Here is a 115,343-nt window from a genome sequence, read left to right on the forward strand (position 1 = left end):
ACGCCCGGTTACATTCCGAACCCGGAAGCTAAGCCTTACAGCGCCGATGGTACTGCAGGGGGGACCCTGTGGGAGAGTAGGACGCCGCCGAACTAATTTTAAAAGAGCTGGTCCCTGAACTTAGGTTCAGGGACCAGCTCTTTTTTGTTGTGCGTCACTTGGAGTTCACGTTGCGCGACCAACATCACGGGCATGGGTACTGCTGCAATGCTCAGGGCCGCGGGTGTCGGAGCCGGTGACGAGGTCATCGTGCCGGCCTTCGGGAACGCCGAGGTGGCCGAGGCCGTCGTCCTGGCCGGCGCGCTGCCGGTGTTCGTCGACATCGATCCGAACACGTACTGCCTCGAGACCGCCGAGGTCGAGGCGGCTGTCGGGCCGCGGACGGCCGCCCTGGTCGCCGTTCACCGCTTCGGACGGCTCGCCGACATGCCGAGCCTGTGGGACATCGGCCGGCGGCGTGGGCTGCTGGTGCTCGAACAGGGCGAGTCCGAGGCGCCGTACGCCGAGGTCGAGGAGCGCAGGGCGCGTGCGACCTACCTCGACGGGCGGTTGCGGGGTGTACGGACTCCGGAGCGGGGCGTCGGGCACACCTACCAGCAGTACGTCGTGCGGGTGTTGGGGAACGGGCGGCCGGACCGCGACGCCTTCGCGCGGGCCGTGCGGGCCAAGGGCGTCGAATGCAGGGTGCCCGTGAAGACACCGGTGCACCGGATGCCCGCGTTCAGGCGGGACGTCTGCCTGCCCGAGACCGAACGGGCCGCCGACGAGACGCTGGCTCTGCCGGTCGACGCGTCGCTGACGAAGCGGGAGATGCAGCGGATCGTGTCCGCGTGCAATGCCCTCGGCGGACTGCTGCAGCCTGCCTTCTAGGACTGGCGGACGCAGCACCGAACGGGGTACCGGACGGGGTATCGAACGCAGTTGGGAGCACCCCGGCGTTCGGGGTATGCTTTATTCCGTTGCCACGAGGGAAACCTCGAAAGCAACAGGCCCCTATAGCTCAGTCGGTAGAGCGTCTCCATGGTAAGGAGAAGGTCAACGGTTCGATTCCGTTTGGGGGCTCAGACAGAAAAGGCCTCCGCCCTTGTGGGCGGGGGCCTTTCGCGTTTCCCGGGGCCGTCGCGGCCCCGGGAACAGACCGTCAGTCCTTCTGCGGACCCGGGACGCGCATCGCCAGAATGGCCATGTCGTCGGACGGCGCGTCACTCGCGAACCGCTCGACCGCGCGCATGATGCGGGCGGCCACCGCACCGGCCGTCAGACCCGTGCAGGTGGTGAGGACGTCGGCGAGGCCGTCGTCGCCCAGCATGCGGGTGCCCTCGCGGCGTTCGGTCACGCCGTCCGTCACACACAGCAGGACGTCCCCCGGATCGAGGGTCACCTCCTGCTCGTACAGCTCCAGGTCGTCCATGACGCCCAGGAGCGGCTGGGGTTCGGCGGCCGGTTCCACCGTGCCGTCCGGGCGCAGGCGCAGGGGGAGCGGGTGGCCGGCGCAGACCACCTTCAGGAGCGCCGAGCCGTCCTCCTGGGGCCACAACTCCCCGTACAGGAGGGTCAGGAAGCGGCTGCGGGCGCCCTCGTCGAGGATCGCGGAGTTCAGGCGGTCCAGGACCGCCGGGCCTCCGTAGCCCTCGCGGGCGAGCAGGCGCAGTGCGTGCCGGGCGAGTCCGGTGACCGCGGCCGCCTCCGGTCCCGTACCGCAGACGTCTCCGATGGCGAAGCCGTAGGCGCCGTCGCGGATGGGGAAGAGGTCGTAGAAGTCGCCGCCGACCTCGTTGCCCTCGCCCGCCGCGCGGTAGATGACCTCGACCTCGACGCCCTCGATGTGGGGGAGTTCCGGGGGCAGGAGGCTGCGCTGGAGGGACTGGCTGATGGCCGTGCGCTCCGAGTACAGGCGCGCGTTGTCCAGGGCGAGGGCGGCCCGGCGGCTCAGGTCCTCGGCCAGTTCCAGGATCTCCTGGCGGAAGTGTTCGTCCGTCGGCTTGCCGAGCGTCAGCATGCCGATGACGCGGTTGCGGGCCACCAGGGGCAGGACGACCGTCTCGCCGCCGACCGCGCCGGCCGTCGCCAGTGTCGTACCGATGCCGGCGCTGACCGAGGCGGGTCCGCCCAGGCCGAGGCTCCGCATGGAGGTGCGCAGGGCGGCCGTGTGGGCCGCCTCGGCGGGGGCCGCCCACACGCGGGCGCCCGGTGTGGGGACCGGGTCCGGCGGGGCGATCTTCGACAGGAGGGCCTTGAGGCCGTCGATGCGTTCTTCGTCCTCGTGCAGGACGTACGAAAGGTAGGGGTCGGAGGCCTGGTCGGCAATCGTGTAGACGGCACACCAGGTGGCCAGGGTCGGGACCGTCATCTGGGCCATCAGGGCCAGTGTCTGGTCGCGGTCCAGCGTGCCTGCGAGCAGGTCCGAGGCCTCGACGAGGAAGGACAGCGAGCCGCGGCGCAGCCGCTCCAGCTCGCCGAGGCGGGCCGACTCCACGGCGAGCGCGATGCGGTCGGCGGCGAACTGGAGGCGCAGGGCCTCCTCGTTCGAGTAGCGGGCCGGTGATTCGGCCGCCACGCCGAGCGAGCCGGTGAGTCTGCCCTCGACCTTGAGGGGGACCGTGACGACCGAACGCATACCGGTGCCATTGAGGAGCGGTACGGCCCCTGGGACGGCCGTGAGGTCCTCGTGGACGGCCGGCATGCGGGCCGAGCCGTAACGGCCGGTACCCGCCTCCACAGGGACGCGGGCGAAGCGCTGGCGGGCGGAGGGGAGCCCGGTGGAGGCGCGTACCTCCAGTTCCGTTTCGTCGTCGGTCGCCAGGAGGAGGAAGGCGGAGTCGCCGTCGAGCATGTCGCGGGCGCGCTCCACCGTGCGCTGGAGGAGGCCGTCCAGGTCGTCCGGGGCCGGTGAGCCGATGAAGACCTCGAAGGGGTCCGAGGCATGGCCCTCGGAGCTGGTGGTCGTGTCCGTGGCCGAGACGCGCAACGGGGTCTGCAGGACCGCTCGTTCGTGGTCGCGGACCAGCAGGCAGACCGTGGAGGGCTCGCCGCCGGTGTCGCGGACGCGCAGGTGCGAGGCGTATACGGGGGTGACGCGGCCGTTGGCGCCACGCAGGCCGTAACTGCCCTCCCAGCGGGACAGCTTGAGGGCCTCGACGATGCCGGTGCTGGTGCCGGGGGTGTGCGGCCAGGCCGCGAGGTCGGTCAGCGGCTTGCCGACGACCTGCTCCGCCGGGTAGCCGAAGAGTTCCTCCGCGTCCTCGTTCCAGGCGTTGATCGCGCCGGCGCGGTCGATCTGGACGACCGCCACGCGGACGCGGCCGTCGGCGAGGGGGAGCAGGTGGGAGGGCAGGGACGGGCCCGCGGTGCGGGTGCCCACCGCGCGCTCGGGGATGTCCAGCTGGAACCAGACCTGCTTGCGGGTGGGCGTGTACTCGACACCCCAGCGGCCGGCCAGGGCGGCACAGAGCTGGAGGCCGCGCCCGCCCTCACGGTCGGGGTTACCCATGTTGATGGCGCTGCCCTGGAGTGGAATCTCACGTTCCGGGTAGTGGTCCGCCACCTCGATCCGTACGCCGTCGTCGCTGCGCAGGCACAGGACGTCCGCGGACGTGCCGGCGTGCACCACGGCGTTGGTGACCAGCTCGCTCGTGAGGACCACGGCGTCGTCGACGATGTCGGCGAAGCCCCAGCCCTGGAGGGTGTCACGGACGAAGGAACGAGCGGTCGCGACGGACCGCCCGACAGGGTCGAAGCTGGCGGCCGCGCGCGCGGTGATCACAGAACTCCTTGTCCGGTCGTCGGCGGGCAGGGCTCCGTGGCCGACCCGCCCCTGCCGGGGCAGGAGCTGGTTCTCGGTCGGCCGGGGATCCTGGGGTGGTCCCCCAGGATGCAGTCCGGTGGTCATGGTGCGGTGCCCTCCGATGCCTGCCTGCCCGCTCGTGCTCGTGCCACCGCCCAGGCCGGAAGGACCGGCGTGGCTGGACAGCCGCATGCAAGGTTACTTACCTTCGCGGTCCATGCGGATGCCGGTCGCCAGTGTTTACGTCCGGAGCGTGTGCGGACCGTGTGCGAAGCTGCCGAACTGTTATGGCCTGGTTCAGCCATGGTGAAACACTGGGCAGGCTCCAAGGGAAGGTCCGGGCAGGTTGAGAGCCTTCCGGCACGCGGGGCAAGAAGTACCTGAGTACGCCGAGCGGTAAATGGTCGACCCTTGCGGGAGGGACACAGTGGAGTCTGGCGCAGCGACGCGGGGCACTAAGACGCGCGCGAAAGGCGGACAGTCCCTGAGTAATCAGCGTAAACCGCGCAATGGCACCACCGAGGTGGACACGGCGGCCCTCAACAGGCTGCTGGCGGCCCTGGTGTCGATGCGGGACGGCAACTTCCGTAAGAGGCTCACGGTCTCCGGCGACGGCGTGATGTCCGAGATCGCGGCCGTCTTCAACGAGGTCGGCGACCGGAATCTGCAGCTGACGGGTGAGCTCTCGCGGGTGCGGCGCATGGTCGGCCGTGAGGGGAAGCTCACGGAGCGGCTGGAGACGGGTGCCTGCGAGGGCTCCTGGGCCGCGGCGATCGACGCCTCCAACGCGCTCGTCGACGATCTCGTACGGCCCGTCTCCGAGGTCGGCCGGGTGCTGTCCGCGGTGGCGGAGGGTGATCTGTCGCCGCGTATGGAGCTGCGGGCGCAGGCCGCGGACGGCAACGGGCATCCGCTGCGCGGCGAGTTCCTGAAGGTCGGGCGCACGGTCAACAACCTGGTCGACCAGTTGTCCACGTTCACCGACGAGGTCACGCGGGTGGCCAGTGAGGTCGGTACCGAGGGCAAGTTGGGCGGACAGGCCCGGGTGCGCGGTATGTCCGGTTCGTGGAAGGACCTCACGGACTCGGTTAACACGATGGCGTACCGGCTGACGGCCCAGGTGCGGGACATCGCACTGGTGACGACGGCGGTCGCCAAGGGTGACTTGTCCCGGAAGGTCACGGTTCACGTGGCCGGCGAGATGCTCGAACTGAAGAACACCGTCAACACGATGGTGGACCAGCTGTCCTCGTTCTCCTCCGAGGTGACGCGGGTAGCGCGCGAGGTGGGCACCGAGGGTGAGCTGGGCGGGCAGGCGCAGGTGCCCGGTGTGGCCGGGGTGTGGAAGGACCTCACCGATTCGGTGAACCTCATGGCCGGCAACCTGACCGCGCAGGTGCGCGGGATCGCGCAGGTCACGACGGCGGTCGCCAACGGTGACCTGTCGCAGAAGGTGACGGTGTCCGCGCGCGGCGAGGTCGCGCAGCTCGCCGAGACGATCAACCAGATGACCGAGACGCTGCGGACGTTCGCGGACGAGGTCACGCGTGTCGCCAACGAGGTCGGTGGCGAGGGGCGGCTCGGTGGGCAGGCGAACGTGCCGGGCGCGGCGGGCACGTGGAAGGACCTCACCGATTCGGTGAACACGGTCTTCAGGAACCTCACCACCCAGGTGCGGGACATCGCCGCAGTAACTACTGCGGTGGCCAACGGCGATCTGTCGCAGAAGGTCAGCGTCGAGGTCGCCGGCGAGATGCTGGAGCTGAAGAACACCGTCAACACGATGGTCGACCAGCTCTCCAGCTTCGGCGCGGAGGTCACCCGCGTGGCGCGGGAGATCGGCGTCGAGGGCGAGCTGGGCGGTCAGGCCCAGGTGCCCGGCGCGGCCGGTACGTGGAAGGACCTCACCGACTCCGTCAACACGGCGTTCCGCAACCTCACCGGACAGGTGAGGAACATCGCCCAGGTGACGACGGCGGTGGCCAACGGCGACCTGTCGCAGAAGGTCACCGTGGACGTCTCCGGCGAGATGCTCGCGCTGAAGAACACCGTGAACACGATGGTCGACCAGCTGTCGTCCTTCGCCGACCAGGTGACGCGGATGGCGCGTGACGTGGGCACGGAGGGCCGCCTGGGCGGCCAGGCGCGAGTGGACGGCGTGTCCGGCACGTGGAAGGACCTCACCGACTCCGTCAACTTCATGGCGGGCAACCTCACGTCCCAGGTGCGGCAGATCGCCCAGGTGACGACGGCGGTGGCGCGCGGTGACCTCTCGCAGAAGATCGAGGTCGACGCGCGCGGCGAGATCCTCGAACTGAAGAACACGATCAACACCATGGTCGACCAGCTCAGCGCCTTCGCCGAGCAGGTGACCCGGGTGGCCCGCGAGGTGGGCACCGACGGCCGTCTCGGCGGTCAGGCGCAGGTGCCGGGGGTGGCTGGTGTGTGGCGCGACCTCACCGACTCGGTGAACGGCATGGCCGGCAACCTCACCGCGCAGGTGCGCAACATCGCGCAGGTCGCGACCGCGGTGGCCCGCGGCGACCTCTCGCAGAAGATCGACGTGGACGCGCGCGGCGAGATCCTGGAGCTGAAGAACACCCTCAACACGATGGTGGACCAGCTCTCGAACTTCGCCGAGCAGGTCACCAGGGTGGCCCGTGAGGTGGGCACGGAGGGCATCCTCGGCGGGCAGGCCGAGGTCCAGGGTGTCTCCGGCACCTGGAAGGACCTCACGCAGTCCGTGAACTTCATGGCGAACAACCTGACGATCCAGGTGCGCAACATCGCCGAGGTCACGACCGCCGTCGCCAAGGGTGATCTGTCGAAGAAGATCACCGTCGACGCGAAGGGCGAGATCCTCGAACTCGTCACCACCGTCAACACGATGGTCGACCAGCTGTCGTCGTTCGCCGAGCAGGTGACCCGGGTCGCCCGCGAGGTCGGCACCGAGGGCCAGCTGGGCGGCCAGGCGCGCGTGCCTGGCGTCACGGGCATCTGGAAGGACCTCAGCGACAACGTCAACCTGATGGCCAACAACCTGACCGTGCAGGTGCGGAACATCTCCCAGGTCGCGGCGGCCGTCGCCAACGGCGACCTGACGCGGACGGTGACGATCGAGGCGCGCGGCGAGGTCGCGCAGCTCGCCGACACCTTCAACACCATGGTGAAGACGCTGAGTTCGTTCGCCGACCAGGTCACCAAGGTGGCCCGCGAGGTGGGTACGGACGGCATCCTCGGCGGCCAGGCGCGTGTACCGGGCGTGTCGGGTACGTGGAAGGACCTCACGGAGTCCGTGAACGGCATGGCGTCGAACCTGACCGGACAGGTGCGCAACATCGCGATGGTCACCACGGCCATCGCCAAGGGCGACCTGACCAAGAAGATCGACATCGACGCGCGCGGCGAGATCCTGGAGCTGAAGACCACCATCAACACGATGGTCGACCAGCTGTCGTCGTTCGCCGAGGAGGTCACCCGGGTGGCCCGCGAGGTGGGTACCGAGGGGCAGTTGGGCGGCCAGGCGCGCGTACGCGACGTCGACGGCACCTGGCGCGACCTCACCGAGTCGGTGAACGAGATGGCCGGGAACCTGACCCGGCAGGTGCGTGCCATCGCGCGCGTGGCGACCGCCGTGACCCGCGGCGACCTCAACCTGAAGATCGACGTGGACGCCTCCGGGGAGATCCAGGAACTTCAGGACTACATCAACAAGATGATCGCGAACCTCCGCGACACCACGATCGCCAACAAGGAGCAGGACTGGCTGAAGGGCAACCTCGCCCGGATCTCCGGTCTGATGCAGGGCCGCCGCGATCTCGCCGACGTGGCCTCGCTCATCATGGGCGAGCTGACTCCGGTGGTCTCGGCGCAGCACGGCGCGTTCTTCATGGCGATGCCTCTGGACGACGGCAAGCACGTGGGCGCCTCGAACGACGACTCGTACGAACTTCGCATGCTCGGGTCGTACGGCTACTCGATGGGCTCCATGCCGACGTCGTTCCGGCCCGGGGAGACGCTGATCGGGACGGCCGCCAAGGAGAAGCGCACGATTCTCGTGGAGAACGTGCCGCCGGGGTATCTGAAGATCGCCTCCGGCCTCGGGGAGGCACCTCCGGCGCATGTCATCGTGCTGCCGGTGCTCTTCGAAGGGACCGTCCTCGGGGTGATCGAGCTGGCGTCGTTCCACTCGTTCACGCACATCCAGAAGGACTTCCTCAGCCAGATCGCCGAGATGATCGCGACGAGCGTCAACACCATCGCGGTCAACACCAAGACCGAGGTGCTGCTCAAGCAGTCGCAGGAGCTGACCGAGCAGCTCAGGGAGCGGTCGGCGGAGCTGGAGAACCGGCAGAAGGCCCTCCAGGCGTCCAACGCCGAGCTGGAGGAGAAGGCCGAGCTGCTGGCCCAGCAGAACCGCGACATCGAGGTCAAGAACACCGAGATCGAGGAGGCGCGGCAGGTCCTGGAGGAGCGCGCCGAGCAACTCGCGGTCTCCATGCGCTACAAGAGCGAGTTCCTGGCCAACATGTCCCACGAGCTGCGTACGCCGCTCAACTCGCTGCTGATCCTCGCCAAGCTGCTCGCCGACAACGCGGACACCAACCTCACGCCCAAGCAGGTCGAGTTCGCCGAGACGATCCACGGGGCGGGTTCCGACCTGCTCCAGCTGATCAACGACATCCTCGACCTGTCGAAGGTCGAGGCGGGCAAGATGGACGTGTCGCCGACGCGTATCGCGCTGGTCCAGCTCGTCGACTACGTAGAGGCCACTTTCCGTCCGCTGACGGCGGAGAAGGGCCTCGATTTCTCCGTACGGGTCTCGCCGGAGCTGCCGGCCACGCTGCACACGGACGAGCAGCGGCTCCTCCAGGTGCTGCGCAACCTGCTCTCCAACGCGGTGAAGTTCACCGACTCCGGAGCGGTCGAACTGGTCATCCGGCCCGCGGGCGCGGAGGTGCCGGTCGCCATCCGGGAGCAGTTGCTGGAGGCGGGCTCGCTGCGGGACGCGGACGCCGATCTGATCGCGTTCTCCGTGACCGACACGGGCATCGGGATCGCGGCCAGCAAGATGCGGGTGATCTTCGAGGCGTTCAAGCAGGCGGACGGCACGACGAGCCGGAAGTACGGCGGTACGGGCCTGGGTCTGTCGATCTCGCGGGAGATCGCGCGGCTGCTCGGCGGTGAGATCCACGCGCAGAGCGAGCCGGGACGCGGCTCGACGTTCACGCTGTATCTGCCGCTGCACCCGAGCGAACTCCCGCCGCAGGGTTACCCGCAGCTGTCGCCGCCCATGGAGAACGGCGCGCTGCCGGCGGGCGCGGACGACGAGGCCGAGGCCCGCGTGGAGACACCGGCGGAGGTCAGGTCGTACCAGGAGACCCAGAACGGGCCCGCCGCGCTCTTCAGGCGGCGTCGCAGGGCGGTGTCCGCGGCCGAGCAGCGGCCCGCGCTGCCGGGGGCCCAGGCGCAGGCCCCGGAGGCCTGGGGCTCGGGCGGCGAGGAGGTGGCCACGCGCACGCGTGCCGTCTTCCGTTTCGAGGGCGAGAAGGTGCTGATCGTCGACGACGACATCCGCAACGTGTTCGCGCTCACCAGCGTCCTGGAGCAGCACGGTCTTTCGGTGCTGTACGCCGAGAACGGCCGTGAGGGCATCGAGGTCCTGGAGCAGCACGACGACGTGACGGTCGTCCTGATGGACATCATGATGCCGGAGATGGACGGATACGCGACCACGACGGCGATCCGCAGGATGCCCCAGTTCGCCGGGCTGCCGATCATCGCGCTCACCGCGAAGGCGATGAAGGGCGACCGGGAGAAGGCCATCGAGTCGGGTGCCTCCGACTACGTGACGAAGCCGGTCGATCCCGATCATCTGCTCTCGGTGATGCAGCAGTGGATGCGGGGGCAGTGATCCAGGGGCGGGTTTCGTCGGACCGCCGAGGATGATTGAGTGGTGGGGAAATGACCGCGTCCACGGGCCGGTCGGACGGTGGCGCGGTATGCCGGGTTGCTGACTGACTGTGCCCGGAGCCGTGTAGAAAGCCGGGATTCGGGGAACCTTCTGGTCTCCCGCTGCGTTTCTGCTACGTGCACAGTGACATCGCGGTGACAGGGTGTGGCGACAGGCGGGGTGCGGCTACCATGACCGGCACAAGGACGGGCGGCGCTCAGAAGCCGTCCCCTGGGGCGGCGCCCGGTGCACTGCCGGGACGAGGAGGGCGGGCCATGGTGCAGAAGGCCAAGATCCTCCTGGTCGATGACCGGCCGGAGAATCTGCTGGCGCTGGAGGCCATCCTCTCTGCGCTCGATCAGACACTGGTACGGGCATCTTCCGGGGAGGAAGCGCTCAAAGCGCTGCTCACGGACGACTTCGCGGTCATTCTGCTGGATGTCCAGATGCCGGGCATGGACGGTTTCGAGACCGCCGCGCACATCAAGAGGCGGGAACGGACCCGGGACATCCCGATCATCTTCCTCACCGCGATCAACCACGGGCCGCACCACACGTTCCGCGGGTACGCGGCGGGTGCGGTGGACTACATCTCCAAGCCGTTCGATCCGTGGGTGCTGCGCGCGAAGGTCTCGGTGTTCGTCGAGCTCTACATGAAGAACTGCCAACTCCGGGAGCAGGCGGCGCTGCTGCGTCTGCAGCTGGAGGGCAGCGGCGGCAAGTCGGTGCTCGGTGACACCAAGGAGCCGGCCGGACTGCTCGCCGAACTCTCCGCGCGGCTCGCGGCCGTCGAGGAGCAGGCCGAAGCGCTCTCCAAACAGCTGGACGACGATTCGGCGGACGCGGCGGCGGTGGCCACCGCCGCCCATCTCGAACGGAAACTGACGGGGCTGCGTCGCGCGCTGGACGCGCTGGAGCCCGGCACGGGGAGCGGTGCGGCTTCGCTGCCGTCCCAGAACTGAGGACTTCCCGGAACCGAGGCGTTCTCCGAGCTGGGTTCCGGCGGACTCGGCCGCCGAAGGTGAGTCTTCGCCGGTCGTGAGGCGTCCGCAGATTCGGTGGTGGCGGCTCAGACCCCTTGTGCGGCCCTGGGGTTGCCGTGTCTCGGTGGACCTGCCCTGATCGGCCCTCTCGTGCCGCACGGCCGCCGGTGGGCCGAACGGCGTTCCGCGCGGCCGGGGTTGCCGCCGAGGCGGCGTCAGCCCGGCGCCGGGAACGGGCGACACGAACGGGTGAAGCAGTAGGCACACGTGTCCGCAGTGGTCTCCACCGGTAACCTCACACCCATGGCCTCACGTCAGCCCGCAGCCAAGAAGTCGCCCGCGAAGAAGGCGGCCGCTCCGACGAAGGCTGTGGCGAAGAGGGCCCCCGCGAAGAAAGCTCCCGCGAAAAAGGCGCCCCCGAAGAAGGCCGCAGTCCGCAAAGCCGCGCCCCCGAAGCCGGCGCCCAGCCCGACAGGGGGCGTGTACAGGCTCGTACGCGCTCTCTGGCTCGGTGTCGCGCACGCCGTCGGCGCCGTGTTCCGCGGAATAGGGCGTGGAGCCAAGGGGCTCGACCCGGCGCACCGCAAGGACGGTCTCGCGCTCCTGCTGCTCGGTCTCACCCTGATCACCGCGGCGGGGACCTGGTCCAACCTCCGCGGCCCGGTGGGCGACCTCGTCGAGATGCTCGTGACCGGCGCCTTCGGCCGCCTCGACCTGCTCGTGCCGATACTGCTGGCGGTCGTCGCCGCCCGGCTCATCCGGCACCCCGAGAAGCCCGAGGCCAACGGACGCATCGTCATCGGTCTCTCCGCGCTCGCCATCGGCGTGCTCGGCCAGGTCCACATCGCCTGCGGGGCGCCCGCCCGCAGCGACGGCATGCAGGCGATAAGGGACGCGGGCGGGCTCATCGGCTGGGGCGCGTCGACTCCGCTGACGTACACCATGGGTGACGTGCTGGCGGTGCCGCTTCTGGTGCTGCTCACGGTCTTCGGGCTGCTGGTGGTCACCGCGACCCCGGTCAACGCGATTCCGCACCGGCTGCGGCTGCTGGGAGTCCGGCTGGGCGTCCTGCAGCCCCGGGCGAGCGACGACGTGTTCGCCGAGGACGACGACGAGCGCTACGACGAGCAGTGGCGTGAGGTGCTGCCTGAGAGCCCCCGGAGGCGCCGTACGGCGCCCGAGGCGTACGACCCGGACGATGCCGAGCAGGAGGCGCTTTCGGAGCGCCGGAGCCGCCGCAGGCGGCCTGCCGTGCAGCAGCCCGCGCTGGACCGGCCCATGGACGCCGTGGACGTGGCCGCTGCCGCCGCCGCGGCGCTCGACGGCGCGGTGCTGCACGGGATGCCGCCCTCGCCCCTGGTGGCCGACCTCACGCAGGGCGTCGGCGCCGACCGGGGCGAGTACGAGGACTCGGGCACCGGCGAGGAGGCCGGCCGGCGCGAGGAGCCCACTCCGGTGCCTGCCGCGCGCGCCAGGACCGCCAGGCCCAAGCAGGAGATGCTGAAGGCCGAGGTCGCCGACCTCACCAAACCCGCCCCCGACACGTCCCGGGACCTCCCGGCACGGGCCGAGCAGCTCCAGCTCCGCGGCGACATCACGTACTCCCTCCCGTCGCTCGACCTCCTGGAGCGCGGCGGCCCCGGCAAGACCCGCAGCGCCGCCAACGACGCGGTCGTCGCCTCCCTCCAGAACGTCTTCAAGGAATTCAAGGTCGACGCCTCCGTCACCGGCTTCACCCGCGGTCCGACGGTCACCCGGTACGAGGTCGAGCTCGGCCCGGCCGTGAAGGTCGAGCGGATCACGGCGCTCGCCAAGAACATCGCGTACGCCGTCGCCAGCCCCGACGTGCGGATCATCAGCCCGATCCCCGGCAAGTCGGCGGTCGGCATCGAGATCCCGAACTCCGACCGCGAGATGGTCAACCTGGGCGACGTACTGCGGCTCGCGGACGCCGCCGAGGACGACCACCCGATGCTCGTCGCGCTCGGCAAGAACGTCGAGGGCGGCTACGAGATGGCCAACCTCGCGAAGATGCCGCACGTCCTGGTGGCCGGAGCGACCGGTTCCGGAAAGTCCTCGTGCATCAACTGCCTGATCACCTCGGTCATGGTGCGGGCGACCCCCGAGGACGTCCGCATGGTCCTGGTCGACCCCAAGCGCGTCGAGCTGACCGCGTACGAGGGAATCCCGCACCTGATCACTCCCATCATCACCAACCCGAAGCGGGCCGCCGAGGCGCTGCAGTGGGTCGTACGGGAGATGGATCTGCGGTACGACGACCTGGCCGCCTTCGGGTACCGGCACATCGACGACTTCAACGCCGCCATAAGGAAGGGCAAGGTCAAGCTGCCCGAGGGCAGTGAGCGGGAGCTGTCCCCGTACCCGTACCTGCTGGTGATCGTCGACGAGCTCGCGGATCTGATGATGGTCGCGCCGCGCGATGTCGAGGACTCCATCGTGCGCATCACGCAGCTCGCGCGCGCGGCCGGCATCCACCTCGTGCTCGCCACCCAGCGGCCGTCCGTGGACGTCGTCACGGGTCTGATCAAGGCGAACGTGCCGTCCCGGCTCGCCTTCGCCACCTCCTCGCTCGCGGACAGCCGCGTCATCCTCGACCAGCCCGGCGCCGAGAAGCTGATCGGCAAGGGCGACGGGCTCTTCCTGCCGATGGGGGCGAACAAGCCCACCCGTATGCAGGGCGCCTTCGTCACCGAGGACGAGGTCGCCGCCGTCGTGCAGCACTGCAAGGACCAGATGGCACCCGTCTTCAGGGACGACGTCACCGTGGGCACCAAGCAGAAGAAGGAGATCGACGAGGACATCGGCGACGACCTCGACCTGCTGTGCCAGGCCGCCGAACTGGTCGTCTCCACGCAGTTCGGGTCGACCTCGATGCTCCAGCGCAAGCTGCGCGTCGGCTTCGCCAAGGCCGGTCGGCTGATGGACCTCATGGAGTCCCGCAACATCGTCGGACCCAGCGAGGGATCCAAGGCTCGTGACGTTCTTGTGAAGGCTGACGAGCTGGACGGAGTGCTCGCGGTGATTCGGGGGCAGGCGGAGTCCTAGGGAGACAGGACGGGTCGCTTGTCCGGACCGGGGCGGACCGTCCTTCCGGGAGAGCGGGGCGTTTCCCTCCACGCGAGTGGACCGCTTCCTTTCGTGCGGTGGGTCGGGCCGCCCGGGTGACCCCGTTCGGGGCCGCCGGGGTGATCCGAACGTGACTCACCCGTAAGGAAACGGTGAGCAACCGTTTCCCTTCGTCGCACGTCAAGTTGAGGGAAGGGACAGAGACATGTCCCAGCATCAGGATGACCGGCCATTCTGATGGCGTACAAAGTCCTACCGCCCGGTTGCCCCACCCTTTCGCACCCCCCCTAGACTGAACCCCCAGCACAGGTGGCTTTACGCTCGAAAGGCGCCCCCGTGTCCATCGGCAACTCCCCTGACGACCACTCCTCTGACGACAACTCCCCTCAGGACGAGCGCCCCTCCGTAGAGGACGATCAGCCTTCGGTCGGCCATACCCTGCGGCAGGCGCGCATCGCGGCGGGGCTGACCGTCGACGACGTCAGTAACGCCACCCGGGTCCGTATCGCCATCGTGCACGCGATCGAGCAGGATGACTTCGGCCCCTGTGGCGGCGACGTCTACGCGCGCGGGCACATCAAGACGCTCGCCCGCGCCGTCGAGCTCGACCCGGCCGCACTGCTCAAGCGCTACGACGCCGACCACGGCGGGCGGCCCGCGCCGACTCCGGCCGCACCCATGTTCGAGGCGGAGCGGATCCGTCCCGAGCGCCGGGGCCCCAACTGGACCGCGGCCATGGTGGCCGCGATCGTCGCCGTGATCGGCTTCGTCGGATTCACGATGTTCAGCGGCGACGACGGCGACGGCAAGACGACGCAGGTCGCGGAGGGCTCGACGCCCACCGCGAGCAAGCCCGCCAAGACCAAGCCGACGCCGACCAAGCCGGACACCCCGAAGTCCGACCCGTCCGACGCCATCGCGGCCGCGCCGCAGGACAAGGTCACCGTCCAGGTCAGCGCCCCCGACGGCCGCAGCTGGATCTCGGCCAAGGACCACAACGGACGGCTGCTCTTCGACGGCCTCCTGGAGCAGGGCGACTCGAAGACCTTCCAGGACAAGGAGAAGGTCGACCTCGTCCTCGGCGACGCGGGCGCCATCCAGCTGTACGTGAACGGCAAGAAGATCGACGACGAGTTCCAGCCCGGCCAGGTGGAGCGCCTGACGTACACGAAGGGCGACCCCGAGGTCGGCTGAGCAGGAACGCAGCGAGAGGCGCTTGTTCGCACATCCGCCCGGCCTCTCGGGCAGGCGGGAACGGGGTTGGCCAAGATCGGCCAACCCCGTCGACGTGGGCTGTCAGTGGGACGAAGTAGTCTTGAGCCCATGCCTGAACGCCGTACCGTCGCACTCGTCACCCTTGGCTGCGCCCGTAACGAGGTGGACTCGGAGGAGCTCGCAGGCCGCTTGGAGGCGGACGGCTGGCACCTCGTGGAGGACGCCGAGAACGCGGACGTCGCCGTCGTCAACACCTGTGGCTTCGTCGAAGCCGCCAAGAAGGACTCCGTCGACGCCCTCCTGGAAGCCAATGACCTCAAGGGTCATGGCAGAACCCAGGCGGTCGTCGCCGTCGGCTGCATGGCCGAGCGGTACGGCAAGGAACTGGCCGAGGCCCTTCCCGAGGCCGACGGCGTACTCGGCTTCGACGACTACGCCGACATCTCCGACCGGCTCCAGACCATCCTGAACGGCGGGATCCACGCCGCCCACACCCCACGCGACCGGCGCAAGCTGCTGCCGATCAGCCCCGCCGAGCGTCAGGACGCCGGAGCCGAGGTCGCCCTTCCGGGCCACGGCCCCGCCGACCTCCCCGAAGGACTCGCCCCCGAGTCGGGCCCCCGTGCGCCCCTGCGCCGGCGGCTCGACGGCTCCCCGGTGGCCTCCGTGAAGCTCGCCTCCGGCTGCGACCGGCGCTGCTCCTTCTGCGCCATCCCGTCCTTCCGCGGCTCCTTCATCTCGCGCCGCCCCAGTGACGTCCTGGGGGAGACGCGCTGGCTCGCCGAGCAGGGTGTGAAGGAGGTCATGCTGGTCTCCGAGAACAACACGTCGTACGGCAAGGACCTCGGCGACATCCGCCTCCTGGAGACGCTGCTGCCCGAGCTCGCCGAGGTCGAGGGCATCGAGCGGGTGCGGGTCAGCTACCTGCAGCCGGCCGAGATGCGCCCCGGACTCATCGACGTACTGACCTCCACGCCGAACATCGCCCCCTACTTCGACCTGTCCTTCCAGCACTCCGCCCCCGGGGTGCTGCGCGCGATGCGGCGCTTCGGGAACACCGAGCAGTTCCTGGGACTCCTCGACACGATCCGCTCCAAGGCCCCGCAGGCCGGCGTGCGGTCGAACTTCATCGTGGGCTTCCCCGGCGAGACCGCGGACGACCTGGCGGAGCTGGAGCGCTTCCTGACCGCCGCGCGCCTGGACGCCATCGGTGTCTTCGGGTACTCGGACGAGGACGGCACCGAAGCGGCCACGTACGAGAACAAGCTGGACGAGGACGTCGTCGCCGAGCGCCTCGCGCGCGTGTCCCGGCTCGCCGAGGAACTGGTCTCCCAGCGGGCGGAGGAGCGCGTCGGCGAGACCCTCCAGGTACTGGTCGAGTCCCTCGGCTCGGCCACGGAGGGCGAGCCCGCGTACGGCCGCGCCGCGCACCAGGCGCCCGAGACCGACGGACAGGTGGTGTTCACGAGCGGCGAAGGACTGACCGTCGGCCGTATGGTCGAGGCGAAGGTGGTCGGTACGGAAGGTGTCGACCTGGTGGCCGAGCCGCTCCCGGGCTCGCTCGTGTGTACTGAGGAGGCGGCCAGATGACCGGAGTCCCGGCACCTGCGGCGGGCGGCTCCGGTGCGCCCGGTACACGCGGTGCCGCCGGTGCTCCCGGCGCCCCTGGCGCGGGAACCTCCGGTACGGGAACCACCGGTCCGGGAGTCTCCGGTACGAACGCTTCGGGTACGGGCGTATCCGGCACGGGTGTCTCCGGTACGGGCGTACCGGGTGCCCAGGGTCCGAAGCCGCCGCGCGGCGGCAAGCTGATCGACGCGGCCGTCAACCAGGCCAGCGTGTGGAACGTCGCCAATCTGCTCACCATGCTCCGGCTCGTACTCGTACCGGGCTTCGTGGCGCTGATGCTCGCCGACGGCGGATACGACCCCGTATGGCGGGCCTGGGCCTGGGCGGCCTTCGCCGTCGCCATGATCACGGACGTCTTCGACGGACATCTCGCCCGCACGTACAACCTCGTCACCGACTTCGGGAAGATCGCCGACCCGATCGCCGACAAAGCGATCATGGGAGCGGCGCTGATCTGTCTCTCCTACCTCGGCGACCTGCCGTGGTGGGTGACGGCCGTGATCCTCGGACGGGAGCTCGGGATCACCCTGCTGCGCTTCTGGGTGATCCGCTACGGCGTGATCCCGGCCAGCCGCGGCGGCAAGCTGAAGACACTGACACAGGGCATCGCCGTCGGCATGTACGTCCTGGCGCTGACGGGGCCGCTGGCGACCCTGAGGTTCTGGGTGATGGCCGGGGCGGTCGCCCTGACCGTCGTCACCGGAGCCGACTATGTGAGACAGGCCATTGTGCTGCGGCGCGAGGGAATGGCCGAGCGGAAGGCCGCCGCCGAGGAGGCGGAAGCGTGACGTCCACGGCCGCCGAAGTGCTGCGACTACTCACGGTGAGGGGCGAGACCCTTGCTGTCGCGGAGTCGCTGACCGGCGGCCTGGTGGCCGCGGAACTCGCGTCGGTGCCCGGGGCCTCCAAGGCCTTCCGCGGCTCGGTGACCGCGTACGCCACCGACCTCAAGCGTGACGTACTGGGCGTCGACGCCACTCTGCTGGATCAGCGCGGAGCGGTGGATCCGCAGGTAGCGGCCCAGATGGCGGCCGGCGCACGCAAGGTGCTCGGCGCGGACTGGGGAATATCGACCACCGGAGTCGCCGGCCCGGAGCCCCAGGACGGGCAGCCGGTCGGCACGGTTTTCATCGCCGTGGACGGCCCGTCCGAAGCGACGCATGAACGCGCTCTTGGCGGGAAAGTGTCCGCGCTGCGGTTGAACGGCTCCCGGACGGAAATCCGTATGGAGAGTGTACGGAGCGTGCTCGCCCTGCTTCTGGAGCGGCTTGTGAGCGAACACCCTGGGAATGATCGGGCACAGGATACGGAACAGAACGGGGGGTTTTGATGTTTGCAGCCCTGAGTGAACACGACATCGCTCCCCGCACGGCCGCGGCGCAAGGCGGTACGGTGGGGCGAGAAGGATGCGGCTATGCGGACCGAGGAGGGAGCCACCGATGATTCTGCTCCGTCGCCTGCTTGGTGACGTGCTGCGTCGGCAGCGCCAGCGCCAGGGCCGTACTCTGCGCGAAGTCTCCTCGTCCGCCCGAGTTTCACTCGGCTATCTCTCCGAGGTGGAGCGGGGGCAGAAAGAGGCTTCCTCGGAACTGCTCTCCGCGATCTGCGACGCGCTGGACGTACGGATGTCCGAGCTCATGCGGGAAGTGAGCGACGAACTCGCTCTGGCCGAGCTGGCCCAGTCGGCAGCGGCCACCGAGCCTGTACCCACACCGGTACGCCCGAGGCTCAACTCCGTCTCGGTGAGCAGTGTGCCGCCGGAACGGGTGACCATCAAGGCGCCTGCGGAGGCGGTCGACGTCGTCGCCGCGTGACGCCCATCGGCTCACGCCTGTGAGCTGGGAACGCGCCGTGCACAGCGCGGATCGGCAGCACTGAGAAGAACTGTGTGAGAGCCCCGGCCGGGGCTTCTCCGGAGAGATCCGGGGGAGTGCGGTCGGGGCTTTTGCGTTGAGCCAGGGGCGCGGCTTCCAAGGGGAGTGAGGTTTGTCGCGTTTGCCGGTATCGGCCGGGGCGGCGATGGTGGAGGGCGGGGGCAAGGCCCGGGGGTGCTGCTGACCGGAGGATGTCGATGTACGTCGTGAAGAGCCCGCTGTCCGATGCCGACCTGAAGACCGTGTCCGAGGCGCTGCAGGGCGCTCTGGTCGACCTGGTGGATCTGTCGCTCGTGGCGAAGCAGATCCACTGGAACGTGGTCGGCCCGCGCTTCCGGTCCGTTCACCTCCAGCTCGACGAGGTCGTCGACACCGCCCGGCTGCACTCCGACACCGTGGCGGAACGCGCCTCCACGCTCGGCGTCTCCCCGGACGGACGCGCCGCGACCGTCGCGCACAGCAGCGGGATCGGGCCCGTGAAGGACGGATGGGTGAAGGACGCCGACGCGGTGGGAACCCTCGTCGACGCCCTCGGAGCCGTCATCGGGCGGATGCGGCAGCGGGTGGGGGCCACGGGGGAGGCGGACCCGGTGAGCCAGGACATCTTCATCCAGATCACCGCGGACCTTGAGAAGCACCACTGGATGTTCCAGGCGGAGAACGGGTAGCGGCGGGGTTGTTTCTGTCCGGGGCGTGCCGCGGTGGGGCGGGAGCTGTTGGTGCGCCCGGTGCGCTCCCGTAATGCTGGTGCGCCCTGTCGAGAGGGAAACGCGGCGGTCTAGCGTCGCGCTGGAGGCGGTGCCATGACTGGGCGGATGAAACGGACGGGGCGGGTCGGGCGAATAGCCAGGTGGGGGCTTGCCCTGGGTGCCGGAGGGCTGTGGTGGTGGGCGGTGATACGGCTGGCCTTCGCCGCGGACGCCGGTGTGCTGGAGGGGGCGGTCGCGGCCGGCGGGTGGGGGCTGAGCCTGCTTCCGGTGCACTGCGTGCCCAAGGGGCGGGCCGTGGGGGCGGCCGGGTCCGATCAGTGGATGCGGCGGGCTTCCGGGGTTTGGCGGAGGTGGCGTGGGCCGTTGGTGGAGCGGGGTGAGCCTCTTTGAGGTGCTTGATGGGTTTGCAGCGTCCGCTGGGTTTGTGGTGCCTGCTGGGCTTGTAGTGCTTGTGGGGCAGTGGTGTCTGAGGGAGCAGTGGTGTCTGCGGGGGGGGGGGGGGGCGGGTTGTTGTTTGTTTTCACCAAGGCATCGCCACGCCACCGTTCGGGCGGAGGATCTGGCCCGTCGTGAAGGCCGAGGCGTCGGACGCGAGGTGCAGGACCGCGTGGGCGATGTCCTCGGGCTCGCCGACCCGGCCCAGTGGCGACATCCGTGACATGAACGCCTCCGTCCGCGTCTGAGCCTCGCCGTCGTGGCGGTCGGTCATGGGCGTACGGATCCAGCCCGGGGCGACCGCGTTGACCCGGATGCCGTGCGGACCCATCTCCGTCGCCAGGGTCTTCGTCAGCTGCACGACCGCCGCCTTCGCGGCTCCGTAGCAGAGCAGTCCCGGCCCGCCGGTGTCCACGGCCCCCGACGCCATCGTGATGATGCTGCCGGGCGTCCTGGAGGCCAGCATCGAACGGGCCGCCGCCTGGCAGGCGTACAGGACGCCCTTGAAGTTGACCGCCAGGACCCGGTCGAGGTCCTCGTCGCGGGTCTCCAGGACCGGGCTGCTGTGCATGATCCCCGCGACGGCGGCCATGACGTCCAGGCGCGCGCAGGTCGCGACCGCCTCGTCGAGCCTGGCGCGGTCGGTGACGTCGAGGGGGTGGGTACGGGCCGTACCGCCCGCGTCCTTGATCAGGGCCGCCGTCTCGTCCAGGCCCTGGGCGTCCAGGTCCGCGCAGTGGACGGCCGCACCCGCCTCCGCGAGCAGCACGGCGCAGGCGCGGCCGATGCCGCTCGCCGCGCCGGTGACGAAAGCGGTGCGTCCGGTGAGGTCGTACGCCGTGACGGGCATGCAGGGACCGTACGAGCGATCTGACGGGTCGTCAATTGGTCTTGCGGGGTGGTTTGTGAGGGGCCGGTCTCACCTGGCGAGGCGAGGCGGAGCGGGGCAGGGTGGGGCGGGCCTGGCGGGGCGTTGGGAACTGTGTACGACCTCACCGTTGGCCGGGCTGCGGGTGCGGGCCCGGCTGGCACGACGGGCACCAGTACGTGGGTCGATCGCGGGAGCCGTCGCCCTGGTTCGCCACGCGGATCCGGGTGCCGCAGCGCAGACAGGGGCGGCCCACGCGGCCGTAGACGAACAGGGTCTGGTCGCTGCGGCCGGTGGTGACGCGGGTGGGGCGCTCGCGGTTGTACTCCAGGAGCTTCTTGGCGACCGTCGGCAGGTGGGCGGCGTACTCGGTGGGGAGCGCGCCGACGGGGAGCCAGGGGGTGACGCGGAGCAGGAAGCAGATCTCGCTCTTGAAGACGTTGCCGACGCCCGCGAGATTGCGCTGGTCCAGGAGGGCTTCGCCGAGGGCGCGGTCGGGGTCGCCGAGGAGGTTCGCCAAGGCCTTGTCGGGATCCCAGTCGGGGCCCAGGAGGTCGGGGCCGAGATGGCCGACCGCGCGGTCCTCGTCGGCGGTGTGGAGCAGTTCCAGGACGGGGAGCCGGTAGCCGACGGCCGTGCGTTCCTCGGTGCCGAGAATCGCGCGGATCTGGTGAGCGGGGCCGCCGCGCCAGCGCTCGCCGGGGGCGTAGATCTTCCAGGAACCGTCCATGCGCAGGTGCGAGTGGAGGGTGAGGCCGCCTTCGACGCGGGTGAGCAGGTGCTTCCCGCGCGGGACGACGCTCAGGACCGTGCGTCCGGTGAGGTCGGTCAGGGCGTACTTGGGGACCCGGAGATCGGAAACGGTCAGCACGTGGCCCGCGAGGGCGTTGTGCAGGCGCCGGGTGGCCTGCCAGACGGTGTCTCCTTCGGGCATGGGATCCAGGGTGGCATGGGGTGGGTGGGGGTGTCGGGTGCGTGGTGCTTGGTACGTGCTGCGTGGCGGGCGGCCGTCTGGGGGTGGGTTGGCCGTCCCGATGGGGACGGGCCGGGGATGGGCTGGGCGGGTGGGGTGTCCGGGTGGTGGGTGGTTCTAAGCGCGTAGGCGCAGGCCTCGTGGGGTCGCGTGGAAACCTGCTCCCTCCAGGAGGGTGCCGAACTCCGACGTCAGCGCGGAGGCGCCGTTGACCCGCTCCACGGTGACCGTGCCGAGGGAACCCGCGCCGGCGGACGCGGCGAGTGCTTCGGCGGCCGTGCGCAGACGGGCGTCGTGCAGGGTCGCCTCGTCCGGGGCTGCGGGCCAGGCCAGAAGTGTCTTGCCGCCTCGCTCCATGTAGAGAGTCAGCTCGCCGTCCACCAGGACGACCAGGGAGCCTGCTTTGCGGCCTGGCTTGTGGCCGGCGCCGGTCGGGGGCTCGGGCCATGGGAGGGCCGCGCCGTAGGCGTTGGCGGGGTCGGCGGCGGCCAGCACGATGGCGCGGTTCGTGCTGCTCGCACGGGTGCGGGAGGAGGGGCCTCCGGGGAACGCCTGCGGGGCCGAACGGGGGGAGTCGGCGTAGGGAGACGCGTAGCCTCGCCCGGCGCCGGGTGCTGACGCACCGGGTGGAGTGGACCTGGGTGCCGAGGAGCCTGGGCGGGAGCCTGAGGGGCGTTCGGAGCCGCCGTTCAAGGAGTACGGGTCGTTGGCCGCGGACACGTCGGTGGACAGGAAGTCCAGGTTGCCGTCGAAGGGGTCCGGGTGCCCGGCGGAGCCGTCGAAGGGGTTCGGGGTGGGCGCGCCGGAGTGGTTCAGCGCCGGAGCACCCGGGAAAGCGGGCTCCGGCAGTGACTCGCCCCGCTCGCGTGCCGTGGCCGCCGCACGCAGCCGGTCCACCGCGCCGTCCATGGCGAACTGCGCCGCCCCCAGCCCCTCCACCACATAGCCCCGGCGCGCTTGGCCGCTCTCCTCGAAGACCGACAGGACGCGGTAGACGGCGGAGAAGCCGCCTTCCACTCCCTCCGCGGCGACCGCGCCCCGGGTGACCACACCGTGCCGGTCCAGCAGGGTGCGGGCCAGCGCGTGGGCGCGCACGGTGGCATCGGGCTCCAGGTCGGGCAGCAGCGACCAGCGGCCCGCCACGGTCGGCGGACCCGTACGAGAAGTGGGACGTGCGGCGGCCGTCAGGCTTCCGTACCTCCCTCGGGGCATCGTGCGCTTCGCGCGGTGCGCGGTGGAGCCCGCGGTGCGGCCCGAACCCAGCAGGGAGCGCATCGGGCCGAGCGTGTCGTTCGTCAGGCGGCCCGACCACGCCAGGTCCCAGACCGCGTCCGCCAGCTGGGGATCGGTGGCCCCCGGGTGCGTGGTGGCCCGGACCTGGTCGGTGATCTGGCGGAAGAAGAGGCCGTAACCGCCGGAGAGGGCGTTCAGGACCGACTCGTGGAGTGCTGTCAGCTCCAGGGGATGCGGGGCGGGGAGGAGGAGCGGTGCCGCGTCCGACAGATACAGGGAGACCCAGCCGTCCTTGCCCGCCAGTGCGCCGGCGCCGGCCCAGACCACCTCCCCCGCGGCCGTCAGCTCGTCGAGCATCGCGGGGGCGTAGTGCGAGACGCGGGACGGCAGGACCAGCTTCTCCAGCGCGGACGCCGGTACCGAGGCGCCTTGCAACTGCTCCACCGCACGTACGAGTCCGTCGAGGCCGCGCAGGCCGTGCCCGCTGCCCAGGTGCTGCCACTGCGGCAGGAACTGCGCCAGTGCGGCGGGCGGCACCGGCTCCAGCTCGTGGCGCAGCGCGGCGAGCGAACGGCGCCGCAGTCTGCGCAGCACCGCCGCGTCACACCACTCCTGGCCGATCCCCGCCGGATGGAACTCGCCCTGTACGACCCGGCCGCTCCCCGCTAGCCGCTGCAGGACCCCCTCGGTGACCGCGACACCGAGACCGAAGCGTGCCGCTGCCGCCGTCGAGGTGAAGGGGCCGTGCGTGCGCGCGTACCGGGCGAGGAGATCGCCGAGTGGGTCCTTGACGGGCTCGGTGAAGGCCTCGGGGACTCCGACGGGCAGCGCGGTGCCGAGCGCGTCGCGCAGCCGGCCCGCGTCCTCGATCGTCGCCCAGTGGTCCGCCCCGGCGATCCTCACCTGGATGACGCGGCGGGCCGCGGCCAGGTCACGGGCCCACTGCGGATCCGCTCCGCGCTCGGACAGCTCGGTCCCGGTCATCGGGCCGAGCATCCGCAGCCGGTCCGCGACGCCCTCGGCGTCCTTGATCCGGCGGTCCTCGGTCAGCCACTGCAGCTCGCGCTCCAGCTCCGTCAGGACGTCCGCGTCCAGGAGCTCGCGCAGCTCCGCCTGGCCGAGCAGCTCGGCGAGCAGACGTGAGTCCAGCGACAGGGCCGCCGCGCGCCGCTCGGCCAGGGGCGAGTCGCCCTCGTACAGGAACTGGGCGACGTAACCGAACAGCAGGGAGCGGGCGAACGGGGACGGCTCCGGGGTCGTGACCTCGACGAGCCTGACCTTGCGGGACTCCAGGTCGCCCATCAGCTCGACGAGGCCCGGAACGTCGAAGACGTCCTGGAGGCATTCGCGGACTGCTTCCAGGACGATCGGGAAGGACCCGAACTCGCTGGCCACCTGGAGCAGTTGGGCGGCGCGCTGGCGCTGCTGCCACAGGGGGGTGCGCTTGCCCGGGCTGCGGCGCGGCAGCAGCAGGGCGCGGGCCGCGCACTCACGGAAGCGGGAGGCGAACAGGGCCGAGCCGCCGACCTGGTCCGTGACGATCTGGTTGACCTCGCCCTTGTCGAACGCGATGTCCGCCGCGCCCACGGGGGCCTGCTCGGCGTCGTACTCCGAGCCCAGCTTCACGGGCTCCTGGTCCAGTAGGTCCAGGCTCATCAGGTCGGCGTCCGGGAGGCGCAGCACGATGCCGTCGTCGGCGTGCATGACCTGGGCGTCCATGCCGTACCGCTCGGAGAGACGGGCGCCGAGCGCGAGCGCCCAGGGTGCGTGTACCTGTGCGCCGAAGGGGGAGTGCACGACGACCCGCCAGTCGCCCAGCTCGTCGCGGAACCGCTCGACGACGATGGTGCGGTCGTCCGGGATGTGGCCGCAGGCCTCCCGCTGTTCGGCCAGGTAGGAGAGGACGTTGTCCGCGGCCCAGGCGTCCAGGCCCGCGGTGAGGAGCCGCAGCCGGGCGTCGTCCTTGGGCATCGAGCCGACCTCGCGGAGAAACGCGCCCAGCGCGCGGCCCAGTTCGAGCGGGCGTCCGAGCTGGTCGCCCTTCCAGAACGGGAGCCTGCCCGGTACACCTGGCGCGGGGGAGACCAGGACGCGGTCGCGGGTGATGTCCTCGATGCGCCAGGAACTGGTGCCCAGGGTGAAGACATCGCCGACCCGGGACTCGTAGACCATCTCCTCGTCCAGTTCGCCCACCCGGCCGCCGCCCTTCTTCGGGTCGGAGCCGGCGAGGAACACTCCGAAGAGGCCGCGGTCCGGGATCGTGCCTCCGGAGGTGACGGCCAGGCGCTGGGCGCCGGGGCGGCCTGTGACCGTGCCGGCTACTCGGTCCCACACGACGCGGGGGCGCAGTTCCGCGAAGGCGTCCGACGGGTAGCGGCCCGCGAGCATGTCCAGGACCGCCGTGAATGCCGACTCGGGGAGCGAGGCGAACGGTGCCGCCCTGCGGACCGTGGCGAGGATGTCGTCGTACTGCCAGGTGTCGAGCGCCGTCATCGCGACGATCTGCTGGGCCAGTACGTCGAGGGGGTTCGCCGGCACGCGGAGGGACTCGATGGAGCCGGTGCGCATGCGTTCGGTGACCACTGCGGCCTGTACGAGGTCGCCCCGGTATTTGGGGAAGACCACGCCTGTGGAGACCGCGCCTACCTGGTGGCCTGCGCGGCCCACGCGCTGGAGGCCCGATGCCACTGAGGGCGGGGACTCCACTTGGATGACCAGGTCCACCGCTCCCATGTCGATGCCCAGCTCAAGGCTGGAGGTGGCCACCACCGCGGGGAGGCGGCCCGCCTTGAGGTCCTCCTCGACCAGGGCGCGCTGTTCCTTGGAGACCGAGCCGTGGTGGGCGCGGGCGATGACCTGCGGGGCGCCTTGGGAGGCGCCTGAGCCGCCCATGAGTTCGGCGGGGGAGTGGTGCTCCTCCAGGGGTTCGCCCGTCGCCCTCTCGTACGCGATCTCGTTCAGCCGGTTGCAGAGGCGCTCCGCGAGGCGGCGGGAGTTCGCGAAGACGATCGTCGAGCGGTGGGACTGGACCAGGTCGGCGATCTTTTCCTCTACGTGCGGCCAGATGGAGGGTTTCTCGGCGCCTTCGTTGGAGTCGGCCACGGGGGAGCCGCCCAGCTCGCCCAGGTCCTCTACGGGCACGACCACGGAGAGGTCGAATTCCTTGCCTGAAGGGGGTTGGACGATCTCCACCTTGCGGTGCGGGGAGAGGTAGCGGGCGACCTCGTCCACCGGGCGGACCGTGGCGGACAGGCCGATCCGGCGGGCCGGCTTCGGCAGTAGTTCGTCCAGCCGCTCCAGGGTCAGGGCCAGGTGGGCGCCGCGCTTGGTGCCCGCGACTGCGTGCACCTCGTCCAGGATCACTGTCTCGATGCCTGTCAGCGCCTCGCGCGTGGCCGATGTGAGCATCAAAAACAGTGACTCGGGAGTCGTGATCAGGATGTCCGGGGGGCGGGTGGCCAGTGTGCGTCGCTCGGCGGGTGGGGTGTCGCCGGAGCGGATGCCGACCTTCACCTCGGGCTCCGGCTGGCCCAGGCGGACGGCTTCTTGGCGGATGCCGGTCAGGGGGCTGCGGAGGTTGCGTTCTACGTCCACCGCCAGGGCTTTGAGTGGAGAGACGTAGAGGACTCGGCAGCGCTTCTTGGGGTCGGCGGGGGGTGGGGTCGAGGCCAGCTGGTCCAGGGCCGCGAGGAATGCGGCCAGGGTCTTGCCTGAGCCGGTCGGGGCCACCACCAGCACGTCCGAGCCCTCACCGATGGCCTTCCACGCGCCGGCCTGGGCGTCGGTGGGCGCGGAGAAGGCCCCCGTGAACCAGGCGCGGGTCGCGGGGGAGAAGCCGTCCAGGGCTCGGTGTGCGTGGCTGACCATGCGTCCATCCTGCACCCGGGCACTGACAATGGGGCTGACCTGCGGCGGAGGGGTGTGCTTGCTGTGGGTCGTGGGTGCGTTTGCCTGTTCGGTGGGGCGGGGCCGGTCCGGGGGTATCCGTCCTCGGTCTGGCGCGAGGTTGGGCGTTTTAGAAGTGCTGCGGTTGTGCGCCAGCCGCTGCGGGCGGATACCCCCGGACCGGCCCCGCCGGCCGTCGGGCGTCTGCGGGCAGACAGCCGGGCGGCAGAGGCAGGGGCTGGCGGGGGTGGTGGGGGCTGTGCGGCTTGGTGGGGTGTTGGGGGAGGATGGGGGTATGGCGGGTGTGGGGCGGGAGCTGGCTCGGCACTGGCAGTACGCGGAGTTGCCCGGTGTCGATCTGCTGCGTGCTCGGTATGTTCGGAAGACCTTTGTGCGGCATACGCATGAGAACTTCGTCATCGCCGCCATCTCGGACGGGGTGGAGGTCTTCCATCACGGTGGGGCCGATCAGTACGCCGGGGCCGGGGCTCTCGCGCTGGTCAATCCCGATACCCCGCACACGGGGCGTGCCGGTGTTCCCGAGGGGTGGCGGTACGGGGCTGTCTATCCGTCGCCCGAGCTGGTGGCGGAGATCGCCGCCGAGACCACCGTTCTTCGTGGTGCGCCCGGTTTCATGAATCCGGTCGTCGATGATCCGTACACCGTGGGGCTGGTGCATCAGGTGTTGCGTGCCGCCGACGAGGGTAATGCGCTGGCCGCCGACACGTTGTTGCGGGTGGCCGTGACTCGGCTGTTGCGGGTCAACGGGGGAACGCTGCCGCAGCGGGTGCCGCGGACCGCGGGGGCCCGGGTGGCCGCACGCGCGCGTGCGGTTCTCGAAGAGCGGATCGTGCGGCCACCCACGCTGGAACGGCTCGCCGGGGATCTGGGGACCAGTTCCTTCGCGTTGCTGCGCGCCTTTCGTGACGCCTACGGCATGCCGCCCCATGCGTGGCTCACCGATGTTCGCGTGCGGCGCGCGCGTCGGCTTCTGGACGCGGGGATCGTGCCTGCCGAGGTGGCGCTGACCGTGGGTTTCACCGATCAGTCGCACCTCAGTCGGCATTTCACCCGGATCGTGGGCGTGCCGCCGGGGGCCTATCAGCGCGAGCGCAAGAACGTACAAGATTCGTGGGAGGGGGCCCGTCTACCGTCCCAGGCGTGGCAGAAGAAACAGCAGTTTCCGCGGACGTAGCAGTCGGAAGAGATGGGAGAGGCACGAGGGCGGATGTGCCTGGTGGCGGCGGTGGGAAGGCTGATGCCGCCGTCGTGCGGGATGCGCTCGGGGTCGGGGTGGCCGTCGGGCTTTCCGGGTTCGCCTTCGGGGTGACCTCGGCGGGCAGTGGGCTCACCGTCCTGCAGACCTGTGCTCTCAGTCTTCTGGTGTTCACCGGTGCCTCGCAGTTCGCCCTCGTGGGGGCGCTGGCCGGCGGGGGCAATCCGTTCGCTGCCGCGGCGGGCGCGTTCTTCCTCGGGGTACGCAACGCCTTCTACGGACTGCGGCTGTCGCAGTTGCTGGCCCTCCCGCGCGCGGTGCGGCCGTTCGCCGCCCAGTGGGTCATCGACGAGACCACGGCCGTGGCCCTCGCCCAGCCCACGCGGCGCAGCGTGCGGATCGGGTTCACCGTCACCGGGCTGTCCCTCTACGTGCTGTGGAACCTCACCACACTGCTGGGCGCGCTGGGCGCCGAAGCCATTGGCGATACTGATGCCTGGGGTCTCGACGCGGCGGGGCCGGCCGTTTTTCTGGCGCTGCTCGCGCCTATGGTCAGGACGGCTTTGGAGCGTGTTGTCGCGGGCTGTGCGGTCGTTCTGGGGCTTGGGCTGCTGCCCGTACTGCCTGCCGGAGTTCCCGTGCTGGTGGCTGCGCTGGCCGCCCCGGTGGCCCTTTGGGTCCATGGGCGCCGTGGGGCGCGTACGGACTCCCCTGGTGGGCGTGAACGGGCGGGGGAGAAGCGTTGAGCGTCTGGATCGCCATCTGTGCGACCGCTGTCGGTTGTTATGCGGCGAAGCTCATCGGGCTCATGATTCCCGCGGGGGCTCTGGAGCGGCCGCTCGTCCAGCGGCTGGCCGCGCTGTTGCCCGTCGCCCTGCTGGCCGCCCTGACCGCACAGCAGACCTTCGCCGATGGCCGTCTCCTTGTGCTGGACGCGAGGGCCGCGGGGCTTGCCGCGGCCGCCGTGGCGCTGTTGCTGCGTGCTCCCTTCCTGGTGGTCGTCGCTGCGGCTGTGCTGGTCACGGCAGGGGTGCGGGCCATGACTGGTTGAGGGGGCGATGTGGGCGGGCTGGAGGGAGCGTCAGCTGATGGGGAGGCCGTATGCCCTCAGGGTGCGCAGTGCCTCGATCGTGACCATGGGGCGGGCCTCCAGGGCCGTGCCCGGAGCCCATTGGCGCCAGCGGATCGGCCAGCCGCCGTCCTCCTGTTGCTGCGTTCTCAGGAAGCCCAGGGAACGGGTCATCTCCTCGTCGGTGAACCACGCGCGCGCGAGGGAGCCCGGCGTCTTCGCGTAGTCGTGCGGCAGGTGGTGTTCCCCGGGCGCATAACCGGGGGCTACTGGGAACGCGTCGGGGTGCTCCGGGGCCAGCACCGCGAGTCGTTGTTCGCGCACCAGACGGCCGAGCCGGTCGGCAGCCGCCTCCGCGCGCGGACGGTCGGGGGCGTGGTCCAGGAAGGCCACGGCGGCCTCGACCTCGTACGGATGTGTCTTCTCCAGGGACTCCACCGCCTGCCAGCAGAAGTCGGTGGCCCGGAACAGCCAGGCGTGCCACACCTCGTTGCGGTGCAGCAGGCCCACCACGGGGCCGGTGGCGAGCAGTTCGCTGGGTGGGTCGTCCACGATCGGGACGAAGGGGGCCGCCGGATAGCCCCGCTGGCTGGGGCGGATCGCCGGAAGTGCGCCGTCCTGCGTCGACACGGAGGTCAGATAACGGCACACGCGTTCCACCCGCTGTCCGCCGCAGCGCCCGATCGAGTCCAGGACGCGCAGCGCGTGCCCGACGTGCAGGGGCTGGCTGACCGGGCCGCGCAGATCGGGTTCCAGCGCGTGGCCGTACCCGTCGTCCTCGTTGCGGTAGGCGGACAGCGCGGTCTCGACCGCGTCCGCGCCGCCGCCCAGGAAGTGGTACGCGAAACGCCGCTGCTCCAGCACGCGCGCGGTGAGCCAGACGAAATGCTCGGCGCGCGCGACGGGAGTGTGCGCCGGGGGCGTCGGGGGGAGTGGGGATGCTCCTGTTTCGGCCATGGGTCAGACCGTAGGACGGAAAGCGTTCTCGGCAAGCGGTCCCGGCTCGGGCCCACCCTCAGGGGCGGGATAATGGATTCATGCGGTTGACGGTCTTCTGGGAGCGGATGTCGGATCACTTCGGTACGGAGTACGCCGACACCTTCGCGCGCGATCATGTGATGTCGGAACTCGGCGGGCGTACGGTGCAGCAGGCGCTGGACGCGGGCTGGGAGGCGAAGGACGTGTGGCGCGCGGTGTGTACTGCGGTGAACGTTCCCCACGAATCGCGCTGAGCGATCACGAAGATCCGGGGGAGTGGGGTCGATTGCCTGTGGCGTGGGCGAGACTTGGCCCGTGGCATCGACAGATGAGACCGCGCAGGTCGGACAGCACGCATCACCGCTCGGCACGACACCTCCCAGGCCCCCGGCCGGAGGCGCGGCCGAGGGGGGCGGTCGCATGCCGCGCTGGTTGCCGCGGGCCATGGTGCTCGCCCTTGCCCTCATCGCCTGTTTCCAGCTGGGCAGTTGGGCTTTTCACCAGCTGACCGGGCTGCTGATCAACATCCTGATCGCGTTCTTCCTGGCCCTCGCCATAGAGCCCGCGGTGAGCTGGATGTCCTCGTTCGGCATGCGCAGAGGGCTGGCCACCGGCCTCGTGTTCCTCGTCACGATGATCGTGAGCGCGGGCTTCATCACGCTGCTCGGCTCGATGCTCGCCGGGCAGATCATCGACATCGTCGAGGACTTCCCGAAGTACGTCGACTCGGTGATCAGCTGGATCAACACCACCTTCCACACCGAGCTCAGCCGCGTCGACATCCAGGACAGCCTGCTCCGCTCCGCCTGGCTCCAGAAGTACGTGCAGAACAGCGCCACCGGCGTCCTGGACGTGTCCGCACAGGTGCTGGGCGGCCTCTTCCAGCTGCTGACGATCACCCTGTTCGCGTTCTACTTCGCCGCCGACGGCCCGCGGCTGCGGCGCGCGCTGTGCTCGGTACTGCCTCCGTCCCGGCAGGCGGAGGTCCTGCGCGCGTGGGAGATCGCCGTCAACAAGACCGGCGGGTACCTCTACTCGCGCGGCCTGATGGCGCTCATCTCCGGGCTGGCGCACTACGTCCTGCTGGAGTTCCTCGGCGTGGACTACGCGCCGGTGCTCGCCGTGTGGGTGGGACTGGTCTCGCAGTTCATCCCCACGATCGGTACGTATCTCGCGGGCGCCCTGCCGATGCTGATCGCCTTCACGGTCAACCCCTGGTACGCGCTGTGGGTGCTGGTCTTCGTCGTGGTCTACCAGCAGTTCGAGAACTACGTGCTGCAGCCCAAGCTCACCGCGAAGACCGTGGACATCCACCCTGCCGTCGCCTTCGGATCCGTCATCGCGGGCACCGCCCTGCTCGGAGCCGTCGGCGCACTGATCGCCATCCCCGCCGTCGCCACCCTGCAGGCCTTCCTCGGGGCGTACGTGAAGCGGTACGCCGTCACGGACGACCCGCGGGTGCACGGGCGCCGCGAACGGGGCTCGGGAACCCTCCTGAAGCGCGTACGGCAGCTGCTGCGCGGAGGCTCCCGGGGGAGCGGAGGCTCCGAGGGGTCGCCGCAGAGTGATGGCGACGGGCCCCGCGCCTCTTCCTGAGGTCGTTCCGGGCCGCCCGCACGGTCCCGGAACGGTCCGGCGGCACGGCCGCGACACACCCCCGCCCCGGTGCTGGATGCGCTTGACATCAAAATCGAACATCCATTCTTATGGAAGCTCTGGCGAAGCCCGGAACGGGATGCGGGCGGGGATTTCATGCGGAAGTGCCCAAGTTATCCACAGGCTGGACGGGCGTCGGGGCGGATTGTCAGTGGCAGGCGTTAGCGTCTTTGACGTGAAGCGATCGACACAAGCAAATCGGGTGGAACCCATGGCAGGAACCGACCGCGAGAAGGCGCTCGACGCCGCGCTCGCACAAATTGAACGGCAATTCGGCAAGGGCGCGGTGATGCGCCTCGGCGAGCGGCCGAACGAGCCCATCGAGGTCATCCCCACCGGCTCGACGGCCCTCGACGTCGCACTCGGCGTCGGCGGCCTGCCGCGTGGCCGAGTGGTGGAGGTGTACGGCCCGGAGTCCTCCGGAAAGACGACCCTGACCCTGCACGCCGTGGCGAACGCGCAGAAGGCCGGCGGCCAGGTGGCCTTCGTGGACGCGGAGCACGCCCTCGACCCCGAGTACGCGAAAAAGCTCGGCGTCGACATCGAGAACCTGATCCTGTCGCAGCCGGACAACGGCGAGCAGGCTCTGGAGATCGTGGACATGCTGATCCGCTCCGGCGCGCTCGACCTCATCGTCATCGACTCCGTCGCGGCCCTCGTGCCGCGCGCGGAGATCGAGGGCGAGATGGGCGACTCGCACGTGGGTCTGCAGGCCCGTCTGATGAGCCAGGCCCTGCGGAAGATCACCAGCGCGCTCAACCAGTCGAAGACCACCGCGATCTTCATCAACCAGCTCCGCGAGAAGATCGGCGTGATGTTCGGCTCGCCGGAGACCACGACCGGTGGCCGGGCGCTGAAGTTCTACGCCTCGGTGCGCCTCGACATCCGTCGTATCGAGACCCTGAAGGACGGCACCGACGCGGTCGGCAACCGCACCCGCGTCAAGGTCGTCAAGAACAAGGTCGCACCGCCCTTCAAGCAGGCCGAGTTCGACATCCTCTACGGGCAGGGCATCAGCCGCGAGGGCGGCCTGATCGACATGGGCGTGGAGAACGGCTTCGTCCGCAAGGCCGGCGCCTGGTACACGTACGAGGGCGACCAGCTCGGCCAGGGCAAGGAGAACGCGCGCAACTTCCTGAAGGACAACCCCGACCTCGCCAACGAGATCGAGAAGAAGATCCTGGAGAAGCTGGGCGTCGGTGTGAAGGCGGAGAAGGACAAGCCCGCTGCCGAGCCGGGCGCGGACGCGGCGGCGCCGGTCGCGGCAGGTGAGGGCGCGAAGACCGTTCCCGCTCCCGCGGCCAAGACCGTCAAGCCCAAGGCCGCGGCGGCCAAGAGCTAGTCCGTGACACGACGAACGGACTGGGCCGAGTACGTCTACCCCGTCGCCCCTCAAGGGCAGGGCCACGGGGGAGACTTCGGGTCTGCCGACAGGGGTGGCGCGGACGAGGGCGGCAGCGTGCACGAGGACGGTGGACCGTACGGCGGGGACGAGCCGTTCGGTCCCGGTGCCTCGGGATCGGGCATGAACGGGGGATACGGCGAGCGCGGGGGAGGCCGCCGGTCCGCAGGCGGTTGGCGAGGCGGCGGTGGTCCGTCGCGCGGTGACGGTTCACGGGAAGGCGGCGGTCCGTCGGGTGCCGGCTCGGACCGCGGCACCGGTGGCCGGCCGTACGAGGACAAGGGTGGGGACGGAGGAGAACGGGACGAGGGCGCTCCCGGGCGTGGAGGCCGTGCTCGGCGGGGGCGCGGCCGGCGCAGCGGCTTCGGGGAGTCGTCCGGCGACGCACAGGACGGAGGCGCCCCTTCCTCGTCGAGGGCCGAGAAGGCGGAGCAGCCGAAGGACCCGGCTGAGCAGGCGCGGGCGATCTGTCTGCGTCTGCTCACCGGGACCGCGCGCACGCGGAAGCAGCTGGCGGACGCGTTGCGCAAGCGCGAGATCCCGGACGACGTGGCGGACGAGGTGCTGTCACGCTTCGAAGAGGTCGGGCTGATCAACGACGGCGCCTTCGCGGATGCCTGGGTGGAGTCCCGCCATCACGGCCGGGGTCTTGCCCGGCGGGCACTCGCCCAGGAGCTGCGGACCAAGGGCGTGGACCCCACGCTGATCGACGAGGCGGTCGGACAGCTCGACTCCGACCAGGAGGAGACGACCGCACGCGCACTCGTGGAGCGCAAGCTGCGTTCCACGCGCGGTCTCGACCGCGACAAGCGCATACGGCGCCTCGCGGGCATGCTCGCCCGCAAGGGCTACTCCCAGGGCACCGCCCTGCGTGTGGTCCGCCAGGCGCTTGAGGAAGAGGGCGAGGACACGGAGTTCCTCGGCGACGAGGAGTTCTGAGGGAGCCGAAAGGCTTCAACGGGGGATTAACGGGGGGGATTTAGGTCCCTGAGATTCCGGAGCAGGGTCCGGGCACGGTGGACGCGCGGGGGCGCCCATCGCGCTCGGGCCCGGGTTCGCAGCGGTGGGGCGGGCTACGGGTGGCGGCCGCAGGCCGAGGCCGGCGGCTCTCAAGCCGTGGCCGTGGCCCCAGCTGTCTCCACCGGCAGTCCCGCCGTTCGCCAAGCCTGGAAGCCTCCCACCAGGTCCGTGGCCCGGTGCAGTCCCAGCTGACGCAGGGAGACGGCCGCGAGGCTCGACGCGTAGCCCTCGTTGCAGACGATCACGACGCGCAGATCGTGGCTCGTGGCCTCGGGGGCGCGATGGCTGCCCTGCGGGTCGAGCCGCCACTCCAGTTCGTTGCGCTCGACGACGAGCGCGCCGGGGATCAGCCCGTCGCGCTCACGCAGTGCCGCGTACCGGATGTCGACGAGCAGGGCGTCCCCCGCCTGTGCTGCGTCGTGGGCGGCCTCCGCCTCGACCCGGTCCAGGTCCGTACGGACCCGTTCCAGCAACTCGTCGATCCCCACGGGGTGTTCGGCCGACACGGAAGGTGTGGATGCCACGGGGCGTTCGTTCGTCACTGCCAGTCCTCGGGGCGCTCGACCTGCTCCAGGCGCAGGACCTGGCCGACACGGCTGTAGCGGCTGATGCGGGGGAGCGGCGGGTAGTACGCGTGCACGGAGACGGCGTGCTCCTCGGTGGACTCGTTGAGCACCTCGTGCACATGGTGCTGGCCGAACGAGCGGCCCTTGCCGGCCGTCAGCCGGCGCTCACGGTCGATTCCCTCGTTGAGTTCGAGGGTCTTCCAGCCGTCGGTGGGCAGCCGTGCGACGAGCGAGTTCTCCTTGAGTTCGCCGGACGCGGTGAGGAAAGCGCCCACCGACTCGGCGTGGTCGTGCCAGCCGGTGCCCGTACCGGGCGGCCAGCCGATGAGCCAGGCCTCGCTGCCGCCGGGACCTTCGAGGCGTACCCACGTACGGCCCTCGGGATCGAGCGGCAGGGAGGCGATCAGTTCGGCGTCGGCGGCCGTGCGCCGTACGAAGTCCAGGAGCTCGGCCTGGGTGGGAGTACGGGCCTCGGTGGAGGCGGTGGAACCGGCGGAAGCGGGAACAGAGGGTGACACAGACACGGGTACCGTCCTGACGAGCGTTCGCGTGGGTGCGCGCGGCAGCCGATGGGCCTCACGCGCGAGATTGCAGAGGATGCGAATTCAGCAGGACGGGCGACACACGCAGCCCGCATAGCGGACGAGGTCCATATGGACCCTCCGCCACAGGCGCACACAGGTGTCGGTCACGATCCGGAGTACACCATGACGGTGCGGGCCGGTCAACTCAGTGTCATTGGTTGGACAGCGGCCCTCTTCACAGGGGCAACAAGCCCCTCTCAGGACTTGCCCGCGGGCGCCTCCGCCGTGTTCCGGGGGCCACCCAGTGCCGCCTCCGCGGCCTCGTACAGATCGGCGGGGCGCACCCCGCCGAACGCCGTGACCAGGTGTCCGTCCGGGCGGATCAGCAGCACGGTGTGCGCCGCCGCGCCCGGGTAGCTCTCGGCGACCAGCAGCTCGGCCCGGTGCGGCAGCGCGGTCACGGCGGCGGCGAGCCGCGGCATGATCCCGGCCGTCACCCAGTGCTTGCGGTCCCACACCACGGTCCCCGGCGCGATCAGCAGCACGAGCAGCGCGCCCCGGCCGAGCCGGTCCCGCAGGGCCACGGACGAACCGTCCTCGGCCGTCACCTGCACGTCGGTGATCGAGGCACCTGGCGCCGTGTCGACCTCGACCGCGGACTCGGCGTACGGAGGTGCGAGCGGTGAATCGGCGTACGCCCCCGGCGTGCCCAGTGGACCGCGCCCCAGGTGTCCGTCCGTGAGGAGCGCGTCATGGCCGCGGGCCGCCCCGGGCACCGCGGAACGCAGTCCTCCGCCCCGCAGCAGCGGCAGTGCCTGGTCGGCGGCGCGCAGGCGCGCGGCGACGATCGCGCGCCGCTCCACCTGGTAGCTGTCGAGCAGTGCCTCGTGCGGACCGTGGTGCCAGGCGAGGGCCAGCTTCCACGCGAGGTTGTCGGCGTCCCGCAGCCCCTCGTCGAGGCCCTGGGTGCCGAGTGCGCCGAGCAGATGCGCCGAGTCCCCGGCGAGGAAGACCCGGCCGGCCCGCCAGCGCCGCGCAAGCCGGTGGTGGACCGTGTGGACCCCGGTGTCGAGCAGCTCGTACGGCGGGGTGGTGCCCCCGCACCAGCCCGCGAGGGTCTCCCGGACGCGTGCCACCAGCAGGTCCGGTGTGACCAGGTCCTTGCCCGGCGGCAGCAGCCAGTCCATGCGCCACACGTCGTCGGCGAGGGGGCGCGCGATGACCTCGGATACGGGAGGACCCGAGCTGCGCCACGGTGGCGTGCGGTGCAGCAACGCTTCGCCGGGCCAAGGGAGTTCCGTACGCAGTGCGGCGACGGCGTGGCGTTCCACGGCCGTACGTCCCGGGAAGCGGATGTCCTGAAGCTTGCGTACCGTCGAGCGAGGTCCGTCGCAGCCGACGAGGTAGCTGCCGCGCCACCAGGTCCCCTTGGGGCCCCGGGTGTGCGCGGTGACGCCGGCGGCTTCCTGCTCAAGGGAGTCGAGACGGCTCTCCACGGAGACCCTGACCAGGCGTTCGGTCCCGATCGCCTCGCGCAGGGCGGCGGTCAGCACGTGCTGGGGCAGGTGCAGCAGCGCGGGATCGTCCTCGCCGAACGTGATCTCCCGCATCACCTGCTTGCGCCGCATCGACCGCCATCCGGCCCAACGGAAGCCCGTTTCGGCGACGGGGAAGCCCGTCAGGCGCCCGATCAGCGCGGCCGTGTCCTCGCGCAGGACAGCCGTGCGCGCGAGCCGCTGTTCGTCTTTGCCGGGGCCCTCGTCCAGGACGACCGAGGGGACTTCCTGACGCGCCAGCGCCAGTGCGAGCGTGAGTCCTACGGGCCCCGCTCCGACGATGATCACCGGGTCCACGGCGCGGTGCCCCCTGCCCGGAGCGGCGTACTGAGTGTCCTACCGGGACTTGCAGGTGGAGCGGGGTACACGATCACAGAACGTATGCAACCTATTGCCGGTGCTTGCGTCAAGTGACGGAGGCAGTGGCGACGACGCCACTGCCTCCGGTTGCTCACATCTCGTCAGTTCTACGCCGGACGTGCCCTGTTAGCAGGACTTGCCTACTTCTGGCCGTCCACGTGTTCACCCGGCGTGCTGAGCTCCTCCACCGCGTCCGCGGTGACGACCGCGCCGGTGGACTTCTTCGCCTGGCGCAGCCGGCGTTCCAGCCAGCTCGCGAAGCTCGTGAGTGAGAAGTTGATCGCGATGAAGATCAACGCCACGACCGTGAAGCTGGCCAGGGTGTTGGCGCCGTAGTACGCGCTCATCGGGCTGACAGAGGCCATCAGCTCGGAGAAGGTGAGGACCGCGCCGCCGAGTGCGGTGTCCTTCACGATCACCACGAGCTGGCTGACGATCGCCGGCAGCATCGCCGTGACCGCCTGCGGCAGCAGGATGAACCGCATGGTCTGGTTCTTGCGCAGGCCGATGGCCGACGCGGCCTCAGCCTGTCCCCTGGGCAGCGAGAGGATGCCCGCCCGGACGATCTCGGCGAGGACGGAGGCGTTGTACAGCACCAGACCCGTGACGACCGCGTACAGCGGACGGTCGTCCGTGCTGACGTTCGTGTACTCGGAGAACAGCGCCAGACCGAAGATCATCAGGACCAGCACCGGGATGGAGCGGAAGAACTCCACCACCACACCGGCCGGGACCCGCACCCATACATGGTCGGACAGCCGCGCGATACCGAGGACCGCTCCGAGCGGCAGGGCGATGATCATGGCGAGCGCCGCGGCCTTCAGGGTGTTCTGCAGCCCCGGCCAGAGGTAGGTGCTCCAGGCCTCTCCGTGGAAGAAGGGCTTCCACAGATCCCACGCGAGCTGGCCCTTCTCGTCCAGCACGCCGTACATCCACCACAGCACCGCGGCGAGGACGGCGACGAACACCACCGAGATGACGAGGTTCCGCCGCTTGGCTTTGGGGCCCTGCGCGTCATAGAGGACCGAGCTCATCGTTTCACCGCCACCTTCTTGCTCACCCAGCCGAGGATCAGACCGGTCGGCAGTGTCAGACACACGAATCCGAACGCGAAGACCGCGGAGATCAGGACGAGTTGAGCCTCGTTCTCGATCATCTCCTTCATCAGCAGCGCCGCCTCGGCGACGCCGATCGCGGCGGCCACCGTGGTGTTCTTCGTCAACGCGATCAGGACGTTCGCCAGCGGACCGACGACCGAACGGAACGCCTGCGGCAGCACGATCAGACTGATCACCTGCGTGAAGTTCAGACCGAGGGCACGTGCGGCCTCGGCCTGGCCCACGGGCACCGTGTTGATGCCGGACCGCAGCGCCTCACACACGAACGCCGAGGTGTAGAGGATCAGACCGAGCACCGCGAGCCGGAAGTTGGTGGTGTCGATCTCGTTCGAGCCGAGGGTGGCGCCGAACGTCTGATTAAGACCCAAGGACGCGAACAGGATGATTACCGTAAGCGGAATGTTCCGCACGACATTGACATAGGCGGTACCGAAACCGCGCATCAGAGGCACCGGGCCGACCCGCATGGCGGCCAGCAGAGTTCCCCAGATCAGGGAGCCGACGGCGGACAGAACGGTCAGCTGCACCGTCGTCCAGAAGGCTTCCCACAGGTTGTAACCTTCAAGAAAATCGAACACGATCTCCCGTGCTTCCGCGTGTGGGGAGGGCCCTCCTGACGGGTGCGCCGCCCCACGAGGACGACGCACCGGTCAGGTCGGATCCGCTTTACTTGACGACGTTGCCGATCTTCGGGGCGGGCTCGTTCTTGTAGCCGGCCGGGCCGAAGTTGGCCTCGACGGCCTTGTCCCACGACTTGTCGGAGACCATCTTCTCCAGGGCGCTGTCGATCTTCGCCTTGAGGTCACTGCCCTTCTTCACGCCGATGCCGTAGTTCTCGTTGGTCATCTTGAAGCCGCCGAGCTTGAACTTGCCCTTGAAGTTCGACTGCGAGGCGTAACCCGCGAGGATCGAGTCGTCCGTGGTCAGCGCGTCGATGGCGCCGCTCTGCAGACCGGTCAGACACGCGGAGTACGTCGGGTACTGCTGCAGCTGGGCCTTCGGGGCGAGCTTGTCCTTGACGTTCTGCGCCGAGGTCGAGCCGGTGACCGAACACAGCTTCTTGCTGTTGAGGTCCTCCGGCGACTTGATGTCCTTGTCGTCGGCGCGGACCAGCACGTCCTGGTGGGCGAGGAGGTACGGGCCGGCGAAGTCGACCTTCGCGGCGCGCTCGTCGTTGATCGAGTAGGAGGCGGCGATGAAGTCGACGTCACCACGCTGGAGCATGGTCTCGCGGTCGGCGCTCTTCGCTTCCTTCCACTGGATCTGGTCCTCGCTGTAGCCGAGCTGCTTGGCCACGTACGTCGCGACATCCACGTCGAAGCCCGTGTAGCCGTCCGGCGTCTTCTGGCCGATGCCGGGCTGGTCGAACTTGATGCCGACGGTGATCTTCTTGTTGCCACCCCCGGAGGAGGAGCTGCTGCTGTCGTCCTTGTCGTCGGAACCGCACGCGGTGGCGGCGACAGCGAGTGCGAGGACGGCGGCCGAGGCGGCGGTGACCCTGCGGAGCTTCATGGTGAACATCCTTTGAGTGGTGAAGAAGTGCGATCCGGCGTGCGGGTGCCGTAGGTCGTCAGTGGTGCAGGATCTTCGACAGAAAGTCCTTCGCCCGGTCGCTGCGCGGGTTGCTGAAGAACTGGTCCGGCACAGCCTCTTCGACGATGCGTCCGTCCGCCATGAAGACGACGCGGTTGGCCGCCGAACGGGCGAATCCCATCTCGTGGGTGACTACGACCATCGTCATTCCGTCACGCGCGAGCTGCTGCATGACTTCCAGGACCTCGTTGATCATCTCTGGGTCGAGAGCCGACGTCGGCTCGTCGAAGAGCATGACCTTGGGGCCCATCGCCAGCGCCCGGGCGATCGCGACACGCTGCTGCTGCCCGCCGGAGAGCTGCGCTGGGTACTTGTCCGCCTGGGCGGACACACCCACCCGGTCGAGCAGACCGCGGGCCTTCTCCTCGGCGTCCTTCTTGTCCGCCTTACGAACCTTGATCTGGCCCAGCATCACGTTTTCGAGCACTGTCTTGTGCGCGAACAGATTGAACGACTGGAAGACCATGCCGACGTCTGCACGCAGGCGGGCGAGTGCCTTGCCCTCCTCGGGCAGGGGCTTTCCGTCGATCGTGATCGATCCCGACTCGATCGACTCCAGGCGATTGATCGCGCGACACAGGGTGGACTTTCCGGACCCGGAGGGTCCGATGACCACGACAACCTCACCGCGGGCGATGGTCAGATCGATGTCCTGAAGTACGTGCAACGCACCGAAATGCTTGTTCACGTTCTTCAGTACGACCAGATCATCGGTCGCGGGCAGGGCGTCCTTGGTCACCGATACTTCGGTCATCGGCCTCTAGCTCCGTCCTCCTCGGTTGCGGAGGACAGTAGTAACGCCGCACGATCAGCGTCATTACATCTGAGGGGAAATTGAGCATAACGATCCGGCGGCGAACGGACACTCTTCGTGAAGGCCGCTTCGGGCGCGTACCGGCTGCGTAACGGATGCGGGCCGCGCCCCGAACATGCTTGACGCCGTCCGCGTCCATCGGCCTGACTGCCAGGGGACACGCGCGCGTGGCCGTCACCGACCACCGAGAACGCATGTCTATCCACAGTGAACGTACGAACGATGAACTGAAGGGGGCCGTAATGAGACTGCTCCTCGTCGAGGACGACAACCACGTAGCAGCCGCTCTGTCCGCGGTCCTCGCCCGCCACGGCTTCGCCGTCACCCACGCCCGCAGCGGCGAGGAGGCCCTCCAGGCCCTCGTCCCGGAGGGCAACGGCTTCGGAGTGGTGCTCCTCGACCTCGGCCTGCCCGACCAGGACGGATACGAGGTCTGCGGCAAGATCCGCAAGCGGACCAGCACGCCCGTCATCATGGTCACCGCGCGCGCGGACGTACGCTCCCGGATCCACGGGCTCAACCTCGGTGCCGACGACTACGTGGTGAAGCCCTACGACACCGGGGAACTCCTCGCCCGTATCCACGCCGTCGCCCGGCGCACCGTCCCCGACGACGCGGCGACCCCCGGCGACGACGCGCTGCACCTCGGACCCGTACGCATCGAGCTGCCCACCCGGCAGGTCAGCGTCGACGGTTCGGTCGTCCAACTGACCCGCAAGGAGTTCGACCTGCTGGCACTTCTCGCCCAGCGGCCCGGAGTGGTGTTCCGGAGGGAGCAGATCATCAGCGAGGTCTGGCGCACCAGCTGGGAGGGGACCGGCCGCACCCTGGAGGTGCATGTCGCGTCACTGCGTTCCAAGCTGCGCATGCCGGCCCTGATCGAGACCGTGCGCGGCGTCGGCTACCGGCTCGTCGCGCCCGCCGCGTAGCGGGTCCCGGTGCGCACACGCCTTCTTCCGCTGCTCATCGTCCTGATGGCGGCCATCCTGCTCGCCCTGGGCATACCCCTCGCCGCGAGCCTGGCGGCCGCCCAGCAGCAGAAGGTGGTCGTCGACCGCATCGACGACACGGCACGCTTCGCGTCCCTGGCACAGTTCGTGGCCGACCGCCCGGAGGGCTCACGGGTCAGCGCCACCGAACAGCGCGGCGAGACGCTCCGGCAGGAACTCGGCACGTACCAGCGGCTGTACGGGATCAACGCGGGCGTCTTCTACCGCGACGACGACATCATGGCCAACGCGCCCGAGGACTGGACCATCCCCAGGAAGGGCGAGATCCGCGCGGCCTTCGACGAAGCGCTCCAGAGCCGCCGCAGCCACGACCCGGAGCAGGTCTGGCCGTGGCAGCGGGACCGTCTCGTCGTGGCATCCCCCGTCATCAGGGACGGTGACGTCGTCGCGGTCGTGGTCACAGACTCTCCCACCGGACAGATGCGGTCCAGGATCCTGCACGGCTGGCTCGTCATCGGCGCCGGCGAGATCGGCGCGATGCTCCTCGCCCTCGGCGCCGCGCTGCGGCTGACCGGCTGGGTGCTGCGGCCCGTGCGCGTCCTCGACGCCACCACGCACGACATCGCGACGGGCCGCCTGAAGTCCCGGGTCGCCGCCGCCGGCGGACCGCCGGAGCTTCGACGGCTGGCCCGGTCCTTCAACGAGATGGCCGACAACGTCCAGGAGGTACTGGAGCAGCAGCGCGCCTTCGTCGCCGACGCCTCGCACCAGCTGCGCAACCCTCTGTCCGCCCTGCTGCTGCGCATCGAACTGCTCGCGCTGGAACTGCCCGAGGGCAACGAGGAGATCGCTGCCGTCCGTACGGAGGGCAAGCGCCTGGCCCACGTCCTGGACGACCTCCTGGACCTCGCTCTCGCCGAGCACGCCGACGCTGACCTGCGGCTCACCGACATCGGCGAGCTCACCGCCGAACGTGTGGCGTCCTGGTCGCCGGTCGCCGACGACAAGGGCGTGACGCTCGTCGGTACGTGCCCGGCAACGACCGCCTGGGTCGATGCCGTCGCCCTGTCCAGCGCCCTGGACGCGGTCATCGACAACGCACTGAAGTTCACGCCCGAGGGGGAGTCCGTCGAGGTCGCGGTGGCCTCGAACGGTGAGGTCTCGACGATCGTCGTCACCGACCACGGACCCGGTCTGAGCGACGAGGACCTGGCCCGCGTCGGCGACCGCTTCTGGCGCAGCGCGGGCCACCAGAACATCAAGGGCTCAGGACTCGGCCTGTCGATCTCCCGGGCGCTGCTCTCAGCGGGCGGCGGCTCCATCGCATACGCCCACCACGAGCCGCACGGCCTGAAGGTGACCGTGACGGTCCCCCGGACGATGCTCGGGGCCTGAGCGGGCGTACAGGGGCCTCAGAGGGCCTATAGAGGGCCGGCTCCAGCGGGCCGAAGGCGGTGCGCCCAGGAGTCGTCTCCGGTCGAGCGGCTACGGCTTGTTCGAGCGGTAGTAGCGCTGTGCGCCCTCGTGCAGGTCCAGAGGGTCGGTGTAGATGGCGGTCCTGAGGTCCACGCGCTGCGCGGCGTGTACCCGTTTGCCGATGCGGTCGCGGCTGTTGATCACTGTCCTGGTCATTCCCTCGGTGAGCGTCGCGTCCGTCCCGGCGCGCGTCACCAGCAGGTTCGCCACGGCCACCGTCGGTACCGCGACATCGTTGCGGTCCCCGTGATAGGTGTCCGCCGGCATGAGGGCCGACCGGTAGTAGCTGGACCCCGCGCCCGGCTTGTGCAGTTTCGCGACCAGGTCGGCCGGGATCGGGACCAGCTTGATGTCGAACCGCTTGGAGAGCTCGCTCACGGCGCCGGTCGGGAGCCCGCCGGACCAGAAGAACGCGTCGATCTGCTTCGTCTCCAGCATCTCCGGCATCTCCGAGATACCGGCGTACACCGGCTTGACGTCCTTCGGCACGAGGTCGGCCGCCGCCAGCACGTGCTCCGCGATCAGGAGCACCCCGGAGCCCGCCTGCCCCATCGCCACCCTCTTGCCCTTCAGGTCCGCGATGGAGTCCACCGGAGAGTCCTGGGGAACGACCACGTGCACGTAGTCGTCGTACAGCCGCGCGCAGCCGCGCAGCTGGTCCGCGCCGGGTTTGCCGCTGTTCCTGTACTTCTCGACCGCGTCGGCCGCCGCGATGGTGAAGTCGGCCTCTCCGGTCGCCACCCGTTCCACGTTCTCCTGGGAGCCCTCGCTCTGTTCCAGGTCGACCTCCAGGCGCGGCATGTCCTTGGCGAGCGCGTCCTGCAGCAGGTTTCCGTACAGCTGGTACACGCCGGTCCGTGTCCCCGTGCTGAAGACGACCTTTCCGCCCGGCGAGCTCTCGCCCAGCGGCAGCAGCCACCACAGGAGCAGCCCGAAGGCCACGAAGGCGGCGACCGAACCCTGCAGGGCCCGGCGTCGGCCGAGGGGGGAGAGCGCCTGGAACATGCCGCGATCCTGCCAGCTCACCGGCCCGGATGACCAGGGCGGTGCCTACGGAGCGCACGCGGGGCTCCCTGAGGTGGGGCGCACGCGGGACCCATGGGGCGGGGTGCACTCCGGGCACCACCTACCCTTGTCACATGAGCAGCAGTGACCGGAGCCGGGCAGTGGACCTGACCAGAACGTATGAAGTGCGCACTTACGGATGTCAGATGAACGTCCACGACTCCGAGCGGCTGTCCGGGCTGCTGGAGGGCGCCGGTTACGTACGCGCTCCCGAAGGCTCCGACGGTGACGCCGACGTCGTCGTCTTCAACACCTGCGCGGTGCGGGAGAACGCCGACAACCGTCTCTACGGGAACCTCGGCAGGCTCGCGCCGATGAAGACGAAGCGGCCCGGCATGCAGATCGCCGTCGGCGGCTGTCTCGCCCAGAAGGACCGCGACACCATCGTGAAGAGGGCGCCCTGGGTGGACGTCGTCTTCGGGACGCACAACATCGGCAAACTCCCCGTCCTCCTGGAGCGCGCCCGCGTCCAGGAAGAGGCGCAGGTGGAGATCGCCGAGTCGCTGGAGGCGTTCCCGTCGACGCTGCCGACCCGCCGCGAGAGCGCGTACGCGGCCTGGGTGTCCATCTCCGTCGGCTGCAACAACACGTGCACGTTCTGCATCGTCCCGGCGCTGCGAGGCAAGGAGAAGGACCGCAGGACCGGCGACATCCTCGCCGAGATCGAGGCCCTCGTCGGCGAAGGCGTCTCCGAGATCACCCTGCTCGGGCAGAACGTGAACGCCTACGGCTCCGACATCGGCGACCGGCAGGCCTTCAGCAAGCTCCTGCGGGCCTGCGGGAAGATCGACGACCTGGAGCGGGTGCGCTTCACCTCGCCGCACCCGCGCGACTTCACGGACGACGTGATCGCCGCGATGGCCGAGACCCCGAACGTCATGCCGCAGCTCCACATGCCGATGCAGTCCGGTTCGGACACCGTCCTGAAGGCGATGCGCCGCTCGTACCGGCAGGACCGGTTCCTCGGGATCATCGACAAGGTCCGTGCCTCGATCCCGCACGCCGCGATCACCACCGACATCATCGTGGGCTTCCCCGGCGAGACCGAGGAGGACTTCGAGCAGACCCTCCACGCGGTCCGCGAGGCCCGCTTCGCGCAGGCGTTCACGTTCCAGTACTCCAAGCGCCCCGGAACCCCGGCGGCCACCATGGAGGGGCAGATCCCCAAGGAGGTCGTGCAGGAGCGCTACATGCGCCTGTCGGCCCTCCAGGAGGAGATCTCCTGGGACGAGAACAAGAAGCAGGTCGGCCGCACGCTGGAGCTGATGGTCGCGGAGGGCGAGGGCCGCAAGGACGGCGCCACGCACCGCCTCTCCGGCCGCGCCCCCGACAACCGCCTGGTGCACTTCACCAAGCCCGACACCGAGGTCCGCCCCGGGGACGTCGTCACCGTGGAGATCACGTACGCGGCCCCGCACCACCTCCTCGCCGAGGGAGCCACGCTGGACGTGCGCCGCACGCGCGCGGGGGACGCCTGGGAGAAGCGCAACACCGCCGAGGCCGCGAAGCCGGTCGGCGTCATGCTGGGCCTGCCGCAGATCGGCGTCCCGGAGCCGCTGCCGGTGGCCACGGGCAGTGGTTGCGGCCTGGACTGACGGCCTGGCACATTACGGGTGGGAAGGAGCATCACGTGTTGCCCTACAGAGTTGCGTTCACCGAAGAGGCCGCCCAGGTACGTGACAGCCTGCCCGCCGACCGGCGCGACGTGCTGGAGCGCGGCCTGGCCATACTGGTGACCGAGCCGCGGCACAAGCTCTCCCATTCCGTCCGAGGTGACGAGGCCACGCGGGAGATCGCGTTGTCGCGCAACCTGTTCGTCGAGTACGTGATCAGCGACGGCAAACTGGTCGTCCTCGTGCTCACCCTCATCGACCTGACCGACGTGCTGATCGAGGACTGACACCCGGCCGCCGCGCGGGGTTACGCTGCCGATCATGCTTGTCGCCGCCGCCGTGTGCCCCTGTCCGCCCCTGCTCGTGCCCGACGTGGCCGCGGGGGCCGCGCCCGAACTCGACGCCGCACGTGCCGCCTGCACGGACGCCCTGGGGGTACTGGCCGCCGCCCGCCCGGACCGGCTGGTGGTCGTCGGACCCGCCGAGGAGAGCGGGCGCGGGCCGCATCCGGAGGGCTCGCACGGTTCGTTCCGCGGCTTCGGCGTCGACCTCGACGTGCGGCTCGGCGGAAACGGACGCCGGAGCGGAACCGGGGCGCCCGAGAGCCCGGCCGAGCCCTCCTCCACGGCCGTCGGACGAGTGCTGCCGGCCTCCCTGGCGGTCGCCGCCTGGCTGCTCGGCCGTACGGACTGGTCCGGTGCTCCCGTCGAGGGCATCGGCGTGGGGGAACCACTCGCCGCCGAGCGGTGTATCCAGGTCGGGCAGCAGATCGCTGCCGGCCCCGGGAGAGTGGCACTGCTGGTGATGGGCGACTCCAGCGCGTGCCGCACGCTCAAGGCGCCCGGCTATCTGGACGAGCGGGCGGCCGACTTCGACGCGGAGGTCGCACGTGCGCTGGGAACGGCGGACGTGGCCGCCCTGAAGTCCCTGGACGCGGAGCTGGCACACGAACTGAAGGCGTCGGGCCGGGCCCCCTGGCAGGTACTGGCGGGCGCGGCCCAGGACGCGGCCCTGAACGGCACCCTGCTGTACGAGGACGCCCCCTACGGCGTCGGCTACGTGGTCGCGACCTGGTCGTAGCGTCACGGGGTGCGGGGGCGGGTGCGGGTGCGGGGGCGAAGTCAAAAGATTGCGCAGTTCCCCGCGCCCCTGGGGTCCGCCCGCCCATTGAATCTGCAGGCCGGTGGGGGTTGCTCGCGCAGTTCCCCGCGCCCCTAAAAGCGAAAAGACTGCGCGAGGGTTCAGAGGGCAGGGCAGGGCAGGGGACGGGGCTAGGGGCGATCGCGCCGAGCGCCTGCCAGCCCCGCCCCTGCCGGGCCCCTCGGGGGCGCGGGGAACCGTGCGCCCGGCCACGACGGCTCGGCACTGGTAAGAACGACACACGAGCCCCGAGCGCCCACAATGCCGAGCACCTGCCACACCGCGCCCACCCAGCCGCCCCTCAGGGGCGCGGGGAACGGCGCGACCAGCCACAGCGCACCCGCAGTTGAAAGACCCCCCGGCGAGCCCGCACAGTCCGCAGAGCCCCCCGCAGGGGTCAGGCGCCGGTGCGAACACGGCGGACGCCCCGGAGTCACGATCGCTCCGAGGCCGTCCGCCGAAGTGTGGTCGCGCAGAACGCCGAGCGTGACCCCCACGCGCGCGACGAAGGCGTCACGCCGTCACTGACGGGCGTTCTCGCCGACCTCGCTGTCGGCCGCCTTCTCGGCGGACTGCTGCTTGGGGATCTCGACGGCCTCCACCGCGGCCTCGCCGCTCTCGGCGGACTCCGCAGCCGCGCCAGCCGCCACGGACGTGGTCGCGGTCGCGGTCGCGGACACGCTCGAAGAAGCGGCCTCGACCTCGGCGCCCGGCTCGACGAGAGCGGTGTCGGCGTCGGCCTCGACGGCCGCGGCCTCCGCGTCGGCCGAAACCGGCTCAGCCCCCGCTTCCGTCTGCTTCTCCGCCTCGGATCCGGCCTTCAGACCGTCCGTCTGCGCCTCGGTGGCCGACGCCTCCTCAGACCCTTGGGATTCAGACCTCTCTTTGCGAAGAAGCCATGCAAAAACACCCATTTCGTCTCCATACCCTGCTCGTGTGGGCGAAATTCCGCGTCGCCCGGTGCGTCCCATTGCGTCGCCCGGGGTCACCGGTCCTCGAAACCGGCGGCTGGAACCTCGCAACAGGCAACGACCTCGGCCCCGTACCGTCACGTAGCTCGTTCGAGAAGTAGGCCCGAGGTTTGCGAGACTGTGACGGTGAGTAGAGCAGCTCCCGCTCCGCGGGTCATCGCCGTCGTAGGTCCCACCGCGGCCGGTAAGTCCGATCTCGGCGTCCATCTCGCCCGGCGCCTCGGCGGTGAGGTCGTCAACGCAGACTCGATGCAGCTCTACCGGGGGATGGACATCGGCACCGCCAAGCTGACGCCCGAGGAGCGCGGCGGTGTTCCCCACCACCTGTTGGACATCTGGGACGTGACGGTGACGGCGAGCGTCGCCGAGTACCAGCGGCTCGCGCGCATCCGCATTGACGCGCTGCTCGCGGAGGGCCGCTGGCCGATCCTCGTCGGCGGCTCCGGCCTGTACGTCCGGGGTGCCGTCGACAACCTCGAATTCCCCGGTACGGATCCCGAGGTACGGGCCCGTCTGGAGGAGGAGCTCACCCTGCGGGGCTCCGGCGCCCTGCACGCCCGGCTGGCCGTCGCCGACCCCGAGGCCGCCCACGCGATCCTGCCGAGTAACGGCCGCCGTATCGTCCGGGCCCTCGAAGTCATCGAGATCACCGGCAGGCCCTTCACCGCCAACCTCCCGGGCCACGACTCCGTCTACGACACCCTGCAGATCGGTGTCGACGTGGCGCGCCCCGAACTCGACGAGCGCATCGCCCGCCGCGTGGACCGCATGTGGGAGGGCGGCCTCGGCGAGGAAGTGCGCGCACTGGAGGCGCAAGGGTTGCGTGAGGGGCGTACGGCGTCGCGCGCGCTCGGCTACCAGCAGATGCTCACGGCGCTCTCCGGGGAGTGCACCGACGACGAGGCGCGGGCCGAGACCGTACGTGCCACCAAGCGCTTCGCGCGCCGTCAGGATTCCTGGTTCAGACGCGATCCGCGGGTGCATTGGCTCAGTGGGGCCGCGGCGGATCTCACAGAACTTCCGCAGCTTGCGCTGGCGTTGGTCGAACGACCGGTCACAGCCTGATCACGTCCTGGCATCGGGACGCTCCGGCCGTCATCCGGGCCTCTGCGACCGTGCCATCATCGAGCTTCGATCGACCAAGTGGAGTCCGAGTGGGGAGGGCGCGTGGCGATGGAGGCCGGCCCTCGTGACACCGCACCAGGCGCGGAGCAGGACACCGTCACAGGCGGGGTGCACGACACCGCACAGGACCAGCAGGACCCTGACGGGGACAGGCTGAGCCCGGACGGCCCCGACGAGATCATCGGCGGTGTGACCGCGGACGGTCCCGAGCCCGACGAGATGTACCCGGGGCCCGAGGTCGAGGTGGAGCTGCGCCCGCAGCGCCGCATGCGCATCTGGCAGCTCGCTCCCATCGTGAGCCTCGCCGCTCTCGGCTCCCTGATGTTCGCCTTCCCGCTGGCCTTCGACTTCGGCGACAGCGGAGCCATGATCGCCATGCTCGGCCTGCTGCTCTGCTCCTGCGCCGCGGGCTGGGGGATGATGGCCGCCCGCCGCGTGGGTTACACGTGGCCCGGCGTGCCGCAGCGCGGTTCCGGCCGCCGCCCCGACTGGCGCGTCGCGATCGCGTACGCCGTCCTCGTCGCCGCGGTCGTGGTGCTCGCGGTGTGGCGCGTGGCCCGCCTGCGCTGAGGCGCTCAGGGAATCCTCCTGGCCCGTCGTGGCAGGGCATCGCGCCCGCGCTGTCGTCGGCCGGACCGGTCGGCAGGGCTGCCGCGACCGGCAGGCATGCCGGGCTGTCGTACCGACCCCTTACGATCGAGGAATGAGCACGCGGATCGCCTTCCTCAAGGGGCACGGGACCGAGAACGACTTCGTGATCGTCCCGGATCCCGAGAACACCATCGACCTGCCCCCGGCCACCGCCGCGGCCCTGTGCGATCGCCGTGCGGGCATCGGCGGGGACGGCCTGCTGCACGTCGTACGGTCCGCCGCGCACCCGGAGGCGCGCTCGATGGCGGCCGAAGCGGAATGGTTCATGGACTACCGCAACGGCGACGGCTCGATCGCGGAGATGTGCGGCAACGGAGTGCGTGTGTTCGCGCGCTACCTCCAGCGCGCCGGACATGTGGCGGAAGGTGACATCGCGGTCGCCACGCGCGCGGGCGTGAAGACCGTGCACCTCGCCAAGGAGGGCGACATCACCGTCGGCATGGGCAAGGCGGTCCTCCCGGAGGGCGACGTCACCGTGACCGTCGGAGACCGCAGCTGGCCCGCCCGCAACGTGAACATGGGCAACCCCCACGCCGTCGCCTTCGTGGAGGACCTCGACCACGCCGGACATCTGTACGCCCCACCGCCGTTCAGCCCACTGTCCGCGTACCCGGACGGCGTGAACGTCGAGTTCGTCGTCGACCGTGGCCTTCATCACGTTGCTCTGCGTGTCCATGAGCGGGGCTCGGGAGAGACCCGCTCGTGCGGCACGGGCGCGTGCGCCGTGGCCGTCGCCGCCGCACGCAGGGACGGCGTCGACCCCGCGGTGACCGGCACCCCGGCCACATACACCGTCGACGTGCCCGGCGGCCGGCTCGTGATCACCGAGCGGCCCGACGGCGAGATCGAGATGACCGGGCCCGCGGTGATCGTCGCAGAGGGTGAGATCGACACCGAATGGCTCGAAAACACGACCCCCTGAACCTTCGCTCGAATGGGTGATCCGTTTCACGCTCGGCTAGAGGCGGTCAGTCGGGCGTGGTGGGCTCGGTAGCATCAAGGACCGGCCCGGACGGGGGAACGACGCCATCCCCAGAGCCGCGTACGCCATGGGGCGCCCCGTCCGCCGGTCAACGCAGCCGGAGGTGCCCATGAGTGCGGAGGCCACGAACCCCGCGACGCCCGGCCCCATCACGCCCGCGGTACAGCGCAGGCGGGGCCGCCCCCGGATCGACCTGCGGCGCCTGGGACGGGCCGCGCTGCTGGGGCCCGCGGGCCGCGACCGGCTGCCCGACGCGATCGGCCATGTGGTCGAGGCCCACCGGGCCCACCACCCCGACGCCGACCTCGACCCGCTGCGCCGCGCCTATGTCCTCGCCGAGTCCTCCCACCGCGGTCAGATGCGCAAGAGCGGCGAGCCCTACATCACGCACCCGCTCGCCGTGACGCTGATCCTCGCCGAACTGGGCGCGGAGACCACGACGTTGACCGCCTCCCTGCTCCACGACACCGTCGAGGACACGGAAGTGACGCTCGATCAGGTGCGCGCCGAGTTCGGCGAGGAGGTCCGCTATCTCGTCGACGGCGTGACGAAGCTGGAAAAGGTCGACTACGGAGCGGCCGCCGAGCCCGAGACGTTCCGCAAGATGCTCGTCGCCACCGGCAGCGACGTCCGCGTGATGTCGATCAAACTCGCCGACCGGCTGCACAACATGCGCACCCTCGGAGTCATGCGGCCCGAGAAGCAGGAACGCATCGCCAAGGTCACCAGTGACGTCCTCATCCCGCTCGCCGAACGCCTGGGTGTTCAGGCGCTCAAGACCGAGCTTGAGGACCTGGTCTTCGCGATCCTGCGCCCCGAGGAGTACGCCCACACCCGCGAACTCATCGTCGAGAACTCCTCGCGCACCGACGACCCCCTCGCCGAGATCGCCGAAGAGGTGCGCGGAGTACTGCGCGAGGCCGGCCTTCAGGCCGAAGTCCTCATCCGGCCACGGCACTTCGTGTCCGTGCACCGCGTCTCGCGCAAACGCGGTGAGCTGCGCGGCGCCGACTTCGGCCGCCTGCTGGTTCTCGTGAACGAGGACGCCGACTGTTACGGGGTCCTCGGCGAACTGCACACCTGTCTCACCCCGGTGGTCTCGGAGTTCAAGGACTTCATCGCCGTTCCCAAGTTCAACCTGTACCAGTCGCTGCACACGGCCGTGGCCCGCCCCGACGGACAGGTCGCCGAAGTCCTCATCCGTACGCACCAGATGCACAAGGTCGCCGAGGCCGGCGTCATCGCGCTCGGCAATCCCTACGCCTCTCCTGCGGACTCCGTGGATTCCGCGGAGGAGCAGGCCGACGGGGACGGCTCCCGCGCCGCCGACGGTGAGCGTGCCGACCCCACCCGCCCCGGCTGGCTGTCCCGTCTCCTCGACTGGCAGGAGGCCGCGCCGGACCCCGACACGTTCTGGTCCACGCTCCGCGAGGACCTCGCGCAGGACCGGGAGATCACGGTCTTCCGTCCCGACGGAGGCACACTCGGACTGCCCGCGGGCGCCAGCTGTGTGGACGCCGCCTACGCCCAGTACGGGGAGGACGCGCACGCCTGCATCGGCGTACGCGTCAACGGCCGCCTGGCGAGGCTGAGCACGGTTCTGAGCGACGGCGACACCGTTCAGCTGCTCATGGGCCAGGACGCTGCCTCGGAGCCCTCCAGGGAGTGGCTGGAGCACGCGCACACGCCCGTCGCGCGCATCGCCATCACCCGCTGGCTGGCCGCGCACCCGGCGTCCGCCGCACCGTCCGAAGCCCCCGCCGAGACCCGCCGCCCGGCCGCGGACGGGCCCGCCGCACGCCCGGCCGCCGCGGACGTCGTCGCCGACCGGCCCGGCGCGACCGTACGTCTCGCGGGCTGCTGTACGCCCGTACCGCCCGACGGGATCACCGGATTCTCCGTGCGCGGGGGAGTGGTGACCGTGCACCGCGTGGAGTGCGCCGCGGTGGAGCGCATGAAGAGCGTGGGGCGCGCGGAGGTCGAGGTGCGCTGGGGGGACAGCAGCGAATGCCGGGTCACGCTCTTCGCGGAATCCTTCGGGCGGCCCCATCTGCTCGCCGACCTCACCGAAGCGATCGCCCTGGAGGGCGTTGCCATCGTCTCGGCAACCGTCGAACCGCCCAGTCAGCAGCGCGTACGCCATACGTACACGCTTCAGCTTCCTGACGCCGCGCATCTTCCCGCCCTCATGCGGGCGATGCGGAACGTTCCTGGCGTCTTCGATGTCAGCCGGGCGCATCACCAGTCGGCGGCTTCGTAGCTGGCCTTCGCGGCCTTTTACGGCGCCTGCCCTGCGCGGGCGGTCGGGTTGCAGGGTGCGGGTGCGTCGTGGCTGGTCGCGCAGTTCCCCGCGCCCCTAAAGGTGAAAGGCCGCGCTGTCGCCCGCGGCCCTGAAGGTGAACGACTGCGCCTGCCCCCGCGCCCCTGAAGACGAAAGCCCACGCTGTCCTCCGGGGCCCTCCGCGCCTCTGAAGGCAAACCTGGAGGCAAAACGGCATCCCCCGCTCGCCGGTGCCGGGCACCAGAGACTCCCCCAGGGGACGTGAGCGCGGCCGTTCGGGTGGCTTCGGTGCGAGTCGGCATTGCGGGCCACCGGCGCGCTGATAGCCGTGGTCCATGCTGCGCACCCGCACCACCACCCCCCACAGCGCCGGGACGCCGGCCCCCACGGCCCCCCGACAGCGACGGCAGCGGCGGTTCAGTACCGCGCTGCTCGCCTCCGCCGCCTCCGTCTGCCTCATCGCCGCGAGCGCCCCCGCACCGTCACCGCTCGGTATCGGTGACCGTCTCTTCCCCCACCTGGGCAACCCCGGGTACGACGTCACCGCGTACGACCTGGCGTTCACCTACTCCGGAAGCAACACCAAGCCGCTGCCGGCCGTCACCGTCATCGAGGCCCGAACGACGGAATGGCTGGAGCAGTTCAATCTTGACTACTCGCACGGGACAGTGCGATCCGTCGAGGTCGACGGCGAGCCCGCGGAGTTCCGCAGTGCCGGCGAGGACCTGGTCGTCACGCCAGCCGAAACGCTGCCGCCCGGCATCCCGATGCGCGTCACCGTGCACCACGACAGCGACCCGGTCTCCACGAAGGACCAGCAGAGCGGCTGGGTGCAGACGAAGGACGGTCTGGCGATGGCCAACCAGGCCGACGCCGGACACCGCGTCTTCCCCGGCAACGACCATCCTTCGGACAAGGCGATGTTCACCATCCGGGTCACCGTCCCCGACGGCTACACGGCCGTCGCCAACGGACTCCCCGTAGGGGCGACCCGCCGGGCCGCGGGCACCACCTGGACCTACCGCACCGAACACCCCATGGCCACCGAGCTGGCCCAGGTGTCCATCGGCCGCTCCTCCGTAGTGCGCAGAAACGGCCCCGACGGCCTCCCCGTACGCGATGTGGTCCCCACGAAGGACCGCGAGCTCCTGGAGCCGTGGCTCAAGAAGACCCCCGACCAGATCGCCTGGATGCAGGGGAAGGTCGGCGACTACCCCTTCGAGACGTACGGGCTGCTCATCGCCGAGGCGCGTACCGGCTTCGAACTGGAGACGCAGACGCTCTCCCTCTTCGAGCGGGAACTCTTCGCCCGGTCCGAGTACCCGAAGTGGTACGTCGAGTCGATCATGGTGCACGAACTGGCCCACCAGTGGTTCGGCGACAGCGTCTCCCCGCGCACCTGGTCTGACCTGTGGCTCAACGAGGGACACGCCACCTGGTACGAGGCACTCTTCGCCGAGGAGAAGGCCGACCGGCCCATGGAGGCCCGGATGAAGGCCGCCTACCGGTCGTCCGACACCTGGCGCAGGGCAGGCGGCCCGCCCGCCGCCCCGAAGGAGGCCGAGCCCGGCGAGAAGCTCAGCATCTTCCGCCCGAACGTCTACGACGGCAGCGCCCTCGTCCTGTACGCGCTGCGCGAGGAGATCGGCCGCCCGGCCTTCGAGCAGCTGGAGCGCACCTGGGTGAGCACCCACCACGACGGTGTCGCCGACACCGCGGACTTCGAACGTCTGGCCACGGGCATCGCGGACCGCGATCTGAGCGGCTTCTTCAAGGCGTGGCTCTACGCGGAGAAGACGCCGCCCATGCCCGGACACCCGGACTGGAAGAGCGCGGCGCCCGCCGAGAAGGCCGCCAAACGCGCCGGGTGACCCCGGCGCAGCGCGCCCGGCGATTCCCGCACGGCGTGCCCCGTAACCCCCGGGAATTGGAGTGACGAGACGGGGCGTGCCGTGCGAACATCTTCACGTCGGCGACACTTCAGGTCGGCGGCGCGGCCTCGTGGCCCCGGGCGGGAATCTCCCGGCGGCCCCGGGCGTTGAGCTGGTGACGGGCGAGGAGTCCGTCACCCCGGTATCCCCATCGACGTAAGGACCCAATGACCTCCTCTTCTTCCCCTTCCCAGGACACACAGAGCGTTGCGCAGAACCACCCCGACGGTCTTCGGGCCGATGCCCTGATGGAAGAGGACGTCGCCTGGAGCCATGAGATCGACGGAGAGCGGGACGGTGACCAGTTCGACCGCTCCGAGCGTGCGGCCCTGCGCCGCGTCGCGGGCCTCTCCACCGAGCTTGAGGACGTCACCGAGGTCGAGTACCGGCAGCTCCGTCTGGAGCGCGTGGTACTCGTCGGTGTGTGGACCTCGGGGACCGCGACCGACGCGGACAACTCACTGGCCGAGCTGGCCGCCCTCGCGGAGACCGCGGGAGCGCTCGTGCTCGACGGAGTCATCCAGCGCCGGGACAAGCCGGACGCGGCCACGTACATCGGTTCCGGCAAGGCCAACGAGCTGCGGGACATCGTGCTCGAAACCGGCGCGGACACCGTCATCTGCGACGGTGAACTGTCTCCGGGCCAGCTCATCCACCTCGAAGACGTCGTCAAGGTCAAGGTCATCGACCGGACGGCCCTGATCCTCGACATCTTCGCCCAGCACGCCAAGTCCCGTGAGGGCAAGGCGCAGGTGGCTCTCGCGCAGATGCAGTACATGCTGCCGAGGCTCCGCGGCTGGGGTCAGTCGCTGTCCCGTCAGATGGGCGGCGGCTCGGGCGGTGGCCTCGCCACCCGTGGTCCCGGTGAGACCAAGATCGAGACCGACCGGCGTCGTATCCGCGAGAAGATGGCGAAGATGCGCCGGGAGATCGCGGACATGAAGACCGGCCGTGACATCAAGCGCCAGGAGCGCCGCCGGAACAAGGTGCCCTCGGTCGCGATCGCCGGTTACACCAACGCCGGCAAGTCCTCGCTGCTCAACCGCCTCACGGGCGCGGGCGTACTCGTCGAGAACTCACTGTTCGCGACCCTCGACCCGACCGTGCGCCGGGCCGAGACCCCGAGCGGGCGGCTGTACACGCTGGCGGACACCGTCGGCTTCGTACGGCATCTGCCGCACCACCTCGTCGAGGCGTTCCGCTCCACGATGGAGGAGGTCGGCGACTCCGACCTGATCCTGCACGTGGTGGACGGTTCGCACCCGGCGCCGGAGGAGCAGCTGGCCGCCGTGCGTGAGGTCGTCCGTGACGTGGGCGCCACCAAGGTGCCCGAGATCGTGGTGATCAACAAGGCGGACGCGGCCGACCCGCTGGTGCTCCAGCGGCTGATGCGCAACGAGAAGCGCTCCATCGCGGTCTCGGCCCGTACGGGCCAGGGCATCGCGGAGCTGCTCGCGCTCATCGACGTCGAGCTGCCGCACCCCTCGGTCGAGCTGGAGGCCCTCGTGCCCTACACGCTCGGCCGGCTGGTGGCGCGCGCCCACGCCGACGGTGAGGTCCTCTCCGAGGAGCACACCCCGGAGGGCACCCTGCTGAAGGCGCGGGTCCACGAGGAACTGGCGGCGGAGCTCGCTCCGTACGTGCCGGCTCCGGCGGCCTGATCCGCGGAGACACAGCAGAAGGCCCGCCCCACTCGCAGGGGCGGGCCTTCTGGTTCGTCGCCTACTTGGCGCCGTACTCCTTGCTCATGTTGTCGTAGATGGCCTTGGCGCCCTTGCCCAGCTGCGGACCGGCCAGCCAGGTGCTGTCGGACGGGCCGATCGACGTGTTCGAGACGAGCACGGTCTTGCCGTCGACCACGCGGAACCAGCCGCCGCCGGACGAACCACCGGTCATCGTGCACCCGATGCGGTACATGGTCGGCAGCCCCGGGTTGAGCGAGAGCCGCCCCGGCCGGTCGACGCACTTGTGCATGATCAGACCGTCGAAGGGTGCCGCTGCCGGGTAGCCCCAGGCCCCCATCGCGCCCGCGTTCCGTGCGACGGGCGTGGAGAAGTCGACGTTCAGGGCGTTGCCGACGGTCTCCTCAAGCGACTTGGAGCCGGTCTCCGGCTTCACGTGCAGCACCGCGTAGTCGTACGGGGCACCAGATCCGCCCGATTCGGAGCCGCCCTCGATCCACTCGTCGGAGGTCGAGGCCCAGTCCGCCCAGAACTGGCCGTACGGGGCGATCTCCTGCTGCGTGGCGTCGCCCAGCTGGGCCTCGGACTTGCCGAGGTCGTTGTAGGCGGGCACGAAGGCGATATTGCGGTACCAGCCGCCGCCACCGCCGGCGTGCACGCAGTGGCCCGCGGTCCACACGAGGTTGGACTTACCGGGGTTGCGCGGATCCGTGACGACCGTGCCGGAGCAGACCATCGAACCCTCGGGGGAGTCGAAGAAGACCTTCCCGACCGGCGCGGCGTTCTCGTGGTACGGCGTCTTCTCGCGCGTCGCCGTGACCGGGGCGGGCGCCGGGTCGCTGACGCCCTGCTCGGCCGCCGCGTCCTTCGTGGAGATCGTCTTCTCCGGGTCCTCGGCGGATGTCATCCGCTCGGGCTTCCAGAGACCCTCGATCACCGGGTTGACGAAGTCCTGGGCCTCACTGAGCCACTTGTCCTTGTCCCAGTTCTTCCACTCGCCGTCCTTCCAGTCGTCGACATCGATGCCGTGCTCCTTGAGCCTGTCGGCGATGTCGGCCGGAATTTCGATCTTGTCGGAACCGGACGACTCGGAACCCTTGGCGGCCGGCTTGTCGGCGGCCTTGTCGTCCCCCGAGTCGCAGGCGGTGCCGGTGAGGGCCAGGGCCGCGGCGAGTCCGGCGGCGGCGAGGAAGCGGCCCCGCCCGCGACTTTCCGCGAAGGACGGACGTGTGGAACGCATGGTGTTGTTACCCCCGATAGAACGTGTATTTCCGACCTGCGGGTCGAGCACATGCGGATCGGCCACCTGTGACTTCGAGGACGGACGGCGGCCGGGCGGTGCATGTTTCCGTGAGGCCCACCCTGCCGCCGTCCGTCCCCGTGCCGCTACCGCTGTGCCGCGTACTTCTTGCTCACCGCGTCGTAGATCCCCTTGGCCTCTGTGCCCAGGTGCGGACCCGCCAGCCAGCCCGCGGTCACCGGGCCGATCGAGGTGTTGGAGACCAGCGCGGGCTCGCCCTCCGAGCCCGTCGCGACCCAGCCGCCGCCCGAGGAACCGCCGGTCATGGTGCAACCGATGCGGTACATCGTCGGGTTGGACTTGACGAGCGAGAGCCGGCCCGGCTTGTCCGTGCACTGGTACATGGTCTCGCCGTCGAACGGCTTCGCCGCCGGGTAACCGGTCGCGGTGATGTCCCCGACCTCGGACACGGCCGGAGCGTTGAAGTCGACCGGGAGCGCCGAACCGACGGTCTCCTCCAGGGACTTGCCGTCGCCACCCTTCTCCGGCGTCACATGGATGACGGCGAAGTCGTACGAGGCACCCTCGCCGCCCGTCGGGCCGCCCTGCTCGATCCACTGGTCCGAGGTCTGCGCCCAGTTGCCCCACCAGACGCCGTACGGAGCGACCTGCTCCTTGGTGGCGTTCGCGCTCTCGGCCGCCGACATGGCGCTGTCGTTGTAGGAGGGAACAAAGGCGATGTTGCGGTACCAGCCGCCCTTCGCGCCCGCGTGCACGCAGTGGCCGGCCGTCCACACGAGGTTTGACTTGCCCGGGTGGGCCGGGTCCTCGACCACGGTCGCCGAGCAGACCATCGTGCCCTCGGGGGAGTCGAAGAAGACCTTGCCGGCCTCGGGCACGTTCTCGTGGTACGCCGCCGGAACGGCCTGCGCCTCCACCGGCGCCGGCTCGGGGTCGGTCACGCCCTGGTCACCCGAGAGGTCGTTCTCGTCGACACCCTTGCCCTGGTCCGGGTCCTCGGCCTCGCGCATACGGTCCGGGTCCCACAGGTCCGCGATGACCGGGTTGATGTAGTCGCCGGCCTCGCGCAGCCAGTCGTCCTTGTCCCAGTTCTTCCACTCACCGCCCTTCCACTTGTCGATGTCGATGCCGTGCTCTTTGAGCCTGTCCTTGATGTCGTCCGGGATCTGGATCTTGCCGTCACCGGCCGCGGCGGCGGACGTCTCGGCAGCCGCGTCGGCGTCGTTCCCGGCGTCGCAGGCGGTCGTGGTCAGAGCCAGCGCGGTGGCCATGCCAACCGCCGCCAGCACGGGGGAGATTCTGCGGCGCGGGCTCCTCCCTCGAAGGGCGGCGAAGAGCGGGCGTATCGGTCGCATGGTGTGAACTCCCCCTGGAGGTGAACGAACAACTCTGTGCTGCCACATGGGACTTCGTACGGATCCGGAGACCCGTACGTACCCGACGTGGACCGTGGGTGCTGATCAGCGAGGATCGCCGAACGGCACCACAGACTATGCCGTTGCTGTGGGGGACTTCCGACGGACCCGCAACGGTTCCGTCACGGCAAGGATCTTAGGTCCGCCGTTGCCCCGCGCGCTCCTCGTCGTTGGTACGTACGGGGGACGTTCCGGCTGCGTTCATTCCCCTGCCGCCCCACCGGGCGGTCCGGCAACTCGCCTCTGCACAGCGTGGCACGGACGGCGAGAACAGCGGGAGGACGGCAGACGTGGCGGTGACGGAGTCCGCGCCCGAGGCGGCGCCCGCGGCACAGGAAGCGGCGGGGGCGCGCGCGATGCACGAAGGGGCTGGGGCGCCCATTCAGGAGAACGCGACGGCGCGCACGGCGTACGAAACCGCGACCGTACACACGGCGCACGAGAACGCGACGGCGCGCGCGGCGCAAGAAGGCATCCTGCGGCGGCAGTCGGCGCGCGAGTCGGCGGCACGCACCTACGCGCGCGCCCTGCCGATCGTCCCCGTACGGGCGCGCGGGCTGACCATCGAGGGCGCCGATGGGAGCCGCTATCTCGACTGCCTCTCGGGCGCGGGCACACTCGCCCTCGGCCACAACCACCCGGTCGTCCTGGAGGCCATCCGCAAGGTCCTCGACTCGGGCGCCCCGCTGCACGTCCTGGACCTGGCCACACCCGTCAAGGACGCCTTCACCACCGAGCTGTTCCGCACACTGCCGCCCGGTCTCGCCGACCGCGCGCGGGTGCAGTTCTGTGGCCCCGCGGGCACGGACGCCGTCGAGGCGGCGCTGAAACTGGTCCGCACGGCGACCGGACGCCACGGGATCCTCGCCTTCACGGGCGCCTATCACGGGATGACGGAGGGGGCGCTCGCAGCATCCGGAGGCGCCCCGGACGTACGAGTCACCCGCCTGCCCTATCCGCAGGACTACCGCTGCCCGTTCGGCGTCGGAGGCGAGCAAGGGGCCGAACTCGCCGCCCGCTGGACGCAGTCCCTCCTCGACGACACGAAATCCGGGGTGGGGAGCCCCGCTGGCATGATCCTCGAACCGGTGCAGGGCGAAGGCGGAGTGATCCCGGCCCGCGACGACTGGATGCGGCGGATACGGGAGATCACCGCCGCGCGCTCCATTCCACTGATCGCCGACGAGGTGCAGACGGGGGTCGGCCGGACCGGCACCTTCTGGGCGGTCGATCACAGCGGTGTCACCCCCGACGTGATGGTCATGTCCAAGGCCATCGGCGGCAGCCTGCCGCTGGCCGTCGTCGTCTACCACGACGACCTCGACGTATGGGAACCGGGCGCCCACGCCGGCACGTTCCGCGGCAACCAACTCGCCATGGCGGCGGGCGCCGCGACCCTCGCGTACGTCCGCGAGAACGGACTCGCCGAGCGCGCCGCCGCCCTGGGCGACCGCATGATCGGCCAACTCCGCGCTCTGCAGTCCGACTTCGGTTGCGTCGGGGAGGTGCGCGGCAGAGGACTGATGATCGGCGTCGAGTTCGTGGACCCCGAGAAGCCGTCCGCGACCCCCGGAGGGCCTCCTCCTACCGCGCCCGAACTGGCCGCCGCCGTCCAGCGGGAGTGCCTGCGACGCGGACTGATCGTGGAACTGGGCGGTCGAAACGCCGGCGTGGTGCGCCTGCTCCCACCCCTCACGATCACCGACGAACAGGCGACCGCGGTACTGGACCGGCTCGCTGACGCGGTCGCCGAGGTGGCGAAGGCGCCCACCGACCGAGGTGGCACGGGCGCCCGGAAGCTGCCGGCCGCGCGCACCGGACAGGCCGTACAGACCGAGCACGCAGGGTAGGGCGGCGCACCTATGGGGGATCCGGGCCCGGCACCGGGAGGCGAGCGTCTCTCCGCTGACGGCCTTGGCGACAACCGCCAGGGCTACCGGGCGACGCCCTCCATCTCCCCTTCCCGACCAGGAAACGCACAGGTGTCACCCATGCCGGAACAGCCCCGGCTCGTCGCCGTACGAGCCTGAACCACCTCCAAGGAACCCTTTTGAACGCCACGCCCGCATCCGACGGACGCCCCCAGCCCCACGAGCGAGCAGCCTGCCGCCCACAGCAGGTCCCGCTCGGGCCGGGGACCGAATCGGTCCCCCGGCAGAAGGGAGGGGCCAGGACGTCCGAAGGACTGTACGGCGCCACCACCGACCTGCTGGAACACCCCGACCCGCACACCGCCGCCCAGGCCGCGGCCGTGGAGAACCTGCTGCGCTGCTGGGTACGCGAGCACGACCTCCCCGCTCCAACCGACGGCGCCCTGCGCATCCCCCTCCCTGCCAGTGGTACGGCCCTCGTCGTCCCGGTCCAGTACTGGTCCCCCACGGGGTGGCACCGACTGGGCCCTCCTCACCTCGCCAGCGCCCCGGACCAGGCCCCTCCCACCGACGCGGTCACGCTCGCGGCGCTACTGGGCCGCGAAACCCCGACGCACGAGGTTCCGGGGCATGCGGCCCCGACGCACGGGACGACCGCGCACGGGACCGAGGTGCATGGGACCGAGGTGCATGGGGCTCCGGCGCACGAAACCGCGACGCACGGGGTCCCGACAGCGTCCGCCGAGTCCGTCTCAGCCGAGTCCGCCTCAGCGCACACGCACAAGCACGCGTCCGCCGCCGCGACGCCTCCCGCCGCACCGGGTGCGACCGCCGCCGAAGCGAGCGCCTACGTCACTTCCGCGGCAGCCGCCGGGTTCCGGGCCTCGGTCGACGACGAAGACCTGGTCGGCCGGGTCGCGGACTCCCTGCGACGGACCGTCGTGTTCATCACGGACCGCAGGGAGAACCCCGCGGACGGCTCCGACCTCTTCCTCTCCGCCGAGCAGTCGCTCCTGCTCGGCCACCCGCTCCACCCCACCCCGAAGAGTCGCGAAGGCCTTTCCGTCGCCGAGAACCGGCTCTACTCACCGGAGTTGCGGGGCTCCTTCGCCCTGCACTGGATGGCCGTCGCCCCCTCCGTGCTCGCCACCGACTCGGCGTGGACCGAGCGCGGCCGGCCCGTACCCGCGGAACAGCTCACCTCCCGGCTCGCCGGTGCCGGACTGCAACTGCCCGAGGGCTACGCCGTGCTGCCGATGCACCCCTGGCAGCTCCGAGAGGTCCACCGACGCCCGGAGACCGCGAAACTCCTGGCCGCCGGACTGCTTCGGGACCTCGGCCCCCACGGCTCCCCGTGGCACCCCACCTCCTCCGTCCGCACCCTCTACCGCTCCGGCGCCCCCGCGATGCTGAAGCTGTCGCTGGGCCTGCGCATCACCAACTCCCGCCGGGAGAACCTCCGCAAGGAGTTCCACCGCGGGGTCGAGGTCCACCGCCTGCTGCGGGCCGGCCTCGCCGAACAGTGGCAGGCGACCCACCCTGGCTTCGACATCGTGCGCGACCCCGCGTGGCTCGCGGTGAACGAACCCGACGGCAGTCCGGTGACCGGCCTCGACGTGATGATCCGCCACAACCCGTTCACGCCGACCGACGACGTCTCCTGCATCGCCGGGCTCGTCTCGCCCAGGCCCGGCAGCACGTCCACCGGACAGCGACACCCGGAGCAGCCCCGGTCCGCGACCCGGTCACGGCTCACCGAGATCGTCACCCGGCTCGCCGGCCGCACGGGTCGGCCGCGCGGAGCCGTCGCCGCGGAGTGGTTCCTGCGCTACCTCGAACATGTCGTCCGCCCTGTCCTCTGGCTGGACAGCGAAGCCGGCATCGCGCTGGAGGCACACCAGCAGAACACCCTGCTCCTGCTGGACCCGGAAGGCTGGCCCAGGGGTGGCCGCTACCGCGACAACCAGGGCTATTACTTCCGAGAGTCCCGCCGCGCGGAACTGGACAAGCGACTGCCCGGTATCGGCGAGCAGAGCGACACCTTCGTCTCCGACGCGGTCACCGACGAACGGTTCGCCTACTACCTCGCCATCAACAACGTGCTCGGCCTCATCGGCGCCTTCGGCTCACAACGCCTCGCTGACGAACGCCTGTTGCTGGCCGCCTTCCGCCGCTTCCTCACCAGCGTCGCCTCCGGCCCGGCCCGCCTGCTGCGAACAACCCTGCCCTCCCTCCTGCTCGACTCTCCTGTCCTGCGCTGCAAGGCCAACCTGCTGACCCGGCTGCACGGCCTCGACGAACTCGTCGGCCCGGTCGACACCCAGTCCGTCTACGTCACCATCGCCAACCCCCTTCATTCCTGAGGAACATGCCCCACCCCGTCTCCTGAGAGGAGCGTCGCCGTGCCTCCCCCCGATGCGAGCACCGACGCCGACGCCGCTGCCGATACCACCCACCGCGCTGTGGCCCGGAGCGAAACGGGCCCCGCTGCGGGCACCCCGGACGGCGCGGGCAGCCCGAACAGCCCTGGCAACGCGGACACCCTCGACCTGCGCCTGCCCGACGATTTCCTCGCGCTCTTCGTACAAGGCGCCGAAACAGCCCAGGTGGTCGAGACAGCCGGCGGGGAACCGAACAGCGGGGAGCCATCCGGCGGGGGACAGGACCCCGGGGAGCTAGGCGGAGGGAAACAGGACCCCGGGAGACAGGACCCCGCGAAACTGGACCCGGGAGAACAGGGCAGCGGCGAACATCACGGCAGGACGACGCACCCGCAACACGGCAGGACGAAGTACCCGGCACCGTGCGAGACGAGACCTGCCCGTCCCTTCACCCCCGCCGGTGAGGACCTGCTCGACCGCGTCGGTGACTGGGGGCGGACGGCCACCGCCGTGGGCGCCTTCCACCTGGTCCCCGTACACCTCGCCCGTGACCTTCCGCTGATCAGCCGCTGGATGAACGACCCTGCCGTGGCCGCCTTCTGGGAGCTCGCCAGCCCCAGTACGGCGACCGAGGACCACCTGCGCGCCCAGCTCGACGGTGACGGACGCAGCGTCCCCTGTCTCGGCATTCTGGACGGCACACCGATGAGCTACTGGGAGATCTACCGAGCGGATCTCGACCCTTTGGCCCGCCACTACCCGGCCCGCCTGCACGACACCGGAATCCACCTCCTCATCGGCGGCGTCGCCCATCGCGGGCGGGGACTCGGCACGATCCTGCTCCGTGCTGTCTCCGACCTCGTCCTCGACCGTCGTCCCTCCTGCGCACGAGTCGTCGCAGAGCCCGACCTTCGCAACACCCCCTCCGTGTCCGCCTTCCTGAGCGCCGGCTTCCGGTTCTCCGCCGAGGTCGAGCTGCCCGACAAGAAGGCAGCCCTCATGGTCCGAGACCGGGCCCTGCGCGATCTGTTGTAGCGCCGTCACTTTTAGTACACCGCTCGTCCCGATCAGGTTCCCAGTCGAGGAGTCCCTGTGCCGAACCCGTCCGCCGCCCCGGCTCCCGGAGAGCCGTCCCGTCTCTACGACCCGCCGGAACTGAGCCCGGAAAGATGGGAGGAGGCGGGGCGTCGCCTGCTCGCGAAGATGATTGGCGAGTTCGCGCACGAGGAGATCCTGCTGCCGGAACCGGCTGCGTACGGCGCCGGCGGTACGGCGGTGGCAGGTGTTTCTTCCAGCCCCTCCGGCCCCTCCAACATTTCCAATCCCTCCAGCGCCGGGGCTGCCGACGGGTCCCGCGGCCCCAGAGGAGACGATTCGCCACGCGATACCGAAGCGCAGCGACTGCTCACCACGCCACCCGTCCCCGGGCCCCAGGGCTCGGCCACGCCCCCATCCGGGACCTTGCCGACTGACGCCGCCCTCGACGGCGAGCGCTCCTACACACTCCGCCTCGACGCCGGTGGCATCCTCGCCTTCCGCGCCCGCCGTGGTGCGTACGACAGTTGGCGGGTGGACCCGTCGTCACTCACCCTGACCGAAGCGGCCGGAACAACCGCAGCGCTCTCCGCCGAACGCGCCGCCGAGCCCGTGACCGAGCCCCAGCCTGCAGCGGAGCCCGAGGCTGAACGCGCGACCGAAGCCGCACACGCCGCCCAGCTCGTACTCGCTGCCGAAGCCGCACCTCCCGCCGCAACCGAACCAACCACCAAGCCCGCGACCTCCGATCTCACGGCCCCCTCCGAGCCCACACCCCCCGTCGACCCCAAGGCCCCCACCGAGCCCTCAGACCCCACCCCCACAGCACCCAGCGCCCCCGCACCGCCCCCACACCAGCGGCCCTACACCGACCCCCTCGACTTCCTCACCCGCGCCCGTGCCGTGCTCCATCTCGACGGCGCCACCCTCGGTCACGTCATCCGCGAACTGTCGACCACACTCGCCGCGGACGCCCGGCTGGACCACACCGCGCTCCCGGCCGCCCGCCTCGCCGATCTCGGGTACGCGGAACTGGAAGGCCACCAGACAGGTCATCCCTGGATCGTCCTCAACAAGGGCCGGCTCGGCTTCTCCGCGACGGACGCCGCCCAGTGGGCGCCCGAGGGCCGAAGGGCGACCGTCCTGCCGTGGATCGCCGTCCACACCTCGCTCGCCACCTACCGGGGTGTCGAGGGCCTGGACAGCGCCGACCAGCTCTACGCGCGCGAGCTCGACCCCGCCGTCCGCAAGTCGTACGACACCGCGCTGCGCGCGCGGGGGCTCACTCCGGAGTCGTACCTCTATCTGCCCGTGCACCCCTGGCAGTGGAACGACGTCGTGCTGCCGCTCTTCGCGCCCTCCGTCGCAGCGGGAGCCATCGTCCCCCTGCCCCCGGACGGCGATCTCCGTCTGCCCCAGCAGTCGATCCGTACGTTCCTGAACACCTCACGTCCGGACCGGCACACGGTGAAACTGCCGCTGTCCGTCCTCAACACCCTTGTGTGGCGCGGGCTGCCCACGGAACGGACGCTCGCGGCCCCAGCCGTCACCGCCTGGATGCACGGGCTGCGGGACACCGATCCCTTTCTGCACGACACCTGCGGGGTGATCCTGCTGGGCGAAGTCGCGTCCGTGACGGTCGGGCACCCGGTGTACGACGCGCTGCCGGAAGTCCCGTACCAGTACAGAGAACTGCTCGGTGCGATCTGGCGCGAGCCGCTCTCCCGGCATCTCGCGCCCGGCGAACGCGCCCGTACGCTCGCCGCTCTCCTGCACACCGACCCCGACGGCCGTGCCTTCGCGGCGGAGCTGGTCGACCGCTCGGGCCTCGACCCGCGAAGCTGGCTGCGCCGCCTCTTCGCCGCGCTGCTGCCGCCCCTGCTGCACTTCCTCTACCGCTACGGCACTGTGTTCAGCCCACACGGCGAGAACGCGATCGTTGTCTTCGACGACCACGACGTACCGGTGCGGCTCGCGGTGAAGGACTTCGTGGACGACGTGAACGTGAGCGCCGAGCGGCTTCCCGAGCACGCCTCCATGCCCGACGACGTACGGGCCGTGCTGCTCACGGAGCCGGCCGCCTTCCTCACCCAGTTCATCCACTCCGGGCTCTTCGTCGGCGTCTTTCGCTATCTGGCCCCGCTGTGCCAGGAGCAACTGGGCGTCCGCGAGGACGAGTTCTGGTCACTCGTCCGGGCGGAGATCCTCCGCCACCACAGGCGCTTCCCGGAGCTCAAGGAACGCTACGAGACGTTCGACCTGCTCACTCCCCGTATCGAGCGGCTCTGTCTCAACCGCAACCGGCTGCACCTCGACGGCTACCGGGACCGGCCGCAGCGCCCGCACGCCGCCGTGCACGGCACCGTCCCGAACCCCCTCCACCAGTCGTGATCACCCACAGCACCGACGCCCCTGTACGCGTCCTGATCACATCCCCCTCCACCGCCGCGATCACCCGGTTGTCGGTGCCGACCCGTAGGGTGGTCGGGCTATGACAGAGCCCTCACTCCCCGAACTCCTGCACGCCGCCGTCACAGCCGTCGGCGGTACGGAGCGCCCTGGCCAGGTGACCATGGCCGAATCCGTCGCGCAGGCCATCGACGACGGTTCCCATCTGCTGGTCCAGGCGGGCACCGGCACCGGTAAGTCGCTCGGCTACCTGGTTCCCGCGCTGGCGCACGGGGAGCGGGTCGTCGTGGCGACCGCCACCCTGGCGCTCCAGCGGCAGCTCGTCGAGCGGGATCTGCCGCGCACGGTGGATGCCCTGCATCCGCTGCTGCGCCGCCGACCCGAGTTCGCGATGCTCAAGGGCCGGTCGAACTACCTGTGTCTGCACCGTCTCCACGAAGGAGCGCCGCAGGACGAGGAGGAGGGCCTTTTCGACCAGTTCGAGGCGGCCGCGCCCACCAGCAAGCTGGGTCAGGACCTGCTGCGGCTGCGGGAGTGGTCGGACGAGACCGAGACGGGGGACCGCGACAACCTCACCCCCGGCGTCTCGGACCGGGCCTGGTCGCAGATCTCCGTCTCCTCCAGGGAGTGCCTCGGCGCCTCGAAGTGCGCCTACGGAGCGGAGTGTTTCGCCGAGGCGGCCCGTGAGCGCGCCAAGCTCGCCGATGTCGTCGTCACCAACCACGCGCTGCTCGCGATCGACGCCATCGAAGGCGCCCCCGTCCTCCCTCAGCACGAGGTGCTGATCGTCGACGAGGCCCACGAACTGGTCTCCCGGGTGACCGGAGTCGCGACCGGCGAGCTGACCCCCGGCCAGGTCAACCGCGCCGTGCGCCGGGCGGCGAAGCTCGTCAACGAAAAGGCCGCCGATCAGCTCCAGACGGCCGCAGAGGGCTTCGAGCGGCTGATGGAGCTGGCTCTGCCCGGCCGCCTTGAAGAGGTCCCGGAGGATCTCGGATACGCGCTGATGGCTCTGCGTGACGCCGCCCGCACGGTGATCTCGGGGATCGGGGCGACCCGCGACAAGTCCGTCACGGACGAGGACGCCGTCCGCAAGCAGGCGCTCGCCTCCGTGGAGAGCGTCCACGACGTGGCGGAGCGCATCACGAACGGCTCCGAGTGGGACGTCGTCTGGTACGAGCGGCACGACCGCTTCGGGGCGTCTCTGAGGGTCGCGCCGATGTCCGTGGCGGGCCTGCTGCGCGAGAAGCTCTTCACGGACCGCTCCGTCGTCCTGGCCTCGGCCACGCTGAAGCTCGGCGGGGATTTCAACGGTGTGGGCGCCTCCCTCGGCCTGTCTCCGGAAGGCGTCCAGGGGGAGGACATCCCGCTCTGGAAGGGTCTCGACGTCGGCTCGCCCTTCGACTACGGCAAGCAGGGCATCCTGTACGTCGCGAAGCACCTGGCCAGACCCGCCCGGGACAGCGACCGCGGAGACATGCTCGACGAACTCACCGAGCTGATCCAGGCGGCCGGCGGTCGGACGCTCGGCCTGTTCTCCTCGATGCGGGCCGCCCAGCTCGCCGCGGAGGAACTGCGCTCCCGCATCCCGGAGTTCCCCATCCTGCTCCAGGGCGAGGAGACGCTCGGCGAGCTGATCAAGAACTTCGCCGCAGACCCGAAGACCTGTCTGTTCGGCACGCTGTCGCTCTGGCAGGGCGTGGACGTGCCGGGTGCAAGCTGCCAGCTGGTCGTCATGGACAAGATTCCCTTCCCGCGCCCCGACGACCCGCTGATGAGTGCCCGCCAGAAGGCGGTCGAGGACGCCGGGGGCAACGGCTTCATGGCTGTCGCGGCCACGCACGCGGCCCTGCTGATGGCCCAGGGCGCCGGCCGCCTCGTACGGGCGACGGAGGACCGGGGTGTGGTCGCCGTGCTGGACCAGCGGCTCGCCACAGCGCGCTACGGCAACTACCTCAAGGCGTCGCTGCCCGACTTCTGGTACACGACGGACCGCAACCAGGCGCGGCGGTCGCTGGCCGCCATCGACGAGAAGGCGCGGAAGGCCGAGGCGGCCCGGGAGGTCGAGGCGGTCCGGGGGGCTGAGACAGCGCAGGAGGCTGTGGCGGCCGAGGAGGCCTGAACGGACTCAGGGGCTGCTCCACCGGTGAAAGCCGGTGGAGCAGCCCCTGAGAGGTGTGCAGCGGTCCGGCGCAGCCCTCCGCGGGAAATCCATGAGCCTCCGCAAGAAACCCATGGGCGGGGACAGCACAGGGCCCCGGAACCGGCGCAGAGGTCCCGGGGCCCGGTCAGGGGTGGATCCTCAGATCCGCCGGAGCACCGCCACGACCTTCCCCAGGATGGTCGCCTCGTCACCCGGGATGGGCTGGTAGGCGGAGTTGTGCGGCAGCAGCCACACATGGCCGTCCTCGCGCTTGAAGCGCTTGACCGTCGCCTCACCGTCCAGCATGGCCGCCACGATGTCGCCGTTCTCCGCGACCGGCTGGCGCCGGACGGTCACCCAGTCGCCGTCGCAGATCGCGGCTTCGATCATCGAGTCGCCGACGACCTTCAGCACGAACAGCTCACCGTCGCCGACCAGCTGCCGGGGCAGCGGGAAGACGTCCTCGACCGACTCCTCGGCGAGGATCGGACCACCGGCGGCGATCCGTCCGACGAGCGGCACGTACGACGCCGCAGGCTTGCCGGCCGTGTCGGTGGGCTGTGCGGTGGACTGGTCGGATCCGCGGACCTCGTAGGCCCTGGGGCGGTGCGGATCGCGGCGCAAGAAGCCCTTGCGCTCCAGTGCCATCAGCTGATGGGCCACGGAGGAGGTGCTGGAGAGGCCGACGGCCTGCCCGATCTCCCTCATGGACGGTGGGTATCCCCGCCGCTGGACGGAGTCCCTGATGACCTCGATGACGCGGCGTTGCCGGTCGGTGAGCCCGGAGCTGTCCGCCCGGATGCCTGGAGGTCGGCCCGGCAGGGAGCGGGCGGGCTTGGGCCCCTCCTGGTTCGCGGTTTCATTCATGGCTTGCACCGGCTCAAATCGGCCCTGGGAGCGGTCCTGGGCAGTGATGGTGGCACTGTCTGCGGTGGTGGTCACGTCGGCCCCTCTCGTTCGTCTCCCTGCTGGACAACGGTAGTTGCTTTCGAAAGGTTGCGCCAAACACACGTTCGAGTGAAAAAACGCGAATGGCCTTACGTGATCACGCGTCTGGGTGTATGGCTACCGCCGCACGGGCCGGACGAAGGTGCTCGGTGCCACTTTTTCTCGTACTCTTCGCCGCCGATGCCGTGGCCTTGTGGGTCGGAGCGGGGCGAAGGTCAGTCTGCCATCAGGCGTTCCGTGGATCGGGAACCGGCCCCCGTACCGCTGTCGCACACCGTATCCCCGTACGCTCCCCGCCGGAATGGACGCGCGGCACATGCCAATACGGGTGCGACACGCGCGTAGAGCGTGAAATTCGGGTCAGGCCCTACATATAGTGGTCCGAGTTCCACAGCGGCCCAGAAGTTGTGGTCCCCCGGTCTTCCAGGTCCTAGGTCATCGCCTATGCTTGGGGCTGCTTCGAGGGGCTCAAGGGCCTGCCGAGGCTATCGAGTCGTGCTGTGCGAGGAGGGTTGGATTCGATGCACTGCCCCTTCTGCAGGCACCCCGACAGCCGTGTGGTCGACAGTCGTACGACGGACGACGGCACGTCGATCCGCAGGCGCCGCCAGTGTCCCGACTGCTCCCGTCGGTTCACGACCGTGGAGACGTGCTCCCTCATGGTGGTGAAGCGGTCCGGAGTCACCGAACCGTTCAGCCGCACGAAGGTCATCAACGGCGTGCGCAAGGCGTGCCAGGGTCGGCCCGTCACGGAGGATGCACTCGCTCAGCTCGGCCAGCGGGTCGAGGAGGCGGTGCGGGCCACCGGGAGTGCCGAACTGACCACCCACGACGTGGGACTGGCCATACTCGGCCCCTTGCAGGAGCTCGACCTCGTCGCTTACCTGCGGTTCGCGTCCGTGTACCGGGCGTTCGACTCGCTGGAGGACTTCGAGGCCGCCATCACGGAACTCAGGGAAGAGACGCAGGGCCCCGCCACGGTCGACGAAGACGTGTGCGAGGGGTGCCAAGGGAGCGACCGCGGGTCCGGAGAGGCTGTCGAAGTCCCCGTACCCGCACACGCCGCCGACTGACGAGAAGGGCCGGTAGCGGCCCTGCCGATCGGCGGCGACCACATACCTGTTGCCAGCGGACGCGTAGGCGGCGCTAGCAATGCCAGAACACACACCGTGCCCCGGGAAGAACGAGGCACTTCAGGGCGTTTTAGCCTGATACAGGGAGGCGGCATGACAGAGACGGCGAGCGGTCCGGCACGAGGTTCCCGCGCAAAGGGCACCAAGGCCACCAAGGGACTGCGTATCGAGCGCATCCACACCACCCCGGGCGTGCACCCGTACGACGAGGTGTCCTGGGAGCGCCGTGACGTCGTCATGACCAATTGGCGCGACGGCTCGGTCAATTTCGAGCAGCGTGGCGTCGAGTTCCCCGACTTCTGGTCGTTGAACGCGGTCAACATCGTCACCAGCAAGTACTTCCGGGGTGCCGTGGGCACTCCGCAGCGCGAGGTGAGCCTCAAGCAGCTCATCGACCGCATCGTGAAGACGTATCGGAAGGCCGGCGAGGACTACAAGTACTTCGCGTCGCCCGCCGACGCCGAGATCTTCGAGCACGAGCTGGCGTACGCCCTCCTGCACCAGATCTTCAGCTTCAACTCGCCGGTGTGGTTCAACGTCGGCACGCCCCAGCCGCAGCAGGTCTCCGCCTGCTTCATCCTGGCCGTCGACGACTCCATGGAGTCGATCCTCGACTGGTACAAGGAAGAGGGCATGATCTTCAAGGGCGGCTCCGGCGCCGGCCTGAACCTCTCCCGGATCCGCTCCTCCAAGGAGCTGCTCTCCTCGGGCGGCAACGCCTCGGGTCCCGTCTCCTTCATGCGCGGTGCCGACGCCTCCGCAGGAACGATCAAGTCGGGTGGCGCCACGCGCCGCGCGGCCAAGATGGTCATCCTCGACGTCGACCACCCCGACATCGAGGACTTCATCCAGACCAAGGTCAAGGAAGAGGAGAAGATCCGCGCCCTGCGCGACGCGGGCTTCGACATGGACCTGGGCGGCGACGACATCACGTCCGTTCAGTACCAGAACGCCAACAACTCGGTCCGCGTGAACGACACGTTCATGAAGGCCGTCGAGAACGGCGAGAAGTTCGGGCTGACGTCCCGCATGACCGGCGAGGTCATCGAGGAGGTCGACGCCAAGGACCTCTTCCGCAAGATGGCGGAGGCGGCCTGGGCCTGCGCCGACCCGGGCATCCAGTACGACGACACGATCAACCGCTGGCACACGTGCCCGGAGTCCGGCCGTATCAACGGCTCGAACCCGTGCAGCGAGTACATGCACCTGGACAACACGTCCTGCAACCTCGCCTCGCTGAACCTGATGAAGTTCCTGAAGGACGACAGCAAGGGCCGCCAGTCCTTCGACGTCGAGCGCTTCTCGCAGGTCGTCGAGCTCGTCATCACGGCGATGGACATCTCGATCTGCTTCGCGGACTTCCCGACGCAGAAGATCGGCGAGAACACCCGCGCCTTCCGCCAGCTGGGCATCGGCTACGCCAACCTCGGCGCCCTGCTGATGGCCACCGGTCACGCGTACGACTCCGACGGCGGCCGCTCCCTCGCCGGCGCCATCACCTCGCTGATGACCGGCACCTCGTACAAGCGGTCCGCCGAGCTCGCCGCGGTCGTCGGCCCGTACGACGGCTACGCCCGCAACGCGCAGCCGCACCAGCGCGTCATGAAGCAGCACTCCGACGCCAACGCCGTGGCCCCCCGCGTGGACGACCTGGACACGCCGATCTGGGCCGCCGCGACGGAGTCCTGGCAGGACGTGCTGCGTCTCGGCGAGAAGAACGGCTTCCGCAACGCACAGGCCTCGGTCATCGCCCCGACCGGCACCATCGGTCTCGCGATGTCCTGCGACACCACCGGCCTTGAGCCCGACCTCGCGCTGGTCAAGTTCAAGAAGCTGGTCGGCGGCGGCTCGATGCAGATCGTCAACGGCACCGTCCCGCAGGCCCTGCGCCGCCTGGGTTACCAGGAGGAGCAGATCGAGGCGATCGTCGCCCACATCGCCGACCACGGCAATGTGATCGACGCCCCGGGCCTCAAGACCGAGCACTACGAGGTCTTCGACTGCGCCATGGGCGAGCGTTCCATCTCCGCGATGGGCCACGTCCGCATGATGGCCGCGATCCAGCCGTGGATCTCCGGCGCGCTCTCCAAGACGGTCAACCTGCCGGAGACGGCGACCGTCGAGGACGTCGAAGAGGTCTACTTCGAGGCGTGGAAGATGGGCGTCAAGGCGCTCGCGATCTACCGCGACAACTGCAAGGTCGGCCAGCCCCTCTCCGCGAAGACCAAGGAGAAGGAGAAGGTCGCGGTCACGGCCAAGGCCGAGGACACCATCCGTACCGCGGTCGAGAAGGTCGTCGAGTACCGCCCGGTCCGCAAGCGCCTCCCGAAGGGCCGTCCCGGCATCACCACGTCCTTCACGGTCGGCGGCGCCGAGGGCTACATGACCGCCAACTCCTACCCGGACGACGGTCTCGGCGAGGTCTTCCTGAAGATGTCGAAGCAGGGCTCCACCCTCGCGGGCATGATGGACGCCTTCTCGATCGCCGTCTCCGTAGGCCTGCAGTACGGCGTCCCCCTGGAGACGTACGTCTCCAAGTTCACCAACATGCGCTTCGAGCCGGCCGGTATGACGGACGACCCGGACGTGCGGATGGCGCAGTCGATCGTCGACTACATCTTCCGCCGCCTGGCGCTCGACTTCCTGCCCTTCGAGACGCGTTCCGCCCTCGGCATCCACTCGGCCGACGAGCGGCAGCGACACCTGGAGACGGGCTCGTACGAGGCCGGCGAGGACGAGGTCGACGTTGAGGGGCTGGCCCAGTCCGCGCCCCGCGCGCAGGAACTGAAGGCCGTCGTCACCCCGAAGGTCGAGGTCGAAGCGGTCAAGCCCGCTCCGCTGCAGGCCCACACCAGTGCCGAACTGGTGGAGATGCAGCTGGGCATCCAGGCGGACGCCCCCCTGTGCTTCTCCTGCGGTACGAAGATGCAGCGGGCCGGTTCCTGCTACATCTGCGAGGGCTGCGGTTCGACCAGCGGTTGCAGCTGATCTTTAGCGGACCCACACGCCGAAGGGGCGGTACAGCCACAAGCTGTACCGCCCCTTCGGCGCGTCCGCGTACTTTCAGCGCGTGAGCGTGTGCGTGCGCCTGTGAGAGAGCCGCGTGGTCTCAGGACGCGTCGGCGTTGCCCATGATCCTCGCGAAGGTCGCCGGATCCGCGTCGAAGCCCTGGACGGCGGGACGGAAGGTCCACTCTCCGGAGTCGTCACGTACGAACTCGGCGACCGTGGTGGCCGTGGCCCCGAGGACGCCGCCGAAGTCGTTCTCGGACAGGACGGTGTAGCCCTCGCGGATCCGCAGGGCCGGGTTGGTGACGCCGACGAACGTGCGCCGCCCGGTGCGCTGCTGTATGGCGACGCCGACCATCACGCGCGCGTAGCGCTTGTTGAGACGGCTCAGCTCCAGTGTCATCACCTCGTCCCAGCCGAAGCCCTTGCCGTCCTTGCTGTCCCGGTTGAGGTAGATGGTGCCGTCCGGGGAACGGCTGCCGAAGTGCACTACGTAGTCGGGGTTTTCCTGAGCGTCGGTCGCGAGATAGGTGGCGGCGACGATGTCGAGATCGATGGCCGGTTCGCCGGTGGGACTGGGGTCCCACTTCACCGAGACCTCGACCTTGCTGATGCCCTTGTTGAGGCCGTTCACCGCACATCCCTCCTGGTGCCCCTGCGTCGGCCGCCTCAACTGCCGGGCAGGTGAGGCGTGTTGCTTATCGTGCCACGCACACGGGGGCGCTCGCGCGGATGCAGTGCGCCCGACCGTGACCGACGCCACGTTCCTGGGCCTTACGATGGCGCCGTGCTGGTCAAGTGGATTCGCTGCACCGTGGTGGACCGCCGCGGTTTCGAACGGGGACAGCGAAAATGGGCGGGACTTCTGGGGGAGCCGGGATTCCGGGGGCAGGGCGGGGGCTGGAGCCGGGGAAGGCCCGGAGTCGCCCACATCTTTGCCTTCTGGGAGAGCCGTGCCTTCTACGACTCCTTCATGGCGCGCTCCCATGACCGGCTGGCCGCGTCCCAGTCGGGCACCTTCAAGGACCAGTACGCCACACTCTTCGACCATCGCTTCGACGTGAAGACCGGCTTCGAGCCGCGCTTCACGGAGGCCGATCTCGTGCGGGTGGCGCACTGCCGTGTGCACGAGGAGCGTGCCGAGCACTTCGCGCTGATGCAGGAGAAGGTCTGGAACCCTGCGATGGCCGGCTCGCCCGGCATGGTGCGGGGTCTGTTCGGAGAGGCGCCCGGCCCCGAGTTCCTGGTCCTGTCGATGTGGAAGTCGGCCGCCGAGCACGGCAAGTACCGCGCCGAGCGGGTGGAGCGGCTCGCCCTGCGGGCCCAGATAGAGGCGGACGTCGTGGCGCTCACGGGGGACATAGTCCAGCTGGAACCGACCTGGACCGTCTGATGGCGTCTTTGGCGGTGTCCTGACGGCGATCTGACGACGTCCGAGGGCTCTCGAGGGCGTCTCATGAGGCCACGATTTGTGTGACCTGTGACGTATGAAGCCCGTACGAGTGCTCGATCCGGGGTGACCCGATCTAGGGTTCCGGTATGGCACGTCCACGGCGCATCGTTCTTGTCCGGCACGGCGAGTCGGTGGGCAATGCCGATGACTCCGTCTACGAGCGTGAACCCGACCACGCTCTGGCACTCACCGAGAAGGGGTGGCGACAGGCGGAGGAGACGGGCAAGCGGCTCAGAGAGGTATTCGGCCGCGAGCAGGTAAGCGTTTACGTCTCCCCGTACCGCCGCACGCACGAGACCTTCAGGTCCTTCCATCTCGACCCAGGCCAGGTCCGCGTCCGCGAGGAGCCCCGCCTGCGCGAGCAGGACTGGGGCAACTGGCAGGACCGGGACGACGTACGTCTCCAGAAGGCCTATCGCGACGCGTACGGGCACTTCTTCTACCGCTTCGCACAGGGCGAGTCCGGTGCCGATGTGTACGACCGGGTCGGCAACTTCCTGGAAAGCCTCTTCCGGAGCTTCGAGGCGCCCGACCACCCGCCCAACGTGCTCCTGGTGACCCACGGTCTGGCCATGCGGCTGTTCTGCATGCGCTGGTTCCACTGGACGGTCGCCGAGTTCGAGTCGCTGTCGAACCCGGGGAACGCGGAGATGCGGATGCTGGTCCTCGGGGAGGACGGCCGCTACGCGATCGACCGTCCTTTCGAACGCTGGCGGGATCCGGAGTCGTACGGGGCTACTGGGTAGTGGGCTCGTGGGGGCACCTGGATGGTGGGCTCATGGGGCACCTGGGTGGTGCTGGATCCGCCGTCTTGTGTCCTGCATCCTGCGTCCGCCATACGTCGCCCGTCGCCCGTCGTCTGGCGGTGACTGTCTTTCGTCCCGATCTGTCATCTTTTGGCGGTAATCCGTGAGTAACGAACTAGAGTGGCAGGGCGATGACCGCTGACTCCTCTCCCGCCCGGCGCCTCGACCGCGCCCTGGCCAGCCTGCGCGGTCTGGCGGTCGGGGACGCGCTGGGCTCGCAGTTCTTCGTGCCCGCGAACTATCCGCTGCTCCAGGACCGCGCACTGCCGCCCGGCCCCTGGAAATGGACCGACGACACCGAAATGGCCGCCTCCGTAGTGGCCACTCTGGCCGCCCGTCACCGTATCGACCAGGACGAACTGGCCCGCTCCTTCGCCGAGCGCCACGACGCCGACCGGGATTACGGACCCGCGGTGGACCGGCTGCTGCGGCAGATCAAGGAGGGCGGTGACTGGCGCGAACTGTCCTCGGCCCTCTTCAAGGGGCAGGGCTCGTGGGGCAACGGCGCGGCGATGCGGATCGCTCCGCTGGGCGCCTGGTACGCGGACGATCCGGAGCAGGCCACCCACCAGGCCGAGATCTCGGCGTACCCCACGCATCAGCACCGTGAAGCGGTCGTCGGAGCCATGGCCGTGGCGGCCGCCGCCGCGCTGGCCGCGGCACCGGGCGGTCCGCCCAGGCCCGACGCGCTGCTCGACGGCGTCATCGGTCTCGTGCCGCGCAGCGCCGTGGGCGCGGGTCTGCGGCGTGCCCGGGACATGCTCGACTACGGGGACACGACCACGGTGGCGGCTGTCCTCGGTTGCGGCCGACGTACGACCGCGCACGACACGGTGCCGTTCGCACTCTGGTCGGCGGCGCGGGCCCTCGGCGACTACGAAGAGGGCATCTGGGCCACCGCCCAGGTGGGCGGCGACATGGACACGACCTGCGCCATCGTCGGAGGCGTTGTGGCCGCCGGGTCGGCCGGGGCACCGCCCGCGGAGTGGCTGGAGCGGACCGAGGCGCTGCCGGACTGGTTGACACCGGCAGCTGCGCTCTAGACGCTGCATAGTCGGAGGCCGTTCGGCAGAGCATGAGAACGGCTCAGCTCGTGGGCCACGCGCGCGTGCCCTTTTTTCGCCCGCCCCACGTGTCGACCCTTGTCACAGCCCTGCCACAGAGAAGCCGTGGCCCGCTGTCCCGAGAGCCCCGCGGTTACCCTTTCCGCCACGCCGATCGTTGATCATCAAGAGTCGACGCCGACGAAAAACCGGTTCCTGAGCTTCCACCGCAGCCGTGCGCTGCGTGCTGCCCGGACCGGTGGGGGGAGGGGGTCCCGTGTCCGACAAACCGTCCGCGGCCGAGCCGAGAGGGTCGGAGACCGAGGAGCCGGTGGAGTCTGCCGGGTCGAAGGAAACGACGGGCAGGACAGACGCAGAAGGCGCAGCAGAGGCAACAGAGGCAGCAGGTTCGGACACGGGGGCGGGTCCGGGCCGGAAGGACTCCGCCGTGGCGGACCCGGACGAGGGTGAAGCCTGGGACGGTCCCGCCGTCGAGTCCTGGTTCGCGGACGTCCAGGCGGACACCCCCGCGCCCGTGCGTACCGCGACTCTCTGGGCCGCTCTGGCCACCGGTCTGCTCACCATGCTTCTGCTCGGCGAGGGCCTGGCGCTCAATCTCCTGCTGGTGGCGATACCGATCACGCTCGGCGTGTACTTCGCGGCAGGGAGGGCGGGCCGACGGCCGCGTCCCTGGACGCTGGTGTGGGGCGGCGGCGGACTCGCCCTGCTGATCGTTCCGGCGCTCCGTGACGCCGGCTGGCCGTCGTTCCTCGCCATCGTCGCCGCTCTGGCGGTGGGCTCGCTCGCCCTGCACGGCGGTCGTACCTGGACAGGGATGCTGTTCGGCCCGATCGGCCTTTTCACCGCGCTGGTCACCGGTGCCGGCTGGGGCTGGCGCGGGCTGCGCGAGCGGACCGGCGGGGCACGTGGCAACGTGGGCCCGGTACTGCGCGCGATCGTGGTGGCCGCCGTCCTGCTGGTGGTCTTCGGGGCTCTCTTCGCCGGCGCGGACGCGGCTTTCGCCGACCTCCTGGCGGACCTCGTGCCCGACGCGTCGGTCTCCGGCGGCCCCTGGCACGCCGTCCTGTTCGTGATCGGCGTGGTCGGCGCTCTGGCGGCGGCGCACACGGCCGCGGCGCCCGTTCCGTGGGACCGCGTCGTGGTGCCCCCGGGCCGCGCCCGTGGCCGCGTCGAGTGGGCCCTGCCCCTGGTCGTACTCGTCGCGCTCTTCGCTGTCTTCAACGCCGTCCAACTGGTCGTCCTGCTCGGTGGGTACGACGCCGTCCTGGACAAGACCGGCCAGACATACTCCGAGTACGCGCGTCAGGGCTTCTGGCAGTTGCTCCTGGTCACGCTTCTCACCCTGGTCGTCATCGTCCTCGCCCTGCGCTGGGCGCCCCGGGACGACGCGCGCGACCGGACGCTGGTACGCGCCGTCCTCGGCACCCTCTGCGCCCTCGCCCTCGTGGTCGTCGCCTCGGCGGTACGGCGTATGGACATGTACGTGGAGGCGTACGGGCTGACCCGGCTGCGGATCTCCGTCGTGACCGTCGAACTCTGGCTCGGCCTGGTCATCGTGCTCATCATGGCCGCCGGTGTCCTCGGGGCCCGCTGGCTGCCGCGCGTGGTACTGGCCAGCGCCGCCGCGACGGTGCTCGTCTTCGGGCTCGTGTCGCCCGACGGCCTGATCGCCGAACGCAATGTCCAGCGGTACGAGCGCACGGGCACGTTCGACCTCGACTACGCGCGCGGGTTGTCCGCCGATGCCGTGCCGGCTCTGGACAAACTTGATGAGCCGCTGCGGTCCTGTGCCCTGAAAACCATCGACGAGGACCTGGGGGAGAACGCCGCCCCCTGGTACGCCAGGAGTTGGGGCGAGGCACGAGCCCGAAACATCCTCGACGAGCGGAAGCCGTCCCCTCAGGCCGACTGGCGCGAGTGCAGCCGCCTGGAACAGGACCTGACGTACCGCTGAGGCGGGGCGTGGAGGGCGCGTACCGCTCGCGTATCGCTGAAGTCGCCGGGCGCGCCCACCGAGTACGCGTACAGGCCGCTTCGGACGTGCCGTGTTGTGTGCCGCCGCGTCGATCGCGTGGGAACCAAGCAGGCCGGTCCGCCGTTTTCCATACGGTGGGCCGGCCTGCTCATCGCGTCCGTGACGGTGGTCGGTCAGCCCGCCCCGACCCCCGCCGTGCCCGACAGCGCCTCCAGGTCGCTCTTGCGGACCCGGATCACCAGTGTGGCGACGGCAAGAGCCAGCACGGCCATGGCGACGGCCGGGAGGAAGGCCGTCGAGATGCCCTGGGCGAGCACCTCGTGACTCCAGGGAGCGGGCAGTTGGTGCGTTGTGGCGAACTCCGCCTTCTGCTCGGCCGAGGCGTTGGCCATGAAGTCCGCGACCTGCTTCTCCGCTTCCTCCCGGCTCGCCGTACCGAAGACCGTGGTGAGGATGGAGAGGCCGAGCGAACCGCCCACCTGCTGCGTGGCGTTGAGCAGCCCGGACGCTGCGCCCGCTTCGTGGGCGGCCACTCCGGAGACAGCGGTCAGGGTCAGCGTCACGAAGTTCAGCCCCATGCCGAAGCCGAACAGGAGCATCGGACCGAGCACACCGCTGACGTACGAGCTTTCGGGATCGATGAAAGTCAGCCAGCCGAGGCCGATCACCACGAGCGTCGAGCCGACCACCATGAACGGTTTCGGGCCGAGCACCGGCAGGAACCGCTGCGACAGACCCGCGCCGGTGCCGATCGCGACCGTGATGGGCAGGAAGGCCAGGCCGGCCTCGATGGGCGTGTACTGCAGCACGTTCTGCACGAAGAGAACGATGAAGAAGAACATGCCGAACATCGCCGCGGCCAGGCTCAGCATGATCACGTACGTACCCGAGCGGTTGCGGTCGGCGAACATCCGCAGTGGTGTGATCGGTTCCTTGGCCCGGGACTCGACCAGCGCGAAGGCCACCAGAAGGACGACCGCCGTGCCGAAGGACGCGATGGTGAGACTGTCCCGCCAGCCCTCCTCCGCGGCCCGGATGAAGCCGTAGACGAGCGAGGCCATACCGAGTGTCGAGGTCAGCGCGCCCGCGATGTCGAAGCGCCCGGGATGCCGCTCGGACTCGTTGATGTAGAGCGGTGTGACCACGGCGATCAGTACACCGATGGGTACGTTGACGAAGAGCACCCAGCGCCAGTCGAGCCACTCGGTGAGCATGCCGCCGGCGAGCAGCCCGATCGCGCCGCCGCCGGCCGAGACCGCGGCGAAGACCCCGAACGCCCTGTTGCGCTCGGGCCCTTCGGGAAACGTCGTCGTGATCAACGCCAGCGAGGTGGGGGAGGCGATCGCGCCGCCCACTCCTTGGAGGGCGCGTGCCGCCAGCAGTTGCCAGGGCTCCTGGGCGAGTCCGCCGAGCAGCGAGGCGGCCGTGAAGAGCAGGATGCCGGACATGAAGACCCGGCGACGGCCGAGGATGTCGCCGGCCCGGCCGCCGAGCAGCAGCAGACCGCCGAAGGTGAGCGTGTAGGCGCTGACCACCCAGGTGAGATCCGTGGTGGAGAACTTGAGCGCGCCTTGAATGTGCGGGAGCGCGATGTTCACAATCGTCGCGTCGAGTACCACCATGAGTTGGCAGGCCGCGATGACGGTGAGCGCGATGCCGGGATGCCCCTCCCGGCGGGCCGCTCCCGGCTTCTGATCTTTGATCAACGGAGAGGTTGTCACTATTGAGTCCCCCACGAGTGCGTTAGTGAACGCTCGCGTTCACTGTCGCGTCAAAAGGTAGTGAGTCCCCGACAGTGAACGCAAGCGTTCACTGAAGTCGCTGCCGATTGATGTCACTTGACCGCTCACGGACCTCGGTCCGTACGGCGCGTACGTGCATGTGTGCGAACGTCCGCGCCCCTCGCCCGCTCACATGGAGACAGGCTCATGGTTACTTCGAGTTGGACGGCTGCCCCCGCTCAGGCGGCCGTCCCGCGCAGACGCGGCGCCGTACTCGAACGCGCGATCCTCGATGCCGCGCTGGAGCAGCTCAGCACGGTCGGCTGGAACGGCCTCACGATGGAGGGCGTCGCGGCCGGCGCCCAGACGGGGAAGGCCGCGGTCTACCGCCGCTGGCCGTCCAAGGAGGACCTCGTCGCGGACGCGCTCCAGGCCGGACTGCCGTCACTCGTGGACGTACCGGACCTGGGAAGTGTGCGGGACGACCTGCTGGAACTGTGCCGACGGGCGCGCGAGGCGATGTTCTCGCGCCCGGGATTCGCGCTGCGCTCGGTGATTCACGAATGCGACTCGTCTCAGGCCCAGCGTTTCCAGGAAGTGATCCTGTCGGGGGTCGTGGAGCCGACGATCCGCCTGCTCGGAGAGGTCGTCGACCGTGGGATACGGCGGGGAGAGGTTCGGCCGGACGCGGCGAACTCCTATGTCCTCGACGCCATTCCGGCGATGATGATGTACCGCTCCAAGGTGTGCGCGAGCGAATGGAACGAGCGGGACATCGAGGAGATGATCGACCAGCTCATGGTCCCGCTATTGCGACCGGAAGGCGTCTGAGCGGGGTTCCGCGGTCGCTCCGGGCGGGCCTTCGGGTGACGCCGGGTGGACCTCGTGGGGGTGCGGGGCAGGCTTCGGGCCTGCCCCGTACGGGCCTCGTGCCGGCCCGGCCGGAGGTGTGCGGGGCGCTCGGGGGAACCGGGTGTCGTGAGCGGTTCCGGGCGGCGTAGGCTGAGCGTGTCATGCCGTACGAACCACCAACCCACAGCGTCGAGCGCTCCCTGCGCGCCACGACCGGAGCCAAGGTCATTGCCGGGGTCGACGAGGTGGGGCGCGGCGCCTGGGCCGGCCCGGTCACCGTCTGCGCGGCGGTCACGGGCCTGCGTCGCCCGCCCGAAGGCCTCACCGACTCCAAGCTCCTCACCGTCAAGAGGCGCACGGCACTCGCCGAGATACTGGCGCAGTGGGTGACGTCGTACGCCCTGGGGCATGCTTCTCCGGAGGAGATCGACCAGCTGGGGATGACGGCCGCACAGCGGCTGGCCGCCTGCCGCGCCCTCGAAGCGCTGCCGGTGCGTCCCGACGCGGTCATTCTCGACGGGAAACACGACTACCTGGGCGTGCCCTGGAAGGTCCGCACGGTGATCAAGGGCGACCAGTCCTGCGTCTCCGTGGCGGCGGCCTCGGTGATCGCGAAGGTCCAGCGCGACAAAATGATGGCCGAACTGGGTGTCGACCATGCAGACTTCGGTTTTGCGGCCAACGCCGGGTATCCGTCACCGGTTCACAGGGCCGCACTGGAGATGCGGGGCCCCACCCCGTACCACCGGCTGTCGTGGGCGTATCTTGATGCGCTGCCCCAGTGGCGGCACCTCAAGAAGGTCCGCAGTTGGGCGGACGGAAGCGTTCCGGAGATCGAAGGGCAACTCGGCTTCGACTTCTGACGATTCTGTTCGCACTCATGTGCCACCCGCTTGCGCGAGTCGCACCGGCGTTTGATAAAAATCAGCTCATGCCTCTCATTCCCGAGGAGCCTCAGATTCACGAGAGTGCCCAGGGTCCCCGCGTCAGCCCGGCCACCGGCCGGACCGCGCAGACCCCCCGCCCCGTACCCGGCCCCCGCCCCGCGGCACCTCCGCGTCCAGGCCGTCCGGGTCCTGTCCGGCCCATGCCGCCTGTGCAACGCACGCCGCGCGACACGGCCGTGGCCAAGCCGGGGCCTGCCGCTCCGGCGGCCCCCACCGCAGCCTCGACTCCGACGATCCAGCTGATCCCGGCCTCGGCCGAGGGCGCGCTGGACGCCGCCGAGGAAGCGGTCGACCTGCTCCTTGACTCGGGCAGGGCCCCCGGTGAGGTGCTGGTGATCACCACCGGCGAACCCCACCCGTGGGCCGCGCACGAGCTCTCCTTCGGCGAGGCCGCGTACTGGGCCCAGCACGACGCGGGAGACGACGTGTTCTACGCCGCCGCCTCCGCTGTCGGTCGTGCCGCGTCCCGGCCCGTGGTCGTTGTCGCCGTCAATGGCGGGCCCGACGCCACCGCTGCCACGGCGCTGCCGCTGGCCCTTGGCCGAGCCGGCACCCTGCTGATCGTCTGCGGAGACCCGCAGCAGATCAACTCGGTGCTGGGCGCGGCGGTCTGACAACCCCGCTCTTCCGGGGTTCTCACGACTCGGATGCCACCGCGGTGGCATCTGCTCGGAGCATGCACAGAGGACGGTCCGACGTGTGCCGGTACGGGGGGACGTGCCGGCGTGGCCGTCGTCGTGGTGCGGTCCGAGCGTGAGCGCGCACGCGTCCTGAACGGCTCTGTTCGTGGCGCGGTCATGCGCGTGTCGGTTACGGCTCGGGGTTCGGCGTCGCGCGCCGCTGTGCGGTTGTCGCGTCCGGTCGTACCGGTGCCAGCACCGGTGCCGGTGCTGTGTCTCTGTGGCGGTTGTGTACGTGCGTCGGATTGACGCGTATCGCCGAAGCAGCCGTGCGCGTGTGTTGCCGGTCGCGCGGCGCACGGGGGCAGTGCGCGAGTGGACCCGTGCCGACGACCGAGGTCGGCCGTCGGCTCAGCGCGCGGCAGCGCGGCGCAGTACCTCCGAGGCGGACCCACCGGTGCGCGGCTGTATGGACTCGGCCGCGGCGAGCGACTCCAGGGACTCCGGCGGTGAGTCCGTGTTCGGTCGGCGGCCTCCGCGTCCCTCGCCGAGCACCTGCCAGCCGTCACGTGTCAGCGTGATGTAGGCACCGCAGCGCAGGCCGTGCAGCGTGCAGGCGTCGCGCAGCCCCCACATCCACGCCCCGTCCTCCTCCGTCCACCGCGCGTCTCCGTCACGGCAGTAGAGCAGCACGGCGGTACGCACCGGTGTGCGGCGTCGCAGGTCGTGCGGGATGACCCGGCGCAGCTGCGCGAGCAGCGCGTTGCGGAACATCCAGCCGTCCGCCGGAGCCGGCCGTCTGATGAAGGAAGCGCTCGCGTTCAGCCGTTCGTCGGGATCGAGCACTGCCACGATCGCGGTCGTGGGGCCGGGCCGATGCCGGGAGTGCAGCCCGCTGACGACCTCCCGGGGATTGCGCAGAAGCGGAATCCCCGCAGCGGCCCATTCGGCGGGTTCGAGCATCCGGGTCAGTGGATTGGCGGAAGTGGCGGCCGTCGACATCGATGCCGCCGAGGACGGAGCGAATCCGAAGGTCACGGTCCTCCCTTCGGCTACGCGCCCACACAGCGGGCGAGGTCGGACTGGGGGAGCGCGCCGCAGCACAGCCCGAACGGGCGACCTCGGGAGGCCACGCGGGGCGCGAGGCCAATTCTTCCTGTCGAACTTGGTTGCGGCAACGAGCAATTGGGGCCACCGACCGTTATCTGGCGATCCGTTGCTTATATCCCTGCTCGGTATTTACCACCGCACCGCAGGAATCAACCTTGCACAGCGAGTACCAGCGGCAACACCCCCTGGGCGCCGGCCCGCCGCAGCATGCGCGCGGCCACCGCGAGCGTCCAGCCGGTGTCGGTCGAGTCGTCCACGAGGAGGACGGGTCCATCGGCTCCGGAGAGCGCCGTGGCAAGACCGGGCGGCACCACGAGCGCCCCGTCGAGGGCCTTCAGCCGCTGCGCGCTGTTGCTCCTGGAGACCTGCGCGGCGTCGGCTCCTGGGGCGTACTCGATGGAGCCCAGCAGGGGCAGACGGCCGACCTCGGCGATCCGTGCCCCCAGCGACTGCACGAGGTGCGGCCGGCGCTGCGACGCCATGGTGACGACACCGACCGGGCGTGGCACGGCGCCGGAATTGCCCGAGGCCCAGCCGCCCGGTCCCTTCGCCCAGTCGGCCAGCACGCCGACGACGGCCTGAGCCACGTCGTCCGGAACAGGCCCGTCCGGGGCCTGGGGGCCGAGCATCGGCCGCAGCCGGTTGCCCCAGCCGATGTCCGAAAGCCTTCCCAGCGCCCGCCCGGTCGCGGCCTGCTCCCCGGCCGGGATGCGTCCCTTCAGGTCGACGCCCACGGCGGGCAGGCCCGTGGGCCACATCTTCCGGGGATCCACCTCGATACCCGCGCGGCCGAGCTCGCCACGCGCCGAGTCCAGCGCGGACGAGGACACGGCATCGGAGAACTGCGGCTTCGTGCAGGTGTCGCAGCGACCGCACGGGGCGGCTCCCTCGTCGTCCAGCTGCCGGCGCAGGAACTCCATCCGGCAGCCGGTCGTCGTCACGTAGTCGCGCATGGCCTGCTGCTCGGCCGCGCGCTGCTTGGCGACCCACGCGTAGCGCTCGGTGTCGTACGTCCACGGAGTGCCCGTGGAGATCCAGCCGCCCTTGACGCGCTTCACGGCGCCGTCCACGTCCAGGACCTTGAGCATCGTTTCGAGCCGTGACCGGCGCAGTTCCACCAGGGGTTCGAGCGCGGGGAGCGACAGCGGGCGGCCCGCCTGACCGAGAACGTCCAGGGTGCGCCTGACCTGCTCCTCCGGAGGGAAGGCGATCGACGCGAAGTACTGCCAGATCGCCTGGTCCTCCTTGCCGGGCAGGAGCAGCACCTCGGCATGCTCGACACCACGGCCCGCACGGCCCACCTGCTGGTAGTAGGCGATGGGTGAGGACGGCGAACCCAGGTGCACCACGAAGCCGAGGTCGGGCTTGTCGAAGCCCATGCCCAGCGCCGATGTGGCGACAAGGGCCTTGACGCGGTTGGCGAGCAGGTCCTCCTCGGCCTGCTGGCGGTCCGCGTTCTCCGTCTTCCCCGTGTACGAGGTCACGGTGTGCCCGGCCTGCCGGAGGAAGGCGGTGACCTCCTCGGCGGCGGCCACGGTGAGTGTGTAGATGATCCCGGAGCCGGGCAGCTCGACCAGGTGCTCGGCGAGCCAGGCCATCCGGTGGGCGGCGTCCGGCAGCTGCAGCACGTTCAGGCTCAGGCTCTCGCGGTCCAGGGGGCCACGCAGGACGAGGGCGTCCGTGCTTCCGCCGGTGCCCAGTTGCTCGGCGACGTCGGCGGTCACGCGCGCGTTGGCCGTGGCAGTGGTCGCGAGGACCGGGACGCCCTGGGGAAGGTCGGCGAGCATGGTGCGCAGGCGGCGGTAGTCCGGCCGGAAGTCGTGGCCCCAGTCGGAGATGCAGTGCGCCTCGTCCACCACGAGGAGACCGGTCGCCGCCGCCAGCCTGGGCAGCACCTGATCCCGGAAGTCGGGGTTGTTGAGCCGCTCGGGGCTCACCAGAAGGACGTCGACCTCACCTTCGGCCACCTCGTCCTGGATCGTGTCCCACTCCTCCGAATTGGACGAGTTGATGGTCCGCGCCCTGATGCCGGCGCGTGCGGCTGCCTCGACCTGGTTGCGCATGAGGGCGAGGAGGGGCGAGACGATCACGGTGGGACCGGCTCCCTGCTCCCGCAGCAGCGCGGTCGCGACGAAGTACACGGCGGACTTGCCCCAGCCGGTGCGCTGCACGACCAGGGCCCTGCGCTTGTCGGCCACGAGGGCCTCGATGGCGCGCCACTGGTCCTCGCGCAGCCGGGCGTCGCCTCCCGGCGCGCCGACGAGGCGGGCGAGGACGGTGTCGGCCGCTGTGCGCAGCTCTTCGTTGCTCATGGCCCCATGCAACCCGATGGGTCGGACATCGCGCGAATGAGCCGGTCCGCTGTGGACAACTTCTGACGTGGTCATGATCGCGGTTATCCACAGGGCAAAGCGGAATTCCGGATTTCGCGGGATGGTCACGGCATGACGAACCACAGCGAACCGGCCGAGAACCTCGGCGACGGCGACACCGGCCGATGCGACGAGACTGCCGAGCAGAACAGCACGGACAAGCCGGGCGGGCCGGACCGGCAGGGCGGGCCGGACCGGCAGGGCGGGCAGAGGAGGCAAGGCGGGCAGGGCAGGCAGAGCAGGCAAGACGAGCGGGATTGGCAGGACGGGTGGGGTGGATCAGGCGGACCGAGCGGACCGAGCGGAGCGGGCGGACCAGATGTGGGTCGCGTCGGACGGCGGGAGGGCCGTGACGGTACGACCTCCACCGGCTCGGTGCACGCCGCGGCCGACGGCGCCCATGGCGCGACCGGCAGCCTGTGTCCGGACCACCAGGTCACCCTCCGCACTCCGTCCGAACTGGCCGATGCCCTGCCGTACCTGCTCGGGTACCGGCCCGAGGACAGCATCGTGCTCGTTGCCCTGCACGACAGGGACGGGCGTGGCCGCTTCGGCGGACGGGCCCGACTCGGTATCCCGAGCCACGCGGACGACTGGCCGTCCGTGGCGCAGCAGCTGACGCACGGCCTGGTGAAGGGCAGCGAGCGGAGGGGCGCCCTGCCCGAGAGCATGGTCGCCTTCCTTTGCCAGGAACCCAGGGAAGGAGAGTCGGGCCGGGCAGTGATGGAACGGCTGCGTCCGCTCGCACAACTGCTGCGCAAGGCTTGCGGAGCGCTCGACGTACCGGTGATCGAGGCACTGTGCATCTCGGACGGCCGCTTCTGGTCGTACTGCTGCCCCAGCGAACACTGCTGCCCGTCGGACGGTACGTCCATGGGAATGCCGGGCACGTCCGTGCTGGCCGCAGCCGCCACCTACGCGGGGCTTCAGGTGCGGGGCACCCTGCGGCAGCTGCGGGCGAGGCTCACTCCGTGGGAGAGCAAGGCGGCGCTGGAGCAGGAGTCCGCCCTCGACGCGGTGAGCATGGCGCTGATCCCTCGAATTCTGGACGACGGCAGCCGCGCCGGTGTGGCCGCCAAGACCTTGGAGCTGGCCCATCAGGTCATGCGCCGGTTCGCCGATGTCACCTCCGCCGCCCTTGGCCCCGGCACACTGCCGGCGGATCTCCGGGACGACGAGCTCCTGCGCCACGAGGAGGCGGCCACGATGATTCTCGGTCTGCAGGACCGCACGACACGGGACCGGGCAGCGGAGTGGATGGAAGGGGACGAGGCCGGACCGGCCCTGCGCCTCTGGAGGGCCCTCGCACGTCGCTGCGTCGGCTCGTACGGGGAGCACGCAGCGGCGCCGCTCACGCTCGCCGGGTGGGTCGCCTGGTCCTCCGGCGACGAACTGGAGGCCCGCGAAGCGCTGGCCATGGCGCTCGGCGCGGATTCCGGGTACCTCTTCGCCCGGCTTCTCCACCAGGCGTGCAACGAGGGTCTGGACCCGGAGTCGATCCGCCGTTGTCTCCGAGGGGAGCGCGCCGACCGTGTCGACGGTGAGGTGCTCGCCTCGCCGGTGACGGTGACGGTGACGGTGGCGGGTGTGGGGCCGTCGGACGCCGGTGGGCCGCCCGGACAGGTTCCGGCGGGGCTGGCGGGGCCGGCGGCGCCTGTCAAGGTTTCCGCCCGCCGCCGACGCAGGTCGCGGGTTACGGAGGGCGCAGCCGACCGGCCTGGTTCCCGACCGACGGGTACCGGTGGCACGCGCCGTCCTCGGTCCACTTCTTCCGACTCCGGGGTTCCTACCGAGGGTGGCCCAGGCCGAGCTGGCGGCAGCACTGGTCGAGGCGGCGGCAGCACTGGTGGTGCGGCTCGCTCTCGCCGAAGTGCGGGGAATGCGGGAGGTGCTGAGCCTGCCGGGCGGCCTGGAACGCCGAAGAGTGAGGTGAAGGGGGAGACGTGAGGGAGGAGAGGGGAAGCGGCGGGTGACGGTGCTGGCGGATCGACCGGTCGGGTCCTATCAATGGGCTTCCACGGTCCAGGGCGTGACTCGGGACAGGCTGGCCCCGTTCACCTTTGTGGCGCAGCCCTCAGGTGCGCCGCGCCATCGCATTGGTCTCACGCCGTCGGAGCCCCTGCACACGCCCCTGCAAATCGCCGAGCCCTCATACCCCGCCGAGCACCCACTCAGCGCACGGAGTACAGAAGAAGCCGCCCCATGCCTCTGCCCACCCCGTCCTCCATGCCTTCCGTTCCGCACAGCGACCCGTTGCACTTGGGGAGGTCCGCACAGCCCTCGATGGGCCGCGGTGTTGCCCTGGCCCCACACACGGCGCAGGTCGGGCAGCGAGGCACTGTGACTCTGCCACCCGCCCACACCGCACTGATCTGTGTCGCCCTGCCGGGACTCGCGATCTCCACGGAGCAGGGGCAGTTGACGGGGAATGGACTGGAGGGCTTCTACCGGTCGGGTCAGCGGGTGCTCTCCCGATGCCGGCTGCGGGTGGCGGGCCGGGAGCCGCTCGCGGTCCAGGCCCGGATGGTCGCGCCCGACCAGGCACGATTCCTGGCGGTCCTGAGCCTCTTCGCCGACGGTGGACCCGACCCGGACGTCCTGGTCGAGCGCATGCGATACGCGGACGGCGCGGAGCGGATCACTTTGCGCAGCGCGGCCAACCGGCCTCTTCGCCTCCCCGTCGAGGTGGCGCTCGGCACGGACCTGGCCGAACTGGGTGCGGTCGCGGCGGGGAGAGCCGGTCCCGATCTGCCGGCCAGTGTCCACGACTCAGGTATGCGGTGGTCGTGTGCCACCGGGGACTCCGTCGTCACGGCCGACCCGCCGCCTTCGGACGCGCTGGCCTCCGCCGGGCTGCTGCGCTGGGAGTTCGAACTGCCTCCTGGCGGCGCCCAAAGCGTGGAGCTGCGGGTACGTCCGGCAGGGGCGGGGCCCATCCGGGCCGTCGCGCGCGGCGCCACAAGCCCCTTCGCTCCGGCTCGGGCGGCAAGTGACGATCCGAGGCCCGAGGCGCTCCTGCGCACGAGCATCGAGGACCTGCAGGCTCTTCTCCTGCGTGACCCCGCGCAGCCGTCCGACACGCACCTGGCGGCCGGGGCTCCCTGGCGCTGCGGCATGGCACCGGCCGAGGCCCTCGCGGCAGCACGCATGACTCTGCCGCTGGGCACGCGCCTCGCCGCGGGAACCCTGCGCACCCTCGCCCGCACCCAACTCGTGGGTGCTGGACCACGGTCCGGCCTGATTCCCGGACCCCGCCGACACGTTGGTGCTCAGCTGCCACCGAGCTGCACGGGGCAAGAAGCGACGCTGCTGTTTCCCGTGGTGCTCGCCGAGGCTCGTCGCTGGGGGCTTTCCGAGGTGGAGACGGAGGAGTTGCTGCCCGCAGCCGAACGTTGCCTCCAGTGGCTGCGGACCGCTGTCGGCGACGGTACGTATCTGGTGGACCCGCACCCGGGCGGGCCATGGCGCTGTGAGACGCAGGCGCACGCCCACCGGGCCGCTCTGCTGGGCGCCGACCTCCTCGACGCGTACGGCAGGGGAGGCGGCGTCGAGCTGCGGCAGTGGGCGGGGGCGATGCGGACCGCGTTCCGGGAGGACTTCTGGATCGAGGGGAGAGGAGGTGGTAGACCGGCCGCGGCTCTTCTGCCGGGCGGACGGCTCGTGCCGCACCTCGGCTCCGGCGGTGTCCACCTGCTCGACACTGGACTGCTCGGTGCCGGTGCACCGGCACCGGGTCTGCTCGACAAGGTGCAGACGGAACAGCTCGCGCGTCTGTACGGCAGCCCGTCCATGGACTCGGGCTGGGGGCTGCGCAGCCTCGGCCTGAAGGAGACGGGCTACAACCCGTTCGGGCATCGAAGCGGAAGCGTGCGCGTCCACGAGACGGCTCTCGCCGTGGCGGGGCTGTCCGCCGCGGGCTACGAGAAGGAGGCGAGTTCGCTGCTGCTGGGCGTGCTGGCGGCGGCCGAGACATTCGGCCACCGGCTGCCGGAGATGTACGCGGGGGAGCAGCGCACGGAAGGCGGTTCCCCCGTACCGCATCCAACGGCCTGCAGACCGGCGGCCACAGCCGCGGCCGCCGGTGTCCTCCTGCTCGCCACGCTCACCGGGATCCGTCCCGACGCCCCGGCTCGCACGGTGACGCTGCGTCCGATGCGCGGTGCTCCGCTGGGAGAGATCGGGCTGACGGGCCTGCGCGTCGCGGGCGCCCCCTTCTCCGTACGCGTCAGCAGGCTCGGACTGGCCATGGTCGAGGAGGCGGCCGACGGACTTCAGTTGGGGGCGTGAGGGCCGGTCCGCCGCGGACCTGGGATCACGAGGGCCGCGGTGCCCTGTCCGAGGGCGTCGGATCAGCCATGTGAGCGACCGGTGAAGAGAGTGTTTATCGTCAGGCAGACGACTATGATCGCGGCATGCCCTACGACCCGTCAGCTTTCGCGCCGTTCGCCGTCACCGTCGACCTGGTCGTGCTGACCGTGCGTCGTCACGCGCTGTGCGCGCTGGCGATCCGCAGGGGCGAGCCGCCCTTCCAGGGGCGGTGGGCGCTACCCGGCGGTTTCGTGCGGCCCGACGAAGACCTGTCGCAGGCCGCGGCGCGGGAGCTGAAGGAGGAGACCGGGCTGTGCGCGCACGCCCCGGACGCTCCCGCACAGGTGAACGGGGCTCACCTGGAGCAGCTCGCGACCTACGGCGACCCCAAGCGCGACCCGCGCATGAGGGTGGTGAGCGTCGCCCATCTCGCCCTCGCGCCCGACCTGCCCGCGCCCAGAGCCGGCGGAGACGCGAACAGCGCGCGCTGGGCTCCTGTCGAGGACCTGCTTCAGCAGGGCGGCTACGGACGTGACGGAGAACAGGCCGCGCCGCTCGCCTTCGATCACGCCCAGATCCTGTCGGACGGCGTGGAGCGTGCCCGTTCCAAGATCGAGTATTCGTCGCTGGCCACCGCCTTCTGCCCGCCCGAGTTCACGGTCGGCGAACTGCGCCGGGTGTACGAGGCGGTGTGGGGGGTGGCGCTCGACCCGCGCAACTTCCACCGCAAGGTGACGGGTACGCCGGGATTCCTCGTCCCCACGGGCGGTACGACGACCCGGCAGGGCGGCCGCCCCGCCCAGCTCTTCCGGGCGGGTGGAGCCACCCTGCTCAACCCGCCGATGCTCCGTCCTGAAGTCTGACGCCGAGCCGAGAGCGGTCGGCCGCGACGCAGGTGGTCCGGCCAAGTGGCCGGACCGGCGCGGAGGCTGCTCCCGCGCGCGCTCAAGGTGACCGGAAAACGGTATATATCGCGCTATCTTGCGTTGGGTGATCCAGGCCATCGGACTGACCAGCAACGCCCGCAAGGAGCTTCCTCCCGCTGTCGACGACGTCTCCTTCGAGGCGTCCCCCGGCCACGTCACGGCGCTCCTCGGAGCCCCGGGCGCAGGCAAGACGACCGCTCTCAGGCTCATGCTCGAACTGCAACAGGGCCGCGGAATCACCTACTTCAGAGGTCGCCCGCTGCACCGCATCGCCCATCCCTCGCGCGAGGTGGGCGTTCTTCTCGGCGATGTTCCCGGCCACCCGGCGCGCACGGTCCGAGGTCAACTCCGCATGCTGTGCGCCGCGGCGGGGGTACCAGCGCAGCGTGCCGACGACGTCCTGGAGGTGGTGGGCCTCGTCAGCCTGCGCGACGAACGGCTGGGAACTCTCTCGCGGGGTATGGACCGCCGCCTGGGCCTCGCCTGTGCCCTGCTCTCCGATCCGCACACCCTCGTGCTCGACGGTGCCACGGGCGGGCTCGCCGCTCGCGAAGGCCGCTGGCTGCACGGAGTGCTGCGCGCCCACGCCGGTGCGGGCGGCACCGTGCTGTTCGCCACGGACGACCCCAGGGAGGCCGCGCGGACCGCCGACCGGGTCGTCACGCTGGAGAAGGGCAGGCTCGTCGCCGACCAGGAGGCCGCGGACTTCGCACGCACCCGGCTCCGGCCCCGCGTCGCCGTCCGGAGCCCGCACGCCGCACGGCTCGGCGCTCTGCTGATCAAGGAGGCACGCACTGCCCGGTGCTCCGTGGAGGTCGTGCGGGAAGACGGCAATCGCCTCTCCGTGTACGGCAGCACCTGTGCCGACATCGGCGAGTCCGCCTACCGCCACGGCATCCTCGTACACCAACTCGCCGACGAGGTGGGGGACATGGGGGCGGCGTCCGCGCCGGAAACGGAGACCGGTCCTCGCGAGGGTGAGGCTGACGTCGAGACATCGGTGCGGAGCGCGGGGGTGCGGGGCGCGCGCGAATTGTCGCCCCTGCCACCGCCCATCACCGTCCGCCAGGGCGCCGGCCCCCTGCGGCCGTTGCGTTACGAGCTGCGCCGCGCGGCGGGGGTCGGTACGGGCTGGCTCACCGCGGCCGCCGTGCTCGTCGTCTCCGCCCTCATCTCCGTACTCCTCGCCAGGGCAGGACACACGCCGCAGTCGCGGCTGCTCGCCGCGTGGCCGCGGGACTTTCCCCTGCCGCCCGCGGCGCTCGGCGCGGGGCTGCTCGGCGCCTTCGCCTTCGGCGACGAGTTCCGTCACCCCGCCCTGGCCACGGACCGCGGTACCGTCCCCCGCCGCCTGGGGCTGCTGACCGCCAAACTCGTCGTCGCGGCGGCCACCGCGCTGACGCTCTCTCTCGGCGTGGTGGGCCTGAATGCCGAACTGCTCCACATCCTCTACGGACGGGAGCTGACCGGAGTTCCGCCGGACTGGATCCCGTTGGGTGCCAGTTGGGTCGGTCTCGTGATCGGCTGCGCCTGGGCCGGGGTTCTGGCGGCAGGGATCTTCCGGTCCACCACCGCCGGTCTCGCGGCGGTTCTCGCCGTGCCGATCCTGGTCGTACCGATCGTGCAGAAGGTTCTGGAGGGGCCGTCAGTCCGGACGGCTGCCGGTCTCTCGACCCGGCTGCGTGAGCTCGTGCTGGTGCGGTGGCCGTTCGGGGGCGAGCACTATGTGGTCGCCGCGGCAGAGGTGATCGCTCAACCCGTCGCAGGCGCACTGATGTTGTCACTCACTGCTCTGCTCTGCGCATATCTGCTCACGACCCTGCGGAGCCGGGTCCGATGACGACCGTCCGTGCACGTGTGTTCCCCTCATGTGCACAACTCCACGCAGAACGCCCAATTCTTTCCGATAAGGCGTCAATTGCGACGGGGTGAGCGATCACCCTTTCGTGTGCTTTTCACCAAAGACCTCAAGGGAGTTGGAGACGACGCCGACAAATGATCCGTGACTACCCTTGCGCACGCCATGATGACCGCCGCCCGTTCCGCAGACTCCGGCCTCACCGGTCCGGGCGAACTCGACCGCTACCCCTTTGCGGAGGGCCCCGGCGCAGACCGCGTCAGCAGCTCTGTGTGGGATGCCACGGACCCGGACCTGGGCCGCATGGGCCGTCGTGCCGCCGGAAGCCGCGGCCGCGGCCTGCACGGCCAACTTGTTCAGCAGCTGGGTCAGATGATCGTCTCCGGTGACCTGGGCGCCGACCGCCCGCTGGTCCCCGAGGAGATCGGCCAGCGATTCGAGGTCTCCCGCACCGTAGTGCGTGAGTCCCTGCGTGTCCTTGAGGCGAAGGGCCTGGTCAGTGCCCGCCCCAACGTCGGCACGCGTGTGCGTCCGGTCAGCGACTGGAACCTCCTGGACCCGGACATCATCGAGTGGCGCGCCTTCGGTCCGCAGCGCGACGACCAGCGTCGCGAGCTGAGCGAGCTGCGCTGGACGATCGAACCGCTGGCCGCCCGCCTCGCCGCCGGGCATGGTCGCCCGGAGGTCCAGCAGCGGCTCACCGACATGGTCGAGATCATGGGCCATGCGATGGGGCAGGGCGACGCGCTCACCTTCTCGCGGGCCGACGCGGAGTTCCACTCGCTGCTCATCCAGGTCGCGGGCAACCGCATGCTGGAGCACCTCTCCGGGATCGTGTCGGCCGCGCTCCAGGTGTCCGGCGGCCCGATCGCGGGCTGCGACCGGCCGAACGAGGCCTCCCTCTCGTACCACGCACGCATCGCCGACGCTCTCGCGGCGGGCGATGCCTCGGGCGCCGAGGCGGCCATGCGTCAGCTGCTCACCGTCCACCCCGAGGTGGAGCGCGTCGTGCCCGCGCCGCGCGAGCACTGATCGCGTACCGCTGGTGGCGCGGTCGGGAGCGTTCGCCCCGCGTGGCACCGTTCGGCCGGCGAACCGTCTGCCGCCGGGCCCCACCGGATTCCTGGAGGATCCGGTGGGGCCCGGCGGTGCGATGGGATGCTGGAACAGTCCGCTGACCACCTCTGACCGTATCTGGCCACTTTTAGGCACTTACGGGGTGTGACTCGGGCCACGCAGATTGGGCGTAACACTCTTCGGGACAGCGCGATGACCTAAGAGGTGACAGCCGAGTAGGGAATATGGGCGCCGCTCCAGGCGCTGTGTCCCTTCCCGGCTCCCGCCCGCGCCGTCGGCCCATTCCAAAGTCGGCGGTCGTCGGCTCCTCTCCGCAGTGGACGGGGCCGGAAGCCGTTTTCCAACGTTCCGAGAGGTTGTTCGTGTCGGCCAGCACATCCCGTACGCTCCCGCCGGAGATCGCCGAGTCCGTCTCTGTCATGGCGCTCATTGAGCGGGGAAAGGCTGAGGGGCAGATCGCCGGCGATGACGTGCGTCGGGCCTTCGAAGCTGACCAGATTCCGGCCACTCAGTGGAAGAACGTACTGCGCAGCCTCAACCAGATCCTCGAGGAAGAGGGTGTGACGCTGATGGTCAGTGCCGCGGAGCCAAAGCGCACCCGGAAGAGCGTCGCAGCGAAGAGTCCCGCCAAGCGCACCGCCACCAAGACCGTCGCGGCGAAGACGGCGACGGTCAAGAAGGCCACCGCCACCGCCACGCCGGTGATGCCCGAGGTCGACGATCCCGCCGAGGATGCGACCGCCAAGAAGGCCGCAGCCAAGAAGACGACCGCCAAGAAGGCGGTCGCGAAGAAGACCGTCGCCAAGAAGACGGCGGCGAAGAAGACCACCGCCAAGAACGCCGACGCCGAGCAGGGCGACGACGAGGCGACCGAGGAGACTCCGGGTACGGCCAAGGCCGGCGAGGAGCCCACCGAGGACGGCGCTCAGGGCTTCGTGCTGTCCGACGAGGACGAGGACGACGCGCCCGCGCAGCAGGTCGCCGCGGCCGGTGCCACCGCCGACCCCGTCAAGGACTACCTCAAGCAGATCGGCAAGGTCCCGCTGCTCAACGCCGAGCAGGAGGTCGAGCTCGCCAAGCGCATCGAGGCCGGTCTGTTCGCCGAGGACAAGCTGGCCAACGCCGACAAGCTCGCGCCGAAGCTCAAGCGCGAGCTGGAGATCATCGCCGAGGACGGCCGCCGCGCCAAGAACCACCTCCTGGAGGCCAACCTCCGCCTGGTGGTCTCCCTGGCCAAGCGTTACACCGGCCGCGGCATGCTCTTCCTGGACCTCATCCAGGAGGGCAACCTCGGTCTCATCCGCGCGGTGGAGAAGTTCGACTACACCAAGGGCTACAAGTTCTCGACGTACGCCACGTGGTGGATCCGTCAGGCGATCACCCGCGCCATGGCCGACCAGGCCCGCACCATCCGTATCCCGGTCCACATGGTCGAGGTCATCAACAAGCTCGCGCGCGTGCAGCGCCAGATGCTTCAGGACCTGGGCCGCGAGCCCACTCCGGAGGAGCTGGCCAAGGAACTCGACATGACCCCCGAGAAGGTCATCGAGGTCCAGAAGTACGGTCGTGAGCCGATCTCCCTCCACACCCCCCTGGGTGAGGACGGCGACAGCGAGTTCGGTGACCTCATCGAGGACTCCGAAGCGGTCGTCCCGGCCGACGCGGTCAGCTTCACGCTCCTCCAGGAGCAGCTGCACTCCGTCCTGGACACCCTGTCCGAGCGCGAGGCGGGCGTCGTCTCGATGCGCTTCGGTCTCACCGACGGTCAGCCGAAGACCCTCGACGAGATCGGCAAGGTGTACGGCGTGACGCGCGAGCGCATCCGCCAGATCGAGTCCAAGACGATGTCGAAGCTGCGTCACCCGTCGCGCTCGCAGGTACTGCGCGACTACCTGGACTAGGCCTCGGCCGCAGTACGTCATCGAGGGCCCGGCTTCCCGTGATGGGAGCCGGGCCCTCGGTCTGTGCGGAGTGCGGAGCGCCGCCGACTGGATCACTCTGGGTGTCTCGTGACAACCCCAGAGTGAGGAGCGCGCATGCGTCGTACCTTCGCCCGCGCACTGGCCCTCGTGGCCACGGCGGCCGTGATACCGCTGGCATCCCCGGCCCCCGCGGCGGCCGACGTCGTCATCGGCGGCTACCCGGTGGAAATCGCCGAGGCCCCCTGGATGGTGGCCCTGTCGAGCCGTGACCGGTTCGGGGGAACACGCGCGGGACAGTTCTGCGGGGGAGTGGTGATCGGGCGGGAGACGGTGCTGACGGCCGCCCACTGCCTGGGCGAGGAAGTGCTGGGCGCTCCTCCTCGCCGGGTCCGGGATCTGCGGATCGTCGCGGGTCGCGGAGACCTGCGGTCGGCCGGGGGCAAGGAGATCGCGGTACGCGACATCTGGATCAATCCGCGGCACGACAGCTACACGAATGCCGGGGACTTCGCCGTACTCACCCTCTCGGAGCCGCTGGCCGCCGGTTCGGTCATTCGCCTGGCGGGCGCCGGAGACGCCGCGTACGAGCCCGGTACGGAAGCTGTGGTGTACGGCTGGGGCGATACGACGGGCAGCGGGGACTATGCGAGCTCTCTACGGGCCTCACATGTCCGGGTGCTGTCCGACGCCGTCTGTGAGGAGGCCTATCCGGGCAGTGCGGACGGCACCTATCTCGCCGGCTCCATGCTGTGCGCCGGAGAGACGGGTGGTGGCCGCGACGCCTGCCAGGGGGACAGTGGCGGTCCCCTGGTCGCTCAGGGGCGCCTGATCGGCCTTGTGTCGTGGGGGAGCGGCTGTGGGCGGGTCGGCAGCCCTGGGGTCTATACGCGGGCCTCAGGGGCCGCCACAGCGCTCGGAGCGGGCCGCTGAGAGCCGTCTGACGGCTTTCGTGGGCAGAATCGCACTGTCCGCAGCCACGAGCGCGAGCGGCCGCCCCTGGAATCAGGGGCGGCCGCCCGGTCACCGGCCTGTGCCGGAGATGGCTCGTCGTCTGCGCGAAGTGTCAGTGCTCTTCGTCATTGGCGCTTGCCGGGGCGGCCGTCAACCGCTCCGTCTCGTCCTGTATCTCAGCGGCGATCTTCTTGAGTTCCGGCTCGAACTTGCGCCCGTGGTGGGCGCAGAAGAGCAGTTCACCACCGTTGAGGAGGACGACGCGCAGATATGCCTGGGCGCCGCAACGGTCGCAGCGGTCAGCGGCCGTCAGTGGGCTCGCGGGGGTCAGAACAGTAGTCACGTCGCCTCTTCTCTAGCTCGACGAGCTGTCGTACCAGGGTCAACATCCAACCAGGCCGAAAACGTTCCCGCTCGTGGCTCTTCCTCGAAAAAAATCTTTCCGAGTCGGCTGTCTGCTGCCGGTTGGCGGCGAATGAGCCGTATTGCGTGTCTTCGTGTCTTACGGGTTCGCGCTCTGTCAGGTTCAGTCCTCACCGGCTGGCTTGCCGGTTGTTCTTGAGGACGTGCCCGGAGCCTAAATGGTTCATGCCTGGAAGGGAACGTGATATGTACTTCACTCCAACGAGGGATCGAACAAGCATGCGACTCTGGACTAGTCTGCGTTTGGGGCGAGGGTGGCGTTACAACGGCTCTACCAGGCCTCGGTACCCTCAGACCGGTGACCGAAGCCGGACCCTTACCCAAAAGGGCCCCAACTGAAATTCAGCGAGGAGCGAACCGCGTGACCGCCGAGACGTCCGTGCCGTCCACAGCCCTGCTGACCGGAGCAGACCGTGACGGTTCCAACTACACCGCGCGGCACCTGCTCGTCCTCGAAGGTCTTGAGGCCGTGCGGAAGCGCCCGGGCATGTACATCGGATCGACCGACAGCCGCGGTCTGATGCACTGCCTCTGGGAGATCATCGACAACTCCGTGGACGAAGCCCTCGGAGGGTACTGCGACCACATCGACGTGACCCTGCATGACGACGGTTCTGTCGAGGTGCGGGACAACGGCCGGGGGATTCCGGTGGATGTCGAGCCCAAAACCGGTCTTTCGGGCATCGAAGTCGTGATGACCAAGCTGCATGCCGGAGGCAAGTTCGGCGGCGGCTCGTACGCGGCCTCCGGCGGCCTGCACGGCGTGGGCGCCTCCGTGGTGAACGCGCTCTCGGCCCGCCTGGACGTCGAGGTGGACCGTGGGGGCAACACCCACGCGGTGAGCTTCCGGCGGGGCACGCCCGGCGCCTTCAAGGGCGACGGCGCCGATGCCACGTTCGACGCGTCCTCGGGCCTGCGCAAGCTGAAGAGGGTCCCCAAGGCCCGCACCGGCACGCGCGTGCGGTACTGGGCCGACCGCCAGATCTTCCTCAAGGACGCCAAGCTCTCCCTGGAGAACCTGCACCAGCGCGCCCGGCAGACCGCCTTCCTGGTCCCCGGCCTGACCATCGTCGTCCGCGACGAGTACGGGCTCGGCGAGGGCGGCAGCAAGGGCGAGGAGTCCTTCCGCTTCGACGGCGGCATCAGCGAGTTCTGCGAGTACCTGGCCTCCGACAAGCCCGTCTGCGACGTGCTCCGCTTCTCCGGCCAGGGCAGCTTCAAGGAGACGGTCCCGGTCCTCGACGACCACGGACAGATGACTCCGACCGAAGTCACCCGTGAACTGGGTGTGGACGTCGCGATGCGCTGGGGCACGGGCTACGACACGACGCTCAAGTCGTTCGTGAACATCATCGCCACGCCCAAGGGCGGCACCCACGTCGCGGGCTACGAGCAGGCAGTCGCCAAGACCATCAACGAAGTGCTGCGCACCAAGAAGCTGCTGCGCGTAGCCGAGGACGACGTCGTCAAGGACGACGCCCTGGAAGGCCTCACCGCCGTTGTCACCGTGCGTCTCGCCGAGCCCCAGTTCGAGGGGCAGACGAAGGAGGTGCTCGGCACCTCCGCGGCTCGTCGCATTGTGACGAACGTGGTCTCCAAGGAGCTCAAGGCCTTCCTGACTTCCACGAAGCGGGACGCGGCCGCACAGGCCCGGGTCGTCCTGGAGAAGGCCGTGGCCGCCGCCCGTACGAGGATCGCGGCCCGCCAGCACAAGGACGCTCAGCGCCGGAAGACGGCACTGGAGTCCTCCTCGCTGCCCGCCAAGCTCGCCGACTGCCGCAGCGACGACGTGGAGCGCAGCGAGCTGTTCATCGTCGAGGGCGACTCGGCGCTCGGCACCGCCAAGCTCGCCCGGAACTCCGAGTTCCAGGCCCTCCTGCCGATCCGCGGAAAGATCCTCAACGTTCAGAAGTCGTCCGTGTCGGACATGCTGAAGAACGCCGAGTGCGGCGCGATCATCCAGGTCATAGGAGCGGGTTCGGGACGCACCTTCGATCTCGACGCCGCCCGCTACGGGAAGATCATCCTGCTCGTCGACGCCGATGTCGACGGCGCGCACATCCGCTGTCTGCTCCTGACGCTCTTCCAGCGCTACATGCGGCCCATGGTCGAGGCCGGCCGGGTGTTCGCGGCGGTGCCGCCGCTGCACCGGATCGAGCTGAGCCAGCCCAAGAAGGGCCAGGACAAGTACATCTACACGTACTCGGACCGTGAGCTTCGGGAGACCGTGCTCGGACTCCAGCGGAAGAACGTGCGGTACAAGGACTCCATCCAGCGCTACAAGGGTCTCGGCGAGATGGACGCAGACCAGCTGGCCGAGACGACCATGGACCCGCGCCACCGCACACTGCGCCGGATCAACATCACCGACCTCGAAGCCTCCGAGCAGGTGTTCGATCTGCTGATGGGCAACGACGTCGCTCCGCGCAAGGAGTTCATCTCCAGCTCCGCGGCGACGCTGGACCGCTCGCGCATCGACGCGTAGGCGGTCCCACCGACACGTATGCGGTCCGACGGGGCCGGCCGGAACTCCGGTCGGCCCCGTCGGACCGCACAGCTCTGTGAGGGCGCGGGGAAGCGCGCAGGGCATTGCCTCCACCCGCGGGTGGAGATCAGCGGTCGCCGGGATCCACCCACGATCCACCCCTGCTCCGATCCGCGGACCGGCGCGTTTCCGTAGCGTCGAAGGCGTCGGCAGCACTCGCTGCCGGCGCCTTCCTTCCTCGCTCACGGAGGCCGTGATGTCCGGGCTTGTCGATGTCCTGGCGATTGTCGCCGTAGTCGTCCTGGTGATCGCCCGCCAGTTCCGCCCCCGGCAGTTGGACGCGGACAGGCGCTGGTGGGTCGTGCCCGGGGTGCTCGTCTTTCTCGCCGTGCGCGAGCCCGGCCTGCTGGATCCCGGCCATCGGACCGCATCCGCTCTCCTGCTCGGCGTCGAACTCCTCGTCGCCCTGGTCACCGGCCTCGGCTGGGCATGGACCACCCGCGTCTGGGCCACGCCGGACGGAGAGGTGTGGAGCAAGGGCACAAAGGCCGGCGTCGGCGTCTGGATCACCGGCATAGCCCTGCGGGCGGGCCTGGTCGGCCTCGGCGCCGCGTTCGGCCTCCACCAGAACACCTCGGCGCTCCTTCTCGGGCTCGCTCTGACGCTGCTCGTCCGCTCCGGCATCCTGGCCTGGCGGGCGCAGGGACTGCGCCCGGTGACCGGGCAGAGCGCGGCCTACGGTGCGGACGTGCCGCGCCCCTTGCGGAAGGAGCACGTGTGACGGAGAACGTCTGGCAGCGCTGGCCCTCTCGCGAGGCGCTCTCCGGAGCGGGGGTGCACAGGGCCCGGCACGCGCTCACGCTGGCCTCGCGCATCCTCGCCGTCGGGATTCTTCTGGTGGCGACCTTCAAGGACAGCGACCTGCACGGCTGGGGCGTCGCGGCAGCTGTCCTGGGAGTCCTCGCGTGCGGATTCGGGGTCTGGGGCTTCACGAGGACCACGCTCGACCACCGGCTCCTCCCCTCCCTCGGGCTGCTGGCCCTGCTGTTCGCCGTCGCCGTGGTGGCGCACGGTGTCGGGCTCCGCACGCCCGCACTCGTCCTGTGGTGCGTGTGCGGCGTCATCGCGATGGAGCGGTTGCCCCTGCTGGCCGCACTCCCCGCCACCTGCGCGGCGCTGGGGGCGTACGCGGCCGTCAATCACGACGGCCTGCTGCCCACCGTGGCCACGACAGGAGGGATCGCCCTGGCCGGCTACGTGCTCCGGCTGGACGCCGAGGCCCGAGGCAGCACCCAGCGGCTGCTCACCCAGGAGCGTGCGGCGCGGGCGGCCGAGGCGGAGTCCGCGGCACTGGCGGAGCGGGCCCGGATCGCGCGGGAGATCCACGACGTACTGGCGCACAGTCTCTCCGCCCAGCTCGTGCACCTGGAGGCGGCCCGGCTGCTGATCGAGGGAGGAGGCGAGAAGCACCAGGTCCTCGACCGTGTCGTGGACGCGCGAAGAATGGCCCGTGAAGGGCTCGCCGAGACCAGGCAGGCGCTTTCCGCGCTGCGCGGTGAGCTGTCTCCGCTGGAGGAGTTCCTGAGCGAGCTCGTCGCCGAGTCCGACAGCGCCGACGTCACCGTCACGGGTGAAAAGCGACTGCTGTCGGCCGAGGTGTCCCAAGCGGTCCGCAGAGTCGCCCAGGAGGCGCTGACGAACGTCCGGAAGCATGCGCCGGGCGCCAAGGTCCGCATACGGATGGAGTACGGGCCGCACGAAGTGACCCTGCGCGTACGGGACTCGGGCGCGCCACCGGGGGAATTCACCCACACCGGCGCCGGATACGGTCTGCTCGGAATGCGGGAGCGGGCCGAGCTGCTGGGCGGCTCGCTGGAGGCCGGGCCGTACGAGGAGGGGTTCGTGGTGACGCTGAAGGTGCCCGTATGACGGAGGAGCACGGTGCCGCGCCGGCCCGTGTCGTGGTGGCGGACGACCAGACCGTGGTGCGCGAGGGCATCGTGATGCTGCTCGGTCTGCTGCCAGGGATCGAGGTCGTCGGTGCGGCCGCCGACGGGCACGAGGCCGTACGGCTGGTGGCCGAGCTGGACCCGGACGTGGTGCTGATGGATTTGCGGATGCCCCGCTGCGACGGAGCCGAGGCGACCAGACGCATCAGGTCCGAGCACCCGAGGACCCAGGTTGTCGTGCTCACCACGTTCGGGGACGACGAGTCGCTGTTTCCCGCTCTGCGGGCGGGTGCCCGCGGCTATCTCACCAAGGACGCGAGCGGCGACGAGATCGTCAGAGCCGTGCGGAGCGTGCTCTCCGGGGGCGCGGGGCTCTCGCCGGTCATCCAGCGGCGTTTGCTGGAGCGACTGTCGGAACCGGAGGCCGTCGTGCCCGCGCAGGAGACTCCGGACGGGCTGACCCTGCGGGAGAAGGAGGTGCTGGTGCTGATCGCCGAGGGTCTGAGCAACCAGGAGATCGCCCGCAGGCTGCAAGTGTCCACGGCCACGGTGAAGACCCACATCAACAACCTCTTCGCCAAGACGGGACTCAAGGGCCGTGCTCAAGCCGTCCGTTACGCCTTCGGGAAAGGACTTGTGCGGCCACCAGGGGGGTGAGTCACCTGATGGGGTGAAGTGCGTGGAGAGAAGAGTCAGGGATCTTCCCGTTCTGTCCATCCTTGGGCACGCGGCCGAAACGGGCGGCGGACAAGGAGAGTTCGGTGGAGAAGCACGACGGTCCCGACCCCGGACAGGTCCGGATCGACGACCCCTGGTACGACGCGCTCGCCTCCGGGTGGGGCGAGTTGGACGGTACGGGTGCGCCCGCTCCCGTTGTGCCGCCCGCGCGCGGGGAGCAGGAGGACCTCAGCGCGCGCGCCGCCGACGTCTATCTGGAGGTGCAGCGCAGTGCCGCCTTCCAGGAGGTGCGCAGCCGGTATCGGCGGTTCGTGTTTCCGGCCGTCGCGGTGTTCTTCACCTGGTACGTGGCGTATGTCGTGACGGCCACCACGGCGCCGGCCTTCATGGCGCGGCCCGTCGTCGGCGCGGTGAACGTGGCGATGGTCGCGGGGCTCGGGCAGTTCCTCACGACGTTCCTCTTCACCTGGGCGTACGCGCGGCACGCGCGGCTGCGCAGGGACCGGGCCGCGCTCGACCTGCGCTGGGACACACAGGAGCTGACGCGCAGCGTCGCGGGCGGTGGGAGGTGACGGGGAACCATCAGACGCTGGCCCTGCTGCTCTTCAGCGTGTTCGTCGCGATCACGCTGGGGATCACGACCTGGGTGAGCCGTCACCGGCACGGTTCGGCGGAGGAGTTCTACGCGGGCGGCCGGCTCTTCTCGCCGATGGAGAATGGTTTTGCCATCGCGGGCGACTACATGTCCGCCGCCTCCTTCCTCGGTATCTCGGGGCTGATCGCGCTCTTCGGCTACGACGGGCTGCTGTACTCGGTGGGTTTCCTGGTCGCGTGGCTGGTCGTCCTCTTCCTGGTCGCCGAACTGGTGCGCAACTGCGGGCGGTTCACGCTCGCCGACGTCGTCGCCGCCCGGATGAGTGAGCGGCCCGTGCGTATCGCGGCGGGAACGTCCTCCGTGACCGTGTCGGTCCTGTATCTGGTCGCCCAGATGGTGGGAGCGGGCAGCCTGGTCGCGCTGCTGCTGGGAGGCACGAGCGAGGCGGCACAGACCTGGACGGTCATCGGCGTCGGCGCGCTCATGGTCGTGTACGTGTCGTTCGGCGGGATGCGGGCCACCACATGGATCCAGATCGTCAAGGCGGTCCTGCTCATGGGCGGGGCGATCGCGTTGACCGTGCTCGTCCTGGTGCGGTTCCACGGGGACTTCGACCAGTTGCTGCGTACGGCGGCGGATCGGAGCGGGCACGGGAAGTCGTTCCTGGCGCCGGGCCTGAAGTACGGCGGGGACTGGACGGCGCGCCTCGACTTCATCAGCCTGGGACTGGCCCTGGTGCTCGGCACGGCGGGCCTGCCACACATCCTGTCGCGCTTCTACACCGTGCCGACCGCCCGTGCCGCCCGTCGCTCCGTCGTCTGGTCGATCGGGCTGATCGGCGGGTTCTACCTGATGACGATCGTGCTGGGGTTCGGTGCGGCGGCGATCGTCGGCCCCGAGGCCGTACGCGGGTCGAACGCGGCCGGGAACACGGCGGTTCCGCTGCTGGCGCTCGATCTGGGCGGCGGAGCCGCGTCCACTGGAGGAACGGTTCTTTTTGCGATCGTCGCCGCGATCGCTTTCGCCACGATCCTCGCGGTGGTCGCCGGTATCACGCTCGCCTCCTCGGCTTCCGTGGCACACGACCTCTACGCGTCGCTACGGCGACGGCGTGCCAAGCCGCGCAGCGAGGTGGCCGTGGCGCGGGTCGCCGCGGTCGGGGTCGGCGTCGTGGCCATCGCGCTCGGCCTGCTGGCGCGCGACCTCAATGTGGCATTCCTGGTGGGACTGGCCTTCGCGGTCGCCGCGTCGGCGAACCTGCCCGTCCTGCTGTATTCGCTGTTCTGGCGGAACTTCACGACGCGCGGCGCGGTGTGGTCCGTGTACGGGGGCCTGGTGCCCGCCCTGGTGCTCGTGGTGCTGTCGCCCGTGGTGTCGGGCAGTCCCGGTTCGCTGTTCCCGGGCGTCGACCTCCAGTACTTCCCGCTGGACAATCCGGGCCTGGTGTCCATTCCGTTGGGCTTCTTCGCGGGCTGGCTCGGCACGATCACGTCGACGGAGGCGCCGGACGAGGCCAAGCACGCGGAGACGGAGGTGCGGGCGCTTACGGGGGCGGGGGCGGTCTGAGACGCAGTGGGGGGTTCTCCGTCAGGTTCGGGTCGCCCAGACATAGCGGTGTTCGGGGCGGCCCGCGTCGCCGTACTTCAGGCTCAGGGTGGCCCGGCCGGTGCGCTCCAGCAGCTTCAGATAGCGCTGGGCGGTCTGTCGGCTGAGGCCGGTCCGGTCGGCGATCTCCTGGGCGGACAGGGGGCTTTCCGCGGTCACCAGAGCCTGGCGCACCGCCTCCGCGGTGGTGGGGGAGTGCCCTTTGGGCAGGTCCGGTTCCGTGCCCGTGGAGAGGGCGCCGAAGATCTTGTCGACCTCGGCCTGTTCGGCCTCGCCGCCGTCGTCGAGGGTGCGACGCAGTTCGGCGTACGCCTCAAGTTTCGCGCGGAGCCCGGCGAAGGCGAACGGTTTCACCAGGTACTGCAGAGCGCCCTGCCGCATCGCCGCCTGGACCGTGGTGATGTCACGGGCCGCGGTCACCATGATCACGTCGGCCTGGAGGCCCCGCCGCCGCATCTCCTGAACGACCGCCAGACCCGTCTCGTCGGGCAGATAGTGGTCGAGCAGCACCAGATCCAGCTGGGGCAGCGCCTCCAGCTGCCGCAGGGCCTCCGCCGCTGAATGGGCCTCGGCCGCGACATGGAAACCCGCGACCTTCTCGACGTAGGCGGCGTTGACCCGGGCGACCCGGACATCGTCGTCCACGACCAGTACCTCGATCATCGCGGCTCCTCCTTGGTGGTCGTGGCGGATCTCTCCGGTGTGGAGCCGGGTTCCGGCCCGGACGCTGGCGCCGGTTCCGCGAGGGCTTCCGGCAGCACGATCGTGAATTCCGCGCCCCCGCCCTCCGCCTGCGCGACCTGTGCGCTGCCACCCTGCCGTTCGGCGAGCCGGCGCACCAGCGACAGGCCGATCCCGCGCTCCCGGTGGGCAGGCGGTTCCTTGGTGGACCAGCCGTCCGTGAAGATCAACTCACGTTGTCCGGCGGGGATCCCCGGCCCGGTGTCCCGCACCTTGAGCACGGCCGTACGTCCCTCCGCGCGCAATTCGACCTCCACGCGTGCGTGGAGGGTGCCCGCGACGGCGTCGAGCGCGTTGTCGACGAGGTTCCCGACGATCGTGACCAGCCCTCGGGCGTCGATCAGCCGGTCGGGAAACAGTGTCCTGTCGGAGACCGTCAGGGCCACCGCGCGCTCCGCCGCGACGGTGGCCTTGCCCACCAGAAGAGCGGCGAGCAGCGGGTCGTGGATCTTCTCGGTGATCTGTTCCGCGGTGGCCCTGTGGTCGCCGACCACCTCGCCGACGAACTCCACGGCGTCGTCGAACATCTCCAGTTCCAGCAGACCGAGCAGTGTGTGCATCCGGTTGGCGTGCTCGTGGTCCTGGGCGCGCAGGGCGTCGATCAGACCACGCGTGGAATCCAGCTCGCGGCCCAGCTGCTCCAGTTCCGTGCGGTCTCGCAGCGTGGCGACGGCGCCGCCGTCGTCGGTGGGCATGCGGTTGGCGACCAGGACCCGCTGCCCGCGGACGGTGAGCAGATCGGTTCCGCTGACGCTCCCGGCCAGCACATCGGTCGTACGTCCCTCGCCGAGCGCCGTGCCCAGAGGCTGCCCCACGGCTTCGTCACCGAGGCCCAGCAGGCGCCGGGCCTCGTCGTTGAGGAGCCGGATCCTGCCCTCGCGGTCCAGCGCGACGACGCCCTCCCTGATGCCGTGCAGCATGGCCTCACGTTCAGCCAGGAGCCCGGCGATGTCAGAGAAGGCCAGGTCACGGGTCTGCCGCTGTACCCGCCGCGAGATCAGGTACGCGGCCAGCGCGCCCACTGCCATCGCCCCGCCCGCGTAGGCGAAGAGCCCCGGGATGGCGTGGATCAGGCGGGCCCGCACGCTGTCGTACTCGATACCGACCGAGACCGCGCCGACGATGTCCCCGCCGGCGTCCCGCAGCGGCACCTTGCCGCGTGCCGAGCGGCCCAGGGTGCCGTCGTCGATCTGCATGACCTCCTGGCCCGCCAGCGCCTGCTGGGGGTCGGTGGAGACGCGTCCCCCGATCTCGGCGGGGTTGGTGTGCGACCAGCGCACCCCGTGCATGTTCATGACGACGACATACTCGGCCCCGCTCGCCTTGCGGATACGTTCCGCCTCAGCCTGGACGGGTCCGTCCGCCGAGGGACGCGTCGACGTCAGCTCGTCGGCGAGCTGCGGCTGTGCCGCCGTGGTCTGCGCGATCGCGAGTGCGCGACGCATCGCCTGGTCGTCCAGCTGGTCGCTGAGAGGGGCGAGGAACAGACCCGTCGCGAGTACGGCGACTCCGGCGGCGATCGCCACCTGCATCAGCAGCACCTGCGAGAACATCCGCCTCGGCATGCCGAGGCGGAGTCGTCGAGCAGGGGGAGTGGGGCTCATACCCATGACGGTACGGGGAACGGTGGGCCGGGCTGTGGACGAAGTGGCGTGGATCTCGTTCGGATGCCGTGGTCAGGCGGGGCAGCAGGCCGGTGGGGTGGCGGGCCGGCGCATCAGCAGGTCAACGGGTCGCGGGGCCTGCGGCGGCCGTAGGCGACAGCTCACGCACCGCCGTCACGTCCATACGGGCCGGGGAACCGAGAGCCGAACCGCAGCTCTCCGCACGGGGTGGCGACGAGGCACCCTGGCTGACCGCGACGAGCCAGTTACGGCCGTCGGTATGGGCGACCGTCACCTCCCAGTGAGGTGCCTCGCCCTCGGTACGGACCACGCTCAGCGCGCCCGCCGCGTCCTCGCGCACCGCCGTACGCACTGCCAGTTCGGCGGCCTGGCCGGGGCGTTCCCAGGCGGAGCTGCCGCGGCACCCCTCGGTGACGACACGCCCTTCGCGTACGCCCTGGAGGACCTCCTTCACGGCATGGGCCTCGGCGCGCCCGTACGCGTAACCGAACGGCAGGACGAGGAGCGTGGGTGAGAAGCGGTGGCCCCCTAGGTGCGTGACCTCCCAGGCTCCGGCCACTCCGGAGGCGGCGAGTTCGGCGGCGAGGGGGCGGCCGAGCAGTGCACAGCACCGGTCGCGCTTGCCGTTCGTGCACACGAGGGCGAGCGGGTCACCGTCGTGGGGGCGGCCGTCGAGCGCGGAGTCGAAGGTGCCGGACAGGCCCCTGCCCAGCGCGGCGAAATCAAGTTTGAGCAGTTGCTCGGGGTCCGATGTCGTGGCGCTGTGCAGCCATACGTTTCCCGGAGTGGTGTGGGCCGCGTACACGTGACGCTCGGCGGCCGTGTGGCAGTCCGCGTGGCGTCCCGGGCGGCGGATGAGGGCGACGCGGACGCCGGTGCCTTCGACGGCCCCCTGCAGGGCTCGGCCCAGGGCGGGATCCAGATGGCTCGACGTCAGCGCTTCGGCGCCCCAGGGGCCGGGCTGTTCGACCAGCAGCCACGTCCTCGCCGTGGCGGCGGTCCCCGCGAGGGGCTCCTCCAGGTCTCGTGAGACCTTCGCGCACGTACTCACAGAGGTGAGCCTAACCTGACTTGGCTCGTTGTGGCCTCCGAAGCCGACCGGGGTGTCCCCATTCTGAACCGGGCGACGGACTCGAAGTTCATCCGTCGGTGACGCCGCGAGCGGAACCTGCGGCACCGACGGCGGACCGGGCGGAACCGCGACGGTCGCGTGTGGCCCGATGGTTCGAACCTGGCTTTTTGCCGATGGGTGCTGGAACAGAAAGGGGCCTGGCTGACGGTGCAGCCAGGCCTACTTCAATGGAGCTCTCCGTGTCCTGCTGAGTCCTGCTGCGATCAGTGCTGTAGGTGTTCGGAGTGCGCGCCTACGTCGTTCTTGTCGTACTGGGTTTCTTTATGTCAAACATCCGGGATGTCGAACTTGGCGCGAATCAGCGTTTCCCGAGTGATAACCACGATTCGCTCGTCGCTCGACCGTCCCGCGTCGGCTGGTAGCTTGCCGTCGAGGGCTTCAGTTCTGTCGGCGCCGATGACGGCGAAAGAACCATCGCTCAGCTCGAAAATATCGGGACAGGTGTTGCCGTCGAGGCTTCCACGCTGCCGGGGAGATGCGCCAATGCGGCGCGTGATGTCTGGTGAGGTCACAGAGCGTAGTTACACTAAGAATGGATCTTGCGCAACTGTGAACGTGCATTCGGGCTCGGCGTTCAGTCGACATGTACTGAGGGTTGTGACTCGGATGTGAGCGGCTACTGGAGCAGGTCCTAGTGCAGGTTCTTAGTCGTCGGGGATGTGGGCCTTGGCGCGGATCAGTGTCTCGCGGCTGACGACCACGATGCGCTCGTGGTCGGCTCGAACGGCGTCTGCGGGAAGCTCGGCGTCGAGTGCCTCGGTGGCATCGGTCCCGATCACAGCGAAATTGCCGTCACTGAGTTCGAAAATATCAGGGCAGGTCTCGCCGGTCATGCTGCCGCGTTCGCGGGGTGAAGAGCCAATGCGACGGATGATCTTCAAAGTAACCCGCTCCAAGCAGTAGGGCGGATGGGACGGCGGCAAGTAGTGGAACCTTGCTGTCGCGAGTGACGAACCAGGTCACCTGTTCACCGTGCTGCGCGGAGTCTCGGCGCTCGGATGGATTCACTCGGGAGGGTCCCCCACGACCCACCACTCGTCGGTGTCGGCTTCGTCCAGGTCATTGATGAGGCCGTCCATCATGCGGCCTACCTGGGATTCGACCGAACCTGCCTCAAGGCTGGCGCGAGCCGGTCGAGTCACTTCCCAGTATTCGCGGAATATCGGGTTCTGTACGGTCCCGCGCAGATGGCCGAAGAGTTCGGCTCGATTGACGTTGCCGATGCGGTAAGCGAGCAGCGCATTGGTGTACACCGCGTTGGCGAAGAGGAACTGTCGGTACTTGTCGGACGGAATGGCGCCGTCGTGCGTGTCGAGGACGGCAGCCAATGACGGGTCCTCCAGCGCTTTGCTCAGCAGCTCCCAGTGCAGCCGCTGCTGGTTGGCCAGGTTGATGTGCTGCTGTTCGCTCAGGCGGGCCCTTCTGGACTGGCGCTGTTGAGCGACGAGAACGCCGAGGGCGGCCGCGAAGGCAACCCCGGCCGCCGCGGCCGAGCCGCATCCTCGTATGCCAAAGTTCTGTGTGGCCATGTCAACCCCCGAATCAGGCGACCGTCCGCCGGTCGTCGGGTGCGGGTCGACAGGGAGCGGACCGGCGAAGCGTTGGGCGGCGCTTGCCGTCTCCCAGCGTGTCGAGCGGTCTGATCGGCTGGGAGGCGGAGAGGCGGCGCACGGAGGTATGCGCGGGTCGCGCAACTCGGCGCCTTGCCCAACGTGTGCCCCGCGAGCGCCGCTAACAATCGTTCACTTCGGGCGCTTTCCGGGGCGGCTCGTATCCTTGGCGGGCATTCGTCCCCCGTCGTGAGAGCCGGTTTGCGAGCCGGAGCACGCAACTGGTGTGAGAGAGGTCGCGTGTCGAGTCAGGCGAGCCCCCAGCAGATCCCGGTCCTCGTCCTCGCCGGGTTCCTCGGCTCCGGGAAGACCACACTGCTCAACCACCTCCTGCACCGAAGCGGAGGCAGCCGTATCGGTGCCATCGTCAATGATTTCGGTGCCATCGAGATCGATGCCATGGCCGTGGCGGGTGCGCTCGGCGACTCCACCGTCTCGTTGGGCAACGGGTGTCTGTGCTGCGCCGTCGACGCCAGTGAACTCGATCTGTATCTGGACCGGCTCGCCCGGCCCTCGTCCCGGATGGACGTGATCGTCATCGAGGCGAGCGGTCTCGCCGAGCCCCAGGAGCTGGTGAAGATGCTCCTGGCCAGCGAGAACCCGCACATCGTCTACGGCGGACTGGTGGAGGTCGTCGACGCCGTCGAGTTCGACGCCACCCGTGAGAAGCATCCCGAGATCGACCGGCACCTCGCCATCGCCGACCTGGTCGTCGTCAACAAGGCGGACCGCGCGCCGGACCCCGACCGTGTGACGGGGCTGGTGCGTACGCTCGCCGACGGTGCCGCCGTCGTATCCGCGTCGTACGGGAGGATCGACCCCGAGTTCCTCTTCGACTGCCGGCCGACCGAGGAACGTATCGGCCAGTTGTCCTTCGACGACCTGCACCGGCATGAGGACCGGGACCGCGGTGACGGTGGCGCCGACGCGCATCCCGGACATCTGCACTCGGCCTACGAGTCCGTCTCCTTCACCTCCGAAGTACCCCTCGGACCCCGGCGGTTGATGGACTTCCTCGACAGCAGGCCCGACGGTCTGTACCGGATCAAGGGGTACGTCGACTTCGGCGCCGCCGATCCACGTAACCGGTACGCCGTGCACGCGGCGGGACGGTTCCTGCGTTTCTACCCGGAGCCCTGGGCTCCGGGCGAGCGGCTGACCCAGCTCGTGCTCATCGGGTCCGGCATCGACGCCGTCGCGCTAGGCAAGGAACTGGAGGCCTGCAAGGACGACGCCCCACACGCCGACGAGCGCAGCATGTGGGGCGTCCTGCGGTACGTACAGGAGCAGGAGGCAGAGACGGAGATGGCAGGTCGGGGTGGGTGGGACGACCTGCCGGGCGGCGGTGGCTAGACCGGGCCCGCCACCACCGAGACCGTCTTCGCCAGGGAGACTCCCGAGCCGTCGCGGCGCGGGTCCATCTCCGGCAGCTCCGCGGGCGTGCCGTCCTTCTGTGCAGCCCTGGCGGGAGCCGGGCCGGCCCAGGCCAGGCTCAGGCAGTCCTCGCCCTTCAGGAACCGCTGGCAGCGCACGCCACCCGTGGCGCGGCCCTTGCGCGGGTACTGGTCGAAGGGGGTCAGCTTGGCCGTCGTCTGGACCGAGTCGTCCAGCGTGCCCCGCGAACCCGCCACGGTGAAGACCACCGCGTCCACGGCCGGGTCGACCGCCGTGAACGAGATCACCTTGGCCCCGTCCGTGAGCTTCACACCCGTCATGCCGCCCGCCGGCCGGCCCTGCGGGCGGACCTGGGACGCCTGGTAGCGCAGCAGCTGCGCGTCGTCGGTGATGAAGATCAGGTCCTCCTCGCCGGTGCGCAACTCGGCACCGCCGACGATCCGGTCACCGTCCCTGAGGGTGATGACCTCCAGCTCCTCCTTGTTCGACGGATAGTCCGGGACCACGCGCTTGACCACACCCTGCTGGGTGCCGATGGCCAGGCCGGGCGACGACTCGTCGAGTGTCATCAGGCAGACCACCTGCTCGTCGCCCTCCAGGGCCAGGAACTCCGAGATCGGCGCGCCTCCGGAGAGGTTGGGCGCCGAGGCGGTCTCGGGCAGCTGCGGGAGGTCGATGACGTTGAGCCGCAGGAGCCGTCCGCTGGACGTGACCGCGCCGATCTCGCCCTGGGCGGTCGCCGGGACGGCGGAGATGATCAGATCGTGCTTGACGCGCCTGCCCTCGCTCTCCCCGAAGGGGTCACCGTTGGCGGTACGCGCGAGCAGTGCCGTCGACGACAGGAGGACCCGGCACGGGTCGTCCGCCACCTGCAGAGGAACGGCCGTGGTGGCGGAACCGGCCGACTCCAGCAGCACCGTACGCCGGTCGGTGCCGAACTTCTTGGCCACCGCGGCCAGTTCGGCCGACACCAGCTTGCGCAGTTCGGCGTCCGAGTCCAGGATGCCGGTCAGCTCGTCGATCTCGCCGTTGAGGCGGTCGCGCTCGGTCTCCAGCTCGATGCGGTCGAACTTGGTCAGCCGGCGCAGTGGCGTGTCCAGGATGTACTGCGTCTGGATCTCGCTCAGTGAGAAGTGCTCGATCAGGCGCTGCTTGGCCTGGGCGGAGTTCTCACTGGAGCGGATGAGGCGGATGACCTCGTCGATGTCCAGCAGGGCGACGAGCAGGCCCTCGACCAGGTGCAGCCGGTCGCGCTTCTTGGTGCGGCGGAACTCGCTGCGGCGGCGCACGACCTCGAAGCGGTGGTCGAGGTAGACCTCAAGCAGTTCCTTGAGGCCGAGCGTGAGGGGCTGGCCGTCCACCAGGGCCACGTTGTTGATGCCGAAGGACTCCTCCATCGGCGTCAGCTTGTAGAGCTGCTCCAGGACCGCTTCCGGTACGAAGCCGTTCTTGACCTCGATGACCAGGCGCAGGCCGTGCGAGCGGTCGGTGAGGTCCTTGACGTCGGCGATGCCCTGCAGCTTCTTCGAGCCGACCAGGTCCTTGATCTTCGCGATCACCTTCTCCGGGCCGACGGTGAAGGGCAGTTCGGTGACGACGAGGCCCTTGCGGCGCGCCGTCACGTTCTCCACGGACACCGTCGCGCGGATCTTGAACGTGCCGCGGCCCGATTCGTACGCGTCCCTGATGCCGGCCAGGCCGACGATGCGGCCGCCGGTGGGCAGGTCGGGGCCCGGGACGTACTTCATGAGCGTTTCGAGATCGGCCGCGGGGTGGCGGATCAGATGGCGGGCGGCGGCGATGACCTCGCCGAGGTTGTGCGGCGCCATGTTCGTCGCCATGCCGACCGCGATGCCCGACGCGCCGTTGACCAGGAGGTTCGGATACGCGGCCGGGAGGACCGACGGCTCCTGCTCCTGGCCGTCGTAGTTCGGGGCGAAGTCGACCGTGTTCTCTTCGATCGACTCCGTCATGAGGGAGGTGGCGTCGGCCATCCTCGCTTCGGTGTACCGCATGGCGGCCGGCGGGTCGTCGTTGCCCAGCGAACCGAAGTTGCCGTGGCCGTCGACCAGGGGCAGCCGCATGGAGAAGGGCTGGGCGAGGCGGACCAGGGCGTCGTAGATCGACGCGTCGCCGTGGGGGTGGAGCTTACCCATGACCTCGCCGACGACGCGGGCGCACTTCACATAGCCGCGGTCGGGGCGGAGCCCCATCTCGTTCATCTGGTAGACGATGCGGCGGTGCACGGGCTTGAGGCCGTCGCGGGCGTCCGGCAGGGCTCGGGAGTAGATGACCGAGTACGCGTACTCAAGGAAAGAGCCCTGCATCTCGTCGACGACGTCGATGTCGAGGATGCGCTCCTCGAAGTCGTCGGAAGGCGGGGTCTTCGTGCTGCGGCGGGCCATCGCTGCTGCGACTCCTTCACAGTCTTTGCCGGGGCATGAACGGGTTCTGACGCGGTCCATTGTGGACCGCAGTACTGACAACGCGGACCACGACCCGTCCGTACGGGCCTGTCGGGCCGGGTGCGCGATCGCCCCAACAGGCCTGGCAGGCCCCGATCGAGGCGGCCCCGGAGGCTCCACGAGCGCGACCCGCGGGTGCCCGCGGAGGTTTGAGGACGCTACCGCGTTCCGTTTCCACGGGGGTGGTGGAGGGGGCTTGTCGGGTGCGGGGCGTCCTGGTCGGCCGCGCAGTTCCCCACTCCTCTGGAGGGGTGCTTTTTGGGGAGCGCCCCTGGAGGAGTGCCCCTGAGGGGCGGCTCCCCGGAGGGGTACCGGGCTGCGGGCCTGTCGGCTGCGGGTCCGCTGTGGCTGGTCGCGCAGTTCCCCGCGCCCCTGAAAGACTGCGCAGTTCCCCGCGCCCCCTGGCGGGGCGCGTGCTCGCTCTCGGCGTACTCGATGCGGGAACTTCGCCAGCCGTCCGCGCGCTTGCATACAGTGGCACGACTAGCAGGAATCAGCAGTTTTCCGCGATCGAAGGGACGTACATGCCCATGGGTCACACGGCCACAGCCGAGGCCGGTTCCGGCGGCCTGACAGCGACCGAGCACCGCCTGGCCAACGGCCTGCGTGTGGTGCTCTCCGAGGACCACCTGACCCCGGTCGCGGCGGTGTGCCTCTGGTACGACGTCGGCTCGCGTCACGAGGTCGCAGGCCGCACCGGGCTCG

The 115,343-nt window shown here is 69.9% G+C and carries 87 protein-coding genes, 1 tRNA gene and 1 rRNA gene (1 of these 89 running past the window's edge); 59 read left to right on the forward strand and 30 right to left on the reverse strand.

All coding sequences use genetic code 11. From position 1 onward, the window contains the following. The 3 genes from rrf to ACZ60E_RS36950 form a co-directional block, all read left to right on the forward strand. Positions 1-93 (forward strand): 5S ribosomal RNA (gene rrf / locus ACZ60E_RS36940); the annotation flags it as partial. Positions 94-207: 114 nt separating this feature from the next. Further along, positions 208-870, forward strand: a complete 663-nt coding sequence (locus ACZ60E_RS36945; RefSeq protein ID WP_469446414.1) for a DegT/DnrJ/EryC1/StrS family aminotransferase — start codon at positions 208-210, stop codon at positions 868-870. Positions 871-989: 119 nt separating this feature from the next. After that, positions 990-1,062, forward strand: a tRNA-Thr gene (locus tag ACZ60E_RS36950). A gap of 79 nt (positions 1,063-1,141) precedes the next feature. On the opposite strand, the gene ACZ60E_RS36955 is transcribed toward ACZ60E_RS36950, so the two are convergent. Beyond that, positions 1,142-3,889, reverse strand: a complete 2,748-nt coding sequence (locus ACZ60E_RS36955; protein WP_469446415.1) for a SpoIIE family protein phosphatase — start codon at positions 3,887-3,889, stop codon at positions 1,142-1,144. 322 nt (positions 3,890-4,211) lie between these two features. Here ACZ60E_RS36955 and ACZ60E_RS36960 point away from each other — a divergent pair, with 322 nt between their 5' ends. From ACZ60E_RS36960 to ACZ60E_RS37000, 9 genes are all read left to right on the forward strand, one after another. Continuing rightward, positions 4,212-9,698: a HAMP domain-containing protein gene (locus ACZ60E_RS36960; protein WP_453792538.1), complete on the forward strand. Its 5,487-nt coding sequence runs from the start codon at positions 4,212-4,214 to the stop codon at positions 9,696-9,698. A 314-nt stretch (positions 9,699-10,012) separates the two neighbouring features. Further along, positions 10,013-10,699, forward strand: coding sequence for a response regulator (locus tag ACZ60E_RS36965; RefSeq protein WP_469446272.1), 687 nt, complete (start codon positions 10,013-10,015; stop codon positions 10,697-10,699). 324 nt (positions 10,700-11,023) lie between these two features. Further along, positions 11,024-13,786, forward strand: coding sequence for a DNA translocase FtsK (locus tag ACZ60E_RS36970; RefSeq protein ID WP_469446274.1), 2,763 nt, complete (start codon positions 11,024-11,026; stop codon positions 13,784-13,786). Between the two features lie 357 nt (positions 13,787-14,143). Beyond that, positions 14,144-15,001, forward strand: coding sequence for a helix-turn-helix domain-containing protein (locus ACZ60E_RS36975; RefSeq protein WP_453792540.1), 858 nt, complete (start codon positions 14,144-14,146; stop codon positions 14,999-15,001). A 129-nt stretch (positions 15,002-15,130) separates the two neighbouring features. Next, positions 15,131-16,612 carry a 30S ribosomal protein S12 methylthiotransferase RimO gene (rimO, locus tag ACZ60E_RS36980; protein WP_469446275.1) on the forward strand — a complete coding sequence of 494 codons (1,482 nt, stop codon included), beginning with the start codon at positions 15,131-15,133 and terminating at the stop codon, positions 16,610-16,612. Continuing rightward, the gene (pgsA, locus tag ACZ60E_RS36985; protein WP_469446277.1) at positions 16,609-17,439 is read left to right on the forward strand and encodes a CDP-diacylglycerol--glycerol-3-phosphate 3-phosphatidyltransferase; all 831 of its coding nucleotides are present in this window, start codon (positions 16,609-16,611) and stop codon (positions 17,437-17,439) included. The genes rimO and pgsA overlap by 4 nt, the downstream gene beginning before the upstream one ends. Further along, on the forward strand, positions 17,436-17,981 hold the full coding sequence (locus tag ACZ60E_RS36990) for a CinA family protein (protein ID WP_384798801.1): 546 nt from the start codon (positions 17,436-17,438) through the stop codon (positions 17,979-17,981). Before pgsA ends, ACZ60E_RS36990 begins: the two co-directional genes overlap by 4 nt. Positions 17,982-18,090: 109 nt before the next feature. After that, on the forward strand, positions 18,091-18,465 hold the full coding sequence (locus ACZ60E_RS36995; RefSeq protein WP_107022501.1) for a helix-turn-helix domain-containing protein: 375 nt from the start codon (positions 18,091-18,093) through the stop codon (positions 18,463-18,465). A gap of 257 nt (positions 18,466-18,722) precedes the next feature. After that, on the forward strand, positions 18,723-19,193 hold the full coding sequence (locus tag ACZ60E_RS37000) for a Dps family protein (RefSeq protein WP_469446280.1): 471 nt from the start codon (positions 18,723-18,725) through the stop codon (positions 19,191-19,193). A gap of 562 nt (positions 19,194-19,755) precedes the next feature. On the opposite strand, the gene ACZ60E_RS37005 is transcribed toward ACZ60E_RS37000, so the two are convergent. The 3 genes from ACZ60E_RS37005 to ACZ60E_RS37015 all read right to left on the reverse strand — a co-directional run bounded on the left by ACZ60E_RS37005 (position 19,756) and on the right by ACZ60E_RS37015 (position 26,611). Beyond that, positions 19,756-20,520 (reverse strand): SDR family NAD(P)-dependent oxidoreductase, encoded by a 765-nt coding sequence (locus ACZ60E_RS37005; protein ID WP_469446281.1) that lies wholly within the window; start codon positions 20,518-20,520, stop codon positions 19,756-19,758. A 142-nt stretch (positions 20,521-20,662) separates the two neighbouring features. Next, on the reverse strand, positions 20,663-21,472 hold the full coding sequence (locus ACZ60E_RS37010) for a DNA-formamidopyrimidine glycosylase family protein (protein WP_469446283.1): 810 nt from the start codon (positions 21,470-21,472) through the stop codon (positions 20,663-20,665). A 156-nt stretch (positions 21,473-21,628) separates the two neighbouring features. Then, a complete protein-coding gene (locus ACZ60E_RS37015) occupies positions 21,629-26,611 on the reverse strand; it encodes an ATP-dependent helicase (protein ID WP_469446285.1) in 4,983 nt (1,660 codons plus the stop codon). A 313-nt stretch (positions 26,612-26,924) separates the two neighbouring features. Between ACZ60E_RS37015 and ACZ60E_RS37020 the strand changes: the two genes are divergently transcribed. From ACZ60E_RS37020 to ACZ60E_RS37030, 3 genes are read left to right on the forward strand one after another with little or no spacing between them, the layout of a single operon-like run. Further along, complete coding sequence (locus ACZ60E_RS37020; protein WP_469446287.1) at positions 26,925-27,824, forward strand: AraC family transcriptional regulator; 900 nt, start codon at positions 26,925-26,927, stop codon at positions 27,822-27,824. 35 nt (positions 27,825-27,859) lie between these two features. Further along, the gene (locus ACZ60E_RS37025) at positions 27,860-28,591 is read left to right on the forward strand and encodes an AzlC family ABC transporter permease (RefSeq protein ID WP_469446289.1); all 732 of its coding nucleotides are present in this window, start codon (positions 27,860-27,862) and stop codon (positions 28,589-28,591) included. Beyond that, positions 28,588-28,896 carry an AzlD domain-containing protein gene (locus tag ACZ60E_RS37030; protein ID WP_469446291.1) on the forward strand — a complete coding sequence of 103 codons (309 nt, stop codon included), beginning with the start codon at positions 28,588-28,590 and terminating at the stop codon, positions 28,894-28,896. The genes ACZ60E_RS37025 and ACZ60E_RS37030 overlap by 4 nt, the downstream gene beginning before the upstream one ends. Before the next feature lie 30 nt (positions 28,897-28,926). On the opposite strand, the gene ACZ60E_RS37035 is transcribed toward ACZ60E_RS37030, so the two are convergent. Next, a complete protein-coding gene (locus ACZ60E_RS37035) occupies positions 28,927-29,871 on the reverse strand; it encodes a hypothetical protein (protein ID WP_469446293.1) in 945 nt (314 codons plus the stop codon). An 80-nt stretch (positions 29,872-29,951) separates the two neighbouring features. On the opposite strand from ACZ60E_RS37035, the gene ACZ60E_RS37040 reads away from it, so the two are divergent. The 4 genes from ACZ60E_RS37040 (at position 29,952) to recX (ending at position 33,889) form a co-directional block, all read left to right on the forward strand. Next, on the forward strand, positions 29,952-30,146 hold the full coding sequence (locus ACZ60E_RS37040) for a DUF3046 domain-containing protein (RefSeq protein ID WP_384798774.1): 195 nt from the start codon (positions 29,952-29,954) through the stop codon (positions 30,144-30,146). A 61-nt stretch (positions 30,147-30,207) separates the two neighbouring features. Continuing rightward, entirely contained in the window at positions 30,208-31,488 is a 1,281-nt protein-coding gene (locus tag ACZ60E_RS37045; protein WP_469446295.1) for an AI-2E family transporter, read from the forward strand. Between the two features lie 271 nt (positions 31,489-31,759). Continuing rightward, complete coding sequence (gene recA / locus ACZ60E_RS37050; protein WP_384798768.1) at positions 31,760-32,890, forward strand: recombinase RecA; 1,131 nt, start codon at positions 31,760-31,762, stop codon at positions 32,888-32,890. 3 nt (positions 32,891-32,893) lie between these two features. After that, positions 32,894-33,889: a recombination regulator RecX gene (gene recX, locus ACZ60E_RS37055; RefSeq protein WP_469446297.1), complete on the forward strand. Its 996-nt coding sequence runs from the start codon at positions 32,894-32,896 to the stop codon at positions 33,887-33,889. Between the two features lie 170 nt (positions 33,890-34,059). On the opposite strand, the gene ACZ60E_RS37060 is transcribed toward recX, so the two are convergent. The 8 genes from ACZ60E_RS37060 to ACZ60E_RS37095 form a co-directional block, all read right to left on the reverse strand. Next, positions 34,060-34,494 carry a rhodanese-like domain-containing protein gene (locus ACZ60E_RS37060; RefSeq protein ID WP_469446299.1) on the reverse strand — a complete coding sequence of 145 codons (435 nt, stop codon included), beginning with the start codon at positions 34,492-34,494 and terminating at the stop codon, positions 34,060-34,062. Positions 34,495-34,508: 14 nt separating this feature from the next. After that, positions 34,509-35,060, reverse strand: coding sequence for a cupin domain-containing protein (locus ACZ60E_RS37065; protein ID WP_453792553.1), 552 nt, complete (start codon positions 35,058-35,060; stop codon positions 34,509-34,511). An 81-nt stretch (positions 35,061-35,141) separates the two neighbouring features. Continuing rightward, a complete protein-coding gene (locus tag ACZ60E_RS37070) occupies positions 35,142-35,228 on the reverse strand; it encodes a putative leader peptide (RefSeq protein WP_313960178.1) in 87 nt (28 codons plus the stop codon). Positions 35,229-35,317: 89 nt separating this feature from the next. Continuing rightward, positions 35,318-36,913, reverse strand: coding sequence for an FAD-dependent monooxygenase (locus ACZ60E_RS37075; protein WP_469446301.1), 1,596 nt, complete (start codon positions 36,911-36,913; stop codon positions 35,318-35,320). Between the two features lie 203 nt (positions 36,914-37,116). Further along, the gene (locus ACZ60E_RS37080; protein WP_384798753.1) at positions 37,117-38,010 is read right to left on the reverse strand and encodes an amino acid ABC transporter permease; all 894 of its coding nucleotides are present in this window, start codon (positions 38,008-38,010) and stop codon (positions 37,117-37,119) included. Continuing rightward, entirely contained in the window at positions 38,007-38,672 is a 666-nt protein-coding gene (locus tag ACZ60E_RS37085) for an amino acid ABC transporter permease (protein ID WP_384798750.1), read from the reverse strand. The genes ACZ60E_RS37080 and ACZ60E_RS37085 overlap by 4 nt, the downstream gene beginning before the upstream one ends. A gap of 88 nt (positions 38,673-38,760) precedes the next feature. Beyond that, entirely contained in the window at positions 38,761-39,606 is an 846-nt protein-coding gene (locus ACZ60E_RS37090; RefSeq protein ID WP_384798747.1) for a glutamate ABC transporter substrate-binding protein, read from the reverse strand. A 58-nt stretch (positions 39,607-39,664) separates the two neighbouring features. Next, a complete protein-coding gene (locus ACZ60E_RS37095) occupies positions 39,665-40,441 on the reverse strand; it encodes an amino acid ABC transporter ATP-binding protein (protein WP_384798744.1) in 777 nt (258 codons plus the stop codon). Positions 40,442-40,743: 302 nt separating this feature from the next. Here ACZ60E_RS37095 and ACZ60E_RS37100 point away from each other — a divergent pair, with 302 nt between their 5' ends. Next, on the forward strand, positions 40,744-41,430 hold the full coding sequence (locus ACZ60E_RS37100; protein WP_384798741.1) for a response regulator transcription factor: 687 nt from the start codon (positions 40,744-40,746) through the stop codon (positions 41,428-41,430). A gap of 9 nt (positions 41,431-41,439) precedes the next feature. Then, entirely contained in the window at positions 41,440-42,846 is a 1,407-nt protein-coding gene (locus ACZ60E_RS37105) for a sensor histidine kinase (protein WP_384798738.1), read from the forward strand. 90 nt (positions 42,847-42,936) lie between these two features. Here ACZ60E_RS37105 and ACZ60E_RS37110 read toward each other — a convergent pair whose 3' ends face one another. Continuing rightward, positions 42,937-43,932, reverse strand: a complete 996-nt coding sequence (locus ACZ60E_RS37110) for a TAXI family TRAP transporter solute-binding subunit (protein WP_469446304.1) — start codon at positions 43,930-43,932, stop codon at positions 42,937-42,939. 134 nt (positions 43,933-44,066) lie between these two features. Here ACZ60E_RS37110 and miaB point away from each other — a divergent pair, with 134 nt between their 5' ends. From miaB to ACZ60E_RS37125, 3 genes are read left to right on the forward strand one after another with little or no spacing between them, the layout of a single operon-like run. Next, positions 44,067-45,587 (forward strand): tRNA (N6-isopentenyl adenosine(37)-C2)-methylthiotransferase MiaB, encoded by a 1,521-nt coding sequence (gene miaB, locus ACZ60E_RS37115; protein ID WP_469446306.1) that lies wholly within the window; start codon positions 44,067-44,069, stop codon positions 45,585-45,587. A 35-nt stretch (positions 45,588-45,622) separates the two neighbouring features. Next, complete coding sequence (locus tag ACZ60E_RS37120) at positions 45,623-45,892, forward strand: hypothetical protein (RefSeq protein WP_210889269.1); 270 nt, start codon at positions 45,623-45,625, stop codon at positions 45,890-45,892. A 34-nt stretch (positions 45,893-45,926) separates the two neighbouring features. After that, positions 45,927-46,685 (forward strand): class III extradiol dioxygenase subunit B-like domain-containing protein, encoded by a 759-nt coding sequence (locus ACZ60E_RS37125; protein WP_469446308.1) that lies wholly within the window; start codon positions 45,927-45,929, stop codon positions 46,683-46,685. A 581-nt stretch (positions 46,686-47,266) separates the two neighbouring features. On the opposite strand, the gene ACZ60E_RS37130 is transcribed toward ACZ60E_RS37125, so the two are convergent. Beyond that, on the reverse strand, positions 47,267-47,659 hold the full coding sequence (locus tag ACZ60E_RS37130; RefSeq protein WP_469446310.1) for a hypothetical protein: 393 nt from the start codon (positions 47,657-47,659) through the stop codon (positions 47,267-47,269). Between the two features lie 183 nt (positions 47,660-47,842). On the opposite strand from ACZ60E_RS37130, the gene miaA reads away from it, so the two are divergent. The 6 genes from miaA (at position 47,843) to hflX (ending at position 56,347) form a co-directional block, all read left to right on the forward strand. Next, on the forward strand, positions 47,843-48,781 hold the full coding sequence (gene miaA, locus ACZ60E_RS37135; protein WP_453792564.1) for a tRNA (adenosine(37)-N6)-dimethylallyltransferase MiaA: 939 nt from the start codon (positions 47,843-47,845) through the stop codon (positions 48,779-48,781). A gap of 108 nt (positions 48,782-48,889) precedes the next feature. Next, positions 48,890-49,411, forward strand: a complete 522-nt coding sequence (locus ACZ60E_RS37140; RefSeq protein WP_384798828.1) for a hypothetical protein — start codon at positions 48,890-48,892, stop codon at positions 49,409-49,411. 133 nt (positions 49,412-49,544) lie between these two features. Beyond that, entirely contained in the window at positions 49,545-50,414 is an 870-nt protein-coding gene (gene dapF, locus ACZ60E_RS37145; RefSeq protein WP_384798719.1) for a diaminopimelate epimerase, read from the forward strand. Positions 50,415-50,583: 169 nt separating this feature from the next. Next, on the forward strand, positions 50,584-52,734 hold the full coding sequence (locus ACZ60E_RS37150) for a RelA/SpoT family protein (RefSeq protein WP_469446312.1): 2,151 nt from the start codon (positions 50,584-50,586) through the stop codon (positions 52,732-52,734). Positions 52,735-53,090: 356 nt separating this feature from the next. After that, the gene (locus tag ACZ60E_RS37155; RefSeq protein WP_469446314.1) at positions 53,091-54,626 is read left to right on the forward strand and encodes a M1 family metallopeptidase; all 1,536 of its coding nucleotides are present in this window, start codon (positions 53,091-53,093) and stop codon (positions 54,624-54,626) included. A gap of 227 nt (positions 54,627-54,853) precedes the next feature. Beyond that, complete coding sequence (gene hflX, locus ACZ60E_RS37160; RefSeq protein WP_384798710.1) at positions 54,854-56,347, forward strand: GTPase HflX; 1,494 nt, start codon at positions 54,854-54,856, stop codon at positions 56,345-56,347. Positions 56,348-56,408: 61 nt separating this feature from the next. Here the strand turns inward: hflX and ACZ60E_RS37165 are convergent, their stop codons facing one another. Together ACZ60E_RS37165 and ACZ60E_RS37170 are read right to left on the reverse strand one after the other, a co-directional pair. Continuing rightward, positions 56,409-57,608: a trypsin-like serine peptidase gene (locus ACZ60E_RS37165; RefSeq protein ID WP_469446316.1), complete on the reverse strand. Its 1,200-nt coding sequence runs from the start codon at positions 57,606-57,608 to the stop codon at positions 56,409-56,411. 146 nt (positions 57,609-57,754) lie between these two features. Then, positions 57,755-58,984 (reverse strand): trypsin-like serine peptidase, encoded by a 1,230-nt coding sequence (locus ACZ60E_RS37170; protein ID WP_469446318.1) that lies wholly within the window; start codon positions 58,982-58,984, stop codon positions 57,755-57,757. Between the two features lie 416 nt (positions 58,985-59,400). Between ACZ60E_RS37170 and ACZ60E_RS37175 the strand changes: the two genes are divergently transcribed. The 5 genes from ACZ60E_RS37175 (at position 59,401) to ACZ60E_RS37195 (ending at position 68,862) form a co-directional block, all read left to right on the forward strand. Further along, positions 59,401-60,894 (forward strand): diaminobutyrate--2-oxoglutarate transaminase family protein, encoded by a 1,494-nt coding sequence (locus ACZ60E_RS37175; protein WP_469446417.1) that lies wholly within the window; start codon positions 59,401-59,403, stop codon positions 60,892-60,894. Between the two features lie 200 nt (positions 60,895-61,094). Then, a complete protein-coding gene (locus ACZ60E_RS37180; protein ID WP_469446320.1) occupies positions 61,095-63,278 on the forward strand; it encodes an IucA/IucC family protein in 2,184 nt (727 codons plus the stop codon). Positions 63,279-63,317: 39 nt separating this feature from the next. Then, on the forward strand, positions 63,318-64,331 hold the full coding sequence (locus tag ACZ60E_RS37185; RefSeq protein WP_469446321.1) for a GNAT family N-acetyltransferase: 1,014 nt from the start codon (positions 63,318-63,320) through the stop codon (positions 64,329-64,331). Positions 64,332-64,757: 426 nt separating this feature from the next. Then, positions 64,758-66,722 (forward strand): IucA/IucC family protein, encoded by a 1,965-nt coding sequence (locus tag ACZ60E_RS37190; protein ID WP_469446323.1) that lies wholly within the window; start codon positions 64,758-64,760, stop codon positions 66,720-66,722. A 100-nt stretch (positions 66,723-66,822) separates the two neighbouring features. Next, positions 66,823-68,862, forward strand: coding sequence for an ATP-dependent DNA helicase (locus ACZ60E_RS37195; RefSeq protein ID WP_469446324.1), 2,040 nt, complete (start codon positions 66,823-66,825; stop codon positions 68,860-68,862). A gap of 180 nt (positions 68,863-69,042) precedes the next feature. Here ACZ60E_RS37195 and lexA read toward each other — a convergent pair whose 3' ends face one another. After that, positions 69,043-69,825 carry a transcriptional repressor LexA gene (lexA, locus tag ACZ60E_RS37200; protein ID WP_189774560.1) on the reverse strand — a complete coding sequence of 261 codons (783 nt, stop codon included), beginning with the start codon at positions 69,823-69,825 and terminating at the stop codon, positions 69,043-69,045. Between the two features lie 527 nt (positions 69,826-70,352). On the opposite strand from lexA, the gene nrdR reads away from it, so the two are divergent. Beyond that, positions 70,353-70,904, forward strand: coding sequence for a transcriptional regulator NrdR (gene nrdR, locus ACZ60E_RS37205; RefSeq protein WP_469446326.1), 552 nt, complete (start codon positions 70,353-70,355; stop codon positions 70,902-70,904). Positions 70,905-71,057: 153 nt separating this feature from the next. Further along, complete coding sequence (locus ACZ60E_RS37210; RefSeq protein ID WP_469446327.1) at positions 71,058-73,952, forward strand: vitamin B12-dependent ribonucleotide reductase; 2,895 nt, start codon at positions 71,058-71,060, stop codon at positions 73,950-73,952. Between the two features lie 121 nt (positions 73,953-74,073). Here the strand turns inward: ACZ60E_RS37210 and ACZ60E_RS37215 are convergent, their stop codons facing one another. Continuing rightward, positions 74,074-74,607 carry a TerD family protein gene (locus ACZ60E_RS37215; RefSeq protein WP_469446329.1) on the reverse strand — a complete coding sequence of 178 codons (534 nt, stop codon included), beginning with the start codon at positions 74,605-74,607 and terminating at the stop codon, positions 74,074-74,076. 153 nt (positions 74,608-74,760) lie between these two features. Between ACZ60E_RS37215 and ACZ60E_RS37220 the strand changes: the two genes are divergently transcribed. The 4 genes from ACZ60E_RS37220 (at position 74,761) to ACZ60E_RS37235 (ending at position 79,250) form a co-directional block, all read left to right on the forward strand. Further along, entirely contained in the window at positions 74,761-75,366 is a 606-nt protein-coding gene (locus tag ACZ60E_RS37220; protein WP_384798679.1) for a YdbC family protein, read from the forward strand. A gap of 146 nt (positions 75,367-75,512) precedes the next feature. Then, positions 75,513-76,172 carry a histidine phosphatase family protein gene (locus ACZ60E_RS37225; RefSeq protein ID WP_385834817.1) on the forward strand — a complete coding sequence of 220 codons (660 nt, stop codon included), beginning with the start codon at positions 75,513-75,515 and terminating at the stop codon, positions 76,170-76,172. 191 nt (positions 76,173-76,363) lie between these two features. Further along, a complete protein-coding gene (locus tag ACZ60E_RS37230; RefSeq protein ID WP_469446331.1) occupies positions 76,364-77,275 on the forward strand; it encodes an ADP-ribosylglycohydrolase family protein in 912 nt (303 codons plus the stop codon). A gap of 535 nt (positions 77,276-77,810) precedes the next feature. After that, positions 77,811-79,250 carry a DUF4153 domain-containing protein gene (locus ACZ60E_RS37235; protein WP_469446418.1) on the forward strand — a complete coding sequence of 480 codons (1,440 nt, stop codon included), beginning with the start codon at positions 77,811-77,813 and terminating at the stop codon, positions 79,248-79,250. A gap of 194 nt (positions 79,251-79,444) precedes the next feature. Here ACZ60E_RS37235 and ACZ60E_RS37240 read toward each other — a convergent pair whose 3' ends face one another. Further along, a complete protein-coding gene (locus ACZ60E_RS37240; protein WP_385834814.1) occupies positions 79,445-80,992 on the reverse strand; it encodes an MFS transporter in 1,548 nt (515 codons plus the stop codon). A 207-nt stretch (positions 80,993-81,199) separates the two neighbouring features. On the opposite strand from ACZ60E_RS37240, the gene ACZ60E_RS37245 reads away from it, so the two are divergent. The 3 genes from ACZ60E_RS37245 (at position 81,200) to ACZ60E_RS37255 (ending at position 83,405) form a co-directional block, all read left to right on the forward strand. Beyond that, positions 81,200-81,823, forward strand: a complete 624-nt coding sequence (locus ACZ60E_RS37245) for a TetR/AcrR family transcriptional regulator (protein WP_453792575.1) — start codon at positions 81,200-81,202, stop codon at positions 81,821-81,823. Positions 81,824-82,005: 182 nt separating this feature from the next. After that, positions 82,006-82,707: a ribonuclease HII gene (locus ACZ60E_RS37250; protein ID WP_453792576.1), complete on the forward strand. Its 702-nt coding sequence runs from the start codon at positions 82,006-82,008 to the stop codon at positions 82,705-82,707. 68 nt (positions 82,708-82,775) lie between these two features. Continuing rightward, positions 82,776-83,405, forward strand: coding sequence for a hypothetical protein (locus ACZ60E_RS37255; RefSeq protein ID WP_469446333.1), 630 nt, complete (start codon positions 82,776-82,778; stop codon positions 83,403-83,405). A 417-nt stretch (positions 83,406-83,822) separates the two neighbouring features. Here the strand turns inward: ACZ60E_RS37255 and ACZ60E_RS37260 are convergent, their stop codons facing one another. Together ACZ60E_RS37260 and ACZ60E_RS37265 are read right to left on the reverse strand one after the other, a co-directional pair. Then, positions 83,823-84,449: a hypothetical protein gene (locus tag ACZ60E_RS37260; RefSeq protein WP_384798655.1), complete on the reverse strand. Its 627-nt coding sequence runs from the start codon at positions 84,447-84,449 to the stop codon at positions 83,823-83,825. A gap of 221 nt (positions 84,450-84,670) precedes the next feature. After that, positions 84,671-86,833: a RecQ family ATP-dependent DNA helicase gene (locus tag ACZ60E_RS37265; protein WP_469446335.1), complete on the reverse strand. Its 2,163-nt coding sequence runs from the start codon at positions 86,831-86,833 to the stop codon at positions 84,671-84,673. Positions 86,834-86,965: 132 nt separating this feature from the next. On the opposite strand from ACZ60E_RS37265, the gene ACZ60E_RS37270 reads away from it, so the two are divergent. The 7 genes from ACZ60E_RS37270 to ACZ60E_RS37300 all read left to right on the forward strand — a co-directional run bounded on the left by ACZ60E_RS37270 (position 86,966) and on the right by ACZ60E_RS37300 (position 97,914). Further along, positions 86,966-88,840 (forward strand): DUF4192 domain-containing protein, encoded by a 1,875-nt coding sequence (locus tag ACZ60E_RS37270; protein ID WP_469446336.1) that lies wholly within the window; start codon positions 86,966-86,968, stop codon positions 88,838-88,840. A gap of 336 nt (positions 88,841-89,176) precedes the next feature. Continuing rightward, entirely contained in the window at positions 89,177-91,180 is a 2,004-nt protein-coding gene (locus ACZ60E_RS37275) for a glycogen debranching N-terminal domain-containing protein (RefSeq protein ID WP_469446419.1), read from the forward strand. Between the two features lie 125 nt (positions 91,181-91,305). After that, positions 91,306-92,064 carry an NUDIX hydrolase gene (locus tag ACZ60E_RS37280; protein WP_210889232.1) on the forward strand — a complete coding sequence of 253 codons (759 nt, stop codon included), beginning with the start codon at positions 91,306-91,308 and terminating at the stop codon, positions 92,062-92,064. A 127-nt stretch (positions 92,065-92,191) separates the two neighbouring features. Then, positions 92,192-93,967 (forward strand): ABC transporter ATP-binding protein, encoded by a 1,776-nt coding sequence (locus tag ACZ60E_RS37285; protein WP_469446339.1) that lies wholly within the window; start codon positions 92,192-92,194, stop codon positions 93,965-93,967. A 162-nt stretch (positions 93,968-94,129) separates the two neighbouring features. Next, the gene (locus tag ACZ60E_RS37290; RefSeq protein ID WP_384798641.1) at positions 94,130-95,017 is read left to right on the forward strand and encodes a FadR/GntR family transcriptional regulator; all 888 of its coding nucleotides are present in this window, start codon (positions 94,130-94,132) and stop codon (positions 95,015-95,017) included. A gap of 407 nt (positions 95,018-95,424) precedes the next feature. Beyond that, complete coding sequence (locus tag ACZ60E_RS37295) at positions 95,425-96,963, forward strand: RNA polymerase sigma factor (protein ID WP_385834808.1); 1,539 nt, start codon at positions 95,425-95,427, stop codon at positions 96,961-96,963. A 135-nt stretch (positions 96,964-97,098) separates the two neighbouring features. Further along, on the forward strand, positions 97,099-97,914 hold the full coding sequence (locus ACZ60E_RS37300) for a serine protease (protein ID WP_469446341.1): 816 nt from the start codon (positions 97,099-97,101) through the stop codon (positions 97,912-97,914). 133 nt (positions 97,915-98,047) lie between these two features. Here ACZ60E_RS37300 and ACZ60E_RS37305 read toward each other — a convergent pair whose 3' ends face one another. Beyond that, positions 98,048-98,278 carry a DUF7455 domain-containing protein gene (locus ACZ60E_RS37305; RefSeq protein WP_107021495.1) on the reverse strand — a complete coding sequence of 77 codons (231 nt, stop codon included), beginning with the start codon at positions 98,276-98,278 and terminating at the stop codon, positions 98,048-98,050. Between the two features lie 441 nt (positions 98,279-98,719). Here ACZ60E_RS37305 and ACZ60E_RS37310 point away from each other — a divergent pair, with 441 nt between their 5' ends. The 6 genes from ACZ60E_RS37310 to ACZ60E_RS37335 all read left to right on the forward strand — a co-directional run bounded on the left by ACZ60E_RS37310 (position 98,720) and on the right by ACZ60E_RS37335 (position 105,631). Continuing rightward, a complete protein-coding gene (locus ACZ60E_RS37310) occupies positions 98,720-100,843 on the forward strand; it encodes a DNA gyrase/topoisomerase IV subunit B (protein WP_384798632.1) in 2,124 nt (707 codons plus the stop codon). Positions 100,844-101,099: 256 nt separating this feature from the next. Further along, a complete protein-coding gene (locus ACZ60E_RS37315; protein ID WP_469446343.1) occupies positions 101,100-101,624 on the forward strand; it encodes a DUF1453 domain-containing protein in 525 nt (174 codons plus the stop codon). Continuing rightward, entirely contained in the window at positions 101,621-102,772 is a 1,152-nt protein-coding gene (locus ACZ60E_RS37320; protein WP_384798626.1) for a sensor histidine kinase, read from the forward strand. The genes ACZ60E_RS37315 and ACZ60E_RS37320 overlap by 4 nt, the downstream gene beginning before the upstream one ends. Further along, the gene (locus ACZ60E_RS37325; RefSeq protein WP_469446345.1) at positions 102,769-103,449 is read left to right on the forward strand and encodes a response regulator transcription factor; all 681 of its coding nucleotides are present in this window, start codon (positions 102,769-102,771) and stop codon (positions 103,447-103,449) included. The genes ACZ60E_RS37320 and ACZ60E_RS37325 overlap by 4 nt, the downstream gene beginning before the upstream one ends. Positions 103,450-103,553: 104 nt before the next feature. After that, positions 103,554-104,042, forward strand: coding sequence for a DUF485 domain-containing protein (locus tag ACZ60E_RS37330; RefSeq protein ID WP_469446347.1), 489 nt, complete (start codon positions 103,554-103,556; stop codon positions 104,040-104,042). Continuing rightward, a complete protein-coding gene (locus ACZ60E_RS37335; protein ID WP_384798618.1) occupies positions 104,039-105,631 on the forward strand; it encodes a solute symporter family protein in 1,593 nt (530 codons plus the stop codon). The genes ACZ60E_RS37330 and ACZ60E_RS37335 overlap by 4 nt, the downstream gene beginning before the upstream one ends. A 21-nt stretch (positions 105,632-105,652) precedes the next feature. On the opposite strand, the gene ACZ60E_RS37340 is transcribed toward ACZ60E_RS37335, so the two are convergent. The 6 genes from ACZ60E_RS37340 to ACZ60E_RS37365 form a co-directional block, all read right to left on the reverse strand. Continuing rightward, positions 105,653-106,333 (reverse strand): response regulator, encoded by a 681-nt coding sequence (locus ACZ60E_RS37340; RefSeq protein ID WP_469446349.1) that lies wholly within the window; start codon positions 106,331-106,333, stop codon positions 105,653-105,655. Next, on the reverse strand, positions 106,330-108,015 hold the full coding sequence (locus tag ACZ60E_RS37345) for an ATP-binding protein (protein WP_469446351.1): 1,686 nt from the start codon (positions 108,013-108,015) through the stop codon (positions 106,330-106,332). Before ACZ60E_RS37345 ends, ACZ60E_RS37340 begins: the two co-directional genes overlap by 4 nt. Before the next feature lie 121 nt (positions 108,016-108,136). After that, positions 108,137-109,087, reverse strand: coding sequence for a sucrase ferredoxin (locus tag ACZ60E_RS37350; RefSeq protein ID WP_469446353.1), 951 nt, complete (start codon positions 109,085-109,087; stop codon positions 108,137-108,139). Between the two features lie 347 nt (positions 109,088-109,434). Further along, the gene (locus ACZ60E_RS37355) at positions 109,435-109,680 is read right to left on the reverse strand and encodes a hypothetical protein (RefSeq protein WP_384798606.1); all 246 of its coding nucleotides are present in this window, start codon (positions 109,678-109,680) and stop codon (positions 109,435-109,437) included. Positions 109,681-109,812: 132 nt separating this feature from the next. Next, positions 109,813-110,049 carry a hypothetical protein gene (locus tag ACZ60E_RS37360; RefSeq protein WP_469446355.1) on the reverse strand — a complete coding sequence of 79 codons (237 nt, stop codon included), beginning with the start codon at positions 110,047-110,049 and terminating at the stop codon, positions 109,813-109,815. A 123-nt stretch (positions 110,050-110,172) separates the two neighbouring features. Beyond that, a complete protein-coding gene (locus tag ACZ60E_RS37365) occupies positions 110,173-110,697 on the reverse strand; it encodes a DUF6082 family protein (protein WP_469446357.1) in 525 nt (174 codons plus the stop codon). A 321-nt stretch (positions 110,698-111,018) separates the two neighbouring features. Between ACZ60E_RS37365 and ACZ60E_RS37370 the strand changes: the two genes are divergently transcribed. Next, positions 111,019-112,131, forward strand: coding sequence for a CobW family GTP-binding protein (locus tag ACZ60E_RS37370; RefSeq protein ID WP_469446359.1), 1,113 nt, complete (start codon positions 111,019-111,021; stop codon positions 112,129-112,131). On the opposite strand, the gene ACZ60E_RS37375 is transcribed toward ACZ60E_RS37370, so the two are convergent. Continuing rightward, complete coding sequence (locus ACZ60E_RS37375; protein WP_384798594.1) at positions 112,128-114,578, reverse strand: DNA gyrase/topoisomerase IV subunit A; 2,451 nt, start codon at positions 114,576-114,578, stop codon at positions 112,128-112,130. The two genes, ACZ60E_RS37370 and ACZ60E_RS37375, sit on opposite strands and share 4 nt — an antisense overlap. A 590-nt stretch (positions 114,579-115,168) precedes the next feature. Here ACZ60E_RS37375 and ACZ60E_RS37380 point away from each other — a divergent pair. After that, positions 115,169-115,343, forward strand: the 5' end (the start) of a protein-coding gene (locus ACZ60E_RS37380; protein ID WP_469446420.1) for a M16 family metallopeptidase. 1,190 nt of this gene lie beyond the right edge of the window; only the first 175 of its 1,365 coding nucleotides appear in the window; it begins with the start codon at positions 115,169-115,171; its stop codon lies beyond the right edge, outside the window.

This window comes from Streptomyces sp. NPDC102514, assembly GCF_055584525.1.

Bases quoted from the DNA above. Each gene is read 5' to 3' on its own strand.
- ACZ60E_RS36945 (WP_469446414.1), top strand. From the start codon at position 208: ATGCTCAGGGCCGCGGGTGTCGGAGCCGGTGACGAGGTCATCGTGCCG.
- ACZ60E_RS36955 (WP_469446415.1), bottom strand. From the start codon at position 3,889: ATGACCACCGGACTGCATCCTGGGGGACCACCCCAGGATCCCCGGCCG.
- ACZ60E_RS36965 (WP_469446272.1), top strand. From the start codon at position 10,013: ATGGTGCAGAAGGCCAAGATCCTCCTGGTCGATGACCGGCCGGAGAAT.
- ACZ60E_RS36970 (WP_469446274.1), top strand. From the start codon at position 11,024: ATGGCCTCACGTCAGCCCGCAGCCAAGAAGTCGCCCGCGAAGAAGGCG.
- rimO (WP_469446275.1), top strand. From the start codon at position 15,131: ATGCCTGAACGCCGTACCGTCGCACTCGTCACCCTTGGCTGCGCCCGT.
- pgsA (WP_469446277.1), top strand. From the start codon at position 16,609: ATGACCGGAGTCCCGGCACCTGCGGCGGGCGGCTCCGGTGCGCCCGGT.
- ACZ60E_RS36995 (WP_107022501.1), top strand. From the start codon at position 18,091: ATGATTCTGCTCCGTCGCCTGCTTGGTGACGTGCTGCGTCGGCAGCGC.
- ACZ60E_RS37000 (WP_469446280.1), top strand. From the start codon at position 18,723: ATGTACGTCGTGAAGAGCCCGCTGTCCGATGCCGACCTGAAGACCGTG.
- ACZ60E_RS37005 (WP_469446281.1), bottom strand. From the start codon at position 20,520: ATGCCCGTCACGGCGTACGACCTCACCGGACGCACCGCTTTCGTCACC.
- ACZ60E_RS37010 (WP_469446283.1), bottom strand. From the start codon at position 21,472: ATGCCCGAAGGAGACACCGTCTGGCAGGCCACCCGGCGCCTGCACAAC.
- ACZ60E_RS37015 (WP_469446285.1), bottom strand. From the start codon at position 26,611: ATGGTCAGCCACGCACACCGAGCCCTGGACGGCTTCTCCCCCGCGACC.
- ACZ60E_RS37020 (WP_469446287.1), top strand. From the start codon at position 26,925: ATGGCGGGTGTGGGGCGGGAGCTGGCTCGGCACTGGCAGTACGCGGAG.
- ACZ60E_RS37035 (WP_469446293.1), bottom strand. From the start codon at position 29,871: ATGGCCGAAACAGGAGCATCCCCACTCCCCCCGACGCCCCCGGCGCAC.
- ACZ60E_RS37040 (WP_384798774.1), top strand. From the start codon at position 29,952: ATGCGGTTGACGGTCTTCTGGGAGCGGATGTCGGATCACTTCGGTACG.
- recA (WP_384798768.1), top strand. From the start codon at position 31,760: ATGGCAGGAACCGACCGCGAGAAGGCGCTCGACGCCGCGCTCGCACAA.
- ACZ60E_RS37080 (WP_384798753.1), bottom strand. From the start codon at position 38,010: ATGAGCTCGGTCCTCTATGACGCGCAGGGCCCCAAAGCCAAGCGGCGG.
- ACZ60E_RS37090 (WP_384798747.1), bottom strand. From the start codon at position 39,606: ATGAAGCTCCGCAGGGTCACCGCCGCCTCGGCCGCCGTCCTCGCACTC.
- ACZ60E_RS37095 (WP_384798744.1), bottom strand. From the start codon at position 40,441: ATGACCGAAGTATCGGTGACCAAGGACGCCCTGCCCGCGACCGATGAT.
- ACZ60E_RS37100 (WP_384798741.1), top strand. From the start codon at position 40,744: ATGAGACTGCTCCTCGTCGAGGACGACAACCACGTAGCAGCCGCTCTG.
- ACZ60E_RS37110 (WP_469446304.1), bottom strand. From the start codon at position 43,932: ATGTTCCAGGCGCTCTCCCCCCTCGGCCGACGCCGGGCCCTGCAGGGT.
- miaB (WP_469446306.1), top strand. From the start codon at position 44,067: ATGAGCAGCAGTGACCGGAGCCGGGCAGTGGACCTGACCAGAACGTAT.
- ACZ60E_RS37125 (WP_469446308.1), top strand. From the start codon at position 45,927: ATGCTTGTCGCCGCCGCCGTGTGCCCCTGTCCGCCCCTGCTCGTGCCC.
- ACZ60E_RS37130 (WP_469446310.1), bottom strand. From the start codon at position 47,659: ATGGGTGTTTTTGCATGGCTTCTTCGCAAAGAGAGGTCTGAATCCCAA.
- ACZ60E_RS37140 (WP_384798828.1), top strand. From the start codon at position 48,890: ATGGAGGCCGGCCCTCGTGACACCGCACCAGGCGCGGAGCAGGACACC.
- dapF (WP_384798719.1), top strand. From the start codon at position 49,545: ATGAGCACGCGGATCGCCTTCCTCAAGGGGCACGGGACCGAGAACGAC.
- ACZ60E_RS37150 (WP_469446312.1), top strand. From the start codon at position 50,584: ATGAGTGCGGAGGCCACGAACCCCGCGACGCCCGGCCCCATCACGCCC.
- ACZ60E_RS37155 (WP_469446314.1), top strand. From the start codon at position 53,091: ATGCTGCGCACCCGCACCACCACCCCCCACAGCGCCGGGACGCCGGCC.
- hflX (WP_384798710.1), top strand. From the start codon at position 54,854: ATGACCTCCTCTTCTTCCCCTTCCCAGGACACACAGAGCGTTGCGCAG.
- ACZ60E_RS37165 (WP_469446316.1), bottom strand. From the start codon at position 57,608: ATGCGTTCCACACGTCCGTCCTTCGCGGAAAGTCGCGGGCGGGGCCGC.
- ACZ60E_RS37170 (WP_469446318.1), bottom strand. From the start codon at position 58,984: ATGCGACCGATACGCCCGCTCTTCGCCGCCCTTCGAGGGAGGAGCCCG.
- ACZ60E_RS37175 (WP_469446417.1), top strand. From the start codon at position 59,401: ATGCACGAAGGGGCTGGGGCGCCCATTCAGGAGAACGCGACGGCGCGC.
- ACZ60E_RS37195 (WP_469446324.1), top strand. From the start codon at position 66,823: ATGACAGAGCCCTCACTCCCCGAACTCCTGCACGCCGCCGTCACAGCC.
- nrdR (WP_469446326.1), top strand. From the start codon at position 70,353: ATGCACTGCCCCTTCTGCAGGCACCCCGACAGCCGTGTGGTCGACAGT.
- ACZ60E_RS37210 (WP_469446327.1), top strand. From the start codon at position 71,058: ATGACAGAGACGGCGAGCGGTCCGGCACGAGGTTCCCGCGCAAAGGGC.
- ACZ60E_RS37225 (WP_385834817.1), top strand. From the start codon at position 75,513: ATGGCACGTCCACGGCGCATCGTTCTTGTCCGGCACGGCGAGTCGGTG.
- ACZ60E_RS37230 (WP_469446331.1), top strand. From the start codon at position 76,364: ATGACCGCTGACTCCTCTCCCGCCCGGCGCCTCGACCGCGCCCTGGCC.
- ACZ60E_RS37245 (WP_453792575.1), top strand. From the start codon at position 81,200: ATGGTTACTTCGAGTTGGACGGCTGCCCCCGCTCAGGCGGCCGTCCCG.
- ACZ60E_RS37250 (WP_453792576.1), top strand. From the start codon at position 82,006: ATGCCGTACGAACCACCAACCCACAGCGTCGAGCGCTCCCTGCGCGCC.
- ACZ60E_RS37255 (WP_469446333.1), top strand. From the start codon at position 82,776: ATGCCTCTCATTCCCGAGGAGCCTCAGATTCACGAGAGTGCCCAGGGT.
- ACZ60E_RS37265 (WP_469446335.1), bottom strand. From the start codon at position 86,833: ATGAGCAACGAAGAGCTGCGCACAGCGGCCGACACCGTCCTCGCCCGC.
- ACZ60E_RS37270 (WP_469446336.1), top strand. From the start codon at position 86,966: ATGACGAACCACAGCGAACCGGCCGAGAACCTCGGCGACGGCGACACC.
- ACZ60E_RS37275 (WP_469446419.1), top strand. From the start codon at position 89,177: ATGGGCCGCGGTGTTGCCCTGGCCCCACACACGGCGCAGGTCGGGCAG.
- ACZ60E_RS37280 (WP_210889232.1), top strand. From the start codon at position 91,306: ATGCCCTACGACCCGTCAGCTTTCGCGCCGTTCGCCGTCACCGTCGAC.
- ACZ60E_RS37300 (WP_469446341.1), top strand. From the start codon at position 97,099: ATGCGTCGTACCTTCGCCCGCGCACTGGCCCTCGTGGCCACGGCGGCC.
- ACZ60E_RS37315 (WP_469446343.1), top strand. From the start codon at position 101,100: ATGTCCGGGCTTGTCGATGTCCTGGCGATTGTCGCCGTAGTCGTCCTG.
- ACZ60E_RS37325 (WP_469446345.1), top strand. From the start codon at position 102,769: ATGACGGAGGAGCACGGTGCCGCGCCGGCCCGTGTCGTGGTGGCGGAC.
- ACZ60E_RS37340 (WP_469446349.1), bottom strand. From the start codon at position 106,333: ATGATCGAGGTACTGGTCGTGGACGACGATGTCCGGGTCGCCCGGGTC.
- ACZ60E_RS37345 (WP_469446351.1), bottom strand. From the start codon at position 108,015: ATGAGCCCCACTCCCCCTGCTCGACGACTCCGCCTCGGCATGCCGAGG.
- ACZ60E_RS37365 (WP_469446357.1), bottom strand. From the start codon at position 110,697: ATGGCCACACAGAACTTTGGCATACGAGGATGCGGCTCGGCCGCGGCG.
- ACZ60E_RS37375 (WP_384798594.1), bottom strand. From the start codon at position 114,578: ATGGCCCGCCGCAGCACGAAGACCCCGCCTTCCGACGACTTCGAGGAG.